General features: G+C 41.0%; 82 protein-coding genes, 4 tRNA genes, 1 pseudogene and 1 riboswitch (1 of these 88 running past the window's edge). Of the genes and pseudogenes, 37 read left to right on the forward strand and 50 right to left on the reverse strand.

What is annotated here, in order from left to right; all coding sequences use genetic code 11:
* From infB to tpiA, 9 genes are all read right to left on the reverse strand, one after another.
* Positions 1 to 1051: the 5' end (the start) of a translation initiation factor IF-2 gene (gene infB / locus B9T24_RS07220; RefSeq protein ID WP_086165156.1), read on the reverse strand. The gene continues 1667 nt to the left of window position 1, outside the view; only the first 1051 of its 2718 coding nucleotides appear in the window; its start codon is at positions 1049 to 1051; its stop codon lies beyond the left edge, outside the window.
* 10 nt (positions 1052 to 1061) lie between these two features.
* On the reverse strand, positions 1062 to 2546 hold the full coding sequence (nusA, locus tag B9T24_RS07225) for a transcription termination factor NusA (RefSeq protein ID WP_086165157.1): 1485 nt from the start codon (positions 2544 to 2546) through the stop codon (positions 1062 to 1064).
* Between the two features lie 39 nt (positions 2547 to 2585).
* A complete protein-coding gene (rimP, locus tag B9T24_RS07230; RefSeq protein ID WP_086165158.1) occupies positions 2586 to 3107 on the reverse strand; it encodes a ribosome maturation factor RimP in 522 nt (173 codons plus the stop codon).
* Between the two features lie 211 nt (positions 3108 to 3318).
* A tRNA-Met gene (locus tag B9T24_RS07235) sits at positions 3319 to 3395 on the reverse strand.
* 91 nt (positions 3396 to 3486) lie between these two features.
* Positions 3487 to 3563: transfer RNA gene (locus tag B9T24_RS07240), tRNA-Met, on the reverse strand.
* 72 nt (positions 3564 to 3635) lie between these two features.
* Positions 3636 to 3712: transfer RNA gene (locus B9T24_RS07245), tRNA-Met, on the reverse strand.
* Positions 3713 to 3758: 46 nt separating this feature from the next.
* A tRNA-Leu gene (locus tag B9T24_RS07250) sits at positions 3759 to 3843 on the reverse strand.
* A 53-nt stretch (positions 3844 to 3896) separates the two neighbouring features.
* The gene (secG, locus tag B9T24_RS07255; RefSeq protein ID WP_004650022.1) at positions 3897 to 4226 is read right to left on the reverse strand and encodes a preprotein translocase subunit SecG; all 330 of its coding nucleotides are present in this window, start codon (positions 4224 to 4226) and stop codon (positions 3897 to 3899) included.
* A gap of 13 nt (positions 4227 to 4239) precedes the next feature.
* Positions 4240 to 5031, reverse strand: coding sequence for a triose-phosphate isomerase (gene tpiA, locus B9T24_RS07260; RefSeq protein WP_086165159.1), 792 nt, complete (start codon positions 5029 to 5031; stop codon positions 4240 to 4242).
* A 280-nt stretch (positions 5032 to 5311) separates the two neighbouring features.
* On the opposite strand from tpiA, the gene pilB reads away from it, so the two are divergent.
* The 4 genes from pilB to coaE are packed head-to-tail and all read left to right on the forward strand — an operon-like array spanning position 5312 to position 9745.
* Positions 5312 to 7024, forward strand: coding sequence for a type IV-A pilus assembly ATPase PilB (gene pilB, locus B9T24_RS07265; RefSeq protein ID WP_086165160.1), 1713 nt, complete (start codon positions 5312 to 5314; stop codon positions 7022 to 7024).
* A 29-nt stretch (positions 7025 to 7053) separates the two neighbouring features.
* A complete protein-coding gene (locus tag B9T24_RS07270) occupies positions 7054 to 8280 on the forward strand; it encodes a type II secretion system F family protein (protein WP_086165161.1) in 1227 nt (408 codons plus the stop codon).
* Positions 8280 to 9140: a prepilin peptidase gene (locus B9T24_RS17290; RefSeq protein WP_086165162.1), complete on the forward strand. Its 861-nt coding sequence runs from the start codon at positions 8280 to 8282 to the stop codon at positions 9138 to 9140. Before B9T24_RS07270 ends, B9T24_RS17290 begins: the two co-directional genes overlap by 1 nt.
* Before the next feature lie 14 nt (positions 9141 to 9154).
* Positions 9155 to 9745, forward strand: a complete 591-nt coding sequence (gene coaE, locus B9T24_RS07280; RefSeq protein ID WP_086165163.1) for a dephospho-CoA kinase — start codon at positions 9155 to 9157, stop codon at positions 9743 to 9745.
* 17 nt (positions 9746 to 9762) lie between these two features.
* On the opposite strand, the gene B9T24_RS07285 is transcribed toward coaE, so the two are convergent.
* The 3 genes from B9T24_RS07285 to B9T24_RS07295 form a co-directional block, all read right to left on the reverse strand.
* A complete protein-coding gene (locus B9T24_RS07285) occupies positions 9763 to 10680 on the reverse strand; it encodes a DMT family transporter (RefSeq protein WP_171264863.1) in 918 nt (305 codons plus the stop codon).
* Between the two features lie 27 nt (positions 10681 to 10707).
* On the reverse strand, positions 10708 to 11457 hold the full coding sequence (gene rlmB / locus B9T24_RS07290; protein ID WP_086165165.1) for a 23S rRNA (guanosine(2251)-2'-O)-methyltransferase RlmB: 750 nt from the start codon (positions 11455 to 11457) through the stop codon (positions 10708 to 10710).
* A gap of 131 nt (positions 11458 to 11588) precedes the next feature.
* The gene (locus B9T24_RS07295) at positions 11589 to 11912 is read right to left on the reverse strand and encodes a pyrimidine/purine nucleoside phosphorylase (protein WP_086165166.1); all 324 of its coding nucleotides are present in this window, start codon (positions 11910 to 11912) and stop codon (positions 11589 to 11591) included.
* Positions 11913 to 12493: 581 nt separating this feature from the next.
* Here B9T24_RS07295 and recN point away from each other — a divergent pair.
* From recN to ruvX, 3 genes are all read left to right on the forward strand, one after another.
* The gene (gene recN, locus B9T24_RS07300; protein WP_086165167.1) at positions 12494 to 14155 is read left to right on the forward strand and encodes a DNA repair protein RecN; all 1662 of its coding nucleotides are present in this window, start codon (positions 12494 to 12496) and stop codon (positions 14153 to 14155) included.
* 114 nt (positions 14156 to 14269) lie between these two features.
* Positions 14270 to 14824, forward strand: coding sequence for a YqgE/AlgH family protein (locus B9T24_RS07305; protein ID WP_086165168.1), 555 nt, complete (start codon positions 14270 to 14272; stop codon positions 14822 to 14824).
* Positions 14817 to 15260: a Holliday junction resolvase RuvX gene (gene ruvX, locus B9T24_RS07310; RefSeq protein ID WP_086165169.1), complete on the forward strand. Its 444-nt coding sequence runs from the start codon at positions 14817 to 14819 to the stop codon at positions 15258 to 15260. The genes B9T24_RS07305 and ruvX overlap by 8 nt, the downstream gene beginning before the upstream one ends.
* Positions 15261 to 15356: 96 nt before the next feature.
* Here the strand turns inward: ruvX and B9T24_RS07315 are convergent, their stop codons facing one another.
* Genes B9T24_RS07315 through B9T24_RS07325 form a run of 3 tightly spaced genes read right to left on the reverse strand, consistent with a single transcriptional unit; the run spans position 15357 to position 18706 of the window.
* Positions 15357 to 16364 carry an HlyD family secretion protein gene (locus B9T24_RS07315; protein WP_086165170.1) on the reverse strand — a complete coding sequence of 336 codons (1008 nt, stop codon included), beginning with the start codon at positions 16362 to 16364 and terminating at the stop codon, positions 15357 to 15359.
* A gap of 48 nt (positions 16365 to 16412) precedes the next feature.
* A complete protein-coding gene (locus B9T24_RS07320) occupies positions 16413 to 16619 on the reverse strand; it encodes a DUF1656 domain-containing protein (RefSeq protein WP_086165171.1) in 207 nt (68 codons plus the stop codon).
* A gap of 2 nt (positions 16620 to 16621) precedes the next feature.
* The gene (locus tag B9T24_RS07325) at positions 16622 to 18706 is read right to left on the reverse strand and encodes an FUSC family protein (RefSeq protein ID WP_086165172.1); all 2085 of its coding nucleotides are present in this window, start codon (positions 18704 to 18706) and stop codon (positions 16622 to 16624) included.
* A 481-nt stretch (positions 18707 to 19187) separates the two neighbouring features.
* Between B9T24_RS07325 and B9T24_RS07330 the strand changes: the two genes are divergently transcribed.
* Positions 19188 to 19961: an IclR family transcriptional regulator gene (locus tag B9T24_RS07330; RefSeq protein ID WP_086165173.1), complete on the forward strand. Its 774-nt coding sequence runs from the start codon at positions 19188 to 19190 to the stop codon at positions 19959 to 19961.
* A 442-nt stretch (positions 19962 to 20403) separates the two neighbouring features.
* On the opposite strand, the gene phoU is transcribed toward B9T24_RS07330, so the two are convergent.
* The gene (gene phoU, locus B9T24_RS07335; RefSeq protein ID WP_086165174.1) at positions 20404 to 21123 is read right to left on the reverse strand and encodes a phosphate signaling complex protein PhoU; all 720 of its coding nucleotides are present in this window, start codon (positions 21121 to 21123) and stop codon (positions 20404 to 20406) included.
* Positions 21124 to 21440: 317 nt separating this feature from the next.
* On the opposite strand from phoU, the gene B9T24_RS07340 reads away from it, so the two are divergent.
* From B9T24_RS07340 to gluQRS, 6 genes are all read left to right on the forward strand, one after another.
* Complete coding sequence (locus B9T24_RS07340; RefSeq protein ID WP_086165175.1) at positions 21441 to 22508, forward strand: hypothetical protein; 1068 nt, start codon at positions 21441 to 21443, stop codon at positions 22506 to 22508.
* Between the two features lie 90 nt (positions 22509 to 22598).
* Positions 22599 to 22724, forward strand: a riboswitch (TPP riboswitch).
* Positions 22725 to 22837: 113 nt separating this feature from the next.
* Positions 22838 to 24733 (forward strand): phosphomethylpyrimidine synthase ThiC, encoded by a 1896-nt coding sequence (gene thiC / locus B9T24_RS07345; protein ID WP_086165176.1) that lies wholly within the window; start codon positions 22838 to 22840, stop codon positions 24731 to 24733.
* A gap of 75 nt (positions 24734 to 24808) precedes the next feature.
* Positions 24809 to 25429, forward strand: coding sequence for an NUDIX domain-containing protein (locus tag B9T24_RS07350; RefSeq protein WP_086165177.1), 621 nt, complete (start codon positions 24809 to 24811; stop codon positions 25427 to 25429).
* Positions 25430 to 25439: 10 nt separating this feature from the next.
* A complete protein-coding gene (cpdA, locus tag B9T24_RS07355) occupies positions 25440 to 26249 on the forward strand; it encodes a 3',5'-cyclic-AMP phosphodiesterase (protein WP_086165178.1) in 810 nt (269 codons plus the stop codon).
* Positions 26250 to 26458: 209 nt separating this feature from the next.
* Positions 26459 to 26986, forward strand: a complete 528-nt coding sequence (gene dksA, locus B9T24_RS07360; RefSeq protein ID WP_067722416.1) for an RNA polymerase-binding protein DksA — start codon at positions 26459 to 26461, stop codon at positions 26984 to 26986.
* Positions 26987 to 26988: 2 nt separating this feature from the next.
* Entirely contained in the window at positions 26989 to 27921 is a 933-nt protein-coding gene (gene gluQRS, locus B9T24_RS07365) for a tRNA glutamyl-Q(34) synthetase GluQRS (protein ID WP_086165179.1), read from the forward strand.
* A gap of 205 nt (positions 27922 to 28126) precedes the next feature.
* On the opposite strand, the gene ftsW is transcribed toward gluQRS, so the two are convergent.
* From ftsW to B9T24_RS07390, 5 genes are all read right to left on the reverse strand, one after another.
* On the reverse strand, positions 28127 to 29323 hold the full coding sequence (ftsW, locus tag B9T24_RS07370) for a putative lipid II flippase FtsW (protein ID WP_086165180.1): 1197 nt from the start codon (positions 29321 to 29323) through the stop codon (positions 28127 to 28129).
* 21 nt (positions 29324 to 29344) lie between these two features.
* A complete protein-coding gene (gene murD, locus B9T24_RS07375; RefSeq protein ID WP_086165181.1) occupies positions 29345 to 30691 on the reverse strand; it encodes a UDP-N-acetylmuramoyl-L-alanine--D-glutamate ligase in 1347 nt (448 codons plus the stop codon).
* A gap of 163 nt (positions 30692 to 30854) precedes the next feature.
* Positions 30855 to 31106 (reverse strand): DUF6587 family protein, encoded by a 252-nt coding sequence (locus tag B9T24_RS07380; protein WP_086165182.1) that lies wholly within the window; start codon positions 31104 to 31106, stop codon positions 30855 to 30857.
* A gap of 47 nt (positions 31107 to 31153) precedes the next feature.
* Positions 31154 to 33010, reverse strand: a complete 1857-nt coding sequence (gene feoB / locus B9T24_RS07385; RefSeq protein WP_086165183.1) for a ferrous iron transporter B — start codon at positions 33008 to 33010, stop codon at positions 31154 to 31156.
* The gene (locus tag B9T24_RS07390; protein ID WP_092687142.1) at positions 33007 to 33270 is read right to left on the reverse strand and encodes a FeoA family protein; all 264 of its coding nucleotides are present in this window, start codon (positions 33268 to 33270) and stop codon (positions 33007 to 33009) included. Before B9T24_RS07390 ends, feoB begins: the two co-directional genes overlap by 4 nt.
* A 172-nt stretch (positions 33271 to 33442) precedes the next feature.
* Between B9T24_RS07390 and xerD the strand changes: the two genes are divergently transcribed.
* From xerD to thrC, 4 genes are all read left to right on the forward strand, one after another.
* Positions 33443 to 34360: a site-specific tyrosine recombinase XerD gene (gene xerD, locus B9T24_RS07395; protein WP_086165184.1), complete on the forward strand. Its 918-nt coding sequence runs from the start codon at positions 33443 to 33445 to the stop codon at positions 34358 to 34360.
* 190 nt (positions 34361 to 34550) lie between these two features.
* Positions 34551 to 35366, forward strand: a complete 816-nt coding sequence (locus B9T24_RS07400; protein WP_086165185.1) for a DsbC family protein — start codon at positions 34551 to 34553, stop codon at positions 35364 to 35366.
* 123 nt (positions 35367 to 35489) lie between these two features.
* Positions 35490 to 36794: a homoserine dehydrogenase gene (locus tag B9T24_RS07405; protein ID WP_086165186.1), complete on the forward strand. Its 1305-nt coding sequence runs from the start codon at positions 35490 to 35492 to the stop codon at positions 36792 to 36794.
* 57 nt (positions 36795 to 36851) lie between these two features.
* Entirely contained in the window at positions 36852 to 37991 is a 1140-nt protein-coding gene (gene thrC, locus B9T24_RS07410; protein ID WP_086165187.1) for a threonine synthase, read from the forward strand.
* 73 nt (positions 37992 to 38064) lie between these two features.
* On the opposite strand, the gene B9T24_RS07415 is transcribed toward thrC, so the two are convergent.
* From B9T24_RS07415 to B9T24_RS07425, 3 genes are all read right to left on the reverse strand, one after another.
* Entirely contained in the window at positions 38065 to 38823 is a 759-nt protein-coding gene (locus B9T24_RS07415) for a hypothetical protein (protein WP_086165188.1), read from the reverse strand.
* Positions 38824 to 38853: 30 nt separating this feature from the next.
* Positions 38854 to 39480 (reverse strand): DUF6915 family protein, encoded by a 627-nt coding sequence (locus B9T24_RS07420; protein ID WP_086165189.1) that lies wholly within the window; start codon positions 39478 to 39480, stop codon positions 38854 to 38856.
* 165 nt (positions 39481 to 39645) lie between these two features.
* A complete protein-coding gene (locus tag B9T24_RS07425) occupies positions 39646 to 40698 on the reverse strand; it encodes a D-alanyl-D-alanine endopeptidase (protein WP_143223738.1) in 1053 nt (350 codons plus the stop codon).
* Positions 40699 to 40917: 219 nt separating this feature from the next.
* Here B9T24_RS07425 and B9T24_RS07430 point away from each other — a divergent pair, with 219 nt between their 5' ends.
* From B9T24_RS07430 to B9T24_RS07440, 3 genes are read left to right on the forward strand one after another with little or no spacing between them, the layout of a single operon-like run.
* Positions 40918 to 41553: a response regulator gene (locus B9T24_RS07430; protein WP_004650062.1), complete on the forward strand. Its 636-nt coding sequence runs from the start codon at positions 40918 to 40920 to the stop codon at positions 41551 to 41553.
* A 31-nt stretch (positions 41554 to 41584) separates the two neighbouring features.
* Entirely contained in the window at positions 41585 to 43153 is a 1569-nt protein-coding gene (locus B9T24_RS07435) for a sensor histidine kinase (protein WP_086165190.1), read from the forward strand.
* A gap of 15 nt (positions 43154 to 43168) precedes the next feature.
* The gene (locus tag B9T24_RS07440; protein WP_171264871.1) at positions 43169 to 44581 is read left to right on the forward strand and encodes a sigma-54-dependent transcriptional regulator; all 1413 of its coding nucleotides are present in this window, start codon (positions 43169 to 43171) and stop codon (positions 44579 to 44581) included.
* Between the two features lie 61 nt (positions 44582 to 44642).
* On the opposite strand, the gene B9T24_RS07445 is transcribed toward B9T24_RS07440, so the two are convergent.
* From B9T24_RS07445 to lptF, 4 genes are all read right to left on the reverse strand, one after another.
* Positions 44643 to 45818 (reverse strand): S41 family peptidase, encoded by a 1176-nt coding sequence (locus B9T24_RS07445; protein WP_086165192.1) that lies wholly within the window; start codon positions 45816 to 45818, stop codon positions 44643 to 44645.
* Positions 45819 to 45845: 27 nt separating this feature from the next.
* Positions 45846 to 47393, reverse strand: a complete 1548-nt coding sequence (gpmI, locus tag B9T24_RS07450) for a 2,3-bisphosphoglycerate-independent phosphoglycerate mutase (protein ID WP_086165193.1) — start codon at positions 47391 to 47393, stop codon at positions 45846 to 45848.
* Between the two features lie 123 nt (positions 47394 to 47516).
* Positions 47517 to 48587 carry an LPS export ABC transporter permease LptG gene (gene lptG / locus B9T24_RS07455; protein ID WP_086165194.1) on the reverse strand — a complete coding sequence of 357 codons (1071 nt, stop codon included), beginning with the start codon at positions 48585 to 48587 and terminating at the stop codon, positions 47517 to 47519.
* Position 48588: 1 nt separating this feature from the next.
* The gene (gene lptF, locus B9T24_RS07460) at positions 48589 to 49689 is read right to left on the reverse strand and encodes an LPS export ABC transporter permease LptF (protein WP_086165195.1); all 1101 of its coding nucleotides are present in this window, start codon (positions 49687 to 49689) and stop codon (positions 48589 to 48591) included.
* Between the two features lie 159 nt (positions 49690 to 49848).
* On the opposite strand from lptF, the gene B9T24_RS07465 reads away from it, so the two are divergent.
* From B9T24_RS07465 to B9T24_RS07480, 4 genes are all read left to right on the forward strand, one after another.
* Positions 49849 to 51297, forward strand: coding sequence for a leucyl aminopeptidase (locus tag B9T24_RS07465; protein WP_086165196.1), 1449 nt, complete (start codon positions 49849 to 49851; stop codon positions 51295 to 51297).
* Positions 51290 to 51697 (forward strand): DNA polymerase III subunit chi, encoded by a 408-nt coding sequence (locus B9T24_RS07470; protein ID WP_086165197.1) that lies wholly within the window; start codon positions 51290 to 51292, stop codon positions 51695 to 51697. Before B9T24_RS07465 ends, B9T24_RS07470 begins: the two co-directional genes overlap by 8 nt.
* Positions 51698 to 51725: 28 nt before the next feature.
* Positions 51726 to 52358 carry a hypothetical protein gene (locus tag B9T24_RS07475; protein ID WP_086165198.1) on the forward strand — a complete coding sequence of 211 codons (633 nt, stop codon included), beginning with the start codon at positions 51726 to 51728 and terminating at the stop codon, positions 52356 to 52358.
* 109 nt (positions 52359 to 52467) lie between these two features.
* Positions 52468 to 52686: a hypothetical protein gene (locus B9T24_RS07480; RefSeq protein ID WP_086165199.1), complete on the forward strand. Its 219-nt coding sequence runs from the start codon at positions 52468 to 52470 to the stop codon at positions 52684 to 52686.
* A gap of 267 nt (positions 52687 to 52953) precedes the next feature.
* Here B9T24_RS07480 and B9T24_RS07485 read toward each other — a convergent pair whose 3' ends face one another.
* From B9T24_RS07485 to glnK, 7 genes are all read right to left on the reverse strand, one after another.
* A complete protein-coding gene (locus tag B9T24_RS07485) occupies positions 52954 to 53499 on the reverse strand; it encodes a VTT domain-containing protein (RefSeq protein WP_086165200.1) in 546 nt (181 codons plus the stop codon).
* A 111-nt stretch (positions 53500 to 53610) separates the two neighbouring features.
* The gene (locus tag B9T24_RS07490; protein ID WP_086165201.1) at positions 53611 to 54270 is read right to left on the reverse strand and encodes a riboflavin synthase; all 660 of its coding nucleotides are present in this window, start codon (positions 54268 to 54270) and stop codon (positions 53611 to 53613) included.
* Positions 54271 to 54297: 27 nt separating this feature from the next.
* On the reverse strand, positions 54298 to 55590 hold the full coding sequence (locus B9T24_RS07495; protein WP_086165202.1) for a DNA adenine methylase: 1293 nt from the start codon (positions 55588 to 55590) through the stop codon (positions 54298 to 54300).
* The gene (gene ribD, locus B9T24_RS07500; protein WP_086165203.1) at positions 55587 to 56690 is read right to left on the reverse strand and encodes a bifunctional diaminohydroxyphosphoribosylaminopyrimidine deaminase/5-amino-6-(5-phosphoribosylamino)uracil reductase RibD; all 1104 of its coding nucleotides are present in this window, start codon (positions 56688 to 56690) and stop codon (positions 55587 to 55589) included. Before ribD ends, B9T24_RS07495 begins: the two co-directional genes overlap by 4 nt.
* Positions 56691 to 56702: 12 nt before the next feature.
* Positions 56703 to 57161 carry a transcriptional regulator NrdR gene (gene nrdR / locus B9T24_RS07505; RefSeq protein ID WP_004650079.1) on the reverse strand — a complete coding sequence of 153 codons (459 nt, stop codon included), beginning with the start codon at positions 57159 to 57161 and terminating at the stop codon, positions 56703 to 56705.
* A 139-nt stretch (positions 57162 to 57300) separates the two neighbouring features.
* The gene (locus B9T24_RS07510) at positions 57301 to 58698 is read right to left on the reverse strand and encodes an ammonium transporter (protein ID WP_086165204.1); all 1398 of its coding nucleotides are present in this window, start codon (positions 58696 to 58698) and stop codon (positions 57301 to 57303) included.
* Positions 58699 to 58756: 58 nt separating this feature from the next.
* On the reverse strand, positions 58757 to 59095 hold the full coding sequence (glnK, locus tag B9T24_RS07515; protein WP_004650081.1) for a P-II family nitrogen regulator: 339 nt from the start codon (positions 59093 to 59095) through the stop codon (positions 58757 to 58759).
* 277 nt (positions 59096 to 59372) lie between these two features.
* Between glnK and B9T24_RS07525 the strand changes: the two genes are divergently transcribed.
* The 3 genes from B9T24_RS07525 to B9T24_RS17325 all read left to right on the forward strand — a co-directional run bounded on the left by B9T24_RS07525 (position 59373) and on the right by B9T24_RS17325 (position 61687).
* A complete protein-coding gene (locus B9T24_RS07525) occupies positions 59373 to 59600 on the forward strand; it encodes an accessory factor UbiK family protein (RefSeq protein ID WP_086165206.1) in 228 nt (75 codons plus the stop codon).
* Between the two features lie 67 nt (positions 59601 to 59667).
* The gene (locus B9T24_RS07530; protein ID WP_086165207.1) at positions 59668 to 61155 is read left to right on the forward strand and encodes a YifB family Mg chelatase-like AAA ATPase; all 1488 of its coding nucleotides are present in this window, start codon (positions 59668 to 59670) and stop codon (positions 61153 to 61155) included.
* Between the two features lie 175 nt (positions 61156 to 61330).
* Complete coding sequence (locus tag B9T24_RS17325; RefSeq protein WP_416224352.1) at positions 61331 to 61687, forward strand: GNAT family N-acetyltransferase; 357 nt, start codon at positions 61331 to 61333, stop codon at positions 61685 to 61687.
* 111 nt (positions 61688 to 61798) lie between these two features.
* Here B9T24_RS17325 and B9T24_RS07540 read toward each other — a convergent pair whose 3' ends face one another.
* Entirely contained in the window at positions 61799 to 62560 is a 762-nt protein-coding gene (locus tag B9T24_RS07540) for a TorF family putative porin (protein ID WP_086165208.1), read from the reverse strand.
* Between the two features lie 452 nt (positions 62561 to 63012).
* The gene (locus tag B9T24_RS07545) at positions 63013 to 63270 is read right to left on the reverse strand and encodes a hypothetical protein (RefSeq protein WP_086165209.1); all 258 of its coding nucleotides are present in this window, start codon (positions 63268 to 63270) and stop codon (positions 63013 to 63015) included.
* A 692-nt stretch (positions 63271 to 63962) separates the two neighbouring features.
* On the opposite strand from B9T24_RS07545, the gene B9T24_RS07550 reads away from it, so the two are divergent.
* Positions 63963 to 65255, forward strand: coding sequence for an OprD family outer membrane porin (locus B9T24_RS07550; RefSeq protein WP_086165210.1), 1293 nt, complete (start codon positions 63963 to 63965; stop codon positions 65253 to 65255).
* Positions 65256 to 65346: 91 nt separating this feature from the next.
* Here B9T24_RS07550 and ppa read toward each other — a convergent pair whose 3' ends face one another.
* Together ppa and B9T24_RS07560 are read right to left on the reverse strand one after the other, a co-directional pair.
* Positions 65347 to 65883 carry an inorganic diphosphatase gene (gene ppa, locus B9T24_RS07555; RefSeq protein WP_086165211.1) on the reverse strand — a complete coding sequence of 179 codons (537 nt, stop codon included), beginning with the start codon at positions 65881 to 65883 and terminating at the stop codon, positions 65347 to 65349.
* Between the two features lie 126 nt (positions 65884 to 66009).
* Positions 66010 to 66408: an MAPEG family protein gene (locus B9T24_RS07560; RefSeq protein WP_086165212.1), complete on the reverse strand. Its 399-nt coding sequence runs from the start codon at positions 66406 to 66408 to the stop codon at positions 66010 to 66012.
* A 106-nt stretch (positions 66409 to 66514) separates the two neighbouring features.
* Here B9T24_RS07560 and B9T24_RS07565 point away from each other — a divergent pair, with 106 nt between their 5' ends.
* The gene (locus tag B9T24_RS07565) at positions 66515 to 66895 is read left to right on the forward strand and encodes a hypothetical protein (RefSeq protein ID WP_086165213.1); all 381 of its coding nucleotides are present in this window, start codon (positions 66515 to 66517) and stop codon (positions 66893 to 66895) included.
* A 53-nt stretch (positions 66896 to 66948) separates the two neighbouring features.
* On the opposite strand, the gene B9T24_RS07570 is transcribed toward B9T24_RS07565, so the two are convergent.
* The 6 genes from B9T24_RS07570 to B9T24_RS07595 form a co-directional block, all read right to left on the reverse strand.
* Positions 66949 to 68628, reverse strand: a complete 1680-nt coding sequence (locus B9T24_RS07570) for a long-chain-fatty-acid--CoA ligase (RefSeq protein WP_086165214.1) — start codon at positions 68626 to 68628, stop codon at positions 66949 to 66951.
* A 147-nt stretch (positions 68629 to 68775) separates the two neighbouring features.
* On the reverse strand, positions 68776 to 70995 hold the full coding sequence (gene parC / locus B9T24_RS07575; protein WP_086165215.1) for a DNA topoisomerase IV subunit A: 2220 nt from the start codon (positions 70993 to 70995) through the stop codon (positions 68776 to 68778).
* A gap of 174 nt (positions 70996 to 71169) precedes the next feature.
* Positions 71170 to 72489, reverse strand: coding sequence for an MFS transporter (locus tag B9T24_RS07580; RefSeq protein ID WP_086165216.1), 1320 nt, complete (start codon positions 72487 to 72489; stop codon positions 71170 to 71172).
* A gap of 136 nt (positions 72490 to 72625) precedes the next feature.
* Positions 72626 to 73270 (reverse strand): trimeric intracellular cation channel family protein, encoded by a 645-nt coding sequence (locus B9T24_RS07585; RefSeq protein ID WP_086165217.1) that lies wholly within the window; start codon positions 73268 to 73270, stop codon positions 72626 to 72628.
* Positions 73271 to 73330: 60 nt separating this feature from the next.
* Positions 73331 to 73798, reverse strand: a complete 468-nt coding sequence (locus B9T24_RS07590) for a YchJ family protein (protein WP_086165218.1) — start codon at positions 73796 to 73798, stop codon at positions 73331 to 73333.
* Positions 73799 to 73880: 82 nt separating this feature from the next.
* A complete protein-coding gene (locus tag B9T24_RS07595; RefSeq protein ID WP_086165219.1) occupies positions 73881 to 75461 on the reverse strand; it encodes a TerC family protein in 1581 nt (526 codons plus the stop codon).
* A gap of 338 nt (positions 75462 to 75799) precedes the next feature.
* Here B9T24_RS07595 and B9T24_RS07600 point away from each other — a divergent pair, with 338 nt between their 5' ends.
* The gene (locus tag B9T24_RS07600) at positions 75800 to 76420 is read left to right on the forward strand and encodes a TIGR00730 family Rossman fold protein (RefSeq protein WP_086165236.1); all 621 of its coding nucleotides are present in this window, start codon (positions 75800 to 75802) and stop codon (positions 76418 to 76420) included.
* Between the two features lie 56 nt (positions 76421 to 76476).
* On the opposite strand, the gene B9T24_RS07605 is transcribed toward B9T24_RS07600, so the two are convergent.
* Both B9T24_RS07605 and B9T24_RS07610 read right to left on the reverse strand, forming a co-directional pair.
* Entirely contained in the window at positions 76477 to 77442 is a 966-nt protein-coding gene (locus tag B9T24_RS07605) for a hypothetical protein (protein ID WP_086165237.1), read from the reverse strand.
* Positions 77443 to 77605: 163 nt separating this feature from the next.
* Complete coding sequence (locus tag B9T24_RS07610) at positions 77606 to 79444, reverse strand: choice-of-anchor I family protein (RefSeq protein ID WP_086165238.1); 1839 nt, start codon at positions 79442 to 79444, stop codon at positions 77606 to 77608.
* Positions 79445 to 79622: 178 nt separating this feature from the next.
* Here B9T24_RS07610 and mdtD point away from each other — a divergent pair, with 178 nt between their 5' ends.
* The 6 genes from mdtD to B9T24_RS07635 all read left to right on the forward strand — a co-directional run bounded on the left by mdtD (position 79623) and on the right by B9T24_RS07635 (position 84224).
* Positions 79623 to 81014 (forward strand): multidrug transporter subunit MdtD, encoded by a 1392-nt coding sequence (mdtD, locus tag B9T24_RS07615; RefSeq protein ID WP_086165220.1) that lies wholly within the window; start codon positions 79623 to 79625, stop codon positions 81012 to 81014.
* Between the two features lie 77 nt (positions 81015 to 81091).
* Positions 81092 to 81865, forward strand: a complete 774-nt coding sequence (locus B9T24_RS07620; RefSeq protein ID WP_171264864.1) for a GH25 family lysozyme — start codon at positions 81092 to 81094, stop codon at positions 81863 to 81865.
* Between the two features lie 187 nt (positions 81866 to 82052).
* Positions 82053 to 83117 carry a DNA polymerase IV gene (gene dinB / locus B9T24_RS07625; RefSeq protein WP_086165221.1) on the forward strand — a complete coding sequence of 355 codons (1065 nt, stop codon included), beginning with the start codon at positions 82053 to 82055 and terminating at the stop codon, positions 83115 to 83117.
* A gap of 387 nt (positions 83118 to 83504) precedes the next feature.
* Positions 83505 to 83693, forward strand: a complete 189-nt coding sequence (locus tag B9T24_RS07630; protein WP_086165222.1) for a hypothetical protein — start codon at positions 83505 to 83507, stop codon at positions 83691 to 83693.
* A gap of 9 nt (positions 83694 to 83702) precedes the next feature.
* Positions 83703 to 83837: a hypothetical protein gene (locus tag B9T24_RS17295; RefSeq protein WP_265733458.1), complete on the forward strand. Its 135-nt coding sequence runs from the start codon at positions 83703 to 83705 to the stop codon at positions 83835 to 83837.
* Positions 83838 to 83864: 27 nt separating this feature from the next.
* On the forward strand, positions 83865 to 84224 hold the full coding sequence (locus tag B9T24_RS07635; protein ID WP_086165223.1) for a RidA family protein: 360 nt from the start codon (positions 83865 to 83867) through the stop codon (positions 84222 to 84224).
* A gap of 49 nt (positions 84225 to 84273) precedes the next feature.
* On the opposite strand, the gene B9T24_RS07640 is transcribed toward B9T24_RS07635, so the two are convergent.
* The 3 genes and pseudogenes from B9T24_RS07640 to B9T24_RS17110 form a co-directional block, all read right to left on the reverse strand.
* Positions 84274 to 84819 carry a DUF2726 domain-containing protein gene (locus tag B9T24_RS07640; protein ID WP_086165224.1) on the reverse strand — a complete coding sequence of 182 codons (546 nt, stop codon included), beginning with the start codon at positions 84817 to 84819 and terminating at the stop codon, positions 84274 to 84276.
* Positions 84820 to 85170: 351 nt separating this feature from the next.
* Entirely contained in the window at positions 85171 to 87594 is a 2424-nt protein-coding gene (locus tag B9T24_RS07645) for a YgiQ family radical SAM protein (protein WP_086165225.1), read from the reverse strand.
* A gap of 727 nt (positions 87595 to 88321) precedes the next feature.
* Positions 88322 to 88692, reverse strand: a pseudogene (locus tag B9T24_RS17110) (transposase); the annotation flags it as partial.
* Positions 88693 to 88835: the final 143 nt, after the last annotated feature.

Below are 88835 nucleotides of genomic sequence, written 5' to 3' on the forward strand. Positions count from 1 at the left end.
GTGATTTGATAACTTCACGAACTTTAATCGCCATTTTCGCTGCAAGATCAGCAACAACAATCGTAGAGCCAATTTCAACATCGTAAACTTGCTTTTTAACTGGTTTTTCGAAGCCATGCTTATTCGCTTGGCTGGTTTTCAAACCACGTTTAGGCTGTTTACTGAAGCTTTGCTCTTCCTGACCACGACGTCCACCTTTCTTCGGTGCACGTGTACTGGTGGTATTACCACCACGTTTAATTTCACGGTCTTCTTTCGCAAATGAATCTTCATATGCCTGACCAACAAGGCCAGCAGCAAGTGGAGAATCATCAATGACACGAATCGTTGCAGTGGTATCTTCAGCAGAGTATTTAGATGCCATTTGACGCATCTGCTCAAGCGTGCGTTGTTGCCCTTCTTCAGCCGATTTACGACGTGCCGCTTCTTCTACTGCTTTTAATTGTGCAGCCTGAGCTTCACGAAGTTTCTTTTGTTCAGCTGTTTCAGTCACTTTAACCGCTTGTTTAACAATCGGTTTGTTATTTGACTTACGCGTTACTACAACGGCCGCTTTTGAAACTTCTTGCTTCGCTGTTTGTTGCTGAGCAGCAGCACGCATTGCTTCTAAAGCTTGTTTCGCTTTAGAGGCACCTTGAGTATTCGCGCTAGAATCAGGACGTGTATTTTGTTGCACTTGACCACGACCTTGAGATTCAGTCTGTGATTGTTGTTCTGCTTTCGCTAAAGCTTCTGCTTTAATTTGTTCTGGATTCGGCTTAACAAAAGTATGCTTTTTACGCACTTCAACGTTAATTGTCTTCGCCTTACCTGAGGTACTTGCCACTTTAGCCGTACTGGTTGTTTTACGTTTCAACGTGATTTTTCCTGCATGCCCATCGTCTTGACCATGAACTTTCTTCAAATGGTTAACGAGGGTATCTTGTTGTTCAGTGGAAATAATATCTTCAGCTTTACGTTGCGGTAAACCTGCGTCACGAACCTGCTCTAGGAGCTTCTCAACTGGACGTGCTACGCTGAGAGCTAACTCTTTAATCGACTTGTCCGTCATATATTTCCTCCTAGTTAAACCATGATTCGCGCGCTTTCATAATGAGTTGGCCTGCTTTTTCAGCACCTAAACCTTCAATATCTTCAATATCGTCAGTCGCTTGGTCTGCCAAATCATCTACTGTTACCACACCGCGAGCCGCAAGTGCGTACGCGATTTCCTGCGTCATCCCATCCATTGCAACAAGTTCTGCACTTGGATCTTGGATGTCTTCTTGTTGTTTTAATGCATCAGCCAATGTAATTTCTTTTGCACGGCTTTGCAATAATTCAACAATTTCAGCATCTAACTCAATTTCATCAAATGTTTCAGCTGGAACATAAGCAATTTCTTCCAAAGAAGTAAAGCCCATTTCAACCAAAGCCATTGCCAAATCTTCTTCAATATCTAAACGACTTACAAACATGTCTAAATATTGTTGAGCTTCATTTTGTTGACGCGCGTAAAATTCTTCTTCGAGCATCATGTCCAGTTTATAGCCTGTTAATTCAGATGCTAAACGAACATTTTGACCTTGTGAACCAATGGCACGAGCCAATTGATCAGTGGCTGCGAAAATGATATCAGCAGTATGTGCATCTTCATCAATCACAATGCTTGATACATCAGCAGGCTCTAAAGCACTGGCAATGTACTGTGCTGGATCGTCAGACCACACCACCACATCAATACGTTCACCATTTAACTCTGATTGTACCGCTTGGATACGTGTACCACGCATACCAATACAAGCACCAACAGGATCAATACGATGATCGTTTGTTTTCACAGCAATTTTAGCACGAACACCAGGTTGGCGTGCAGCTGCTTTAATTTCAATGATTTCTTCAGAAATTTCAGGAATTTCTTTCTTCATCAATGCCATCAACATTTCAGGACGCGCACGTGTCAACAATAATTGTGCACCACGACCTTCACGATTCACGCTATATAAAATAGCATTCATACGTTGTTTAGGACGAAGAATTTCTTTCGGGATCATTTCTTCACGTGAAAGATACGCTTCAGCATTATCACCTAAGTCAATGATAAAACCATCTTTGGTTTGTTTTTTCACTTCACCGTAGATGAGTTCACCCACTTTAGATTCGTATGCATCTGCAACTAAAGCACGCTCAGCTTCACGAATTTTTTGCACAATGACTTGTTTCGCAATTTGTGCAGCAATTCGACCAAAATCAATCGATTCAACTTCAAGTTCACGAATATCACCGATAGACCATTGTTCAGGATCTAAATCAGAGATTGCATCCTGACATGCAGGCATTTCATGATCTTCGTCAGCAACCACTTCCCATTGACGGAAAGTACGGTAATCACCTGTTTTACGATCAATTTCGACACGTAAACGTGCTTCTTCTGCGTGTGTGCCTTCGTAAAATTTCTTTTTAGTCGCAGCAACTAAAGCTTGTTCAAGTGCTTCAAAAATTGCATCACGACTTACACCTTTTTCGTTACTAACCGTTTCTACTACGGTAAGAATTTCACGAGCCATAAGTCACCTATTCGTTCAGATTCTTATTTATTGAATGAATTAATCTTGGTAGATCAAATTTGATTTGTCGATATTATGACTGTCTATTTCAAGTACGTGTTGATTTTCAACTTCAACTTGAATGATCTCATTCTCAAGATCAACAGCAATCAGTTTTGCTTGAAATTTACGACGGTTTTCTACGGCACTAATCAGACGTAAAGCAATTTGCTTTCCAATATAAGCTGGCATCTGGTGAAGTTGGAAGAATGGACGATCCCAACCCGGTGAAGATACTTCAAGTGAGTATTCGCCAGAAATTGGATCATGCACGTCAAGCATTGCACCTACTTGCTGGGTTACACGAACACAGTCTTGTACGCCAATACCCTGACCTTCAAGCTCACCATCTTCATTCATGACAGGTTGCGTGTTATTTTCGTTCGCTTTATCAATATAGATACGCAATAAAGAACGTTTACCTTGAGGAATAAATTCGATTCCCCAAAGATCTACATTACAAGCTTGCACTGCAGGAGTTATTAGGTCTTGAAGTGCTTGAGTTTTATTTGATAGCTTCATTTACTCTCGTCATTGTTGTGCGATTCAATAGTCGCTGTGACCGGTTCAGACTAACTCAACTATATTAGTAGTGAAACATGACAATTTGACCAATGGATGTCGACACTACACGATAGCCAATAAAAAAGGGCGTAATCGCCCCTGTGTACACAGAAAAACCAAAGTCCACTGTGCAAAAAGGCCCACCATTTTTGTGAGCCTTTTAGAAACTTGGTAGCGGGAGCTGGATTTGAACCAACGACCTTCGGGTTATGAGCCCGACGAGCTACCAGACTGCTCCATCCCGCAACAACGTGCAAAAATTATATACAATTCACTGAACATTTTCAATCAAAAAATCTTCAATGGTTGCTTGATTAAGTTGCACCTTAATCAAAAATGGTAGCGGGAGCTGGATTTGAACCAACGACCTTCGGGTTATGAGCCCGACGAGCTACCAGACTGCTCCATCCCGCATCAACCTGCAAAAATTCAATCACGATTAAAATTTAATTTAAATCGCCTATTTAGTTTGCCTCTAAATAGTATTGGTAGCGGGAGCTGGATTTGAACCAACGACCTTCGGGTTATGAGCCCGACGAGCTACCAGACTGCTCCATCCCGCATCAACAGATTTGCTGCACACACCAACTTATGTTCTGGATTATAAGCTGGTGCGGAAGGGGGGACTTGAACCCCCACGCCCGAAAGCACTACCACCTCAAGGTAGCGTGTCTACCAATTCCACCACCACCGCAGCTGTGTCGCATTCTAGTCGGATCATGTCCAAAAAGAAAGAACTAAATCAGGTTATTCGCCTGTTTTCGGTGCAACTGGCGAAGTTTCATTCGAATTCACAGGTGCAGTCGTGGTTGTTTGTACCGATTTTAAACTATAAGCATCGGTAGTTTGTTTTTTGGCAAATACAGCTAGCGTTAAACTGGTGACAAAAAATAGCGCAGTTAAAACTGCAGTCAAACGCGTTAAAAAGTTACCTGAACCGGATGCACCAAATACAGTGGCAGCACCGCCGCCACCAAATGATGCGCCAGCATCTGCACCCTTACCATGTTGTACCAGAATCAATACAATCATTAAAATGGCTAAGATAATATGTACCACCAGCACAAAAGTTTGCATGCTGAACTCCTAATTATTTTGTATTTGCAAAAGCTTGAGCAATTTCATAAAAAGACGCTGCATTTAGAGATGCACCACCCACCAGCGCACCATTAATATCTGGACAGGTCGCCAACTCTACTGCATTTTCGGCTTTAACACTACCGCCATACAGAATAGCCATGCTTGCACCAAACGGTGTGATTTGAGTTAAACCTTCACGAATTTTAGCATGCATCGTTTGAGCATCTTCAGGTGAAGCTGTTTTGCCCGTACCGATTGCCCAAATGGGTTCATATGCAATCACAATCTTTTGCCATTGTTCGGCTTGAACCACCGCAGCAATATCACAAATTTGTTGCAATACCACCTGCTCTGCTTGACCATTTTCACGCTGTTCTAGGCTTTCACCTACACAATAAATAATGGTTAATCCAGCAGTTAAAGCATTTTTAACTTTTTCATTCAGGATTTGCGACGTTTCATTAAAAATTTCACGGCGTTCAGAATGACCAATCAGTACAAAATCGATATGGTGATCTTTCAGTAATTCTGCGCTCACTTCACCCGTGTAAGCACCCAATCCCGCGATACGAGAAACATTCTGAGCAACGGTATAAATGGAACGCACTGAACTTGCCAATTCCGCTTGAACATGGGTCAAAGCAAGCATGCTAGGTGCAATACCGATATGACAATTTTCTTCTTTAATTTCATTATTTTGCAATAATTTTTTAAAACCACTTAACAGCTCTTTGGCATCTGCTTGCATTGGGTTCATTTTCCAATTGCCGACAACCCAAGGAGTAATAGCCGAACCCGACATACAGTAACCTATTAAAAACAATTCATTAAACCGCGCATATTCTACACGGAATTCAATCTTTTTTAGATAATTTTCGCACGGCTTTTTTATGCCAAACTTATTTTTCAACACACATCACAACATTCTCAAAAAAAACTTCATCTTGTAAATACGACTGGTTCAAAGTTTTATGTGATATTAAGTAGATGACAGCATTTTAAGATATGGTATTTTTATATAACAAAAGTATAATTTAAAAATACCAATTATAAACAAATTGATTTAGTAGGCATATTAAAGCATGACAGCATTAAAAGGTTCACCTAGATTTACCGGTTTCAATCGACGTTTAGTTGAAGAAGACTTCATTTCTGCTGAAAATATGCAGAATGCAATCTTAAATGCCAAAAAAGCCAATCAAGATATTGTTCCTTTTTTAATTGATCAATTAAAAATTTCGTCTTTAGATATTGCTGAAAAAATCGCTCAAGAATTTGGCGAACCCCTTTTTGATCTCAGCACCTATGATTCTGCACAGATTATCCGTGAAGGCATTGATGAAAAACTGATTACCAAACATCGTATTTTACCGATTTTTAAACGTGGTAACTTACTCTACGTCGCCACCAGCAATCCAACCAATATCGATGCCATGGATGCAATACGCTTCAATAGTAAAATGAATATTGAAGCAATTATTGTTGAACATCCAAAACTACAAAAACTCATTGAACAAAATTTTGCCGAAGCGGATAGTTTTCAATTTTCTGATGATGATATCGATTTAAATCTAGAACAAGAAGATCTCAGCAATAAAGATGATGATGACAACGAACAACAACAAGATGAAGCCCCAATTGTTAAATACATCAACAAGCTGCTGATTGATGCAATTCGTATGGGTGCTTCCGACTTACATTTTGAACCGTATGAAAAAATGTATCGGGTACGTTATCGTGTCGATGGTGTCCTGCGTCAAATTGCAACTCCGCCCTTACAACTTGCTACACGTTTAGCCTCGCGTTTAAAAGTCATGTCTCAGATGGATATTTCTGAAAAACGTTTACCTCAAGATGGACGAATTAAACTTAAACTTTCAAAAAGTAAAGCCATCGACTTCCGTGTCAACTCATTGCCCACCCTATTTGGTGAAAAACTGGTACTGCGTATTTTAGATCCATCTAGTGCGATGTTGGGGATTGATGCACTCGGTTATGAACCTGCGCAAAAAGAATTGTTTATGCAGGCTTTGGACAAACCTCAAGGCATGCTACTGATTACAGGTCCCACAGGTTCGGGTAAAACGGTTTCTTTATATACCGGCTTAAATATTCTCAACCGTGAAGATACCAATATTTCAACAGCCGAAGATCCCGTCGAAATTAACCTAGAGGGGGTTAATCAGGTCAATGTTAATGCTAAAGTGGGCTTAACCTTCTCTGCTGCCCTCAAATCATTTTTACGTCAAGATCCAGATATTGTGATGGTCGGTGAGATTCGAGATTTAGAAACCGCAGAAATTGCCATTAAAGCCGCACAGACTGGACATATGGTGATGTCCACACTACATACCAACAGTGCGCCTGAAACACTGACACGCTTAAGAAATATGGGCGTACCTTCCTTTAATATCGCAACCTCTGTAAACTTAGTTATTGCGCAACGTCTAGCTCGACGTTTATGTCCACAATGTAAAACTCCTTCAGATATTCCAGACCTAAGTTTATTGGAAATGGGTTTTAAAGAAGACGATCTACAACATCCAGATTTTCAAGTTTATCAACCCGTAGGCTGTTCAGAATGTCGTGATGGTTATAAAGGCCGTGTGGGTATTTATGAAGTAATGAAAGTAACGCCTGAAATTTCGAAAATTATTATGGAAGATGGTAATGCACTTGAAATTGCAGCAGCATCGGAAAAATCGGGGTTTAATAATTTACGTCGTTCAGGATTAATGAAAGTCATGCAGGGGGTAACTTCTCTTCAAGAAGTTAATCGTGTGACTAGCGAATAGATAAAGCATTTAAAAATAAGGATAAATTCATGGCTGTCAAAAAAGCACAGATGATGCCAACCTTCAGTTATGAAGGGATTGATCGTAAAGGGGCTAAACTTAAAGGCGAATTACCTGCGCGTAACATGGCACTGGCGAAAGTGACTTTACGTAAGCAAGGAATTACCATTAAGACCATTCGAGAAAAACGAAAAAATATTCTCGAAGGTTTAATGAAAAAAAAGGTCTCCACACTCGATATCACCATCTTTACTCGTCAGCTCGCAACAATGATGAAAGCCGGTGTACCTTTAGTGCAAAGTTTTGAAATTGTGGCTGAAGGTCTTGAAAACCCCTCTATGCGCGAAGTGGTCTTAGGCATTAAAGGGGAAGTTGAAGGCGGGAATACCTTTGCTGGTGCCTTACGTAAATATCCGCAGTATTTCGATAATTTATTTTGTTCCTTGGTTGAATCGGGTGAGCAGTCTGGTGCTTTAGAGACCATGCTTGACCGTGTCGCCATTTACAAAGAAAAAAGCGAATTACTGAAACAAAAAATTAAAAAAGCCATGAAATACCCTATCGCTGTTGTTGTTGTTGCACTGGTGGTGACCATTATTCTCATGGTCAAAGTTGTTCCCGTCTTCCAAGACTTATTTAGTTCATTTGGTGCAGATTTACCTGCCTTCACCAAAATGGTGGTGAATATGTCGGAATGGATGCAAAAATACTGGTTTATTTTAATTATTGCGATTGGGGCGATCATTTCAGGCTTTCTTGAAGCCAAAAAACGCAGTAAAAAATTCCGTGATTTTCTGGATAAAGCAGCACTTAAAGCCCCTATTTTTGGTGACTTGGTCTATAAAGCGATTATTGCCCGTTATAGTCGTACCTTGGCCACGACTTTTGCTGCGGGTGTGCCACTAATTGATGCCTTAGAATCAACTGCTGGCGCGACCAACAATTGCGTTTATGAAGAAGCGGTGCTTAAAATTCGGGATGATGTTGCAACAGGTCAACAACTGCAATTTGCCATGCGCGTCACCAATAGATTTCCATCCATGGCGGTACAAATGGTGGCGATTGGTGAAGAGTCAGGTGCACTCGACTCAATGCTCGACAAAGTTGCCACCCATTTTGAAAATGAAGTGGATAATGCTGTTGATGGTTTAACCTCGATGATGGAACCACTGATTATGGCTGTCCTTGGCGTACTGGTCGGTGGTCTAGTGATTGCAATGTATCTTCCAATCTTCCAAATGGGTTCTGTGGTGTAATGCAAGAATTTATCTTTTATTTTATGAATAACCCAACGGCACTCTATATTGCCGTTGGGCTTTTTAGTCTATGCATCGGTAGTTTTCTCAATGTTGTCATCTACCGCACACCAAAGATGATGGAACAAGAATGGCGTACAGATTGCCAAATGTTTCTTCATCCTGAACAACCAATCATTGATGAATCTAAACTTACCTTAAGCAAACCCGCATCCACCTGCCCCAAATGCCGTAGTGAAATTCGCTGGTATCAAAATATTCCCGTCATCAGTTGGTTAGTTTTACGTGGCAAATGCGGCTCATGCCAAAATCCAATCAGTATACGCTACCCATTGATTGAGCTGCTGACTGCACTCGCGTCATTGGTGATTGTCAGTGTATTTGGGCCAACGCTACAAATGATCTTCGGGCTGCTTTTGACCTGGATACTGATCGCACTTACCTTTATCGATTTTGATACACAGCTCCTGCCTGACCGTTACACCTTAACTTTAGCCGCATTGGGTTTAGGCGTTAATAGCTATGCTATTTATACCTCACCGACTTCTGCAATCTGGGGCTATATTATTGGTTTTTTATGCCTTTGGATTGTGTATTACCTGTTTAAAATCGTCACAGGTAAAGAAGGCATGGGCTATGGCGATTTCAAGCTACTGGCTGCTTTAGGCGCTTGGATGGGACCTTTAATGCTGCCATTGATTGTGCTGCTTTCATCCTTCGTCGGTGCAATTATTGGTATTGTTTTACTTAAAATACGTAAAGAAAATCAACCTTTTGCCTTCGGCCCTTATATTGCCATCGCAGGTTGGATTGCTTTTATTTGGGGTGAACCAATTATGAAAGCATATTTAGGACAATAATTTTAGGCAAATCTATGACATTTATCTTGGGTTTAACAGGCGGCATTGGCAGTGGAAAATCGGCTGCAAGTACATGGTTTGAAACCCAAGGTATCACTGTTGTTGATGCGGATCTCGTGGCGCGTGAAGTGGTTGAAAAAGGCCAGCCCGCTTTACAACACATTCATGCCGCTTTTGGCGATTGGGTTTTACTTGAAAATGGCGAACTGAATCGCCAAGCTTTACGCGAACACATCTTTAAAGACCCAAATGCACGTCAAATTTTAGAGCACATTACTCACCCTGCGATTCGCCAGTCCATTATTCATCAACTACAAAGCGCGACAAGCCGCTATGTCATTTTGGTTTCACCCCTGCTGTTTGAAACCAATCAACATGAATTAACCGATCATACCTTATTGATTGATGCGACCAAGGAATTACAAATTCAACGTGCCAGCCAACGTGATGGTCAATCCATTGAGCAAATTCATAAAATTATTCAGGCACAAATGCCACGCCAACAAAAACAACAGCTAGCCGATGATATTGTGCTGAATGACGGTCATCTTGAGCACCTATACCGTCATTTAAAAACATTGCATCAACGCTATTTAAAATGCTAAAACCAAAAAACAGTCGATTAAGACTGTTTTTTTTGTCGATCCAGTTGCTGCTGTAAACTGTCTTTATGCATGATCCAACGCCACGGCTGTAAAGCACCGATTGCCATACCAATCAAACCGCACATCACTGCCCGACTTAAAGGTTCACCCAAAAGCGGTACAGCTAAAATTGCCGCCATAAAAGGTGCCAGCGTAACAATACTCCCAGTCTTAAAAGCACCAAGTCGTTTAATCGCTTCTACATAGCTTATTGTTGCGACAATCACCACAAATACACCATGAAAAATCGTTTGCATCAGCAAATGTATAGGCTCTGGTTCACTCAAGTTTTTTGGAAGAAAAATCAAATAAATCGGGATATAAATAACCGCAGACCAAATTGCAACACCAGCCATGGAATGCCATGCGGAAAGCTTCCATTGCCGTAACAAAACGGTGAACCCCCCCCACCAAATTGCACTGAAGAAAAACAACAGATCGCCAAAACCAAAGGCTACACCTGTTTCTTGATACATTAAAAAGCTCATCGCACTAATGGCGCTTAGCATAATGACTAAACTGACCCATGTATGCTTATCGAAGGGCTCTTTAAACAGCAAAAATGCAGCCACTGCTGTGCATAGGGGAATACAACCATTTAAAAAAATGGCTGCATGTGCTGCGGGTACATAATGAAAGGCACTATAGGACGTCAGGCAATAACCCACACCACCTATCATCGCCAAAAGAAAAGGCTGTTTTTTCCATAAAAACGCGGTGTCTTTTTTATAGATCAGAATCGGCATTAAAATACAAAAGGCCAAAGCAAAACGTAATGCGGTAATATCCCACGCACTAATCCCCCACTGTGCACTTAAGCGAGAGCTAATCGTAAACCCTCCCCAAATACACATAGTAATCAGGACGAAGACATAACCTTGAGACCGAGGAGACATCACCAACAACTTTTAAATTAACAAGGATTACACATTGCGTTGACGGCACGCTTCATACAAAGCCATACCTGTTGCGACACTGACATTCAAGCTCTGTAAATTACCCGCCATTGGGATATAAACCGTTTGGTCACACTGTGACTGTGTAATTGGACGTAAGCCTGTATCTTCAGCGCCCATCACCACACAAATACCTGTTCCAGTAAAATCAAATTCATTTACAGGTAAGGCCTTTTCATCCAGCATTGTACCTACCACGCGAACATTAAATTCTTCTTTAATGTTACCTAAAGTACGCGCCAAATTCGTCACTTGAATAAACTTCACTTTTTCTGCACCACCCGCAGCAATTTTACGTGCTGTTGGGGTTAAGCTTGCCGAACGATCACGTGCGACAATCACCGCTTCGACACCCATAGCTGCTGCTGTACGAATACATGCACCTAAGTTATGTGGATCTGTCACTTGGTCTAAAGCAAGTAATAAGGCTTGAGGATTCTGCTTCAGCAATTCATCCAGATCTTGTTCATTCAGTGTGGGATGCGGACGAACTGCGGCAACCACCCCCTGATGAAAAGGCTGACCCGCCAATTTTTCCAATTTGTCACGACTGGCTTGTTGTACACTGATCCCAAAAGGGTCTGCCAAAGCCAAAACGTTTTTCAAACGTTGATCGTCACGACCTTTGAGTGTAAATAATGTCAGTACACGCTCTGGCTCAAGCTCAAGTAATGACTCCACTGAGTGAACGCCATAAAAATATTCGGTTTTTGCCATGAACGGCCTCTAAAATAGATATATACAATGCAAAAAAGAAAAATCCTGCAAAGCTGGCTTTACAGGATTGATGCTTAAATCTAGTTTAACTGATTCAGGCTAAAATTTCTTTGCCTTAATACGACTTGTACTTAGCCTTCTAAATGGCAGACATAATCAAGCACTTCGTCTGTCTCAATTTTAAAACGGCTATTGCCTGGTACATAAAAAGACTGTCCCGCACGAAATAATTCACTTTCAGTGCGATCTGCGATGTATACACGACATTCACCTGAAATAATTTCCATACGTTCAGGGACATGAGTTTCAAAAGTCAGTGCTTGTTCCGTTGGTAAAATGACCCCTAAAGTCTTTTTTGTACCATCTTCAAATTGCACCGTATGACTAATACATAACCCACCGAAATAAATATTCGATTTTTTGATAACAGACACGTGATCAAACTGATTTGACATGCGTATTCTCCAGATAATGCGCATTTATAATTTTTGATGGATATAGTTTAAAGCTGAGCATTAAACTAATCAATCGATGTTCATAAAGCTAAATTAATATTTTCCAAATAGATACTTTTCTATATCCATATTTAGAAGCTTTTCCATTTGTTAGCGAGAGTCTAAAACAAGCGCAGCAGAAGCACAAATAAGTTTTTATACTTCCTCGACTAAAGGTCAATGAGCCTTCCCCAAGCGAAAATATTGAACCCCAATCATGGCTACAAACCTTTGCTACAGAGCGACATTACAATATCATTGCTCTTGCTCTGACAGCGTCTCTAAAATATGGATTGATCAATAAATTGATGCATTTTCACTCTATTTGATCACATAAAAAACCATCAAATAGGCTCTAAAATGCAATTCAATTTACCTCTGTGGCTTTTATAGCGTATCTTCAGTCAAAGGTAGTTTCATTTTTATGATGAAAATCAGGTAAAATAATGAGGCTTTACGTCCTCTTAAAATAAAAGTTATCTTGTGACCCAAACAAATTTTCACTATCTTAGATTAAAACTTTTCGCAGCTCGGATGCGTTTATGCTGACACATTTAACTCTGATCAATTTTGCTTTAGCCGATCATTTAGCCATTGATATTGAACAAGGTTTCAATGTCCTGACGGGTGAAACAGGTGCAGGTAAATCTTTATTATTAGATGCCCTCTCGGCATGTTTAGGCGAACGCACAGACACCAATTACGTCCGTTTTGGTCATGATAAAGCCGATGTCACCGCCATTTTTAGCTATCAAGCACATAGCCCTGAAGCCGAATGGTTAAAAAGCCATGAGCTAGATGATGAATCTGGTGAAATTCATTTAAGACGGGTCATTTTTGCTACAGGTCGTAGCAAAGCGTGGATTAATGGTCGCCCAAGTAGTCTGTCTGAATTAAAAGAAATTGGACGTTTACTGGTACAACTGTATAGTCAGCACAGTCAGCAGCAATTGCTCGAACCACCCTACCCGAAGCATTGGCTGGATCGTTACAGCAACTTTTACCAACCTGCACAGGCTGTCCGAGAGGCCTATAGCACATGGCAAAAAGACATTCGTCAGCATCAAGCTGCCTTAGATGCACAGGCGACACGACAACAACGGATCGAAACTTTAGCCTTACAGCTTGAAGAACTCGAAGAAATTACCCCAATTGATTATAAAGAAATTGAGCAAGAATTCGACCGTTTAAGCCATCATGAACATATCATGCAAGATTGTAGCTATAGTTTAGCTGCCTTGGATGATGCTGAGCAAAACATCACCCAAGAAGTCTCTTCAATTATTCGCCGTTTAGAATCACATGCAGGTCGTAGCGAACAACTGTCTGAAATTTATAATTCACTACTCAATGCACAAAGTGAAATTGAGGATGCAACAGCGAATTTACGCCAATTTATTGATCGTCAAAGCTTCAATCCTGAGCGTGTCGAAGAGCTGAATGCACAACTCGAAATCTTTCATCGTTTAGCACGTAAATATCGAACCCAGCCTGAACAGCTAAAACAGGATTATCAAACTTGGCAAACGGAGCTTGAACAACTGCATCAGCTAGAAGATCCTGAAACTTTAGCTGAACAGGTTGCCTTATCTCAGCAAGATTTTTTGGCTAAAGCACAGCACTTAGATGAGATTCGCCGTGCAGCAGCACTACCTTTGGCAAAAAAACTGACCGAACAAGTCAAACAATTGGCTTTGCCTGAAGCCTATTTCGAATTCAAATTTGAACCCTTAGAACAAGCAACAGCCGAAGGGTTTAGCTTTATTCAATTGCTGTTCACCGCAAATAAAGGCATTCCCGCGCAACCGTTGGCACGTGTCGCATCAGGTGGTGAACTTTCCCGTATTGCATTGGTCATGCAGGTGATGAATGCAGAAAAAACCGAATCTGAAGTTTTAGTTTTTGATGAAATTGATGTCGGAATCAGTGGCGGAACCGCAGAAATGGTCGGGCGTTTATTGGCAGACTTAGCTCAACATGTGCAAATTTTATGTATCACCCATCAAGCACAAGTTGCTGCCCAATCTGATCAGCATTTATTGGTTAAAAAACGTCAAACCGATCCTGCCAGCAGTGCCATTATTAACCTCACGGAAGAACAACGGATTGATGAGCTGGCACGTATGACGGGCGGTGTCGAAATTAATGACACTACGCTACAACATGCCAAGCAATTACGTCAGCTTAAGTTTCAGCAGGTCTAATTTTGTCGATTAAATCACAAAAAATGATTGGCGAAACTCAATTAGTTTAGTAAGTTAAACAGAAGAATATTATTACTTTAATCAGCTTTTTAATTTTAAGGGGGAATGGCATAGATGACTAAACAATATCTGACACATCGCTGTCTAATTGCGCCTCCTGATTTAGCCGATGATTTTTTTGCCAATACCGTTATTTATTTGGCACGACATGATGAAGAAGGCGCTCAAGGTATCATTATTAACCGCCCGTCTGGTCTTTCAATCAAAGAACTCTTGAATGACCTTGAAATCGAAGCGGATCATGTTCATCCTCATGATGTATTGCAAGGCGGGCCTTTACGCCCTGAAGCTGGATTTGTCCTGCATACAGGTCAGCCAACATGGCACTCATCAATTGCTGTCGGTGAAAATGTGTGTATTACCACATCTAAAGATATTTTAGATGCCATTGCACACAATGAAGGCGTTGGACGTTACCAAATTGCCTTAGGTTATGCCAGTTGGAGTAAAAACCAACTGGAACAAGAAATGGCACGTGGTGCTTGGCTGATCTGCGATTCCGATATGGATTTAATTTTTAATTTACCTTATGGTGACCGTTTGGATGCTGCCTATAAAAAAATGGGTGTAGACCGAACTTGGCTTTCATCAGAGATTGGACATGCCTGATTTATCAAAACCCTACATGATTATGGCCTTTGATTTTGGTACACAAAAAATGGGTATAGCGGTGGGTCAATCCATGATTGAAAGTGCCAATCCGCTTGCGCTGTTTCCCATGAAAGATGGTATTCCGAACTGGGATGAATTACTGAAGATTGTGAAACAGTATCAACCGACTTTATTTTTAGTGGGTTTACCGTTAAATATGGATGATACGGAGTCTGAACTTTCTGCACGCTCACGCAAGTTTGCGCGTCGTTTGCGCCATCAAACCAATATTGAAACATTAATGGTAGATGAGCGTTTAACCACACGTGAAGCACGTGATGAGTTGGATCATTATCAAGCGCAAGGTCGAGGTAAAAAGTTAGCTGCGGATAGTATTGCCGCTGCGCTTTTTATTGCAAGTTGGTATCGAACCCCTGAAGGCGTTACGCCCTGATTTACTCAATCATTGAAACCATTCCAGACAATATTGTGTCAAAAAAGCCATTCAAATCGAATGGCTTTTTATTTATAGCTATTAAAAACAAGTCGATTATTGGATGGGTTTTTCAATATGGATGGTTGCCGTGCGCCCTGCCACAAATGCCAATTGATTGTGCGGCATTTCATCTAATACAATTTTGACTGGTACACGTTGTGCCAAACGTACCCAACTAAAGGTTGGATTTACATTGGCCAAAAGTCCTGAAGTCGTAGTCCGCTCCCGATCCTCAATACCTGAAGCAATACCTTGTACATGGCCTTTTAATTTTTCAGCATCACCCATCATCTGAATGGTGGCAGGTGCGCCAACATAAATTTTATCGAGTTTGGTTTCTTCAAAATAACCCACGATGTACAACTGTTTACGGTCTAATAATGCCGCTACCGCTTGCCCAACTTTGACATAATTGCCAACCCGAAGTTCAAAATTGGATAAGGTTCCATCTGCTGGGGCAATCACTTCAGAACGATGTAAATTTAACTGCGCCATATGCAATTGACTGCTTGCAACGTCAATCAAGGCTTGTTGTTGCTTGATATTCGCTTGCGCCTGCGCTGTTGCTGCTTGCATTTGTTCATGTTCTGCATGCGATTGATCTCGTGCTGTAAACATTTGATCTTGTTCTTGTTTAGAAATTGCACCCTCCATTAAATTGGCATAACGATTGGCATTTTTCTCGGCCAGCATACTACTCGCTTGGGATGCAATCACATTGGCTTTGGCTTGCACTAAACTCGCCTCAGCTGCGGCTAAGCTCGCTTTGGCTTTGCTCAAATCAGATTTCGCTTGTTCCACATCCAATGCTTGACGTGCGACATCTATTTTAAACAGCACCTGTCCTTTTTTAACGCTTTGGTTATCTTGCACCAAAACATCTGTTACTAAGCCTGAAACATCGGAAGACACCTGAATCACATCACCACGCACACGACCATCACGAGTCCACGGTTCAGAATTATAATAATTCCAGATATGAATCACAGCAAAAATTGCCATGAGCGCCATGACCAGCAAAACAATCGGGCGAATTATTTTACGTAAATCAAAAGATCTCATATCCGCTTTACCTCATTCATTTCAATTTGAATCATATTGATCTTCATCTTAGATACCGCATAAAATAAACAACCCATGCAGCAGAAAAATCAGCACCACATAAAGGCATAAATTAAAGATGCTCGGCCATGCAATCCAGCCCTGATCAACCAGTCGATCTGTTGCCATCATCACGATTTGCAGCAGGATATAAGCAAGAATGCTTTGAATTAACAGTATCGGGACGTAAACCCCATAAAGATTAAGTTCGCCCATCCTTATATCCCTACCCATTTTTCGTGTTCAGCCATCTGTGAACCAGTTTGATGACATAAACTGCGGCGGATATTGTTCAGTGAAATCTTCAAACGCTGTGCAATATCCCGATTTTCCACGTCATCCGTTGCAGAGCAAACCACAGCAAGACGCTGCAACAAATTTTGTAAAATATCGGCATGGACTCGCTGCATTTCTTTGGCTTGAAAATAGTCATCTAAAGACTGCTGTAAATCTTCAATATCAGAGACAATCGAGTCTTGCTCTGGCAGTTTGTGAATTAACTCTTGTAAACGGGTTAAATCAATCACTGCACTGGTTTCAATGAGTGCCCAATTGATGTCATTTTTAAGATGTTCAGACTGGACTGCTTTACTGTTCAACACCCCAATCCGATCTAACATACTGCGCAAATGCTTTTTAAAATCAGCCCCATAAGGCAAATACAAGGCAGTTCTGACGGCTTTATAATGTAAGGCCAAAATACGTTGCACCGTTATATCTGGGGACATGGCGCGAACAATGTGAATGATATACACAGAAATCATCAGACCAATGACCGCACCAATAGAGGCATCAAAAAATGCAATTTGATCCAACATATAATGATTCTGCAAGTTCAGCCCCATAACGACTCCCATCAATAGAGGCAAACCCAATCCTGCTAATGGCGGATGTGGAAACAACATCAGGCAAAATATGCTAAAGGGTGCCAGCACTAAGGCCAACTCCCAAAAAGTTGTCACATGTGGAAAAATACCGTAAGCATAAATAAACACTACAACAGCAGAATAAATATTGGCTCGGATAAACAGTTTCAATGCAGGGACAGGATTATCCATTGCTGTCAAAATACAGGCACTGATCGCGGCCATTTCCGCCAACATAAATCCAGCTTTCCAACCACTTAAAATCCAAAATGCAGTCGCAATTAAAATGATTAAAAATGCGGAAACTCCACCGCGCACGGCCACCCCATGATCACGGTGCAAACTCGGATAGGTTGTGGTTAAAGGCGTCATACTTTCTGGCAAGGCATCATCCCCTTGCTGAATGCGTTGCCAAATCAATTTCACCGCACGCACATTTTGAATAAAGTGCCGAATATCCATCTTTAAGGCATTTAAAATGAGCTGTTGTTCAAAAGGTGCGGATGCCACTAAAGCAGCAAAATCGGATTCAAACTGACTGGGTAAAAAATTTAATTCTTGTGCTTTGATTTCATGATGATCGTGCAAAAACTCTGCAATATGCGCATGTACCGCTTTCAGATTTTCACGGTATGTCATCTCAATTTGATCTAACTGCTTCATTCGTTCGGACATGGCCACCAAATTTGCCACCAGCATCGTCAATTGGTGCAACATTTCCTGAAGGGGTTTCGTCATGCCCTGAAGGTTCGATTTCTCATAGGACAAATGCACGGCCAACACATGGATCTCTGAAGCATCTCGGGTAATATTGCCCAACAATTGGTTGTAATTCTCCAACTGTTTCTGATCCAGTAAAATCTGATCAAATAATGCATGAACATCCTGAATGGTTTTTGCAACACGGCTTTGCACCGCAGGTCCAATATGCATCGGAAAAATGGTGGTGGTGACAATTGCACTGCACACCACCCCGAGAGTAATCTCCAAAAAGCGCCCAAGTGCCATATCAAAGATAGACACCGTGTCAGCATAATAAACGATGTTGTAGCAAATAATGACTGTGGTATAGCCCGCCAACATCGAAACATAACTGCGCGGTGTTCTGTCTAACATTGAAATATACAGACAGAAACCGACCCAACTGGCCAAAAATAAGGTAAATAATACGGGGGTATTGATTAAAAATGGCGTCACCGCAATTGACACGATTGCGCCTAATAATGTCCCCAATAGCCGATAAATACTTTTAGATGAAGTCATGCCAGAATATGGGTTAGCAATCACAAATACGGTACCAATCGCCCAAATCGGATAAGCCAAATTTAAAGAAAATGCGATATAAAGCGCCAACATGCCTGCCACAAAAGTTTTAGTCGCAAAAATCCAATCCAATTTACTGGGTCGAAAAGCGAGTAAGGGTTTGATTAGCAGCATGGGCTTATCTCAGATTCAGGTTGAACAGTTCCCCGCACTCATTTTTAGATGATGACTAAAAAACACGATCTACCCTTTGGATAAATCGTGCAAAAAACACATGTAGCTAAGCATGTCATCAGAAATAATCGTCATTCAAAATGAATAGAGGAACTTTCGCAGCGCGTTATTTATACGAAATAAATGAGGAAAAACCGCCAATCAGAATCAGGCTAAAAATTCAGCATTGGATATTTATTCTGGTTATTTTTTCAAAAAAATCAAAATAAGTCAAATACAATATCTTATTGTGATAATACAATTAAAATAATATCAAACTTTTCAATTTCTCAGCATTAAATTTCTCATATTGAATAAAAAGTAAATTAAATACTGACAAATACAGTATGGTCACAACAAAAGCGCGCTTTTGCTTACTTTTTTGTTATAAAGTAATCCTAATTTTTATTTTCTTTTTTATGCTTTGACCAAGCAGGTACTTATGGCACTTTCTAGTTTTGGTAAGATTCTCACTGTTTTGGATCTGTTTTCGGTGCCTCGCCCTATCATTAATGTCGATATCATTAGTGAAGAATTAGGACTGTCTAAACCCACCAGCTACCGATATTTAAAAGAACTGGTTTCAGCAGAATTACTGCAACGCTTAAGTGGCACTTCAGGGGACTATACACTGGGTTCTAAAATTGCAGTGTTGGATTACATCTCTCGAACGACCGATCCTTTGGTACAAATTAGCATCCCTTTTATGCAGCAAATTGTGGAACGTACTGAACTTTGTTGCCTACTCACGCATTTAAACCATGATTCATGTATCGACCTTCATCATGAATTGTTTAAAGATGTCACTTTACTGTCTTATGGTCGAGGTTGCCCGCGTCCTGTATTTGTCGGTTCATCACCAAAAGTGATTATTTCACACTTACCGAAACAAGGGATTTTGGACTATTACCAGCGCTTCTCGGTTGAACTTGCTGAAGTTAACTTTGCTGAGAATGAAGCTGAATTTTTACTCAAAATGAAGCAAATTAAAAAACAAGGTTTTTATTTCTCGAATGGTGAATTAGATCCAAATATTGCAGGCTTATCTATTCCCATTAAATTCTCAAGCAAAGAACCGCCATTAGCATTAACCCTATTGGCATCAAAAAATCGCTTTGAATTTGTAAACTTACAAAAATTAATTGAAATTTTGAAAGAAAATGCCGCATTGATTGAGAAAAAATTTACTGAATTGTCTAAAAATGAAGATTTTTAAGCAACTCAAAAATAGTTAAATCAGTATCCAATGATGCAAGAATAAATCTAATGCGATATTTATTGTATTACTGATCAATTTCTCATAATATGATTATTATTCTTTATGTCACCGATTGGATTCCATGACCATTTGAGTGACATTCTCAGAGGAAAAGCTTGTGCCTATGCATGAGCTTTTTTTTGCCTTTATTTTGAGTCTTTTGTTGCGCCTTAAATAAAATTGCCCCTTGCTGAACGTCAATGGGGAACCTGTTCTGTATTCAACAGCAAAATGGATAGTGCAAAACTCATTTCCCTCAAAAATTTATCGCACTAAAATAAACACGTGAAATGTTCATTTTTGTAGAGGTCAGACACTCCTCTCTCTAGATTTTCTTGGCATTCCAAGGCATAAAAAAGCCTCAATTTATTTTGAGGCTTTTAAGCAAAGAATATATCCATTAACGCTCTTGAACTTTCTCTTCAATTTCTTTCACACTGGTATGGCGCACATCTAAACCTTTCACCATATAAATCACTTGTTCAGAAATATTCCGTGCATGGTCACCAATACGTTCTAAAGAACGTAGCACCCATAACACATTAATCACGCGTGAAATATGACGTGGATCTTCAATCATATAGGTCATTAATGTGCGTGTTGCCGATTGATATTCACGGTCAATATCGGCATCTGCAAGAAGCACACGTAAAGCCTGATCGACATCTAAACGGGCAAAGGCATCTAAGGCATCATGAATCATAACGCGTACTTGATTACCAATATGACGGGTTTCCATATAGCCGCGTGGTGAACTGCCCTCTTCACATAAATTTTGCGCAATACGGGCAATTTTTGCCGCTTCATCGCCAATCCGTTCTAAGTCGGTATTGGCTTTCGACATGGCAATGACCATACGTAAATCAATCGCTGCTGGATGACGACGTGCCAAAATCAGGGTTAAGGCTTCATCAATTTCAGTCTCTAAGCGATTCACGATATTGTCTTGAAATTGTACATCAATCGCTAAACTGGCATCGGTATCCAATAAAGCATGAATCCCATTGGCAACTTGCTGTTCAACTAAGCCTCCCATGGTCATAAACTTGGTATTTACATCCTGCAAATCTTCATTAAATTGCGATGAAATATGGTGATTCAACACCGGATTATTTGGCAAGGGGCGCACTCCACAACAGCACTTTTAGGATGAGAAATTTTGTTTAATATTAAATCATATCTAATATGAAACTTTTATGACAATAGCCTGAATATTTAGCGAGCTTATTGGAACGAATTCTCGACCAACCATTTTTTCATTTGTTGTTATGGCTTTTTACAATCCATTCCTGTGATAGGGGTTAATTGACAAAATATCGCTTGCTGATCACAACGCGTAACCAAACTCCTTCACAAGACTACACAGAAAAAATACTTTTCAGCGATAAAATAACCTCTTATTTTCCAAAATCATTTTCGCATGTATCCTGATATAGAATGACTGTACCTTTTAATAAATTTTGCTCTGTAAAACCTTACTTTGCTTTTGTCATTTTTATACTTTTGCTCGGGTGTCAAAAACCTGAACCACAGCCTATTCTGGAACAAGCCGAAAAACAATCGCAACAAGACGAACCTGTTGATTTATCTTTATTATGTAAAAGTATTGAAAGTGAAATACTCAACATTAACTCGGAACGAACCACTTTTGCTTTAGAACAAATTAATCAAGATTTAAAATTATGCTTGCCGCTATCAACCTCCGATGAACAAAAGCATTTTTTAACCCTATCCAATCAAATGTATAAAAACTTTTTAACGGTCAATAGAACACCGCCACAACAATCTGCTTTCGAAGCATATGCTTTTGACTTAGCCCAGCATCCGACTGTTCAACAAAACCATTTTGAACAACTCTCTTTACGTGATCAATACTTACTCAAACATAAAGGGCAAGCATATATTGAGCTGTTTGATGCAGGTAAGGGAAGGTTGAATTATCGTCGTAGTCCTGAATATTTAGCCAAAATCTTTGCACCCTATATGCCACAGGCAGAACAGGTCTTTATTGAAAATTTGGCGACACAAAATATGATGCCGGTGTTTGTCGAAAAAACCTTAATGATTGAACCGCATGAGATTGCAACACGCGCTTTATTTTGGGAAGAATATTTAAATCAATACCCTAAAAGCAGCTATCGTAAAGATGCAGAGTATCTTTTGCAGATATATAGCGTGTTTTTATTTATAGGAACAAAAAATTCACCTGTCTCTGACAACTATCTAGATCAAGATACCGTGCAAAGCAGTTCTTTAGATGAAATTGAAAAATTAGCGCAGATCAAAAATTCGTATTTAGCGCTTCAAGCGAAAAAGTTCCTGCAATTTCTACAATTATCTGAACAGCAGCGTTTAAAACAAATACCTGTTCAGCTGAGTGTACAAGAACAATCATCGCAGTCTAAAAATTTACTTACCGAAAAACAATTAGCACAATATTTGGGCTTAAAAAATGCCAATCACGCAAAAATACGTGACTGCTTTAGTGATGCTGTCTGCCTCTAAAGTAATCTTTCACCTGAATATATCGAATACACAGTAAAAGCGATATTTAATGTGAATGTTTTTTAGTGGGTAGGCGTGTTAATATTTGTCCATCGCTTGACGGAGCGCGAGTAATTACTCGCTGAGATCAGCAAAGTTGATACATTCAATTTAATGCTGAGTACCGTTGAACCTGATCAGGTTAAGACCTGCGTAGGAATCAAGCCATCTAAAAACTTAAGCCCTCAATTTATCTATTTTTCAATTCAGCTTGAATGAAAAGCTAAGATAAGTCTGCCACGTTTTTGGTCGTGCTTGATTCGTTGATGTCATTCATAAGGATCATTGCAATGAACCAATTAACGAATCTATCTGCAACAGATATTTCTGCTCAACATGAGCAAGACTCCAAAGATCTCACCCGTATTTTACCGGCTTCAAAAAAAGTCTATATCCAAGGTTCTCGTGCCGATATTCAAGTGCCGATGCGTGCCATTGAACTCACAGATACCCCAACGGGTTTAGGCGGTGAGCACAATCCTGATATTCTGGTCTATGACACTTCAGGCGTGTATACCGACGCTAAAGTTGCCATTGACCTCAACAAAGGTTTGCCCAATGTGCGTGAAAGCTGGATTGCAGAACGTGACGATACTGAACGTTTAAATACTTTGACCTCTGCCTTTGGACAAGAGCGTTTAAAAGATATTCGTACCGCCGAAATTCGCTTTGCGCATATTCAAAAACCACGTCGTGCCAAAGCAGGCAAAAACGTCAGCCAAATGCACTATGCACGTCAGGGCATCATTACCCCTGAAATGGAATATATTGCGATTCGTGAAAACCAACGTCAACTGGATGGTGTCGATGCACGCCAACACGTAGGTCAAAACTTTGGCGCGAAAAACCTCACCGAAATCACGCCTGAATTTGTACGTCAGGAAATTGCTGAAGGTCGTGCAATTATTCCGGCCAACATTAACCATCCTGAAATTGAACCAATGATTATTGGGCGTAATTTCTTGGTCAAAATCAATGCCAATATTGGTAACTCTGCATTGGGTTCTAGCATTGATGAAGAAGTGGCGAAAATGACGTGGGCAACCCGTTGGGGCGCAGACACCATCATGGATTTATCAACAGGTAAAAATATCCATGAAACCCGTGAATGGATTATTCGTAACTCGCCTGTTCCGATTGGTACGGTTCCCATTTATCAAGCTTTGGAAAAAGTCGATGGTGTCGCTGAAGATCTGACTTGGGAAATTTTTAAAGACACGCTGATTGAACAGGCCGAACAAGGTGTCGATTACTTCACCATTCATGCAGGTGTACTTTTAAGATATGTACCGCTGACTGCAAACCGTTTAACCGGCATTGTGTCACGTGGTGGATCGATCATGGCACAGTGGTGTCTCGCACATCATGAAGAAAACTTCCTCTATACCCATTTCGATGAAATCTGCGAAATTATGAAAGCCTATGACGTGTCTTTCAGTTTAGGTGATGGTTTACGTCCGGGGTGTATTCAAGATGCCAATGATGAAGCACAATTCAGTGAGTTAAAAACGCTGGGTGAATTGACCCATCGTGCATGGGAACACGATGTGCAAGTGATGATTGAAGGTCCGGGACATGTGCCGATGCATATGATTAAAGAAAATATGGATCTACAGCTTGAAGTTTGCCAAGAAGCACCGTTCTACACCCTTGGCCCGTTAACCACAGACATTGCTCCGGGTTATGACCATATTACCTCAGCTATTGGTGCTGCCATGATTGGTTGGTATGGTACTGCAATGCTGTGCTACGTGACCCCGAAAGAACATTTGGGCTTACCAAATAAGAAAGATGTCAAAGATGGCATCATCACCTATAAAATTGCCGCTCACGCAGCAGATTTGGCTAAAGGTCATCCAGGTTCACAAGTCCGTGATAATGCTTTATCTAAAGCACGCTTTGAGTTCCGTTGGGAAGACCAATTCAATTTAAGTCTTGATCCTGATACAGCACGCAGCATGCACGATGAAACCATGCCAAAAGAAGCCCATAAATCGGCACATTTTTGTTCCATGTGTGGGCCTAAATTTTGTTCGATGAAAATCACGCAAAACGTGCGAGATTATGCGAAAAATCAAAGTAATACAGCAGCTATACCCGAAACAAGTGCCGAGATTGAAGCTGGATTCAATGCCATGAAAACCACCTACCAAGAACATGGTCAAAAATTGTACCACAAACTGTAATTTGACAAAAAATCTTTTATTTTGATGAGATTCTCAGTTAGGATGAATGTACGCTTTTCATCCTGACTGAGTTATATGAATATTATTCAACAAGCAACATATAACAGCGACCAAGTCAAAATTCAGTCACGCGAGTTTCTTTTTCGTGGCTTCATTCAGGTTGAAAAAGTCAATCTCAAACATCGTTTATTTGATCAAACTGAATTTACCTCAGTGATTCAACGTGAACTGGTTCATCGACCTGAAGCTGCTGGCGTCCTTATTTATAATGATCGCCAACAGAAATTTGCCTTAATTGAACAATTCCGTGTCGGTGCAATGGATGATGTCGATTCACCGTGGCAACTGGAAATTATTGCCGGTGTGTTAGATGGTGATGAATCACCTGAAAGCTGTATCCGCCGTGAAAGTTTAGAAGAATCGGGGTGTGAAGTTGATCAATTACAGCATTTATTTAGCTTTTATCCCTCTGCTGGTGCTTGCTCCGAACTGTTCCATTTATATAGCGCACAAGCTGAGCTTCCTCAAGAAGGTGGCATATTTGGCATGCCCGATGAAGGGGAAAATATTCAGTTACATCTGATTGACTATGATGAAATTAAAAATTTGCTGACCAATGGTCGCTTAAAAAATGCACCGGTCATTATGGCATTGCAATGGTTGCAACAACATATTAAAACTACAAGGAATGTCTAAGGAGTCAGACATGACTTTATCCCCGAACTATAACGACCAGCGTGACTGGACCATCGTTCAAATTTCAGATACACATCTCATGGATCAGGATGATTTAGAATTTGTGCATATGAATCCTGAACAGAGCTTTCATGCCGTCATGCAGCACATTCAGCAGCAATATCCTCATATTGATGCAATCGTGCATACGGGTGATTTAGCACAAGTGCCCGTGCAAGAAACCTATGCGCGCTATTTGGCCTTTATGCAACACTTCGGCACCCCGTTTTATCAAATTCCGGGTAATCATGACAATATTGATCATTTCCCGTTTTATCAGAATCAAAATCAAGTTCATGCCATTCATTTTGGCAAATGGAGCATTGTGCTGCTCAATAGCGCTGTGCGTGGCAAAGTAGATGGCTGGATTGAACAAGAGCAACTCCAACAACTGGATCAAATTTTATCTAAATTCCAACAGCAATTTGTGATTGTTGCATGTCATCATCATCCTTTCGACATGAAATCAAAATGGATCGATCAACATAAGCTAAAAAATACTGAAAACTTAACTGACCTTTTAGCCAAATATCACAATGTGAAAGCCGTTATCTGTGGTCATGTCCATCAAGACTCCCTAAATGAATGGCGTAATATTCAATTTTTTTCCACCCCTTCAACTTGCGTTCAGTTCAAACCTTTCAGTGATGATTTTGCACTTGATGAAGAAGCACCGGGTTTTCGTGTTCTACATTTGCAAGCAAATGGCGAATTAAAAACTAAAATTTATCGTGCAGAAAACGTACAACAAAAAATTAATAATGAAATTTCAGGTTATTAACTTTTCATTTTGCTTTTTTTCTATTACTTTATGGCTTCAAAAGAAAACGTGATAGATGGAATCCAAGCATCAAAGACTATCAAAAAGCCGAAAAAGCCTATATGATGATGCCCCTCGAAGGAGAATCTCCTAAGGGTTGGATAAAAACACTTGCATATCACCATATTTTTTGCGTATAGATAATGCGTATATGATGAGGAATGCCCTATATGGCGAATGACAACCAAAATCAAGTCTTGGATGAACAAACTGATGTTGTAGATGAAAAATCTACAAAACGCGTGCGAAAAACCAAGCCAAAAGCGTCAGAAAGTGGTTCTACTGCCAGCTTATTTGGTATTGCACCTTATCAGCCGAAAAAAAATGAAGAATATATGTCCGAAGGACAGCTCGAACATTTCCGCCAAATTCTGTTGGCATGGAAAGAAGAGCTGATGTCTGAAGTCGATCGTACTTTGAACACAATGCAAGATGAAAATACTGCATTGCCTGATGTCAATGACCGTGCGACACAAGAAGAAGAGTTTGCCATTGAACTGCGTACACGTGATCGTGAACGTAAGTTAATTCGTAAAATTGAGCAATCAATTGAAGCGATTAAAAATGATGACTATGGTTTCTGTGAAACGTGTGGTATTGAAATTGGTCTGCGCCGTTTGGAAGCACGTCCAACTGCAACCCTTTGTATTGACTGCAAAACTTTAGCAGAAATCAAAGAGAAGCAAAATAACGGTTAATTGTGACTGTTGAGAATTCCTCAGCAAAGCACAGCTTTGCTCTTGCGCAGCGGCGAAACAATGTTTCGCTAACTCGCTACTCAGGTCGGTTTGCGCCATCGCCAACCGGCCCTCTGCATTTTGGCTCACTCATCACAGCTGTGGCGAGTTATTGCGATGCCAAAGCACATCAGGGTTCATGGTTGGTTCGTATTGAAGACACCGACATCCCGCGTATTTATCCTGACAGTGAAGCGCATATCCTACGCGCTATTGATGCCTTTCAGTTCGAACCTGATGACACCATCATTTTCCAGAAAGACCGCTTAGATCTCTACGAATCCGTTCTGCATCAACTGCAACAAAATCATTTGGTTTATGCTTGCCAATGTACCCGAAAAATGTTGGGCTCCAATCATATTTATACAGGTACTTGTCGCGAGTTAAATTTACCCTTTGACCAACACGCTATTCGTTTGAAAGTCTCGGATCAAGAGATTTGTTTCAACGATCGTCTGCAAGGAATACACTGTTCCAATTTGCAACGGGACTTAGGTGATTTTGTGCTCAAGCGTCGTGATGGCATTATCAACTACCAATTGGCTGTGGTTATCGATGATTATCTACAAGGCATAACGCACGTGGTTCGTGGTGCAGATTTGCTGGATAACACGGAACGTCAGATCTGGCTGGGTTCAGTACTCGGCTATCCTCAGCTTGAGTATATGCACTTGCCTTTAGCCATGAATGATCAAGGACAAAAGCTGTCTAAACAAAACTTGGCTCAAGCACTCGATTTGAATCGTGCATCTGAACTATTACAACATGCGATTCGTGCTTTACATCAGCCTGAAGTGGATTTAGACACCCCAAAAAACATGTTAATACAAGCGATTGCACAGTGGGATATCCAATCTATTCCGCATACAACCCAACTTGAAGGGACTTATTTATAAAGTCACCACCATCACCAATTCAAAGACTCACTTTAAACCAATGTCTTAATGTTTTTTGTTGGGATTTTTACGGCAAGATATGCTGTTTAAAATAATAAACTGAGTATTTTTTATTATTGGTCTCCCCCATTTATCCTTTCAAAAGTGAAAGAACAATGGGGGAAGTGTCTTAATGATTGCATTAAGTCCAAGAAATTAAATCCACTTAGAAGCTAGACTCTTCTTTACTTGGGTTGGCTTTTTGTGTGGTTGCATCAATTTTTAAAATTAGGCTGATCATGACTGCACACATAATTAAAGATGAGCCACCATAACTAATGAATGGCAAGGTCAAACCTTTGGTCGGCAGCATGCCCATATTCATACCCGCATTCACCAAAATTTGCAGCAAGAAAATAATACTGATGCCATAGGCCAAATAGCCTGCGCGTAAATATTGATGTTGCAAGGCACGATGACCAATTTTGATACAGCAGACCAACATGGTAAAGGACAATGCTAAAACAGTCGCAATGCCAAAGAAGCCAAACTCTTCACCCAAAATGGCCAACATAAAGTCAGTATGTGCTTCAGGAAGATAGGCCATTTTCTGAATACTGTGTCCTAAGCCTACGCCTGCCCACTCACCACGCCCAAAAGCCATCAGTGCGTTAGAGAGCTGATAACCTGTACCCAATGGGTCAGCCCAAGGATCTGTGAAAGATAAAGCACGCTGTAAACGATAAGGCTCGAAGATAATCGCGGCTGCTAAGCCTAGAATAATCGCCAACATGAAACCAATGAACTGAATGGGTGGCGCACCCGCCAAAAAGAACACGCCTAAAATCATCAAGACAATCACCGCTGTGGCACCTAAATCTGGTTCAGCCAAAATTAAGCCGACGGTAATCACCATGACACCCCCTAAACGAAAGAGTCCCGATAAGTTATTGCGAACCTCTTCTGCCCTTCGCACCACATAATCTGCAGTAAAAATAGCCATCATGACTTTCGCCACTTCAGAGGCTTGTAAAGTAAATCCTGCAATACGAATCCATCGTGTCGAACCGTTCACCTCAGTACCGACGACTAACACTACCGCAAGCAGTAAGATGGTCATTAACCACAATGGAAATGTGTTATTAAACCAAATATTCAGCGACACTTTATAGGTTAAAAATGCGGCTGTTGCTGCAACTAGAATTGAAATTCCGTGTCGAATCACATAGTGAAATGCATTTTCATGTAAACGGTCTGCATAAGGCATCGAAGCCGATGCCACCATGACAGAGCCTATACACAGCAAGGCAATCACACAAAAAATGAGTACATTACGTGGTGTAAATTCAGCAGGAATTTTCGTTCCCCACGCATTATAGACCTGATTAATTTTATTTATGGTCGTCTGAGCTAACCCAGCCATACAGCTTTCCTTATCGTTCTTCTAAGCAAGTGTGTTCACACATTCAACAAACTGGTGCCCACGTTCACTGTAACCTTTAAACATGTCAAAACTTGCACATGCAGGAGACAATAACACCACATCATGGGCTTGAGTATGCTGTTGACATAATTCTACCGCTTCTTGTAAAGATGCTGCATGCATCAGCGTCGTGGTATTGGCAATCGCTTTTTCAATCACTGCACGATCTTCACCAATCAGCACCGCTAGCTTTGCATATTTTGTTAAGGCATCGCGTAAAGCAGTGAAATCCTGACCTTTACCCTGTCCCCCAAGAATAATGGCGACTTTGCCCTGTTGCGGCTCAATCGCAGCACCTAGACCATCAATTGCGGCTAATGTCGCCCCAATGTTGGTGCCTTTAGAATCATTGTAATAACGTACACCCTGAACTTCTTTAACAAATTCACAGCGATGCTCTAGACCTTTAAAGGTTTTTAAAGTGTCCAGCATTGATGCCAATGGCAAACCAATCGCCTCACCCAAAGCCAAACACGCCAAAGCATTGGCAATATTATGTGTGCCTTGAATGTACATTTCTGAACTTTTCAATAGACGTTCACGACCACGTGCTAACCACATGGTGCCATCATTTTCTTTTAAGATGCCATATTGGTTCATATCTGGAGCATTTAAACCAAAGCTTTGCATCGGGGTTGCATCTGGAACCAATGGACGCGTGAGAGAGTCATCGCGGTTATGAACGACTTTTTTCACCCCTTGAAAGATGCGATGTTTCGCGGTGTGATAGCCCATCATATCGCCATGACGGTCTAAATGGTCTTCACTCATATTGAGTATAACAGCCACTTCAGCATGTAAATTCGAAGTGGTTTCTAATTGGAAGCTAGACAATTCCAAAATATAGAGTTCTGGATCATCTTTGGTTAAATCCAGTGCAGGACGACCTAAGTTGCCTCCTACAGCGACCTTAATCCCCGCGTCTTTTGCCATGAGACCAATCAAAGTGGTTACGGTACTTTTGGCATTTGAACCTGTAATCGCCATTATTGGCTTATCAGTAAAGCGGCGTAAAATTTGAATTTCACTGACCACCGCAATACCTTGAGCAATGGCTGCTTGAATTTCTGGCAATTTCGGATCCAGTCCCGGACTAATCACAATTTCTTCGGCTTGTAATAACAGCTCTTGATCGAGTTGACCAAAGCTGGTTTGCACGTCACTTGGAATTTGATCATGTCCTGGTGGAGTCTTTCGAGAATCTGTTACTGCAACGCGGTAGCCATGTTCATGTAAGAAATTTACTGCTGCAACACCTGAAATTCCGAGCCCTGCAACGACTTTTAATCCACCACGTTGTATTAACATTTTTGCCCCATTTTCTGGTCGGTTTTTAAAACTGACAAAATGTTAGCACTTTGCTGTTTTGAATGCTTTTTCTGTTTTGACTTTATGCGTCTTTTTTTGTGTCAGTGCGTAAAAAAACCGTCATAAAATGACGGTTTTTTTAAATCAGCTTAGAACTGGCGATTTATTTCCATTTTACCGCTTGGACTTCTATTTTTTTCTGTGTACTGTCCTCAGTTGCAGCACAGCCACAACTGCCGCCACAACCAGAAGCCATCGCAGGTTTTAACCATTTTGCCAGTGTTGACCAGCCTTGTTGACGACAGACATTGGACAACGCCATAAAGACTGAGTTTGCCGTCTTAGGCAAGACTTTTTTGAAGACCACAACCGCACTCCAAATCACCAATGCTGCAATAATAAGAACTTCAATCATCTCAATCTCCTCTGCACATTATTTTGAGGCAAATAAAACCAATCCAGTTAACCAAAATAATGCGATGCAATTTGATAGGTTAGGAAAGACATTAAATATGCCAGACCAAATAAATAAGCGGTCATAAAGCTGACCGTTTTCCACGATCCCGTTTCACGTTTTACCGTTGCCAATGTTGCTAGGCAATGCGGGGCATAAACAAACCAAACCAAAAGCGATAAAGCAGTCGCCAATGACCATCCTAAGCTACCATCACTGCTAATAATCGAGGCTAAACCTTGGGCAACGGCATCATCATCTGTCGCAGACAAGGCATACACTGTGCCTAAAGCCGCCACCACCACTTCACGCGCTGCCATTGCTGGAATTAAAGCAATACAAATCTGCCAGTTAAAACCCAGTGGAGCAAAAATCGGTTGCATCACATGACCAAGCATCCCCGCCAGAGAATAATCAATCGCGGGTAAAGTCGCACCTTCAGGCGGTTGTGGGAAAGTACATAAGAACCACAACAAAATAGAAAGCGCGAAAATAATGCCACCAACGCGTTTTAAGAAGATCTTGGCACGGTCAAGTAAACCAATCCAAATACTTTTAGGGTCAGGAAAGCGATAACTGGGTAGCTCCATCAACAACATATGTTGTGATTTATCGCTTTGGAAAAATTTCAGTACAAATGAAACCAGTAATGCACTGACAATGCCGGCCATATACAAACCAAACAACACTAGACCTTGCAGATTTAAAATACCCCAAACCAATTGTTCTGGAATAAAGGCGGCAATGAGGAGCGCATAAACAGGTAAACGCGCTGAACAGGTCATCAGTGGAGCAACCAAAATCGTGGTTAAACGATCTCGTGGGTCACTAATACTTCGTGTCGCCATAATTCCCGGCACAGCACAGGCAAAACTCGACAATAACGGAATAAAAGCCCGACCACTTAAGCCAGCTTTAAACATCAATTTATCCAGTAAAAATGCAGCACGGGGTAAATAACCCGATTCTTCGAGTACCAAAATAAAGAAGAACAGAATCAAAATTTGGGGCAAAAACACCAAAACTCCGCCTGCTCCTGCAATAACCCCATCCACCACCAAGCTATTTAGCAATGGATGTGAAATATGCTGTCCAACAAACTCACCGAACCAACCAAATAGGCTTTCAATGCCATCCATGAAAGGTGCAGCCCAAGCAAATACGGCTTGAAAGACCACAAACATCATTAAGGCAAGGCTGACTAAGCCCAACACGGGATGTAAAAATATTTTATCGAGAAAATCAGAGCGCTTGTCTTCTTGATCCACCGAATGGACAACATCATGCAAAATGGTGCTGATCTTATGATGATTATCGCCATTCAAGCCGCTGAGTTCTGTATGGGGTATGGAATATTTGCCTTGATCCAGCGCATTCATCAGGTTTTCAATTCCTGAATTACGTACTGCCACGGTTTCCACTACGGGAATCCCTAAGCGTTCTGAAAGTTTTTGCGTGTTGATTTGCATGCCACGGCGACGTGCTTCATCCATCATATTCAGTACAAGTAAAATCGGACGACCCAGCGCGATCATTTCTAGCACCAAACCTAAATGTAGATTTAGATTGGTCGCATCCACCACACACAAGAACGCATCTTGCTGTCCTTCTTCGGCAATTTTGCCTTGTACCACATCACGGGTGATTTCTTCGTCTGGACTGGTGGCCTCTAAACTATAGGTTCCGGGCAAATCTAAAACACGGACTGGCTTACCTGATGGCAGGGTAAACTGCCCCACCTTCCGCTCAACAGTGACACCTGCATAGTTTGCGACTTTTTGACGCGTACCAGTCAGGTGATTAAATAAAGATGTTTTACCGCAGTTTGGGTTACCTACTAGGGCAATACGCAGCGCATCACTCATGCAGGTGCTCCCTCAAGATTAATTTCAATTTTTTCAGCTTCAACTTTACGCAGTGCGAATCGGGTAAATCCAACTTGAATTAAAATTGGATCTCCACCAAAAATACCTTTGGTAATGACCTGTACTTTTGTACCAGGAACAAAACCTAGCGTCTCTAAACGACTGGCTACCACATCGTTTTGAGCAAGATTGCCATCTAAAGTTCGGTTGACTTTGTGAATAATGGCTGTTTGTTTCACTTTTAAATCAGATAAACGCACCGCATCTAATCCTAAAATATTTTCCCCAGTATACAAACAAATGAGAATAATTACCAAATAAGGTTTGATTCTAATTCTCATCTTGCACTTGCACATCGACATTATAAAAAAATTATTCTAAATTGATGAAAGCCAAGAAAAACTTGGATTTTCCATTGAATGTAGAGCTGACATGCTGAATAAAAAACCTCGTATTCCTGCACCTGTGGGCATTCCTGAACATTTAAGTTTTTTACAGGGTTTCCGAGATTATTTAATTGCACAAACCGTAAGTCCGCATACGCGCAACGCCTATCTATCTGATTTAATTCAATGTAGTGAATGTCACGCTGCTGCAATGCCCAATTGGTCGAGCGATGACGTTGCAGATGTTTTATTAACATTAACCAAACAAGGTAAAAGCCCACGTTCCATTGCGCGCTCACTTTCTGCACTGCGTTCTTTTTATAAATTTCTCCGTGAACAGAAATTACGTTCAGATAACCCCGTAGCAACCCATAAAACCCCTAAAATTGGCCGCTCACTCCCCAAAGATATTTCCGAACAAGAAGTTGAAGCGCTTATTCATGCACCCGATATTGCAACGGCATTGGGTCTACGCGATCGTGCCATGCTCGAAGTGCTTTATGCCTGTGGCTTACGCGTGACTGAATTACTTAATTTACGCCTTGAATTGATTAATTTAAAACAAGGCTATTTGCGCATTGTCGGTAAAGGCAATAAAGAACGCTTGGTGCCTTTAGGACAAATGGCCTGTGAATGGATTGAAAAATACTTAAATGAAGCGCGTTCTCAGTTGTATAAATTCGCCACAGATTATGTCTTTTTAACTCAACATGGCGGCATCATGAGTCGGCAAAATTTTTGGTATGCCATTAAGCGGTATGCACTACAAGCTGGGGTTCAAGCCGAATTATCACCGCATACTTTACGCCATGCTTTTGCCACCCATTTACTCAATCATGGCGCTGATTTACGTGTGGTTCAAATGTTATTGGGGCATAGTGATTTATCCACTACACAAATTTATACTCACGTTGCCCAAATTCGCATGCAGCAACTACATGCGACTCATCACCCTCGCGCTTAAAGCGATGCCTAGAACGCATATTCAACAGTTCAGTAAAGAACCTTGATCTTGCAAAAGGGTGATGACTTCACGAGGTTGTTCAGCAACAGCGCAATCCATTGCTCAAATATCACGACACCCTAACCAGCATGACGGTTTTTTGTTATGCTAAGCCACCTATTTTATCTATAGTTAAAAGAAAGGGTTATTTATGTCATCTACCCGCTCAAAAATTTTTATTGCATGTACTTTGGCAAGCAGCTTGGCAATTAGTGCTTGTTCCAACTCAAATAACGATGAAAAAAAGCAAAATACCTTAACCGCGAGTGCACCAGCAACGGGAGAAGCATCTAATCTCTCTGAACGTAATACACAGCAGCGTCTCATTAAAACCCTGCAACAGCACTTCAAAAAAGCCAATATCAATGCCAAAGTGCTCGATATTAAAGTCACTGAAGTGCCCAATTTGTATTGGGTCAACCTTGAAGGGATGTCATCGGTTTATGCCACGGCAGACGGTAAATATATTATTCAAGGTGATGTACTGCGTTTAGGCGACAGTAAAATCCACAATGTCAGTGAAAACCTGCAATCGGCAGCCAATAAAAAACTGCTTGCTGATTTAAAAACTGAAGATCTATTGGTCTATAAAGCCCAAGGTAAAACTCAGCATATTGTGTATGTCTTTACCGATGCCAGCTGCCCGTATTGTCATAAATTGCATGAACATATGAGCGAGATTAATGCCAAAGGTATTGAAGTGCGTTATATCGCGTGGCCACGTGGTGAACAGTTCATGCCAGCCATGGAAAGTATTTGGTGTAGCACAGATCGTCAAGCGGCTTTCAATCAAGCCATTGCGGGTACCCCACTTCCACCAGCAACCTGCAAAAACCCCGTTCGTGCACAATATCAACTCGGCCTGAATATGGGGGTCAATGGCACACCAGCGATCTATAATGAAGAAGGTATTTACCTCGGTGGCTACCTCTCTCCAGATGAATTAGTACAACGTTTAAATAACTAATTTTTATTCGTTAATTTACTAATTTTTATAGTTGAAGATAAAGTGATTTCTTTCCTAGAGTCTGATGCTTTTTTTAGCTATGATCTAGACTCGCTTAAAATTGATTAGATATTGGAGTGTGACGTGAAACCAGTTCGTCTGGCAATCCTCGGTCTTGGTACTGTGGGTGGTGGTGCCCTTAAACTACTAAAAGAAAATGCTGCTGAGATCAGACGTCGCACCGGTCGAGAAATTGAAATTACCCATGTCGGTACGCGTCGTCCACGTCTCGATTTGGATCTTCCAGCATCAATTAAGCAAAGTGCTGATCTGCTCGACATTGTACGTCAGCCCGATGTCGATGTTGTGGTTGAAGTCATGGGTGGTATCCATCCTGCTTATGAAGTGATTATGGAAGCCATGAAACATGGCAAACATATTGTCACTGCCAATAAAGCATTGTTGGCTGAACACGGCACTGCGCTCTTTAAAGCGGCTGATGATCATAAAGTACAAATTGCTTATGAAGCGGCTGTTGCTGGTGGCATTCCAATCATTAAAGTCATTCGTGAAGGTTTAGCTGCGAATAAAATTGATTGGCTAGCTGGCATTATTAACGGTACAGGCAACTTCATTTTGTCTGAAATGCGTGAAAAAGGTCGTACCTTTGCCGATGTCCTGACAGAAGCGCAAGAATTGGGCTATGCCGAAGCAGACCCAACTTTTGACGTAGAAGGCATTGATGCGGCGCACAAATTAACGCTGCTCGCATCCATCGCCTTTGGTATTCCTTTACAGTTCGATAAAGTCTTCACCGAAGGCATCAGCAAAATTACGGCACAAGATGTCAAATATGCTGAAGAACTGGGCTTCCGTATCAAGCATTTGGGGATTGCACGCCGTGCCGCAACGGGTATTGAGCTTCGTGTCCATCCGACTTTAATTCCTGCTGAAGAATTGCTTGCCAATGTCAACGGCGTGAAAAATGCCATCTTGGTTCAAGCCAATGCAGTCGGTCCAACGTTGTATTATGGTGCAGGTGCGGGTGCAGGTCCAACAGCGTCTGCTGTGGTTGCCGATGTGGTCGATATTGTACGTGATATTGCCTATACCGAAGATGGTGCTGGGACAATTCCACAATTGGCATTTGAAGCTTTAAGCGACTTGCCTATTCTTTCACGCGAAGAAATGACCACTGGATACTACATCCGCATTAATGCCGAAGATCAAACGGGTGTGCTTGCCGAAGTAACCACAATTTTAAGTCGTGCTGGAATCAGTATTGATGCCATCTTACAGCAGCCACGCTTAAAAGATTTGATTCCAATCGTGATTTTGACCGATCCTGTGGTTGAATCAAAGATGGATGAAGCCTTACAACAAATTCAAGCATTCCCCTTCATTCATGGCGAAATTGTGCGAATTCGTTTAGAATCGCTTGATAATTAATCGGGTTAAGGGGAGTATTTCCCCTTGCCAAGCTCTACACACAATTGGAACATCATCATGTCTAATGCCAATCGTTATACTGGTTTAGTTGACCGTTATCGTGACCGTTTACCAGTATCTGCAACCACTCGTGCAATCTCTTTAGGTGAAGGTAATACACCCCTGATTAAGCTTGAGAACATTCCCCGCATTATTGGTAAAGATGTTGAAATCTATGTGAAGTACGAAGGCTTAAACCCGACGGGTTCATTTAAAGACCGTGGTATGACCATGGCGGTTACCAAAGCGGTTGAAGAAGGCTCTAAAGCCATTATTTGTGCCTCTACGGGTAATACTTCTGCTGCTGCGGCTGCCTATGCAGCTCGTGCAGGCATCAAAGCATTCGTGCTGATCCCAGAAGGCAAAATTGCCATGGGTAAAATGGCACAAGCGATGATGTACGGCGCAATCACCATGCAAATCCGTGGTAACTTCGATGATGGTATGCGTCTCGTCAAAGAAGTGGCGGATCAAGCACCAGTCACGATTGTTAACTCAATCAACCCATACCGTCTGCAAGGTCAAAAAACCATTGCTTATGAAATTGTTGAAGCTTTAGGTCGTGCGCCTGATTATCACTGCTTACCTGTGGGTAATGCAGGGAACATCACTGCACACTGGATGGGTTATACCGAAGCTGTTGCCAATCAGCCGAAAGAGCAATTCGAAGCAGTAATTTACGACGCTGCAACGGATGCTTTCACAGGACCTAAACCTGCTGGCTTACCAATTATGGTCGGTTATCAAGCTTCTGGTGCTGCACCGTTCCTACGTGGTGGTCCAGTTCAAAACCCTGAAACCGTTGCAACAGCGATTCGTATTGGTAATCCACAAAGCTTTAACCATGCGAAAGCCGTGGTACGTGATTCAAACGGTTGGTTTGATGAACTTCAAGATAGCGAAATTTTAGAAGCACAACGTCTGCTTTCTATGTACGAAGGTGTCTTTGTTGAGCCTGCATCAGCAGCTTCAATTGGTGGCGCAATTCGTGACATCAAAGCAGGTAAAATTGCTGAAGGTTCAGTGATTGTGTGTACTGTGACTGGGAATGGCTTAAAAGACCCAGATACAGCAATCAAACAATGCTCAGATGCAGTGATGCTGACCATTGATGCAACCATGAATGATGTCAAAACCTCGATTCTTTCTAATATGTAAGAATCGAATTTCGGCAATAAAAAACCAGTTGCATGCAACTGGTTTTTTATTGTGCTGTTATCTATCAATTTTCTTATTCATAATCATAGCCATATTCTTTTTCCAACGCTTTTTCAATGCCCTGTATTTCATCCAGTGCAATTTCACGTATCTCAAACAGCGGCTGCTTTAACATGCTGTTGATCGCAAATAAAGCGTCATCATCCCAAGCCTGAATGCGTAGTTGATCTTGACTGTAACGGAGTCCAGCATGGGTTGCGATCAGCGACTGCATCAATATTGGGTTTTCCGTTAAGCTATCGAGTGTTCCCTGAAGGACAATATTAGGCTCATCAAATTCAGAAAACACATGTTCCATATACGGTTTTAAATATTCAGGACTGGCCGCATAAATAAGACCCGCAAAACATTCATCATATTGTTTGATCCAGTCTTGCTGTTTCAAAGACCAGAGTGCATAAAATTTGACTTCATCGGCAAAACTGACCAATTGATAACTCTGCATCTGAGCCAACTGTACAAATTCAAAAGTATCTGCATCATTCAAACTTGCCGGCAAAACATCTTCAGAAATATCCCCCGCCTCGACAATGTGTTCTCCACAACGTGAAAACACGAAATCATCATACTTTTGCAGTTCATCTTCTGTCGCATCGAAAAAAGCAGCCACTTCGTATAAGGCAAAATTACGGGCTGCCGCAATTTCTAATTGTTTATACTGCTGTTCAGCTAAGGCTTGATCTTGAAAAATATTGGCAATTCGGTTTCCTGCCACATAAAAAACCTCATCGTTATAACCGAAGAACTTCTCACGGATGACAAAAGTCGGCATGTTCATTTCCTTTATTAACTGTGTTGATGATTAAGTGTATTGAGAATTATGTTTTATTTGATTCAGTGCCTGAGCACTGGCAGGCACTGCCATGCCATTATCCATCCACAATTCAAATTGCATGGCATTAAAAAAGTCCTCTGGGGCACAACCCAGATCCACTAAACTGCTAATGGGATAGCCCATACGCGGTAATATTTCGTAGATAAACCAACTGTTATGGGTCAGCAACAGCGAGTGTAATTTTCCCGTTAAAGCTAAGGGCGATAACAATATTTGTGAAAGTTGTGGTTGATTTGAATAATATTGATGTATTTTTTCAATTTTTTGTTCGAACCCCACAGGCAAACGTGCCGGATCAATGGCGCGAACAAAATCAGCCAAGGTGGGAATAAAACGTTGCTGATAATCCACCAATAAGTGATCACGTTCACAAAGATCTTTCAGGTCGACCGCCTTTCCCGCACTGTTGAGCAGACTATGTCCATAAATCGGAACCACAACGCTATTCACGCCCCAAAGCGTATGTAAAATACGATGGCGAGCATCGCTACACAGGCTTTTGGTGCTATCAATAAAGTGATGAACTTCATAATAATCTTCAGCTTCCCCACCCCAACGCTTAGCCGAAATGCGCGCATGTTGCATAGCATTCATAATCTATGATCATCTGGTTTTTATCGTTTTATATCTTAATCTTTTTTTGAGAAAAATCGATGGAAAAACAGACAGTCGAGACACATTCTGTCGTTGTAAATAAAAAGCTAAGGAAATAAAAAAACTCTTCCGAAGAAGAGTTTTTGTAAGCCATTAAAAACCGCGTTAAATACGTTTTGGTAACTGGCTTGTCCAATTCATTAAACGCATAGCATCTTCAGTACGCGCTTGAGAGCTGTCCGCACCCAATAGCACCACAACCGCTGGACGATTATTCAAAGTGGTATGCATCACCACACAGCGCCCTGCTTCACTAATATAACCTGTTTTCGAAATATTAATATTCCAGCCTCCATTACGCACCAAAGCATTGGTATTATTCGATTTCAATACACGATGACCCAAATTAAAATCATAGCTTGCCGTGGTTGAGAACTGACGAATTAACCCATATTGATAAGCAGCACTGACCAAAATACCTAAATCACGTGCAGAAGCGATATTACGTGGATCAAGCCCAGTCGATTCATAATAATGAGCGGACGTCATGCCTAAAGATTTTGCTTTGCTATTCATTGCTGAAACAAAAGCAGCTCGACCACCGGGGTAAGTACGAGCTAAAGCAGCCGCAGCCGGATTTTCAGACTTCATTAAAGCCAATAATAAAACTTCCGCACGATTCATAGAGTCGCCAGCACGTAAAGTCGAGCTTGAGTTTTTACCACCTGCTCCTGCAAAATCAACCGCTTGCAAAGTAATGTCTTCAGACATATTCAGTCTGGCATCCGCAATGACCACAGCAGTCATCAATTTCGTGATGGATGCAATCGGCAGTGCTGCATTGGTATTTTTACTGTATAGCACTTCACCTGTTTGAGAATCCATGACCAATGCTGCACGTGCATTAACCGCTGGTTGATTGCTATAACGCGAATTATTTAAAATTTGTACAGTTTTAGGCGCAGCATGCGATACGACAGCATTTGAACTGCGCACAGAGGTGGTGATTTTAGTTGAACCTTGTGGCGTTGCTTCATCGTTTAATGATGAAACATCACCATTGAGGAGTTGTTTCGCATCTTCAGAGGACCAGTTTAAAGCGGCTTGACCTGTCCCCCCAGATGCATCCATGATGAGTTCTGCAAAGCTGCTTGAACTCATGCTAAGTAAGATAGACATCCCTAGCACATGCATTAAAGATTTGTTTGAATTTTTCACGATAGTTTACTCAACTCTGGGAGGTAAGATACATTTGTGTATTACCTCAAATATGTCTTACATTTAGACACAAAGGTGAACAGTTTCTCGCTCATCACATTGTGCATAACATTTTATTTAAAGATTAAGAATAGGATTGCTAATTTTGTCATTTCATTGCAAGCTTATTTTGCTTTATGTAACAAAAAACATGCTTTTTTTTATTTGAGGGAGAACTAGGTGATCACAGTTTTAGTAGTAGATGACCATGAGTTGGTACGTACCGGGATTTGCCGAATGCTCGAAGACCATGCGGATGTTCAAGTCATTGGTCAAGCTGAATCTGGAGAAGAAGCGATTACCTTAGTCCGTCAACATCACCCCAATGTGGTCTTACTCGATGTGAACATGCCGGGCATTGGTGGGGTAGAAACCACCCGACGCCTATTGCAAACCGCACCTGAGACCAAAGTCCTCGCTGTCAGTGGTTTAGCAGAAGAACCTTACCCTTCATTATTATTAAAAGCCGGTGCGAAAGGCTATATTACCAAAGGTGCTCCAGTCACCGAGATGGTTCGTGCCATCAACAAAGTCATGCAAGGTGGCAAATACTTTAGTGCCGATATTGCGGAGCAACTGGCCAGTTCATATCTTTCAGATACCCAACAGTCGCCATTTAATGCATTATCAGAACGTGAAATGCAGGTGGCAATGATGGTGGTGAATTGTATTAGTGCACAGGAAATTGCCGACAAACTGTTTGTCAGTGTGAAAACCGTCAATACTTACCGTTATCGTATCTTCGAAAAACTGAATTTAGACAGTGATGTAAAACTGACCCATTTAGCCATTCGTTATGGGCTAATTAAACCTTAATACTTTTAATTTCGCTTTCTAGAAGACATGCATGACGCAAAAAAACCATACTTTTGAGTTTAATCAATATCATTTAGGCATGTGGTATGCCACCTATAGATTGATTATTGCGACGTGTCTTCTACTGATTTTTGTACTTACTTATCAACGCTTAAATACAGATTATCAATATCCAAAACTCTATCTTTATGTATTGATTGGCTACGTCACCATCAATTTCATCCAATTGATTTTAATTAGAAAAATAAAATATAAAATCCCACAACAATTCATTTTGCTGTTTACAGCCGATGTCATTGCTTTAAGTTTACTAACTTTAGCCATGGATGGCCCTAATCTGCATTTAAGCCTGCTTTTTGTGATCACCATTTTTGCCGCATCGTTATTACTCGATGCACAAAAGGCATTGCTCATTACCCTGATTGCGGTGATTAGTGTTGTTTACCAACTTTTTTTAGGCAGCCTATTTGATTTTTCATCACTCAATAATATCGGTAATAGCGCCCTGTTGGCTTTTTTGTTTTTTGTCGTGTATGGCAGTGGTCAATTAGCGGTTCGACGCTTCCAATTATTGGAAAATTTAAATTTCTCGCAATCTCTGGAGCTCAATCGACTACAAAATTTGAACCGTTATATTTTAGAGCAGATTGAACTGGGTTATTTGGTCTTAGATGAGAACTGTCACATTGTGCTCAGCAATCCTGCGGCATGTATGCTGTTGGGTATTCCTCCGCTTTATGCTTATGATAAATCCCCTTTATACAAAGTTCAGCCTGACTTATTTGAATTGCTCAAATTTGATCAGCTCAAAAACGGTGAAAAATTTCAATTCGAGTCACAATTGAGTTTGTATCATATGCACATTGAAGTGCAAAAATTAATTGTGCCGCATCAAACTCTGACCTTGTTGGTCGTACAAGATGCCCGTAAGCTTAATCAAAGAGTACAACAACTCAAGCTTGCAGCATTAGGACAACTTTCCGCCAGTATTGCCCATGAAATTCGCAACCCTCTCGCAGCGATTGTCCAAGCCAATGAACTTTTGGCAGACAGTGATCCAGATCAGCAACAACGCTTAAGCCAGATGATTGCTAAACAAGCGCTACGAATTGATTGCATTATTCAAGATACGCTGAATATGGTACGAAATAAAGAAACCTATCCCACACAATTACAACTGAATCAGTTTATCCCAACATTCCTACAAGAAGATTTAGCTGACGTCGCACAGCAAATTAAATACAACATACAAGATAAAATGGCGATCATGTTTGATGAAGCTCAACTGCGGCAAATTCTGATTAACTTGCTGCGTAATGCGATTCGGCATAATGCTCCAGCATATGCAAAGATCGAATTAAATGTGTATTCTCATGAGTCTAATGTTCGCATTGATGTGCGGGATTTTGGTTCAGGTGTCGCGTCACAAGACCTCGCTTATTTATTTCAACCTTTTTTTAGTACCGAAATTACAGGAACTGGTTTAGGATTATACCTATCACGTAGCTTTTGCGAAGCAAATCAAGCAGAACTTAACTACGTAGAACAAAAACAAGGGGCATGCTTTCGAATAGAATGCCCACGTGTTGCTTTAAATTAATATTACTGGGGTGTAATTGTGGAACGACAACCACTTGTTTTGTTAGTGGATGATGAGGAAGATTTATGTACCTTAATGCAAATGTCTTTATCGCGTATAGGCATAAAAACTCATATTGCACATCGTCTAGAACAAGCCAAAAAACTCTTATCTGAACATAGTTATGATGCTTGTTTAACAGATTTAAATTTACCTGATGGTAATGGACTACAGTTGGTAGAATGGTTGACTCAACGCTTTCCATCCTTACCCGTGGCTGTATTGACGGCCTATGGCAATATGGAAATTGCAATTGCGGCATTAAAAGCTGGTGCTTTTGATTTTGTCAGTAAACCGATTAATCAAAAACACTTGCAACAGCTTTTACAAAAAGCCTTAAATAAACCTATCGAGCATTTCAACAGCAAAGAAGACAGTCTGGAACAAAAATTATTGATTGGACAATCGCTGCCAATTCAACAATTACGCATTACCTTAAATAAAATCGCTCGCTCTCAAGCACCAGTCTTTATTACGGGTGAATCAGGCACAGGTAAAGAAGTCATTGCCAATTTGGTCCATCGTTTAAGTAATCGTAATGAAGGCCCTTTTATTGCGATTAACTGCGGTGCGATTCCAACTGAACTGATGGAAAGTGAGCTGTTTGGACACAAAAAAGGCAGCTTTACTGGTGCAACACAAGATAAACAAGGTCTGATTCAGTCTGCACATGGCGGGAGTTTATTTTTAGATGAAGTGGCTGAACTGCCTTTAAGTATGCAGGTCAAGCTGCTTCGTGCTGTGCAAGAAAAACGTATTCGCCCTGTCGGTTCGGACGCTGAAATTGATGTCGATTTTCGAGTCATTAGCGCCAGTCATCAAGATTTGGAAGCATTGGTACAACAAGGTAAATTTCGCCAAGACTTGTTTTTCCGTATTCATGTGATGGATCTCGTGCTTCCGCCACTACGTGAACGAGGCGATGATATTATTTTATTGGCCCATCATTTTATTCAAAAAATCAGTCAAGAATGGGGTATTCCGAGCAAGCAGTTGACCGAGCGCTCGAGAAACTTTTTGCTGAATCAATATTATCCCGGTAATGTCCGAGAGCTGCGTAATATTATTGAACGCGCAATGACTTTAAGTGATGACGAAAGAATTGACTTGCCAAATTTACAAAGTGCGCCATTACGTTATCCAGTCGTCAGCACTCTACTAGATCAGGACTCAACGACTGCTCCTCGTACTGAAATTCTACTGTCTTCGAAAAAGTTACCCGATGAAGGTCTAGAGCTTTATTTGGAAAATATTGAAAAAGATATTTTACTCAATGCACTAAATTTGACCCATTGGAACAGAACGCTGGCAGCAAAAAAACTGGGCATGTCGTTTCGCTCTTTACGCTACCGTTTAAAGAAATTTGGCTTAGATACCGATGATGAATAAAGTCTGTTATTTTAGCGAATAATGCAATATATGACCAAAATATCAACAGCTCCTCAAGCATTTATTTATGGTTGAGAATGATGTCTGCAACATGCTCAAGATAGTTTTCCTCTTTCATGTCATGTTGCAGCAGATATTGCTGATTGGGCTGAATTCCAACCCCTTCAATCATGTTGCCTTTAGGGGTGTAATAATGCGATACCGTCATCTGCAAAGCCGCACCATTGGACAAAGGGAATAGTTTTTGCACCACCCCTTTTCCATAACTTTTTTCACCTACAACCCATGCACGACCATGCTCTTTAAGTGCTGCGGTAAAGACTTCAGCAGCTGAAGCAGAACGGCTATTCATTAAAATACCGAGCTTTAAATTTTGAAATTCAAAACTGGGTAAAGCTTGAAATTGTTGATCACCCTCAGAACGACTTTTGGTCGAGACAATCAACCCTTGATTCAAAAACAAATCCGCGGATTCCACCGCAGCGGATAACAGTCCACCGGGATTATTTCTTAAATCAAGTAAAACTGCTTTTAAGCGTGAAGAAGAATGCTCTTCAATTAAGCGCTTAATTTCATTGGCTGTATCTTGCTGAAAAACTTTGATTTTTATCACTAAAACTTGATTATGCAAGACATTGGCTTGTATATCGGTTTCTATTTTTTTATTACGGACTAAAGTCAGTGGCGCACTATTTTGAGCCAATTGTAAACTTAAAGTCGAGCCAATAGCACCATTGAGTAAACTATGCACTTGATCATGATTGAGTTTTTTCAGCTCTTGATCATCAATTTTAAATACAGCAACACCATTCCGTAGACCTTGTTTGGTCGAATCGGCATTATTTTTTAAGCCTTGAATCACCCACTGATGTAGCTGTGAGTCATAAATCAGTTCAAAGTCAACCGAGGCCATATCACCTTCAGTATATTGTAACAGCAGCTTATAATCTTCTGGACTTAAATAACGAGAATAACGGTCTAGTCCACCGACCAAACCTTTAATCGCTTGTTGAAATAAAGCATCATCATTTTTTTCATCGACATAATTGTCTTTGACAATGCTATAAATTTGCACAAATTGCTGAATCGATTCCACGGGAACTTCGGCATAATTTTGTTCAATTTCATCATCAAAATCTAAAATAGGCGGAGTTTTCACCGCCCCAAGAGCTGAATGGCTCACACACATGAATAACGTGGTTAAAGTGACAACCATCTTCCAGCGTTGTAAAGCCATTCATTCACCTGTTTTATACGATTTATTTTATGATGCCAAAGTAATCAAATTACGACCTTGCATTTCTTGAGGTACAGGAATTTGCATTAAGCTTAATAAGGTCGGTGCGACATCGGCAAGTACACCACCTTCGGCAATTGTTGCAGAAGTTGGCCCTACGTAAATGAAGGGCACAAGTTCAGTGGTATGTTGCGTATGAACTTGACCACTTTTGTAGTCTTGCATTTGTTCAACATTACCATGGTCAGCCGTGATCAGCATATGGCCTTTTTGTGCCATTACCGCTGCATAGACACGACCTAAACAGGTGTCTACCGCTTCCACTGCTTGCACAGCAGCATCAAACACCCCTGTGTGTCCAACCATATCACCATTGGCAAAGTTGACCACCAACAAGTCAAATTCACCCGAGTTAATTGCAGCCACCAACTCATCGGTCACTTCATAAGCACTCATTTCAGGCTTAAGGTCATAGGTCGCAACATTGGGTGATGGAATCAGGATACGTTTTTCACCCGGATATTCATCTTCACGACCACCACTAAAGAAGAAGGTCACATGGGCATATTTTTCGGTTTCAGCAATACGCAGTTGAGTTTTACCTAAATTGGATAAATACTCACCAATCGAGTTATGCAATGCTTGAGGCATATAGGCAACAGGTGCATCAATCGTGGCTTGATAACGCGTCAACATCACAAATTTAGACAGATTTGGTACTACTTTACGTTCAAAACCAGCAAAATCTTTTTCAACAAATGCTTTGGTAATTTCACGGGCACGATCCGCACGGAAATTCATAAAGACGACACTGTCACCATCTTGAATTTTAGCCACATCGCCAATACGCGTTGCTTTGACAAATTCATCTTTTTCTTCAGCAGCATAAGCCTGTTCTAAACCTTCAACGGCTGTTGTTGCTGTACGTACTGCTTCGCCTTCAGTCAATAAACGATAGGCTTGTTCAACGCGATCCCAACGATTGTCACGATCCATGGCAAAATAACGACCAATCATGGTCGCAATACGGCCCTGCCCCGGATACTGAGCAAAGAGTGCATCTAATTTTTCGAGTGATGGTTGGGCACTTTTCGGAGGTGTATCACGACCATCCAAGAACGCATGCAAATACACTTTCGCGCCACGTTTTAAGGCTAACTCACACATCGCCACAATATGGTCTTCATGCGAATGTACACCACCTTGTGATAACAAGCCCAGAATATGTACAGCACCTTGTGCTGCTTTGGCTTTTTCCACCGCATCAATCAAAACGTCATGCTCAAAAAAAGCACCCGTACGAATATCTTTGGTAATGCGGGTAAAGTCTTGATACAACACACGACCTGCACCAAGGTTCATGTGACCCACTTCAGAATTGCCCATTTGACCATCAGGTAGACCAACATCTTCGCCTGAACCTGAAATCAAACCATGTGGATGCTTTTCTTGCATAGCCGTTAAATTAGGTCGTTTGGCTGCTAAGAAAGCATTGTCTTCGACCGCTTCGCGATGCCCTACACCATCCATAATTACCAATACGTGAGGGATTTTGCCAGCAGTTGCACCCGTCATAATGAACACTCTTTTGTTTACAATTTCATCGTTATATCTTACCGAATTTTCGGTCAAGACTCTATGTGCAGATCATGACTAAAGCGGATCATGCACATTGTTTTATCAGGCGCTATGCAATGATTAACGAGCACGTCGCAGCAAATAACCGCCCGCTAGCATCATGAAAATAATCGGCACAAAAACAAACCATGCCGGTGAAGGTGAATACACTAAACTTGCATAACCCAAGAAATCTTGTAAATAGAAGAATCCTAAGCCAATGAACAAGGCAATCACCAAACGGAAACCCATCGACTGTTGACGTAAAGGACCAAAAATAAAGGAACAGGCAATCAACACCAACGCAATTAAAGCAAAGGGTGAAGCCACTTTCTGCCAAAATGCCAGTTTATAGGTTTTCGGTACTTGGCTATATTCATGCATATAACTCATAAAACTGACCAATTGACTTGGCGATAAATCTTCAGGGTCAATGGTCACCATATGCACATATTTAGGTTGCAGCGCCAAAGCCAAAGGCAATTGATCTGCCTTCATTACCGTTGCATTACCCTGCGGTAAAATATCAATTTGCGAAGCCGATTTTAGACTCCAATCACCATCTTTAATGAACTGGCCTTCTGCTGCATTTAACACCCCTTTCAAGTGATAACGGTCATCAAAGTCAACCACTTGAACATGTTTGAGCTGTCCTTGTGCATTGGCATAATCAATATAAATAAAACGCTGACCTTCGCGTGTCCAATAACCGCTCACTTCACCCAATGAATTTACACTGCGATGATCTTTCACGCTTTTGGCTTGTTCATTGCTGTATGGAATCACCCATTCACTTAACACAAAGGACAACAGCACCAAAATTAATGCTGAGCGAATTACCCAACCGACGATACGCCACAAACTAATCCCAACAGAACGCATTACCACCAATTCTGCATTGGATGCTAAAGCGCCCAAACCCAGCACAGCACCAATGAGTGCCGCAATCGGCAAGATTTCATATAAATAGCGAGGTGCGCTCCAAAGTACATAAACCAAGGCATTCCACGCAGTATAGGTTTCATTTAACTCGCCTAATTCAGCTAAATAGGTAAATAAAACTTGTAGAACCGATAACACAACAGTTGCACCCAGCATCGCTAATGCTGTGGTTTTGGTCACATGTTTGGCAATTATTCGACGTGCTAACATTTTAAGACCTCACCTGCTGAATTCGCTTCTTAATTTTAGGAGCAAGCTTTTGTTTGCGTGAAAATAATGCCGCAGCCACACCATATACCACCAAGACCAACGGATATGCCTCTATGCCCATTTCATCTTTACTGACCCGCGTTTTCACCGCCATCAGTGCCACAATCAAGCTAGCAAAAATAAGTAAAGCAGGGAAGAGCTTTAAATAACGTCCTTGTCGTGGGCTGACTTCTGAAAGTGCAACCGCTAAGGCTAAAGCGACCACAATGGAAAATGGAACGAAGATGCGCCAACCCAATTCACTGGCAACAACAGGATCAGCACGATTCGTCCAAAGCTTAGAAATGGGCAATGCTTCCACTTCGGCACTTTCAAACTTAGCTTCTGTGTCACTTTCTAAACGTAAACGATAGGATTGAAATTCTGCTTGACTATATTTAGCTTTGCCAGGAAAAATTTCGTAACGACGACCTTCGACCAAATCGACAATACTGGCGGTTTCATTGGCAACTTCGACACGAGTTGCTTCCTTCGCTAAAATCATCACATCAGGTTTATCTGGCTTTACCGCACGTTGATAGAAAAATACATCTTTTAAATTACGACGATCTTCAGACAAATCCCCTGCATAAATGGTATAGGGACCAGATGAAATAAACTCCTTTGGGCGGACTAAATCGAAGCCCGTTCTAACCGCTTGATTGGTGGTCAACTCTTCAAACTGACGCAGCCCCCAAGGAGACATCCAAATCATTAAAACAAATTGCACGGCCAGAAAAACCACGGTCAGCGGAATCAATAAGCGTCCCAATCGATGCCGACTGACACCACTCCCATTAAGTACCGCCATTTCATGGTCAACATACAAACGACCAAAGACCAAGACCAAGCCAATAAAAAAGCCCAGTGGAAGAATTAAAGTTAGAAATTCTGGCAGTCGATAACCAATAATACTAAATAGAATACTGACATCTAAACGACCTTGTGCCGCAACACCAAAGTACTTGATCAGTCGACCACCCATCATGATTAAGGTCAATAAGGCAATCACAACCAAGGATGTAGACACCACTTGCTTGACCAAATAACGCCGAATAATCAAATTAATTCTTCCCAAAAAGAGGCAAATAAAAACTAGGCTTAGTTTACCCGAATGGTGAAAATATAAAACCTATACTGTAGTTGCGCATTGAAACTCTATTCATAGAAATGTTTCAATGGTTTAATGGTTTGCAAACATTCAAAGGCATGAATACAGAACATGAAACTAACAATTAATACGTCCTTCCAAGAGAATGCATCTAGCCCATATTTATTGATATTAGTTGATTCTGAGCAGCTACAAAAGGCAGCTACTTCTTATGAAATCAATAATTTAAGTTCTTTAGCAGAAGCAGCACAATTTAAAGCCAGCTTAACTGAAAGCCTACCACTCATCGGGAAAGTGGCGGTATGTAGTAATACTGTACTTATCGGCATAGATAAAGCTGCGGATCTGCAACCCAATAAATTAGCAAAAATTGCGCAAAGCATTATCAAAACATCACAAAAAAAATTCAAACAGATCAGTATTGATATTTCTGCATTAGCAGCAGAGCAACATTATTTATTTGCCTTGGCTTTAACCCAAGCCGCGTATGCTTTTGATGAATATAAATCGAAAAAAAATGAATTCATACTCGAAACGATTCATCTGATTTCGAACAACAGTACTTTGAACCCACAACAATTAACCCTGATTCATGCTGTGCAATCGGGTCAAAACTGGGCACGTGATTTAGGCAATCGTCCGGGGAATATTTGCTTCCCTGAATATTTAGCAGAGCAAGCACAAGCCCTCGCTGCACAATATCCTGACTTGCTCAAAGTCACGGTGATTAATGAACAGCAAATGGCCGATTTAGGCATGCATGCCTTCCTTGCAGTCAGCAAAGGGTCAGATCGTCCGGGTCGCGTGATTACCCTTGAATATAAAGTCCATACCGAACAAGCACCTGTGGTCTTGGTTGGTAAAGGGGTCACCTTTGATACGGGCGGTATTTCACTCAAACCCGGCGCTGGTATGGATGAAATGAAATACGATATGTGCGGTGCAGCATCTGTGTTAGGAACCATGCGTGCGCTATGTGAAGCCAAACTGCCGATTCATGTGGTCGGTGCAATTGCTGCCGCTGAAAATATGCCTTCAGGTCATGCAACACGTCCGGGAGATATCGTAAAAACCATGAGTGGTCAAACGGTCGAAATTTTAAATACCGATGCGGAAGGTCGTTTGGTTTTATGCGATACCCTCACGTACATCAAGCGCTTTAATCCTGCTTTAGTCATTGATATTGCCACTTTAACTGGTGCATGTGTGGTTGCCTTAGGTTCAGTACTAACTGGTCTATTTACCCCAGATGATGAATTGGCTGCTGAAATTCATGCTGCGGGACAAATATCATTTGACCGTGTATGGCGCATGCCCGTCATTGACGATTACCAAGAACAGCTCGATTCGCCCTTTGCTGATATTGCCAATATTGGTGGCCCTAAAGCGGGTTCAGTCACCGCAGCTTGCTTCTTACAACGCTTCACGCGTGAATACCGTTGGGCGCATTTAGATATTGCTGGTACTGCATGGAATTCGGGTTCAGCCAAAGGAGCAACGGGTCGCCCTGTGCCATTATTGCTCCAATTTTTAGCCAATCGTGTGCAGTCAAATGGCTAAAGTAAGCTTTTACTTATTTGAAAAAAGTCCCGAACGGCAAGTGGAAAGCACTTGCCGTTTGTGCCGTAAGATTCTGAAACAGCCTGAACGTATTTGGTTATATTGTGCAGACTCAGAACTACAACAGCAGCTCGATGAACGATTGTGGAGTTTTGATCCCAGCAGTTTCATTCCGCATGGCATTGATCAGGAATCGGCTACAATCTGTATTTCATCTCGCCTGCCCGAACAATCGGACTGGATCGTGTTTAATTTTAACAATCAAGCGCTTGAACAGATTGATAAATTTAGTCACATTATAGAAATCATCGAAAATAATGAATCGGCAAAACAACTGGGTCGTGAAAAATTTAAACAATATCGACGTTTAGGTATTGAACCACGAACTTTTAAACTATAGCTGATCAATCGAATTAAGGAGATATGCGGTGGCATTAAATGTCGGTCAAGATTTTAAACAGCGCTGGTTAGACGTACCTGAGGCTGTTCGTCAGGCATTTATTGATGACCTACACCGCGTCTGCAATGTGCTCAAACCTGAAACCAATATTCAAAAATGGTTGGAAAAGGACGAGCTCGCACAACAACAATCCTTTGAAACAATAGAACGTGCTTATGTAGAACGTAAGGCACAATTGATTGAAGATGCCCGTTTACGTCATCAACGTTCGCTAGAACAATCTTTAGCCAAGAAACGCGCTGTACAAGCAGACTATGCTCAAGCCTTACAGTCAGATGAAGCACGACAATTTGCTGAACAAACCCAAACGCTGTCGCTGATTCGGCAAAATTTAGAGCGTGAAATTCAGACCTATACGGCGCGTTATCATAAGAACCCTGAAGGTACGGCATTGAATTTTGCCAAAGGCATGCCGTCGATTAGCGACACAGCCATGCTATCGGAACTGGAAAATGTTCGATTACGTCTCGAGTTAGAAGCGGAAACCTTGATTGAGCAAACCATTGCTGTATTTCGTATCAAGTTACAGCAGGCCAGCCAAGAAGAAATTGAATATATTTTAAAAAATTCTAATTTTTCAACGGAAAAGCCAAAAGCATAAGTGCTGATGATTATTTGGCCTGATGTTACGCTTGTCATATGAATGACATGTTGATGTCACAAGATAGTCATATCTTAACGCTTAAAATGCGTGTCATTCAGGAATAAAAATGGATATTTTGCACCAAATTTCCACTCAAATTGCAGCACTCAATTCGGGAGAAAAATGGCATCTATCTGCTCAAGACTTATTCATCAGTCATGCCGACTTTCACTCACTCTCGATTTATATTTCCCGTGAAGCGAAGAAAGGACAGTTTTCTGTGTCTAGCCCAGCTCTTTTAGGTTCTTGGGTCGGCAGTACAGCCGTCACCATTACCAAACACTAAAAAAACCCATACCATCAAAAGAGTCCACTCTGGTGTAATGCCAGTCAGTTAAGAGTAATTCAATGATTACTCATTTAAAAATCTCCCCTCTTGCGAAGCAATGCTTCTCATCTTTGAAAAAGAGGGGAACTATCGAGAAGCTAAAATAATTTTATACTCTTGAAACTCCCTCCTTTGAAAAAGGAGGGTTGGGGAGGATTTAAAAATGCTTAACTGACTGGCATTACCACTCTGGTGGGCTTTTTATGTTCAAAAATACTTTAAACCTTAAAATACATCTACGGCAAATCCAAGCATATTCCCGACACCATACCCCAGCCCTAACAGCAAACTGATCCAGATCAGACCACCCACCAAGTTATACAACATAAAACTGAAGATGTTCATGTGCCCTGCACCCGCAGCAAACGGTGCAAAAGAACGAACAAAAGGCACAAAACGTGCCACCAAAATGGTTTTTCCACCATGTTTGCTAAAATAATGATTGGTCTTGGCAATATATTCAGGCTTTAAAAACTTTGCATGGGCATGAAAAAATTTAAAGCCCAAAATCCGACCAGTATAATAATTAACGATATACCCCAATACAGCCGCTGTAAAAAGCAACAGTCCCATATAGTGTAAATGGATCACCGCTGTAGTTGAGCAAAGTGCGCCAATCGCCAGTAGCAAGCTATCCCCAGGTAAGAAAAACATAAAGACAGAACTGGTTTCGGCAAAGATAATCAGAAATAAAATGGCGTAAATCCAAAGGCCATAGTGATCCAGCAAAGTAGGCAACCATTGTTCAATATGCATTAAAAAATCAAGCATTTTTACCTATCCACTTTAACCATAAGAAGTGCATATACATGCAAAACCATGCATAAAAACAAAAAAAACAGTCTAATTTTGCAATGAGACTGTTTTCTATTCTATGATTTTTTACTTCAAGAAGCCATTTTCTGCCAGAAATGCCATACTGAGTTTTGATTGTTCTTTGGTTTCAGCCGCTTTATCACCTAGCATTAAACGTTCAATATAACGAGCAAGCACATCGACTTCTAAATTGACTTTAGCACCGGTTTTCCACGTGCCAATATTGGTTCGATCTGCGGTATGGGGAATCAAATTCAGGCTAATCACACTGCCTCGTAGGTGGTTAATGGTCAAACTAATCCCATCAACGGTCACTGAACCTTTTTCCGCTAAATATTTGGCAATTTCAGCAGGTGCAGTCACTTCATAATAAATTGACCGTGCATCTTCACGCACGACAGTAATTTCACCCACGGCATCAACATGACCACTGACGATATGTCCACCAAAGCGTGTTGTGGGCAACATGGCTTTTTCGACATTTACAGGCTGCCCGACTTTCCACGTACCGAGTGTAGTACGGTTTAAACTTTCACGGGACACATCAGCCGCATACCAGTTTTCACCCCATTCAATCACGGTGAGGCAAATCCCATTGGTGGCAATCGAATCACCCAAATGCACATCAGACATATCAAGGTGGGTGCCAATACGTAAACGCACATCACCGCCTACACTTTGTAAGCTTTCTACTTTGCCAAGACTTTCAATAATGCCTGTAAACATAATTTGCTCTCTATTTCTGTATTTGTTTTACCACAATGCCAATTGCGTACTCACACCCGTGGTATCGACCCCACCCAGTTCGGCAAAATGATACAACTGACCTAAAAGTTGACGCAGAGGAGGTCCTGATTTGGCATGGGTATCGGTAATCACAATAAACTCCAGCACACGCGCACGCTCTGACTGGCGCTGCTTACTGACACGATAACGTGGCACATCTTGCGTGAGCAAAGTCACACGACCACGTTTTAAATTCGCTTGCAGCAAATCACCCGCTTCAATATTACCATCGGTTGAATAACTGGTCAGAATATAACGTGCATTAATGGTGGCGACCAATTTCTCATAGGCTTCTTTGGCATACTTCGAAGAATTGTACTGACTTGGACGCTCTTTACGCCAAGCCCGATCAATCCCACTTTTATAACCTTTGGTATCTGGAGTAGGCAAATCAGTCTGATCCCACAAGGTTAACGCATTCAAAACATGATAGTTACTGCTATAGGCATGTTGATTATACGGTGGGTCAAGATAAGCCACATCGACTTCAAAACTACTCATTTGATTGGCTAAATGCTGTGCATCGACACACCACACTTCTGCGGCGGGTTTTTTCGGTTCACCAATAGCACAAAAACGACTCGGCGTCAGCCAGAGCAATGATTCAATTCGTTCTAAAGCCGTTTGCGTTTTACCGCCCCAACCATGATGGAAACTTTTGAATACACCACTGGTATTACTGACAAAACTGGCAGAATAAAGTAACGGTGCCAGTAAAGCACTCATCTCGACATCATCAATTGCCCCTTGCGCCTGCCAAGTCGCAATCTGTTGACGAATCGCATCAATACGCATGCCATTGCGACGTTTAAAGAACAAACGATCGCGGGTGGGATCATAAACTTCATCATTACGTGGGCACAAATTATGCGTGACCCAACCCTTCACTTCAGGCAAGCGGTTTAAGTAATCAATGGCTTTTTGATAACCACCCAACTCTTTAAATGCTGGTGCTTCGGTGCAAGATAAAATCGCACTATTGAGTGCATGGCTATACGGTTCCCAGTCATTGGCAATCACGCGATAACCATTTTGACGCGCCAGACGTGAAACCACACCTGAGCCTGCAAAAAAGTCGGCAAAAATTGGCGCACGACCATCTTTGCTGTTTAATGTTCCCGTACTCTCAAGCGCTTCTAAAATCAGATGTAATAAACGACGCTTATTGCCTAAATACGGAACAAGCTGATTGAAAAGATATTCGTCTGTGGTACGTGCTGAATGACGACGTTTATGATAAACCGAAGACTCTGAATTCATATTGTCTCTTGAGAAGGAATTAACCTTAAGCGCACGTCATCTCCTAACTGGACGACATTGATGAGCTTAAATCGAAGTTGCTCTGCCATACGGCTAAATTCCGCATTAAACATTGCACGTGCTGTTTGACCTAATAAGATAGGTGCAACATAGCTAATCATTTCATCGACCAACCGCGCTTGTAAAAAGGCCGTCGATAATGTTGCCCCTGCTTCCACCAACACATCATAAATTTGATGCTGTGTCGCTAGGTGCTGTAGCAAGTCTGTTAAAGGCTGTACAGTAAATTGTAACACGCCTAAATCGGCAAGTTCCTGACGGAATGGCCCCATCACCATCACTGTTTCAGGAACATTTAAAATTTTTGCATCGAGGGGTAAACGCCCCTGACGATCAAGCACCAGACGTTTCGGTTGGACAATCGCGCTGATATCTTCAACACCATCTAATTGACGTACATTCAGCTGACAATCATCCGCCAGTACGGTTTCAATACCCGTAATAACCACACCAGAAATCGCGCGCCAATGCTGCACATCTTGTCGTGCTTCAGTTCCGGTAATCCATTTCGACTCACCCGATGCCATGGCTGTACGACCATCTAAACTGGACGCCACTTTTAAGCGTACATAAGGCATGCCCGTTGCAATCGCTTTCAGAAAGCCTCTGTTTTGTTCAGCCGCTTGCGCTTCACAAACACCTTGTAAGACTTCAATCCCTGCATTTTTCAGGATGTGAACACCTTTACCCGCAACCAATGGATTGGGGTCTGAACAGGCAATGACAACGCGTGTAATGCCTGCTTCAACCAAGCCGTTCGCACAGGGCGGTGTACGACCATAATGTGCACACGGTTCTAACGTCACATAAGCTGTTGCACCGTGCGCCTGATCACCGGCTTGCTTTAAAGCAAAAACTTCCGCATGTGATCCCCCTACAGGCGCTGTTGCTCCACGACCAACAATTTGATGCTCTTTGACAATTACGCATCCCACTGCAGGATTGGGCCGTGTTCGATAAATTGCTGTCGCGGCTTCTGCTAAGGCAAATTGCATCCACATTTGGTCTTGTTGAATGGAATCTGGACTTAACTTAGACATCTTGAAACTCTTTTAATGTTCACGTTGTTGCATTTGTTCAATTTGACGGCGAAAGGCTTCTACATCTTGGAAATCTTGATACACCGAGGCAAAACGCACATACGCCACATGATCTAGTGCAAACAAAGATTGCATGACAATTTCACCAATGGTACGTGATTTCACATCACGTTCACCTAAGCGACGAATTTGTAATTGGATATCACTGAGTACGGTTTCGATCTGCTCTTGGGTCACAGGTCGTTTTTGCAGTGCATGCATCAATGAACGACGCATTTTAGCTTCATCAAAAGGCTCACTCTTACCATCAGATTTAATTACCCGTGGCATAACAACTTCGTAAGTTTCAAAAGTGGTAAAGCGTTCTCCGCAACTGATACATTCACGACGGCGACGAATTTGACAGCCTTCAGCAGCCAAACGCGAATCAATCACTTTACTATCTGCGGCGTTGCAAAATGGGCAATGCATAGCGGTTTAATTGAACAAATCAAATCGGATTTAGAGTGTAGCAAAAATTCTGTGCTTTGTAGAGCCTTACGCAAGATATGGAAAAAAAACAGCCCTTTCGGGCTGTTTCACACAATATATTGATTATTCGATTTAGCTATTATTCGACCCGTTCACCATGTTGGCTTAAGTCTAGACCCATACGTTCGTCATCCGCAGTAACACGAATACCAATCACCAAATCAATCACTTTAAGGATGATGAAAGTCAGCACAGCAGAATAAGCAACCGTTGCAAGTACACCTTCAGCTTGTACCCATAATTGATGCATCATATCTGTAGGTGCTTTATCGCCCATAATGAATTCACTGGCAAATACTGCGGTTAACAGTGCACCGACAATACCACCCACACCATGCAGACCAAAAGCGTCTAAAGAATCATCGGCTTTCAATGCACGTTTCAGCGCGGTAATACCCCAGAAGCAGACCACACCACCAATTAAACCCATGGCCAACGCACCACCTACAGTGACAAAACCTGCTGCTGGTGTAATCACCACCAAACCAGCCACCGCGCCAGATGCACCACCCAGTACCGATGCTTTACCACGAACCAATTTTTCAGTAATTAACCATGCAATCGCTGCTGCTGCTGCTGCAACTTGAGTGGTAACAAGCGCATAACCTGCCGAACCGTTGGCACCCAATGCAGAACCACCGTTAAATCCAAACCAACCCACCCAAACTAAACTTGCACCAATCACGGTTAAAGCGAGGTTATGCGGTGCCATAGATTCACGACCTAAGCCCATACGTTTGCCCAGCATATATGCAGCAACCAAACCTGCAACACCTGAGTTAATGTGAACTACAGTACCCCCAGCAAAATCCAGTGCGCCATCGTGACCTAACCAACCACCACCCCATACCCAGTGGGTAATCGGTGCGTAGACCACAACACTCCAAATGGTAACAAATGCCACAAAAGCACTGAATTTCATCCGTTCTGCAATCGAACCGGTAATGATGGCTACAGTAATAATGGCAAAGGTCATTTGGAAAATAACAAATAGAATTTCTGGAATCGTTCCAGTGAGTGCATCTGTGGTAATGCCTGATAGCATGATTTTATCTAAGCCACCAATAAATGCATTGCCTTCACTAAAAGCAAGTGTATAACCAATCACAATCCAAGTAAGACTCACGATTGCAGCAGCAACAAAGCTATGTGCCATCGTGCTCAGTACGTTTTTCTTACGCACCATCCCCCCGTAGAACAAGGCTAAACCGGGAATGGTCATGAGTAAAACTAGTGCTGTAGACACTAAAATCCATGCCGTATCACCTGTATCTAATTTTACTTCTTCTTCTACAGGTACTGCTATTGCTTCAGCTGGAGCAACAGCCAATTCAGAATGCGTTAATGATGTGTCAGTCGTTGCAACCACTGCAACATCTTCAGAAGGAGTGGGTGCTGTTACAGCTTCTTCAGCCCATGCAACAGAACCCCCTAAAAGTGCGCCAGATAAACTCAGCGCCAGTAGCATTTTTTTCATTCGTATCCCCCAACCTAGTTTTTTGAGTTATTAGGTACTCAGCAAACTTCGTGCCAAATTAAACAGCATCTGCACCTGTTTCACCTGTACGAATACGGATGACTTGTTCTAAATTAGTCACGAAAATTTTACCGTCACCAATTTTACCTGTGCTTGCAACACGTGTAATCGATTCAATCACTGAATCGACCATTTCATCGCTAATTGCGATTTCAATTTTAACTTTTGGTAAAAAATCAACGACATATTCTGCGCCACGATAAAGTTCAGTATGACCTTTTTGACGACCAAAGCCTTTGACTTCGGTTACAGTGATCCCTTGAACACCAATTTCAGAAAGTGCTTCACGCACGTCATCTAATTTAAAGGGTTTTACAATTGCAGTTACGAGCTTCATGTTGGTTTTCCTTCGGCTTCTTTCACCAGTAAGGTTTTATGTTCAAATTTCGTGCCAAAACTTTTTAGGTTGGGGGAAACAGAAACTTTCAGCACAAGTTTTCTTTATAACCTATTTTATACTTTTAAGCGTAGTCCGATCTTTAAAAACTCAACTTTTTTACGATAAAACTGACAATTTTACTTATCGAACAAAGCCATATCTCATCGCTGGGGCTATGGTCTAGCTTTGAGCAATGCTACACTGCAAGCACCTCTCCATCATTAGGGAATCAGCAATGATCGAAACTTTATTACAAGCAATCATTGAACAAATAGAGCAACCGAAAAAAGACCTTGAGCATAATTTACGTGCCTTACTCAGTGAAGCTGTTGCCAAGATGGATTTAGTGTCTAAAGATGAACTTGAGCGTCAACGTACAACACTCAACAATACCAACATCCGATTAAACCAACTGCTGAAACAAGTTGAAGCTTTAGAAATTAAAATCAAGAATAATAAATAAGCACTTTCTTAGTGCATTAAAAGACACAAAACGATTAAAAATAACGCACTATAATGGAACAACAAAAATGTCTTTTGCTAAAATTTATACGCGAGGTCTGCTTGGACTTCATGCACCGCTTATTGAGGTCGAAGTTCACGTCAGTCAAGGTCTACCCTCTTTAACCATTGTTGGACTTGCTGAAGCCGCAGTGCGTGAAAGTAAAGATCGGGTGCGCTCTGCCATTATTAATAGTGGTTTTCAATTTCCAACCAAACGCCTGACCATCAATTTAGCCCCTGCGGACTTACCCAAAGACGGTTCACGTCTCGATTTGCCCATCGCTTTAGGCATTTTGATGGCCTCAGGACAAATTCCTGAACATGCCACAGATCAATTGGAATTTATTGGTGAACTGGCTTTGGATGGTCAACTTCGCCCGATTACCGGGATTTTAAGCATTGCCATTGCTTGCCAGCAATCTGGGCATCAACTCATTTTGCCTGAACAAAATGCGCCAGAAGCCTCGCAATTACCGCAGTTTGAAGTCTTCGCTGCTCAACATTTAAAAGATGTCTGTGAGCATTTATCCAAGCAACAACCGATTGCGCAATATCAACGACAGACAACAACGACAGTGGATCAATACAAATTTGATTTAGCCGATGTCAAAGGTCAACAGCGCCCACGGCGTGCTTTAGAAATTGCCGCGGCAGGTGGACATTCTTTATTGTTTAAAGGGCCGCCGGGTACAGGAAAAACCCTTTTAGCTTCCCGTCTGGCCAGTATTTTACCGCCCTTAAATATGCAGGAAAATTTAGAAGTCGCACGTATTTATTCGGTTGCCAATACTGTGCACTCTTTTGGACAACGCCCTTTTCGTGCACCACATCATACCGCTTCTGCGATTGCCTTGGTCGGTGGTGGTTCACATCCAAAACCCGGTGAAATCACTTTGGCACATTTAGGCGTTTTATTTTTAGATGAATTGCCTGAATTTGATCGCAAAGTTTTAGAAGTTTTAAGACAACCCTTAGAGTCTAAAGAAATTGTGATTTCTCGTGCCTCACGGCAAATGACGTTCCCTGCAAATTTTCAGCTGATTGCCGCTATGAATCCGTGCCCTTGTGGCTATGCTTTTAATCAAGATACCCGTTGTCAATGTTCTGCGGATGCCATTAAACGCTACCAAAACCGTATTTCAGGGCCATTACTAGATCGTATTGACCTGCATTTGGATGTACCCCCATTACAAGCACATGAACTGCAAAATACAACTCCCGTGGAAAACTCCCTGACTGTGCGTGAACGCGTGATTCAAGCCTATGAACAACAAATACAACGGCAAAAATGTCTCAATCATGCTTTAAGTCCGAAACAACTGGAGCAGTTTGCACCACTGAATTCCCAAACCCAGCATATTATGGAAATGGCACAGCAGCGCCTAAACTTATCTGCACGTGCCTATCATCGGGTTTTACGTGTAGCACGAAGTATTGCCGATTTATCACAACATACGGACATTCAAAGCCAACATTTAACCGAAGCTTTGTCTTACCGAGCACAACAGGGTTAATCATTGATGCAAAATTTAATCATCCGTAATGAAAGCCGTGCTGCAATTTCACATATGATTGAATAAACCTTTAACGATTAGCAATATTCCAGCCATACCGAGCAATTTATTGTTCATGCTTTACGTGATGCACAGCAACTGACTATTGCATTGGTTGCTGTTTTAAATCAAGAAATTGAGACATATTGCGATTTCTCCAGTCAGCATTTCTTCAGCTGTCGAAGGTTGGTTTGGCTTAGGTCCTATCGCAGTTTCGCCAAAATGGCAACACCACGGTGTAGGTTCGGCGCTGATGCAAGCAGCATTAAAGCAATTAAAAACCACGGGGGCAGCGGGTTGTGTTGTTTTAGGCGATCCCCATTTTTATGCTCAATTTGGTTTTCAGCCTAGCCATACGCTTATTTTAGAAGGTGTACCTGCTGAGTATTTTCAATACATTGCGTTTCAATGGAAAATTTTCACAAGGCATTGTGACCTATCATGCTGCTTTTTCTGCAACATGAGCAAAAATAAAGCAATGCTTTATTTTTAGCGCAAGGGAATGAAATGTCAGAAGTCCCTCAATCATCTCAATAAAAAAAACCTCTAGAGCATAGCTTTAGAGGTTCTTTTTTATTTGAAATTTAAGTTAAAGTTTCAAAAATTAAAATGCTTTGGTTAACGTGAAGACTGCACCTGTTTCTACGCCACGTTTACCAGCATCTGATAGACCTTCAGTTTCAATATTTGTTCCAACTGCTGCAAGTTCAGCCGTTACACTGGATAAAGATTTAAAGTTATAAGTCACACCGGCTTTCCAATCAACGTAATGATCATCACCACCATTAAATTTATATTCATCATCGACTGCTGTATAACCTACAGCTGCAACACCACCAAAACCGCTAGAGCCAAAAGGTACTGAATAAGCCACATTCAGACTCCAACTGTCTGCATCTGCACCTGCATAGTCATTGGTATAGTTGATATTGGTAAGAATACTGTCACCTTCAGCAAGAGCATTTTTAAATGATAGCTTGCCATACAATTCTGCCCAGTTTAGATCACTCGCACTTGGATAGTTGTAATACACCACACCCACATCTAAAACGGGCTTGCTGCTAAAACTCTCTAAAGTCGTCGCATAACCAATTGAAGGGTCTAGCTCTAAACTTGGCGTTCCAGAACCAAAATTAACGTTTGAACCCCAAAGCCCAACATACAGGCCTGAAGAATGTGCCAATGTAAATCCGGCTTGTAGCGCTGGATCTGTTTCCGTTTGCGTAATACCACGGAAACGATAATCTGAGGTTAAGGCAGCCGTTCCACTAAAAGATAAACCAAATGGTAATGCCAGTGTTTCATCTGCAAATACAGCGCCAGATAAACCCGTTAATGTCGCAACAACCAATAATTTTTTAAGCATTTGGAGATCCCCAATAATTTTTTCTAGACTCAACTGGATATTAGCAATTGCTATGCCAATTTTTTAAAATGAAAAGGCTGGCGAGCAAAATTCTCTTGCGAGTAAAACCAGTTTTGTAAAATATGGACATGCATAAACCTTTTAAACCCATCATCAAGACAGGCAATATCAGTCATTTATGCGTAAATTTTCTATTTCACTTTTTCCAAAAAATGTAAATTCTTTATAAATTTTTCCATATAAAGCATTTTATCTAAGATCGCGTTGATTCAATACCTTTGCTCAATTGTTCACCTTTAACCCCCGAACGCACTTTCAATGAAGATTTATATTTACTTACATCATGCCTCTTTTTAAGGCTAATTTTTAATCATATTTTTATATTATGCGTAAAAAAAGTGCATAAATTTAAAATAATCGATGCACTTTAAAAATTCTTTGTGCTTTTCAGCTTAAAAATTAAAATTGAGACCCAATACCACCAGATCATCAAAATGTGTATCAAAATGATCCTTGCCCCCAACCACATCATCTAAAGATGTAGTTACAACAGTATTCGGAATATTTTTACTGTCAGCAAATGGATCATGACCTAATCTTGCCCCCCAGCCCCCTACTGCAACACCATGGTTAGGTGCATATTGAACAGCAGCTTGTAGAGCAAGATCATCATTTTCCACACCATCACGGTAAATATATTGATTCACCACAGCAAAACTGCCTGTTAAATGCCTCCGTTGGTACTGAAATTGTCTTTTCTTTAGTAAATGCAGACATTACACACATGCTAAGCAATAAAAATAACGTAATTATGTGTGATTTTTGATGTATTACTAGCCCTTCTAGAATCAACTAAAGATTCTTTTTGCAATGTCAAATTTAGTTGCAGATTTTAAAGATTTTTATCATTTTTTTTCAAAAAAAACGCTCATTTTTTATTGAATTTTAGCACCATAAAAGTATTCTTTTGAAGAAAAAATCGTTTTTTAACAGTTAAAATTTAGATGAATTTTACATTAAATATCAAAAATATAGCGTGTTTTAAAACTTCAAAACAGGTCATGTACCATCACAATAGAGCGCAATAACTTAGCACTGAAAATTCATATACGACTAAAGTATTAGATCCTAAAAATACAAACCAAGCTCAAAATTTTGTTGACTTATTTTTAAAAAATTACATAAAAAATCATCCTTAATTTAAATATATTATTGTTTTAAATAATAATTTAAAAAAATAAAAAAATCGGCAATTTTTTTTTTATAAAACAGCCAAATTTATATTCAAAAAATGCATAACTTTAATGAAATAAAATGAATAAAAAAAAAGATTTTTCTGATATACATTATGTATACAATTCTTTCGATTTCTTCCTCCTATTTTGTATAAGGCTTTCTCCCAATGCAAAAAACACAAAAACTTACCTTAGCAGTTTTAATCCAAGCTGCTCTTATTTCTACTGCCTTTGCCAGTGAGCAAAGCGAATCTAAAGGTTTCGTAGAAGATGCAGAAGGATCTGTATTATTTCGTACGGGTTACTTAACCCGGGACAAAAAAAATGGTAGAGCAGATACAAGCTCAGCAGCTCAAACTGCAATGGTTAACTTGGAATCTGGCTATACCAAAGGCGTAATTGGTTTTGGTGTAGGTGTAATTGGCGATACATCATTTAAGTTAGGTAAAAATGGTCATACTGATAATCAAATGATCCCAACACATCCGCAAAACAATGCAGATGGCACTAAAGATGCGTATGACTACTGGACACGTGGTGGCGGTATCGTTAAAGCACGTATTTCCAATACTGAAGTACGTTATGGTACTCAAGTGCTCGACCTACCTGTACTAGCAAGTAACACAACACGTTTAGTTCCTGAATATTTTGAAGGTGTGTTAGCAACGAGTCGTGAAATTAATGGTCTTGAATTAACTGCGGGTAAATTCACAAAGGATCAAATGTCGCATCAGATCAATAGTGATGGTAACCATTTAGACCGTGCAGTGGTTTGGGGTGCTAAATATAAATTTAATGATGCATTAAATGCATCTTACTTTGGCTTAGACAGCAAAGATAAATTAGACCGTCATTATGTGAATGCCAACTATAAACAAGCTTTGGCAAATAACAGCTCTTTGACCTATGATTTCAGCGGCTATCACACTGAGTGGGATAAGGGTGCAAGTGTATCTTCTTCTACTTTACCTGATACTTCATCTGACCGTAGCAACAATATCTGGGCATTATCGGGTACATACAACCAAGATGCGCACAATGTCATGCTTGCTTACCAACAAAGTACTGGTAACACTGGCTATGCATACGGTGAAAATGCTGATGGCTTCCAAAGTATTTATCTACCAAACTCATATTTATCAGACTTTAACGGTCGTGGTGAAAAGTCTGTACAAGTTCAATATAGCCTAGATTTTGCAGGTTACGGTGTTCCAGGTCTAAGCTGGACAACTGCGTATGTCTATGGTTGGGATATTGATACAGCGACTGATAACAACGCGAAAGAAAGCGAACTCTTTAACCAAGTGAAATATACAGTCCAATCTGGTTTTGCTAAAGATGCAAGCTTGCGTTTACGTTACTCTCACTATCGTAATGATGATGCTTACGCAAACGATTACTACATGCCTGATACCAATGAATGGCGTATCTGGCTTGATATCCCTGTAAAATTCTTCTAATTCAGATTAATTTTCGCATATCAAAAAAAACCTGCACATTGTGCAGGTTTTTTATTTAGGTTTGAAACATAAACCTAAAATGGCACAACAATTATTGATTTGCTGCTTTGTAGGCTTCAATTGAGCTTAGAACTTCTTGTTTCGCAACATCAGCGCCTTCCCAACCGCTTAGTTTTACCCACTTACCTGCTTCAAGGTCTTTATAGTGAGCAAAGAAGTGTTCAACTTGTTTGATCAACAATTCAGGAAGATCTGTATATTCCTGAACATCTTTATAAAGCGGGGTTAATTTTTCGTGTGGAACCGCAATCAATTTTGCATCGATACCACCGTCATCTTCCATGTTCAATTTGCCCACAGGACGGCAACGAATCACTGAACCGGGTTCAACTGGATATGGTGTCACTACAAGTACGTCTAATGGGTCACCATCAAGAGACAATGTGTTTGGCACATAACCATAGTTCGCTGGGTAGAACATTGCTGTACCCATAAAACGGTCTACAAATAAAGCATCTGAATCTTTATCAATTTCATATTTGATTGGTGCTGCATTTGCAGGAATTTCAATAATGACATAGATGTCGTTTGGTGCATCTTTACCCGCTGGGATATTGCTGTAGCTCATAGCATCACTCTTTAACAAGTTAAATCTTATTTAAACCGCACGATTATAACGGTTTTTGAGAATTAAATAACTTCGTGATTATACATCTGCTACGCCCAAATATGTATTTGCATAAATGCAGCGACTTTAAGTTAATTTAATCACCAAAATTAATAAACAAATGGGGCAAAGCAAAGACAATAACCAAACAATTGAGCGTAATGTTGCCCAATTGGCTAAATAGCAAATGCCATACATAATCCGAAATACAATATAGGCCATGCCAAAGGTCATAATCACCGTTTGCTGCACCACCATATATTCTGCCATTAAAATCGCAGCAATAAATAAAGGTAAACTTTCAAAACTATTTTGTTGTACCGCATGGGCACGTGCTGCCAAGCCTGTGGTTTTACCCAAAAATTCTCGTGGGTTTTGGTTATCTCGTGCTTTAAAGCCCGCCGTTTTTTTTGCAATTATGGTAAAAACATAAGGCAATAAACATGCAATTAAGATGAGATAAATTATTCCGCTTATGCTTTGCATCCCATTTTTCTCATTACGATTTTCTGCTACATATCATAGCACGGTGTTTCAACAATAATTTTTGTTAAATTATAATGTTTTTATCAATGCGCAATAAGGATCCATTATGGTCAACCCTGATCAAGAAAAAATGTTCGATGTACTTGAAAAACAGCAGCAACATCAACGTCAGGTAGATCGTGTACTCAAAATCGTGTTGCCAATCGTTGCATTCTTAATCGCAACCATCTGTGCCAATATGAATATTGCATCACCCATCGGTACACTAATCATTTTAATTGTGGCCTTCTGGATGGTCAGCATTAAGCGTCAAAACTTATGGTATTGGCTCACTGCGATTTTGGTGTATTGCTTGATTGATAATTATCTGAGCTATGGTGCATTTCGTTTACCCAGTTTTAGCCGCCAGTTTGGCACCATGTTTACCTTTGTTGGTATCTTTGGCCTTGGGCGTCCATATATTGATCGCTGGTTGATGAAGGATTGATTTAAAAAAAGCATAAAAAAAGCGCCGCAAACGGCGCTTTTTTTATGGCTAACTTATGCCGTTTTACGCAAATCTTTACGTAAAATTTTACCTACGTTCGATTTTGGTAATTCATCCATAAACTCAACATAACGCGGACGTTTATAGCCTGTTAAGTTCTCTTTAGCAAAAGCAAGGACTTCTTCTGTCGTTAAAGACGGATCTTTTTTCACCACAAAGAGCTTAGGCACTTCACCTGATTTTTCATCAGGAACACCAATTGCTGCCACTTCCAATACTTTTGGATGTGTTGAAATCACTTCTTCAATTTCAGATGGGTATACATTGAAGCCTGAAACCAAAATCATGTCTTTTTTACGATCAACAATTTTAATGTATCCGCGACTGTCCATGATACCAATATCACCAGTACGGAAGAAACCATCAGTCGTCATCACTTTTTCAGTTTCATCTGGACGGTTCCAATAGCCTTTCATGACTTGTGGACCACGGATTGAGATTTCACCTTGTTCGCCTAATGCAACATTATTGCCATCATCATCTAAAATCGCAACTTCAGTCAATGGTAATGGAATACCAATGGTGCCGCTAAATTCAGTGGATGTCGGTGGGTTTGCTGTCGCAACAGGTGAGGTTTCAGATAAACCATAACCTTCAATAATGTTGGTGCCTGTAATTTTCTTCCACGCTTCTGCTGTAGAAGGAAGAACCGCCATACCACCGCCCATTGCCATTTTAAGTTTGCTATGGTCAAGTTGTTTAAACTCTTCATTATTTACCAGTGCATTAAACAAAGTGTTTACTGCTGGGAAGAATGAAGGTTGGTATTTACGTAGTTCTTTCATGACCCCAGGTAAGTCACGTGGGTTTGGAATTAAAACGTTCGCTTGACCTTTATACATACCGTACATGGCACAAACCATGAAGGCAAAAATGTGATAAAGCGGTAATGCACAGAAAATACGGTCATCTTTAGCGCCGTCTTGTGCGCCAAATTTACTTTGGAAAATACCATCACACTGCAACATATTGGCAACAAGGTTACGATGCGTCAGTTCTGCACCTTTAGAAACACCTGTTGTACCACCTGTATATTGTAATACTGCGGTATCACTTAAAGTCAGGTTAGGACGTTTGTAATTGCTGGCACTGACTTTAGACATAGCCGCGTTAAAACGGATATGGCCTGGAATATTCCAAGCTGGGATTTGCTTACGTACTGAACGCAGCACAAAGTTAACCAATGTGCCTTTGAGCGTACCCAACATATCACCGACAGAAGCAACAATGACGTGCTTCACAGGTGTTTTACCAATAATTGTTTGATAAACAGTGGCAAAGTTTTCAATGATTACCAATGCTTCAGCACCAGAATCATTCAATTGATGTTCAAGTTCACGTGAGGTATACAGTGGATTGACATTCACCAACACCAAACCTGCACGAAAGACACCAAGTGCAACCACTGGATATTGAAGGACGTTAGGCATCATGACGGCAACACGGGAACCTTTTGCCAATCCTAAACTTTGTAAATAGGTCGCAAATTTACGACTTGCTTCTTCTAATTCATCAAAAGTTAAGGCTTTATCCATAAAGATAAAAGCATCACGTGAACCAAATTTTTGAAAATTACGTTCAAAAACATCGTTAAGTGAGGTATTTTCTGCTGGCAATTCTACAGTTTCAGGAATCCCTGTTTTTTGGTATTCAGCAAACCAAATTTTTTCCATAATGCCCTAATCTCCAATCTATAATCCTTAGTTTCAACTATTTTTTCAATGTTATGCGTCATTATTTAACTTGTTTATGCATAACATGACATCCATTTACACGAATACCAATCATATATAACGTATTTTGATCAATGGATGCTAGTTTTATCTTTGAATGAACAGTTTATTTGCTTTTTGATATCCTCGTGGTAAGAGTTGACCTTTAGTGGCTCTTTTACCAATATATTTTTGAAGATCATCACCTTTTAATTTTAATTGTTGCTGCCCCGCAACCACTTGAATTATTTCATTTAAAGAAATTAATGTCATGAACAAAATTTGTTCTTTGCCTTCAAGTTGTATCAATTTATTTCCTTTGCCCTTGTTCAGCATTGGCAATTCTGACAAATCAATCACCAATAAACGACCCGCAGTACTCAGCATTGCCAAGTGCGTATGTGCATCAACTGTTTGTAACGGTAAGGCTTTGGCATCATCCGCTACAGTTAAAAATGCTTTGCCCGCTTTAGCACTGGTATCGAGTTGTTTGGCATTCGATTTAAAACCATAACCTTTGGAACTGACAGCAATGACTTCACGTTCATCCTCTGTAATCAGCACTTGAATAAAAGCAATGCCATTTGCAGGGGCAAGTTTCGAGCTTAATGGCTCACCCAAACCACGTGCCGATGGCAAACTTGCAATGGCCAATGCATAACTGCGACCCGTTTCATCTAAGACATACACACGCTGATTTGATTTTCCTTGTGCATGACTTAAATATTGATCGCCAGCACGGAAATTCAGGTTTTCAGCATCAATATCATGCCCTTTGGCAGAACGAATCCAACCTGCTTCAGACAAAACCACCGTTACTGGATCGGCAGGCAACATGTCTTGTTCATGAATGGCTTGCGCTTCTGTACGCTGTACAATTGGCGAACGGCGATCATCGCCAAATTTTTTCGCATCATCTTTAAGTTCAGTGATGATTAAATTCTTTAAGGATTCTGGATTAGCCAATTGTTCACGAATAATGGCAGCACGCGCTTCTAATTCTTCTTGTTCACGGCGAATTTCCATTTCTTCAAGTTTCGCCAAATGACGTAACTTAAGTTCTAAAATGGCTTCAGCTTGAATGTCATCAATGCCAAAATGGGCAATCAGTTCTGCTTTCGGATGATCCTCTTCGCGAATAATCCGAATCACAGTATCTAAATCTAAATAAGCAATCAGTAAACCCGCCAAGATATGCAGGCGTTTTTCAATTTTATTCAGATGATACTGTAAACGACGGGTCACAGTATTCTTACGAATTTCAATCCATTCCAATAAAATTCGACGAATCGATTTAACTTGTGGACGTGCATCGGCCCCAATCATGTTCATATTGACACGGTAGCTCGATTCTAAATCTGTAGTTGCAAAGAGGTGACTCATCACCCCTTCTGCATCAATACGATTTGAACGCAACACAATCACTAAACGGGTCGGATTTTTATGATCGGATTCATCGCGTACATCACTGACTAAAGGCAGTTTCTTGGCCTGCATTTGGTCGGCAATTTGAGTGATGATTTTTGAACCTGAAACTTGATACGGCAACTCCGTAATCACGATTTCATTTTTTTCAATGCTATAGATCGCACGCATGCGATAACTACCCCGCCCTGTAGTTTGAATTTTGAGCAGTTCTTCAGGCGGGGTAATAATTTCAGCTTTGGTCGGTAAATCTGGCGCAGGAATATATTCTGCCACTTTTTCATCGCTTAAATTGGGGTTGCGAATTAAAGCAATGGTGCCTTTAACGACTTCACGCAAGTTATGCGGTGGAATATCCGTTGCCATGCCCACGGCAATCCCTGTTGTACCATTGAGCAAAATATTTGGCACACGCGCAGGTAAATTCACCGGTTCTTTCATCGAACCATCAAAGTTGTCCTGCCAATCACAAGTGCCCTGCCCCAGTTCCGACAACAGCACTTCGCTATACAATGAAAGTTTAGCTTCGGTATAACGCATTGCAGCAAAGGATTTTGGATCATCTGGTGAACCCCAGTTGCCCTGACCTTCAATAAAAGGATAGCGATAACTAAAGGGCTGTGCCATCAGTACCATGGCTTCATAACAGGCAGAATCACCATGCGGATGATATTTCCCTAGCACATCACCCACCGTACGGGCAGATTTTTTTGGCTTACCACTATGCTTTAAACCAAGCTCGCTCATTGCATACACAATACGACGCTGCACGGGTTTTAAACCATCACTAATATGCGGTAATGCACGATCCATAATCACGTACATGGCATAATTAAGATAAGCTTGTTCGGTAAATTCTGCTACGGAACGATTTTCTGTGGCTTGATGCACAACGTTGGTCATAAAAGCGTGAAATCCTAATTAATTCGTTTTTGTATCTACGTTGTTATGCTAAGTCGCAGGTGCAGTCTACACAAGGGGAGTCACCCATACTGCGCGACAAATTATGTCTTATGATGCAAAACTATTCATTTTATAAAGCATGATCCAGCAAAAATCATCCATTTTCAGCAAACTTTATAATCCAATCGATTCTAAGGTCTTGCCTTTGGTTTCTTCGCCTAAAATTAAAATCACCAAAGCCACGCCCAATAATACCGCAGTAAACATCATAAAGACCTGACTAAAACCATTCTCCATAATCATCATATGGGTGACCACCATCGGTGCAACAATTCCGCCCATGCGACCAATCGCAGAAGCCCAACCCGAACCAAAGGCACGGATATTGGTCGGATATTGTTCTGGCGTATAGGTATACAGTACGCCCCATGCGCCCAAATTAAAGAATGACATCAAACAGCCCCAGAACATAATCATGTTTACGCTATTCGCTTGACCAAAGAAATAAGCCGAGACAGCACACATGCCAATAAAACCTGCCAAGGTTGCTTTGCGCCCCAATTTTTCCACCAGCCATGCGGCTGCGACATAACCTGGAAGCTGTGCCAAAATCATGATCAGCACATATTCAAAAGACTGCACAATGCTATAGCCTTGTTTCACCAACAAACTGGGCAACCAAGTAAAAATGCCATAATAGGAATAAACTATACCGAACCAAATTAACCAGAGCATTAAGGTACGACGTGCAAATGGGCCTGACCAAAGCTGGCGAAAGGAGATATTTTGTTTGGTGGCTACAGGCTGTACTTCAATATAATCAATCACCTCAACACCACACTGGCGTTCAAGCTGCTGTACCAGTGCATGCGCTTCTTCAATACGCCCACGATTAATCAAATATGGTACTGACTCTGGCACTTTTTTCAGAATCATAAACACATAAATAGCGGGTAAACCGCCAATTAAAAAGGCGATATGCCAGCCATAACTTGGAATCACAAAATAGGACACCAATGCGGCAACCAACCAGCCCAAGCCCCAAAAACTTTCCAATAACACAATGAAGCGTCCACGCACTTGAGCAGGAATATATTCACTGACCAAAGTCACCGCAACGGGAAGTTGTCCACCCAAGCCCAAACCGACAATAAAACGAAAGACCAACAACCAGATTAAATTCGGTGCAAAAGCACATAAAGCGGTGGCAATGCTGTAGGTGACTAAAGTGATGGCAAACACGGTACGACGACCAATTCGGTCCGCTAAGCCACCTGAAAAAACAGCTCCAATTGCCATACCGACAAAACCAATGGACACCACCCAACCTTTTTCTGTCGGTGTCATGTTCCATTCTTCAGCCATGGTGGTCAAAATAAAAGAAATGAGCCCCGTATCCATCGCATCGAACATCCAACCCAGTCCGATGACCCAGAGTAAGGTATAGTGAAATTTACCGATTGGTAAGCGTTGTACACGTGAGACTAAATCCATAACAATATCTCTGATTTGGTGAAAGAATACATACTGCTTTCCCAACAGGATTTATAGTTGTAGTTATTTTTATACGCTCATTTAAAGCAGATGACTGCTTTATTTCATCAGTCATCTATCATTTTTATACAAATCTTTATGACGCATCTTTAGAGGATGCAGATTGCTCATCATCATCTTTATAAATAAATTTCGGCATTTCCAAACCAAAATAGATGGCGATACAACGTAAAGAAAAACCGAAGATCAGGGTAGAAATAACAGTAACTTCTAGAGAGAAGCCGATCTCTTGACAGACCCAATAGCAAATCACCGAAACAAAGGAAATACTGGCATACAGTTCACGGCGGAACACCAAGGGTACATCGTTACACAGGATGTCACGCAAGATACCACCCGATACCCCAGTCAACACACCTGCGACCGCTGAAACCACAAAGCCATGGCCCATTTGTAGTGCAATTTGACAACCAATCACGGTAAAGCCAATTAACCCCATAGCATCTAAAATCAAGAAGATAGAACGTAAATGGCGCATCCATTTGGCAATTAAAATCGTGACAAAAGCAGCAGCACAGGTCAAAACTAAATATTCGGGATGTTTAACCCAAGTCAGCGGATAATGTCCAAGCAGTACGTCTCGAACGGAGCCACCACCTAATGCGGTGACACAGGCAATCAGCGTTACACCAAACCAATCCATACTACGTCGACCTGCCGACAGTGCCCCTGTCATCGCTTCAGCCGTAATCGCAACAATATAAATGACGAATAGTAACATTGCCCATCTTCCACTGAGGGTAATCGATGCGCGCTATTCTAAGGCAAATTCAAGCTAAAATTACAAATATTGCGCACAACATTGTTTAAATTTTTTGCCTGAACCACAAATGCAGGCTTGCTTCATGGTGATTTGCATCTCCGTGGTCGGATCAAGGAAATACCACGTTCCCTCATGTTGTACAAAATGAGAGACTTCATGATGCACTTGTGCTTGTTTGCCATCATGGTAATGGGCTTTAAATTCAACCTGTGCGTGATTTTTATCTATTTTTTCTTTGGCTTGAAGTACGTCTAATTTGAGCCATTGATTGGCTTGACTCCAATCTGCAATCGCCACTTGATCTAAAAAAGGTTGTTGCCCGATGGCTGTGGTTTTAATAAGGTAATCAATCTCATGCTTGGCAAATGCACTATAACGTGAACGCATTAACTGCGCTGCTGTTTGTGCTTTGGCTTGCCGCAAGTGTAGCGGCTGGCAACACGCTGCATAATTTCCTTGCCCACAGGGACAATTACGTTCTGACATGAAATATTTCCCATAAAAATAGCCCGACTATGCGAACTATTTTAATTCATTATCCTAAGCTTAAGCGATCATATCTGTCATTTCATGCATCTTCAGCATTGGCTTTGATTTGCGGCATGATATGGACTTTATCAATTTTATGACCGTCCATTGTGACCACTTCAAAAATATGAGCATCTGCGGCTAATTTTGCCCCACTTTCGGGTAAACGCCCTAAGTGAAATAAAATATAACCCGACAAAGTTGAATATTGTTCAGATTCATCAACTAAATCACGTCCTAAAAGTAAGGAGACATGGCGAATATCGGTCGAGCCATCAAGGATTAACGTTCCATCCGCTAAACTTTCCGCTGCCGTTTCCAATTCATCTTCATCGGGAAATTCACCCGCAATGGCTTCCAATACATCAATTGGTGTCGCAATGCCTTCAATTGAACCATATTCATTTAACACAATTGCCATTTGTAGGGGGGCTTGACGAAGTTGCTCCATCACCATCAACACTTGAGCATTTTCATGCACAATGACTGGATCACGTAAGTGACGTTCAAAATTGAGTACACCTGTTTCGATGTATTCATTCATGATTTTATGCGTCAGTACGACACCTGAAATATTATCCAATTCACCGCGTGCAATAATTAAACGCGAATGGGTCATGCTCAACAGTTGTTCTTTAATTGACGCTTCGTCTTCGTCTAAATCAATCCACTCCAGTTCTGGACGGGGTGTCATCACTGATTTCACTGGTCGTTCAGACAGTCCAAGCACCCCTTGTACCATCACACTATGATAAGCACCATTTTCTTCATTAAACACTTCATCGGCAAAGGCGCGTGTGGCCAGTACATCTTCAGCCTCATTATTTTGCGCATCGGTCTTACCACCCAGCATACGCATCACGGCAGAAGCCGTGCGATAACGTAAGTCCGTGGTCGTGACCAGTTTTTCCTGATTGCGACGCATGGTTTGATTGACAAACTCAACCACCACAGAGAAACCAATTGCGGCATATAAATAGCCTTTTGGAATGTGAAAACCAAAACCTTCAACAATCAATGAGAAACCAATCATCATCAGGAAACCGAGACATAAAATCACCACGGTTGGATGCTTATTGACGAAGTTCATCAACGGTTTCGATGCCCACAACATAATGCCAACGGCAATAATCACCGCAATCATCATCACTGAAAGATCTTTCACCATACCCACTGCGGTAATCACGCTATCGAGCGAGAAAACAGCATCAAGCACCACAATTTGAACAATCACCATCCAAAAAGCAGCATGTACAGGGTTTTCTTCTTTTTGCGGTTGTGTACCTTCAATACGCTCATGCAGTTCCATAGTACCTTTAAACAACAGGAACACACCACCAAACAGTAGAATCAGGTCACGACCCGAGAACGCATGATCAAAAATATGGAACAGCGGTTGAGTTAAGGTCACCACCCACGCAATTGAAGCGAGTAAAATTAATCGCATCACCAAAGCTAAAATTAGCCCGACAATACGCCCCGTATTGCGCTGTTCTGGTGGAAGTTTTTCCGCCAAAATTGCGATAAAGACCAGATTATCAATACCGAGAACAATTTCTAAAACCACTAAAGTTGCAAGACCAATCCATGCAGATGGATCTGACATCCATTCAAAAATCATTGGATGTTCCCCTGCATACGATTAAGGACTGATTTTAGAATCTTGCGATTAAAATCGGTGAATATTCTCTGAACAATATTCGGTATAATTTTTTCGTACGAATTGATGTGTTCGGAGCGACGACAACCACTACCCATGTTGATTCATTTGTTGGAAAACAGATTTTTAGTATAGGCAAGATGACGTAGAAATTCATCCTTTTTTCAATCTGTCGCGCTTTTCTCTTCGCATCTGTTCACAAATTTTTGCAAAGTAGGTTTATTTCAGTCCATGCTTTGTCATATTTTCTGCGTAAGCTAGAGCATGAAAAAATAAAATGCTATGGTAAAAATATAATGATGACCAGTGTATTAAAAATGACTCCAAAACATAAAAATCCGATGCCTAAAACAACTCAAGCGTTAATTGCTCTCTATTGCGGTTCCCGTTCTGGTAATAAACCCATTTATGCAGAAAAAGCGATTGCTCTAGCTCAAGGTCTTGCAGACCAAGGTTTTGGACTGGTCTATGGTGGTGCAAGTATTGGCCTCATGGGGCAAGTTGCCAATGCCGTCATACAACATGGCGGTCAAACCGTTGGGGTCATTCCTGAATTTATGCTCGATTATGAAATTGCACACCATCAACTCACTGAGTTGCACATTGTCAAAAATATGCATGAACGTAAGGCGATGATGGCAGAGCGTGCCAGTGCTTTTGTAGCACTTCCGGGTGGCTTAGGTACTTTTGAAGAAATTCTAGAAGTGGCCACTTGGGGACAGTTAAATCAACACCAAAAACCCATGATGCTATACAACGTGAATGGCTTTTATGATGCTTTAATTGCGCAGCTTGATCATGCCGTTGAGGAAGGATTTTTACCACCGCAGCATCGTGCAAAATTGATTATTTGTAATCATGCAGACCAAATTATCAATGCAATTAAAAATTTAAGCGCTCCAAAACACTTTGCTATTTAAACAGCTACGATAAAAAAAGCGAGCACATAGCTCGCTTTTTTTGAAGCATTAATCTATTAACCTGAGATGACTTGATAAAACCACGGCAAAGTCGTGGCTAAAACAATACTCATAATTAAACCCACCATCAACTTCATCGCATCCTTACTCACATTACGCGAAGTTCGGTATTTATTCACTTCAGCCAGATGCATAGACAGGGCAAATTCACGACCTGCAAGTAAACCTAAGAATACCCAAGTGGTACTCATTGGAATATTACTCCACTCTTTAAAGACCAATAAAATTAAGGCATAAATAAAATCAATAATGGTCGCTGAACGAATATCCGCCACCCCAGTTTTGGTGTCGATAATTTTTTGGATGGCTCCGCCACGTTGGTAGAAAATCATCCCCAATAAAGCCACGAATACAGAAATGGCAAAAACTAGAAATTCAAAGGGAACTTGACGCGGCACATAGACAAAAATATTGGCCAAATCTTGAATTAACCATTGGCTCCATAGAAAAGCCGTAGATACCCACTGTAAGCCAATCCAAAGATGAGATGGTTTGTGATCGCGTGTTTTACTGAAATAAACCGAAATCCCTTTAATCACAAAACGATAGACAATGATAGCCACCACAAATGCAACAGCGTAGCCCATCATCGACTTGGTCAGCATGGCGCCCAAACTGCTTGGTGAGAAAATGGTCAAAACTAAAAATGTGGTACTGACAGGAATCCCATACTTGGTTAACAGAATCAGCAATATAGGCGGAACGATATACAGCCAAGTAATTCCTGACTCAGGAAAAGGAATGGTTTCAAGACGACCATAAGATGCATCGCCTACGCCCGAGGCATACCAACCATACATTAACACCACGCTTAAAATACTGCTGGTATACAGCCACAACACCCACCAAGGGCGATGGGCATTGGATGAAATAAAAGTACCTAAGGTTTGTGGTACATCATTTCCAACAATTGAATAGGCAGCTAAACAGAAACCAACAATCATCAAAATTTCGATTGTCATAAAAACAGAACCTTTTTCACCAATGAAAAGCCCCATCCAATACGACGAATGAGTTGCGCAAGATTATGACAGTTTTGTGTCACTTTAATCACATCACAGTAACAAGGTTTTGTTACTCAGCACAAAAAAAGAGCACCCTTGTGCTCTTTTTTCTCACGGTGGATTAGTTTAACTTCACTTGATAAATTGCAGTTGAACCACTCACCTCATTGCCAACCACCAAAAGTGGCTGTCCATTGGGTGAATCTTTCGCCGCAATAAAAATTAAACCTTCAGGCCCTAAATCCCCTTGTTTATTCGGTGCCTCGGTCATTTTCCGGTCATTAAAATATTGAACGAACTGTCCTTTTTTCGGCTGACTAATATCATAAACCATGATACCGCTTTGGCGTTCAAGCCCAATAAATGCAAAGGTTTTATTGCCAATTTTACCCAATGCAATGCCTTCAGGTTCAGGGCCTTTGTTGTCACTACGGTCATCAAATACAGTATTTTCATGATTGCTATTGAAATATTGCGGCATCATTTCTGCAACTTTTGCTTCAAATTCTTTGCCTGAGTCCCAAACTATTTTTTTCGAAATGGGATCAATAATACTGAATGAACGACCGCCATACGCATACAGTTTGTCGTAGGTCATTAGCCCCTTTTCATCCAGCAGTGGCAAACCCGTCAGCGCATCTTTTTTATAGCCTTGGGTCCAACTTATGGTTAAACGACCCAATTGAGTATCACCGATTAACTCGGACAAACATGTTTCAACCTGAGGTGCATTTTTACAAAAAATGCTGGAATCTAATTTTGCACCTTTCACATTTGGCGCAATCTGACGTAAATGTGCCGCATAATCGCCATTATTTCTAAAACCTTTGCTGTTAAATAAGTGCTTTACACGAATTTCTTCAGCATAGCCGGCATTTAAATCATCACCTTTAAAATACTGATCCGCATTAAGCAGCCATTCGCGTGCATCACCCTCATTGGCGGTCACCAAATAAGTTTTCCCATCAACCTGATATTGCGCAATCGCATCAGGCATATACATGCCGAAAACGCCCGACCAAGCTTGAAGATTAATGCCTAAATCTTTATCGCTGGCATCAAAGGCATTTTCAGCTAAACCGTGGTCTTTATAGCCAATCGGAAAAATATCCACGACTTCATCTTTGATTAAATCAATTTTGGCAATGGCATTGTTTTCTTGCAGCGTTGCCCATGCAGTTTTACCGTCGGCACTGATGGTGATGTATTCAGGCTCTAGATCTTGAGCAACCGTTGTGGTTGCAATACCTTGCGTTGTTATATTGGCATATTGCTGCGCATCAGGTCCAAAAATACGGACACCCGCATCCACTAAGCTTTGCTTTTGTGAATTCCATGCACTAAATCCTGCTGTTTTCACTTCAGGACGTTGGATATTACGCACATCAATAATACTGATCGAACCTTCTGGATCAACCGCATACCCTGCACTTGGTTCACCTTCATTTGCCACCAAAACCTTTTTGCCATCTGCAGTGAATACCAACATATCAGGCAATGCCCCAACCTCAACCTGACTCATAAAAGTTAAATCTTTGGCATTAAAAAAAGCGACGATGCCGTTGTCCGTTTTATTCTTGGCTTGAACGGCTAAAGCGACAATACCCTGATGCACTGCAACGCTATTTACATCAGATTCCGCCAAATATGCACGTGCAGATAATTCCCCAATATGCACAGGTTTGTCAGGCTGTGTCATATCCAGCACATCGACCATACCCTTTTTAGCATTCACGACAAACAGGCGTTTGCTCGCAGCATCAAAAGCTGGAATTTCTGCTGCACTGGCACCAAAAATACCGGTTTCATAACCACCTATACGCACCAGTTCAATGCTGTTCGGGGTTTTCTCCTCAACGATGGGTGGTGTCACCGTCACTTCATTTTTCTGATCATCATTACACGCCACCATTCCCACCGAAAGTAAAGCAATCATCAGTGCCGAAAATTGTGTCTTCATCATGCTCATTCATCATTTTTGTTAAAATTGCGACCAAGTTATAAGCAACGCGTGTCAGCACCATGACGGTTGGATTGCTGTTTTATTGCATTGTTATGGCAAAATGAAGACAACGATTTAATACAACACGCTTTCTAGATTCATTTAAACTGTTTAAAAACCTCAGCTTCTTCAAAATATGAATGCCACGCCCTCACATCAAGCCTTACAACCTGAATTTAGACTGTTGGTCTTTTTAGTGTCGATTGGCTTTTTTATGCAAGCGCTCGATACCACCATTGTCAACACGGCCATTCCTGCGATGGCTGTCAGCTTAGGGGAAGATCCCTTACGCATGCACAGTCTCGTGGTGGCTTATGTGCTTTCTGTCGCTGCCTGTATTCCCTTAAGTGGCTGGCTCGCAGACCGTTTTGGTGTACGTAATACTTATTTTTCAGCGATTATTATTTTTACCTTGGCCTCTTTGGGCTGCGCATTTTCACAAAATTTAGAGCAACTGCTCTTGTTTCGTGTTGCTCAAGGCATTGGCGGTGCTTTATTGCTGCCTGTTGGTCGTTTGGCAATGCTGAAAGTCATTCCACGTAGCCAATTTTTATCTGCCATGAGCCTCATGAGTCTGGCAGGCTTAGTGGGTCCACTGATTGGCCCCACTTTAGGCGGCTGGTTGGTTGAAGTTGCCACATGGCATTGGATTTTCTTGATCAATATCCCGATGGGGCTGTTGGGTGTGCTGGTCACTTTTAAAGCCATGCCCAATGTCACCGAACCCACGGTACAGAAATTTGATTTTAGCGGTTTCCTGTTCTTGGTCATGGCCATGATTGGTATGTCTTTAGGCATTGAAAGTTTTTCCAGTCCCCATAGCTCCGCTGGGTTCAGCATTGTGCTCATCGTGGGAGGACTCATTGCAGCAGCCATCTATGCTTACCACGCTCACACTCATGAACATGCCTTATTTCGAAGCAGATTATTTGAAAATAAAATTTATGCGATTGGTATTTTAGGGAATTTTTTTGCGCGTTTGGGCGGCAATGCTCTGCCTTTTTTATTACCGCTAATGTTACAAGTCGCATTTGGTTTTAGTCCCTTGATTACGGGATTAATGATGATTCCTGCGGTACTCGGATCATTGGCATCAAAACCGATTATTCGCCCCATTATTCAACGCTTTGGCTATCGGCGTGTGCTGTTGGTCAATACAATTTTAGTGGGTAGCTGTATTGCCAGTCTGGCTTTAACCACGGCAGATACACCACTGTGGCTGCGAACCTTACATTTCTTTATTTTTGGTATGTTAAATTCAATGCAATTTGTCTCCATGAATACCTTAACGCTGAAAGATTTACCTCAAGCGGATGCCAGCAGTGGCAACAGTTTTTTATCCATGATCATGATGCTGTCGATGAGTATTGGAGTGGCTTTGGCGGGTACGCTGGTCAACATTTTTACCACATATTATGGCAGCGCACAGATCAGCCTTGCATTTCATAGCACGCTGATCTGTTTAGGCTGTATTAACATCATTACGGCTTATATTTTCTGGCGTATTCCACGCAATACAGCCGTTTAAACAGATTTCAGAAACAACGTGCTCTGAGGCTTCAGATCGCGTTATCATATTCAAGGTTCATCATTGCAAATACTGTTATGCCTAAAAAACGATTCGCCCAAAGCAGCCTGCAAAAGCTTTACGCCTCTTGCGTTGGCTTGGGACTGATTTGCATTGCAATCGTGGTCTATGTTTTTATCCTGCATCATAATCCTGCCTCAGCACAGGAATATCCGGTCAAAGGCTTTGATGTTTCACATCATCAGGGTGATATCCAGTGGAAAAAAATATCACCGAAAGAGTTTCAATTTATCTATTTAAAAGCCACAGAAGGCGGTGATTTTAAAGATCGGAAATTTCAGGAAAATTGGCTACAAGCCCGTGAACAGGGTTTTCTGGTGGGCGCATATCATTTTTATCGTTTATGCCGTGATGGTGAAATTCAAGCACAGAACTTTATTGCCACCGTGCCCAATAAACCCGATGCCCTGCCGCCTGTGATTGATCTGGAATATGACACCAACTGCATCAATACCTATACCAAAGAACAGCTGCTAGAAGAAATTCAGGTCATGCATGATCGACTGTATCAACACTATGGCAAACAGCCGATTTTCTATATTTCTAAGTCATTTTATAACATTATTTTAGCAGGACAATTTTCTAAAACACCGCTCTGGGTACGCGAATACCAAGGTAAACCCAATTTAAAAGGCAACCCACCATGGTTGTTTTGGCAACAGACCAATCAGGGAAGCATTAAAGGCATTGCTAAAGTGGTCGATTTAAATGTCTTTCATGGCGATCAGTCCGACTGGATCCATTTTTTGGAAAAAAATAACATTGCTACGCAAACCACTCTTAAAAATTGACCGACAAAATAACCAGATCAGCCCTAAAAAAACTTCAATCTTTTAATTCAGCCGGCTGAGCAGAAAAACACAGCCGCAGTTTTACTCAGTCAAGCTGTGTCGTATCGTCTGACTCAAGCACTACAATCCAAAGCATGAAAATGAGATACTCAACTTAACCTTGTATTCAAAGCAGAATGTGAGCTGCATGAGAAAAATCATTCACATTGATATGGATGCCTTTTATGCATCTGTTGAACTCAAAGATTATCCTGAATTAAAAGACCTGCCCGTGGTGATTTCCTCACACCATCCAAGAGCAGTGATTGCAGCGGCATCCTACCCTGCGCGCAAGTTCGGTTTACGTTCCGCCATGTCCATGTCACAGGCCAAGAAACTATGTCCACAAGTGTTGGTGATTGAACCCAATTTTGAAAAATATCGTGCCGTATCAACTCAAATTCATCAGATTTTTCAGCGTTACACTCACATCATCGAACCCTTATCTTTAGATGAAGCTTATTTAGATGTGACTGAAAATTTAAAAAATATTCCAAGTGCAACAGAAGTTGCCATGCAAATTCGGAACGATATTTTTCAAGTGACTGGTTTAACCGCATCTGCGGGTGTAGCACCAAATAAATTCTTAGCCAAAATTGCATCGGATTGGCATAAACCCAATGGTATTTGTGTGATTAAACCCTCACAGGTGCAAAATTTTATTCAACATTTAGCGCTGAAAAAAATCCCCGGTGTCGGTAAAGTGACCCACGAAAAATTAAAAGCACTGCAACTGGACACCTTGGGTGATTTACAACAAATGGATGAAACCATCCTGATTCAACATTTTGGTAAATATGGCAAACAATTGTTTTTATATGCGCAAGGCATTGATGAACGCCCTGTACAGACTGAACGTGAACGCCGACAAATTTCAAAAGAAACTACTTTTGATGACGATCTTATTTTGACCGAATGCCACAGCTATTGGCCTAAACTGATTGATCAAGTTTGGGCCAGCTTAGAGAAAAAACAGCTTTCTGCACGTGGCGTTTCAGCCAAGCTTAAATTGAAAAATTTCCAAGTTTTACAACACAGTAAAAGTTTTAAACAACCCTTAGAAAACAAACAACAATTAGAAGATGTAGTGCAACAATTGCTGATTGAAATGCGGATTTCTAAACATACGCAATTTCGCTTAATTGGCGTTGGGGTCTATCAACTTTCTGAACAGCAAGATCCGCCTCAGCTTTCACTTTGGTCAATATTTTGAATACTTTTTAAGCAAAAGAATAAAATTAGACCAATTGATTACACACAACACTTCTTTTTACGGTACTCTATCTGCGCGATGCATTTATCCATGTAGCCGCTGAGATGCTAAAAATCACCTTTACTTTTAGCATACTGTCCTGTGATTGGCGTGACGATCAAATCCGAATATTACAGGGCAACTCTGTCATGGAATCCTTTCTTGCCTGTCTTCGCTAAATAGCTCTTTTAAATTGCCAACAACACCCTTGCATAAAATCATACCTATTAATTGAATTACTGCTGTTATCAATCGCTAGTACTTTCGATCACGCCTATCATCACCTCATATCTGAAAGCCTTTTATATCAAAATTTTATGTCTATAAAAATGACTGCTCATCTATTGAATGCCTCATTTTCGACTGAATGATCTAACCTATAACCGAGGTTTGAATAAACAACTCTCCCTCAATATCACCTTAATACCAAGTGCAATCAGTTGTTGCAATATTGCTCTTTTTGCATGGATTGCAGATCGCTTTGATCCGCAAAAAATGTGTATCATCGGTGGTTTAATGGGTGCTTTCCCTGCTTGATGGCATTGGATGCACAACACATGTGATGATGATCTTCTTAGTGCTGTTTTACTGAGCAATATTGCACATGATCGGGTGTTCATTAACCCATTTTCACTTCACCGTTTGGTACTAAATACTGATACAACGGTGCAATGGCAATGATGCCGAAAAACACAGGATTAAAATTTTATGAGCGTTCAACGTCTACATGTAGAAAAGCGTTATTGCGAAGTGGCGATTGCAGGAAATTTGGTACATTTAGCTGGTCAATTGGCCAATGACACCTCACTGGATATCAAGGCACAAACGCAAGAAACACTGGATAATATCGACCGCTTATTGGCAGATGCAGGTTCAGATAAAACCCATATTTTATCTGTGATCATTTTCTTAAAAGATATTGAACAAGACTATGCGGCTATGAATGAAATATGGGATGCTTGGGTTGCCAAAGGTCACGCCCCTGCCCGAACCTGTGTTGAATCAAAACTTTATGCTGCTGACGTTTTAGTTGAAATGACGGTTACGGCTGTACGTATTTCAAATTAAATCGATCAAAAATAAGCATGATAAGTCTATTTATTCATGCTTATTTTCATTAGCCTAAAATTCGGATTTTCTTTCGCCCCAACACTGGATAAAAATTATACTTTTTTGTATGACCTTCTAGCGCAGTGTCTAACTGATTATAAGCAAACTTTTCAATCAGGAAATCTTGTCTCAACTGATAATATTCAGGCACATCGTCATAGCGAATCACACAATATCCTGCCATGGCTAAAAGTGCATCTTGATATTGTGCATTCTGTCGACGCTTCAATACCATGGGATCATCCAGTGCAATAATGGCCGTTACTTGATGATTTTCATCCAGTACCACAAAATCTGCCACCATATTGCGATATTTATAGCGCGTACGAGAGTATTTAGTCGTCAATAAAGCATCAAATGAGACATGTGCCAAAATCGTGCTCTGTGGCAGTATTTCCTTAAGGCGAGTATATGTAATTTGTTGATTAATATTAAAAATAGCCCTTTGTTTTAAAGCACTATCTTGCTGTCTGGTACTATTTTCCAGACTTCTCCATGCCATAAACAGTACACACAGTAGGATTAAACTCCCGATAAAAATGTACATCATCATTCTCTTAGTCCTTTAATTTTTTATAATCTTGTCGGTGTCACACCGATTGTTTGTTATGAAATTTAGTATACAACCACTCTTTTTATTAAATATGTCAAGTAAACAAACTGCATTTAATAATGACAAAATCATTATAAAAACAAACAAAAAATTGCACTTATTTTATATTCAGCATCGGTGTCTCATTCAATATTCATAGACACTAAAAAGAGTGTATATCAAGCTCTAACGCTGATTCAATAAGACTATTGGCTATTGTCCTACAATTCCGACGAACTGTTTTTGATCCTTTATTTTCCTTATTCAGTAAAAAAGGATGCCTAAGCATCCTTCTTCATTCACTGATCAAAATTAAGCTTTCGCTTTTGGCTTAGACTTGCCCTTTGGCTTGGTGCCAGCAAATGGTTTTTTTGCATCTCCCGTTTCACGGGGCGGCAAACCTGTATGCTGAGTCAAAATCTGTCCTCTTTCTGGACGTTTTTTGGTATTTGACGGACGCGATGCATTACTGGTTTGATTGTTTCGAGCCGCATGTTCACCCGTACGTTTTTGTGAATCACCTGCAATCGTGGAATTCTTTTTACGTGCCGATTGGTACTGACCTTCCGTTGTTCCCACTGGTTGATAAGTCGGAATCAGATGTTGCTTCGAGTTACCAATTAAATCCGCACGCCCCATTTCCTTCAGCGCTTCACGAAGTAATGGCCAGTTGTTTGGATCATGGTAACGTAAGAATGCCTTATGAATACGACGACGTTTATCACCTTTCACAATATCAACATTTTCGGTATAACGCGCCACTTTTGCCAGTGGGTTTTTACCGGTGTGATACATGGTGGTTGCTGTTGCCATCGGTGATGGATAGAAAGTCTGTACTTGGTCAGCACGGAAATCATTCTTCTTCAACCAAATCGCCAGATTCATCATGTCATATTCGGTTGTCCCCGGATGCGCTGCAATAAAGTACGGAATCAGATACTGCTCTTTTCCTGCTTCTTTACTAAAACGATCAAACATCTGTTTAAAGCGGTCATAAGTGCCAATACCTGGTTTCATCATCTTCGACAATGGACCTTTTTCGGTATGTTCAGGTGCAATTTTTAAATAACCACCGACATGATGCTGAACCAGCTCTTTCACATATTCAGGGTTTAACACCGCCAAGTCATAACGCAGACCGGAACCAATCAAAATCTTTTTAATGCCCTTTAAGGCACGTGCTTTACGATATAACTGAGTTAACGGTGCATGATCGGTATGTAAGTTCTGACACACACCGGGGAATACACAGGACGGTTTACGACAGTTCTTTTCAATCTCAGGATCTTTACACTGCAAACGATACATGTTTGCTGTTGGCCCACCTAAGTCAGAAATAATCCCCGTAAAGCCTGGTGCAGTATCACGAATTTTTTCCACTTCACGCAGAATCGACTCTTCAGAACGGTTCTGAATAATACGACCTTCATGTTCGGTAATGGAACAGAATGTACAACCACCGAAACAACCACGCATGATATTGACAGAGAATTTAATCATGTCAAATGCAGGAAAACGTGCTTCAGCATACGCTGGATGGGGCAGACGTGCATAAGGCAAGTCAAACACGTAATCCATTTCTTCTGTGGTTAAAGGAATTGGTGGCGCATTTAACCAAACATCACGTTCGCCATGTTTTTGTACCATGGCACGTGCATTGCCCGGATTAGTTTCCAAATGCAAAATACGATTGGCATGTGCATACAGGACTGGATCTTCGGACACTTCCTCAAAGGCTGGTAAACGAATCACAGCCAACTCACGTGGCGGTAATTTATGTTTAATCGCTTTAGAGGGTGCAGGTTGAAGCTGAACAATTTGTGTATCAGCATCCAAATTATCGCCTTCACGGATGATTGGATTGGCCACAGCTTCTTTTTGGAAATTTTGATATTTAGCGAGTGAATTGCCTTTATCTTGTTCAATTTCACAGCCATCTAAATCTTCAGTCATCACATAAGGATTGATGATCGGATCAACACGGCCAATAGCATCCACATCATTCGATGCAATTTCCACAAATTTGGCTTTAGAGGGACGGTTTAATTTATTCACGATAAATGCCGTGCCACGAACATCGGTAATTTCGTGAATTTTTTCGCCACGTGCTAAACGATGCATCACTTCTGTGATTGAACGCTCACCGTTACCATACATCAATAAATCTGCTTTTGAGTCCATCAATACTGAGCGACGGACTTTGTCTGACCAATAATCATAGTGTGCAATACGACGTAAAGAGGCTTCAATTCCCCCTAACAATACAGGCACATCAGGGTAAGCTTCACGCACACGTTGGCAATACACAGTTGCTGCACGGTCTGGACGTTTATTCGGTTGATTATCGGGTGAATAAGCATCATCAGAACGGATTTTACGGTCAGCCGTATAACGGTTGATCATCGAATCCATATTACCAGCCGTCACACCCCAAGCGATATTTGGCTTACCCAAAACGCGGAAGCTTTCCGCATTGGTCCAATCAGGTTGTGCAATAATCCCGACACGGAAGCCTTGCGCTTCCAAAGTACGACCAATAATGCCCGAACAAAATGATGGATGATCGATATAAGCATCGCCACAGACCAAAATAAAGTCACAACTGTCCCAACCGAGTTGATCCATCTCCTCTCGTGACATCGGCAAAAATGGTGCGGGTTCAAAACACGACGCCCAATATTTGTCGTAATCAAACAACGCAGTAGGCGCTGTTTGAGCAGTATAAGCAGTAGACATGGTTATTTATCTCGATTGGCAGATGGCGATCGGGAGAGATCTAAGATGAAAGCCGATCATTTTACCATGAATTCCATTCATCTTGCTTGATTAAAAAACATACATAAACAGTAGTTTAAATTTTTAATTTCCTGCTGGATATCAAGAGCATCGATAATGTCTCTGTGAATGGCCATAGATTTTGTAAACAACTCTTAGTTAGATAAAATAACTCATTAACCCGAATCGCGGATAAGAAATTGACTTGCAAAAAAGGTGGCTGCAAACCATTAGGGAGTTACCACACAACTTACGCCTTCAACCACCGCGTTCCTTGCGCCATATATGACTCATACATATTTCTTCTGCATGATTGATGACTTTTTTCAAAAATTTGAAGCAATTTATTGGCAATTTTTGAAATACAGCAACAAGCGTTTGCGAATGTGCTCTTCTCAATTAAAAGTTTCAGAAATCGTGTTTATTGCCATTTCGGAGATGCTCTACAATTCAAAACTTAGACATGATTGCAATGGTCAGCATTCTCTATTTGATTATGAAAAAGCCCACCAAAAGATGGTTATATGTGTCTAAAATTTTGGTGGCTATGCAAGAAAAATTTAAAATACCACCGTGATCTATCAAAATTAGACCACACAATAATTTACAATTTATCCGCTTTTTTATCGAGACCCGTGTAAAAAATAATGTACTTTTACTGCTTAAAGCTATTAAAAAACTAAAATAAAATATTAAATTTAATTGAGTTACCATTTGAATCTACAGCTAAATGAATTTTAGAACTATTCATACCGATACTTTTTGAGATATTTTGGCTTTTCATACCATTAACATGTTGATGTGCTCAAATAAATGTAGCATCAATAAAAATCCATTCTAAATCAGTACTATTTGAGATTAATTCAAATACTTTTAATAGCTTCTCTCTCTAGAGCAACGACTAAATTTTTTAAATATTGAGTTGAATTTAGCAAAATATTCAGGCAAATTTCGCCAAGGGCAACCTATTCGAATTCTATAAAAAATGGCTTTAATAAATAATCTTAAATTATGTTTAATCTAAATATCGAAATTACGGAGAATGGCTTTCAGCTTTATTCACCAATATTTGATTTATCAACTTCCGCGCATAAAAAAACACCCCAACTCGTTTGAGTTGGGGTGTTTTCAGGAATAATGAGCTGGCGATGACTTACTCTCACATGGGTAACCCCACACTACCATCAGCGCGAAGAGGTTTC

It is taken from the genome of Acinetobacter sp. ANC 4654, from assembly GCF_002135425.1.
GTDB lineage: Bacteria > Pseudomonadota > Gammaproteobacteria > Pseudomonadales > Moraxellaceae > Acinetobacter > Acinetobacter kyonggiensis.

Bases quoted from the DNA above. Each gene is read 5' to 3' on its own strand.
- nusA (WP_086165157.1), bottom strand. From the start codon at position 2,546: ATGGCTCGTGAAATTCTTACCGTAGTAGAAACGGTTAGTAACGAAAAA.
- rimP (WP_086165158.1), bottom strand. From the start codon at position 3,107: ATGAAGCTATCAAATAAAACTCAAGCACTTCAAGACCTAATAACTCCT.
- secG (WP_004650022.1), bottom strand. From the start codon at position 4,226: ATGCAAACTTTTGTGCTGGTGGTACATATTATCTTAGCCATTTTAATG.
- tpiA (WP_086165159.1), bottom strand. From the start codon at position 5,031: ATGTCGGGTTCGGCTATTACTCCTTGGGTTGTCGGCAATTGGAAAATG.
- pilB (WP_086165160.1), top strand. From the start codon at position 5,312: ATGACAGCATTAAAAGGTTCACCTAGATTTACCGGTTTCAATCGACGT.
- B9T24_RS07270 (WP_086165161.1), top strand. From the start codon at position 7,054: ATGGCTGTCAAAAAAGCACAGATGATGCCAACCTTCAGTTATGAAGGG.
- B9T24_RS17290 (WP_086165162.1), top strand. From the start codon at position 8,280: ATGCAAGAATTTATCTTTTATTTTATGAATAACCCAACGGCACTCTAT.
- coaE (WP_086165163.1), top strand. From the start codon at position 9,155: ATGACATTTATCTTGGGTTTAACAGGCGGCATTGGCAGTGGAAAATCG.
- B9T24_RS07285 (WP_171264863.1), bottom strand. From the start codon at position 10,680: ATGTCTCCTCGGTCTCAAGGTTATGTCTTCGTCCTGATTACTATGTGT.
- rlmB (WP_086165165.1), bottom strand. From the start codon at position 11,457: ATGGCAAAAACCGAATATTTTTATGGCGTTCACTCAGTGGAGTCATTA.
- B9T24_RS07295 (WP_086165166.1), bottom strand. From the start codon at position 11,912: ATGTCAAATCAGTTTGATCACGTGTCTGTTATCAAAAAATCGAATATT.
- recN (WP_086165167.1), top strand. From the start codon at position 12,494: ATGCTGACACATTTAACTCTGATCAATTTTGCTTTAGCCGATCATTTA.
- B9T24_RS07305 (WP_086165168.1), top strand. From the start codon at position 14,270: ATGACTAAACAATATCTGACACATCGCTGTCTAATTGCGCCTCCTGAT.
- ruvX (WP_086165169.1), top strand. From the start codon at position 14,817: ATGCCTGATTTATCAAAACCCTACATGATTATGGCCTTTGATTTTGGT.
- B9T24_RS07315 (WP_086165170.1), bottom strand. From the start codon at position 16,364: ATGAGATCTTTTGATTTACGTAAAATAATTCGCCCGATTGTTTTGCTG.
- B9T24_RS07320 (WP_086165171.1), bottom strand. From the start codon at position 16,619: ATGGGCGAACTTAATCTTTATGGGGTTTACGTCCCGATACTGTTAATT.
- B9T24_RS07325 (WP_086165172.1), bottom strand. From the start codon at position 18,706: ATGCTGCTAATCAAACCCTTACTCGCTTTTCGACCCAGTAAATTGGAT.
- B9T24_RS07330 (WP_086165173.1), top strand. From the start codon at position 19,188: ATGGCACTTTCTAGTTTTGGTAAGATTCTCACTGTTTTGGATCTGTTT.
- B9T24_RS07340 (WP_086165175.1), top strand. From the start codon at position 21,441: ATGACTGTACCTTTTAATAAATTTTGCTCTGTAAAACCTTACTTTGCT.
- thiC (WP_086165176.1), top strand. From the start codon at position 22,838: ATGAACCAATTAACGAATCTATCTGCAACAGATATTTCTGCTCAACAT.
- B9T24_RS07350 (WP_086165177.1), top strand. From the start codon at position 24,809: ATGAATATTATTCAACAAGCAACATATAACAGCGACCAAGTCAAAATT.
- cpdA (WP_086165178.1), top strand. From the start codon at position 25,440: ATGACTTTATCCCCGAACTATAACGACCAGCGTGACTGGACCATCGTT.
- dksA (WP_067722416.1), top strand. From the start codon at position 26,459: ATGGCGAATGACAACCAAAATCAAGTCTTGGATGAACAAACTGATGTT.
- ftsW (WP_086165180.1), bottom strand. From the start codon at position 29,323: ATGGCTGGGTTAGCTCAGACGACCATAAATAAAATTAATCAGGTCTAT.
- murD (WP_086165181.1), bottom strand. From the start codon at position 30,691: ATGTTAATACAACGTGGTGGATTAAAAGTCGTTGCAGGGCTCGGAATT.
- B9T24_RS07380 (WP_086165182.1), bottom strand. From the start codon at position 31,106: ATGATTGAAGTTCTTATTATTGCAGCATTGGTGATTTGGAGTGCGGTT.
- feoB (WP_086165183.1), bottom strand. From the start codon at position 33,010: ATGAGTGATGCGCTGCGTATTGCCCTAGTAGGTAACCCAAACTGCGGT.
- xerD (WP_086165184.1), top strand. From the start codon at position 33,443: ATGCTGAATAAAAAACCTCGTATTCCTGCACCTGTGGGCATTCCTGAA.
- B9T24_RS07400 (WP_086165185.1), top strand. From the start codon at position 34,551: ATGTCATCTACCCGCTCAAAAATTTTTATTGCATGTACTTTGGCAAGC.
- thrC (WP_086165187.1), top strand. From the start codon at position 36,852: ATGTCTAATGCCAATCGTTATACTGGTTTAGTTGACCGTTATCGTGAC.
- B9T24_RS07415 (WP_086165188.1), bottom strand. From the start codon at position 38,823: ATGCCGACTTTTGTCATCCGTGAGAAGTTCTTCGGTTATAACGATGAG.
- B9T24_RS07420 (WP_086165189.1), bottom strand. From the start codon at position 39,480: ATGAATGCTATGCAACATGCGCGCATTTCGGCTAAGCGTTGGGGTGGG.
- B9T24_RS07435 (WP_086165190.1), top strand. From the start codon at position 41,585: ATGACGCAAAAAAACCATACTTTTGAGTTTAATCAATATCATTTAGGC.
- B9T24_RS07445 (WP_086165192.1), bottom strand. From the start codon at position 45,818: ATGGCTTTACAACGCTGGAAGATGGTTGTCACTTTAACCACGTTATTC.
- gpmI (WP_086165193.1), bottom strand. From the start codon at position 47,393: ATGACGGGTGCAACTGCTGGCAAAATCCCTCACGTATTGGTAATTATG.
- lptG (WP_086165194.1), bottom strand. From the start codon at position 48,587: ATGTTAGCACGTCGAATAATTGCCAAACATGTGACCAAAACCACAGCA.
- B9T24_RS07465 (WP_086165196.1), top strand. From the start codon at position 49,849: ATGAAACTAACAATTAATACGTCCTTCCAAGAGAATGCATCTAGCCCA.
- B9T24_RS07470 (WP_086165197.1), top strand. From the start codon at position 51,290: ATGGCTAAAGTAAGCTTTTACTTATTTGAAAAAAGTCCCGAACGGCAA.
- B9T24_RS07480 (WP_086165199.1), top strand. From the start codon at position 52,468: ATGGATATTTTGCACCAAATTTCCACTCAAATTGCAGCACTCAATTCG.
- B9T24_RS07485 (WP_086165200.1), bottom strand. From the start codon at position 53,499: ATGCTTGATTTTTTAATGCATATTGAACAATGGTTGCCTACTTTGCTG.
- B9T24_RS07490 (WP_086165201.1), bottom strand. From the start codon at position 54,270: ATGTTTACAGGCATTATTGAAAGTCTTGGCAAAGTAGAAAGCTTACAA.
- B9T24_RS07495 (WP_086165202.1), bottom strand. From the start codon at position 55,590: ATGAATTCAGAGTCTTCGGTTTATCATAAACGTCGTCATTCAGCACGT.
- ribD (WP_086165203.1), bottom strand. From the start codon at position 56,690: ATGTCTAAGTTAAGTCCAGATTCCATTCAACAAGACCAAATGTGGATG.
- nrdR (WP_004650079.1), bottom strand. From the start codon at position 57,161: ATGCATTGCCCATTTTGCAACGCCGCAGATAGTAAAGTGATTGATTCG.
- B9T24_RS07510 (WP_086165204.1), bottom strand. From the start codon at position 58,698: ATGAAAAAAATGCTACTGGCGCTGAGTTTATCTGGCGCACTTTTAGGG.
- glnK (WP_004650081.1), bottom strand. From the start codon at position 59,095: ATGAAGCTCGTAACTGCAATTGTAAAACCCTTTAAATTAGATGACGTG.
- B9T24_RS07525 (WP_086165206.1), top strand. From the start codon at position 59,373: ATGATCGAAACTTTATTACAAGCAATCATTGAACAAATAGAGCAACCG.
- B9T24_RS07530 (WP_086165207.1), top strand. From the start codon at position 59,668: ATGTCTTTTGCTAAAATTTATACGCGAGGTCTGCTTGGACTTCATGCA.
- B9T24_RS07540 (WP_086165208.1), bottom strand. From the start codon at position 62,560: ATGCTTAAAAAATTATTGGTTGTTGCGACATTAACGGGTTTATCTGGC.
- B9T24_RS07550 (WP_086165210.1), top strand. From the start codon at position 63,963: ATGCAAAAAACACAAAAACTTACCTTAGCAGTTTTAATCCAAGCTGCT.
- ppa (WP_086165211.1), bottom strand. From the start codon at position 65,883: ATGAGCTACAGCAATATCCCAGCGGGTAAAGATGCACCAAACGACATC.
- B9T24_RS07560 (WP_086165212.1), bottom strand. From the start codon at position 66,408: ATGCAAAGCATAAGCGGAATAATTTATCTCATCTTAATTGCATGTTTA.
- B9T24_RS07565 (WP_086165213.1), top strand. From the start codon at position 66,515: ATGGTCAACCCTGATCAAGAAAAAATGTTCGATGTACTTGAAAAACAG.
- B9T24_RS07570 (WP_086165214.1), bottom strand. From the start codon at position 68,628: ATGGAAAAAATTTGGTTTGCTGAATACCAAAAAACAGGGATTCCTGAA.
- parC (WP_086165215.1), bottom strand. From the start codon at position 70,995: ATGACCAACGTTGTGCATCAAGCCACAGAAAATCGTTCCGTAGCAGAA.
- B9T24_RS07580 (WP_086165216.1), bottom strand. From the start codon at position 72,489: ATGGATTTAGTCTCACGTGTACAACGCTTACCAATCGGTAAATTTCAC.
- B9T24_RS07585 (WP_086165217.1), bottom strand. From the start codon at position 73,270: ATGTTACTATTCGTCATTTATATTGTTGCGATTACGGCTGAAGCGATG.
- B9T24_RS07590 (WP_086165218.1), bottom strand. From the start codon at position 73,798: ATGTCAGAACGTAATTGTCCCTGTGGGCAAGGAAATTATGCAGCGTGT.
- B9T24_RS07595 (WP_086165219.1), bottom strand. From the start codon at position 75,461: ATGATTTTTGAATGGATGTCAGATCCATCTGCATGGATTGGTCTTGCA.
- B9T24_RS07600 (WP_086165236.1), top strand. From the start codon at position 75,800: ATGACCAGTGTATTAAAAATGACTCCAAAACATAAAAATCCGATGCCT.
- B9T24_RS07605 (WP_086165237.1), bottom strand. From the start codon at position 77,442: ATGACAATCGAAATTTTGATGATTGTTGGTTTCTGTTTAGCTGCCTAT.
- B9T24_RS07610 (WP_086165238.1), bottom strand. From the start codon at position 79,444: ATGAAGACACAATTTTCGGCACTGATGATTGCTTTACTTTCGGTGGGA.
- mdtD (WP_086165220.1), top strand. From the start codon at position 79,623: ATGAATGCCACGCCCTCACATCAAGCCTTACAACCTGAATTTAGACTG.
- B9T24_RS07620 (WP_171264864.1), top strand. From the start codon at position 81,092: ATGCCTAAAAAACGATTCGCCCAAAGCAGCCTGCAAAAGCTTTACGCC.
- dinB (WP_086165221.1), top strand. From the start codon at position 82,053: ATGAGAAAAATCATTCACATTGATATGGATGCCTTTTATGCATCTGTT.
- B9T24_RS07630 (WP_086165222.1), top strand. From the start codon at position 83,505: ATGCCTCATTTTCGACTGAATGATCTAACCTATAACCGAGGTTTGAAT.
- B9T24_RS17295 (WP_265733458.1), top strand. From the start codon at position 83,703: ATGCACAACACATGTGATGATGATCTTCTTAGTGCTGTTTTACTGAGC.
- B9T24_RS07635 (WP_086165223.1), top strand. From the start codon at position 83,865: ATGAGCGTTCAACGTCTACATGTAGAAAAGCGTTATTGCGAAGTGGCG.
- B9T24_RS07640 (WP_086165224.1), bottom strand. From the start codon at position 84,819: ATGATGATGTACATTTTTATCGGGAGTTTAATCCTACTGTGTGTACTG.
- B9T24_RS07645 (WP_086165225.1), bottom strand. From the start codon at position 87,594: ATGTCTACTGCTTATACTGCTCAAACAGCGCCTACTGCGTTGTTTGAT.